The 115,343-nt window shown below is 46.8% G+C and carries 95 protein-coding genes, 3 tRNA genes, 2 rRNA genes and 2 pseudogenes (2 of these 102 running past the window's edge); 57 read left to right on the forward strand and 45 right to left on the reverse strand.

What is annotated here, in order from left to right:
* From FBY58_RS07435 to FBY58_RS07450, 4 genes are all read right to left on the reverse strand, one after another.
* Nucleotides 1–216 (reverse strand): 23S ribosomal RNA (locus FBY58_RS07435); it reaches 2,575 nt to the left of the window's first position.
* Nucleotides 217–490: 274 nt separating this feature from the next.
* Nucleotides 491–566: transfer RNA gene (locus FBY58_RS07440), tRNA-Ala, on the reverse strand.
* 23 nt (nt 567–589) lie between these two features.
* Nucleotides 590–666 (reverse strand) — tRNA-Ile (locus FBY58_RS07445).
* Between the two features lie 153 nt (nt 667–819).
* Nucleotides 820–2,308, reverse strand: a 16S ribosomal RNA gene (locus FBY58_RS07450).
* Together the 16S and 23S rRNA genes with 2 tRNA genes alongside form the textbook arrangement of a ribosomal RNA operon.
* Before the next feature lie 630 nt (nt 2,309–2,938).
* Here FBY58_RS07450 and FBY58_RS07455 point away from each other — a divergent pair.
* On the forward strand, nt 2,939–3,235 hold the full coding sequence (locus FBY58_RS07455) for a putative quinol monooxygenase (protein WP_141920346.1): 297 nt from the start codon (nt 2,939–2,941) through the stop codon (nt 3,233–3,235).
* Between the two features lie 60 nt (nt 3,236–3,295).
* On the opposite strand, the gene FBY58_RS07460 is transcribed toward FBY58_RS07455, so the two are convergent.
* From FBY58_RS07460 to recF, 4 genes are all read right to left on the reverse strand, one after another.
* On the reverse strand, nt 3,296–3,787 hold the full coding sequence (locus FBY58_RS07460) for a DNA-deoxyinosine glycosylase (RefSeq protein ID WP_141920657.1): 492 nt from the start codon (nt 3,785–3,787) through the stop codon (nt 3,296–3,298).
* 107 nt (nt 3,788–3,894) lie between these two features.
* Entirely contained in the window at nt 3,895–4,506 is a 612-nt protein-coding gene (locus tag FBY58_RS07465; RefSeq protein WP_141920347.1) for a hypothetical protein, read from the reverse strand.
* A gap of 587 nt (nt 4,507–5,093) precedes the next feature.
* Nucleotides 5,094–7,532 carry a DNA topoisomerase (ATP-hydrolyzing) subunit B gene (gene gyrB, locus FBY58_RS07470; RefSeq protein ID WP_141920348.1) on the reverse strand — a complete coding sequence of 813 codons (2,439 nt, stop codon included), beginning with the start codon at nt 7,530–7,532 and terminating at the stop codon, nt 5,094–5,096.
* Nucleotides 7,533–7,664: 132 nt separating this feature from the next.
* Nucleotides 7,665–8,807 (reverse strand): DNA replication/repair protein RecF, encoded by a 1,143-nt coding sequence (gene recF / locus FBY58_RS07475; RefSeq protein WP_141920349.1) that lies wholly within the window; start codon nt 8,805–8,807, stop codon nt 7,665–7,667.
* 114 nt (nt 8,808–8,921) lie between these two features.
* Here recF and bfr point away from each other — a divergent pair, with 114 nt between their 5' ends.
* The 3 genes from bfr to uvrA all read left to right on the forward strand — a co-directional run bounded on the left by bfr (nt 8,922) and on the right by uvrA (nt 12,834).
* On the forward strand, nt 8,922–9,395 hold the full coding sequence (gene bfr, locus FBY58_RS07480) for a bacterioferritin (RefSeq protein ID WP_141920350.1): 474 nt from the start codon (nt 8,922–8,924) through the stop codon (nt 9,393–9,395).
* Nucleotides 9,396–9,407: 12 nt separating this feature from the next.
* The gene (locus FBY58_RS07485) at nt 9,408–9,821 is read left to right on the forward strand and encodes a hypothetical protein (protein ID WP_260432148.1); all 414 of its coding nucleotides are present in this window, start codon (nt 9,408–9,410) and stop codon (nt 9,819–9,821) included.
* Between the two features lie 172 nt (nt 9,822–9,993).
* The gene (gene uvrA, locus FBY58_RS07490; RefSeq protein WP_141920351.1) at nt 9,994–12,834 is read left to right on the forward strand and encodes an excinuclease ABC subunit UvrA; all 2,841 of its coding nucleotides are present in this window, start codon (nt 9,994–9,996) and stop codon (nt 12,832–12,834) included.
* A gap of 269 nt (nt 12,835–13,103) precedes the next feature.
* On the opposite strand, the gene FBY58_RS07495 is transcribed toward uvrA, so the two are convergent.
* From FBY58_RS07495 to FBY58_RS07510, 4 genes are all read right to left on the reverse strand, one after another.
* Nucleotides 13,104–13,865, reverse strand: coding sequence for an ABC transporter ATP-binding protein (locus tag FBY58_RS07495; RefSeq protein WP_141920352.1), 762 nt, complete (start codon nt 13,863–13,865; stop codon nt 13,104–13,106).
* Between the two features lie 8 nt (nt 13,866–13,873).
* On the reverse strand, nt 13,874–14,656 hold the full coding sequence (locus tag FBY58_RS07500; RefSeq protein WP_185738184.1) for an ABC transporter permease: 783 nt from the start codon (nt 14,654–14,656) through the stop codon (nt 13,874–13,876).
* 50 nt (nt 14,657–14,706) lie between these two features.
* Nucleotides 14,707–15,756, reverse strand: a complete 1,050-nt coding sequence (gene alr, locus FBY58_RS07505) for an alanine racemase (RefSeq protein WP_141920354.1) — start codon at nt 15,754–15,756, stop codon at nt 14,707–14,709.
* 84 nt (nt 15,757–15,840) lie between these two features.
* On the reverse strand, nt 15,841–17,775 hold the full coding sequence (locus FBY58_RS07510; RefSeq protein ID WP_141920355.1) for a M61 family metallopeptidase: 1,935 nt from the start codon (nt 17,773–17,775) through the stop codon (nt 15,841–15,843).
* A 1,188-nt stretch (nt 17,776–18,963) separates the two neighbouring features.
* On the opposite strand from FBY58_RS07510, the gene yiaY reads away from it, so the two are divergent.
* The 7 genes from yiaY to FBY58_RS07545 all read left to right on the forward strand — a co-directional run bounded on the left by yiaY (nt 18,964) and on the right by FBY58_RS07545 (nt 29,073).
* Nucleotides 18,964–20,115 (forward strand): L-threonine dehydrogenase, encoded by a 1,152-nt coding sequence (yiaY, locus tag FBY58_RS07515; RefSeq protein ID WP_141920356.1) that lies wholly within the window; start codon nt 18,964–18,966, stop codon nt 20,113–20,115.
* 421 nt (nt 20,116–20,536) lie between these two features.
* Entirely contained in the window at nt 20,537–22,489 is a 1,953-nt protein-coding gene (gene dxs / locus FBY58_RS07520) for a 1-deoxy-D-xylulose-5-phosphate synthase (RefSeq protein ID WP_141920357.1), read from the forward strand.
* A gap of 92 nt (nt 22,490–22,581) precedes the next feature.
* Nucleotides 22,582–25,191, forward strand: a complete 2,610-nt coding sequence (locus FBY58_RS07525) for an MMPL family transporter (RefSeq protein WP_141920358.1) — start codon at nt 22,582–22,584, stop codon at nt 25,189–25,191.
* A gap of 234 nt (nt 25,192–25,425) precedes the next feature.
* Nucleotides 25,426–26,388: a homoserine kinase gene (gene thrB / locus FBY58_RS07530; RefSeq protein ID WP_141920359.1), complete on the forward strand. Its 963-nt coding sequence runs from the start codon at nt 25,426–25,428 to the stop codon at nt 26,386–26,388.
* A 5-nt stretch (nt 26,389–26,393) separates the two neighbouring features.
* Complete coding sequence (gene rnhA / locus FBY58_RS07535; RefSeq protein ID WP_141920360.1) at nt 26,394–26,864, forward strand: ribonuclease HI; 471 nt, start codon at nt 26,394–26,396, stop codon at nt 26,862–26,864.
* 139 nt (nt 26,865–27,003) lie between these two features.
* A complete protein-coding gene (locus tag FBY58_RS07540; RefSeq protein WP_141920361.1) occupies nt 27,004–28,479 on the forward strand; it encodes a prolyl oligopeptidase family serine peptidase in 1,476 nt (491 codons plus the stop codon).
* Nucleotides 28,480–28,626: 147 nt separating this feature from the next.
* Entirely contained in the window at nt 28,627–29,073 is a 447-nt protein-coding gene (locus tag FBY58_RS07545) for a TIGR01244 family sulfur transferase (RefSeq protein WP_141920362.1), read from the forward strand.
* Between the two features lie 41 nt (nt 29,074–29,114).
* Here the strand turns inward: FBY58_RS07545 and FBY58_RS07550 are convergent, their stop codons facing one another.
* From FBY58_RS07550 to eno, 5 genes are all read right to left on the reverse strand, one after another.
* Entirely contained in the window at nt 29,115–30,410 is a 1,296-nt protein-coding gene (locus FBY58_RS07550; protein ID WP_141920363.1) for a nucleotide pyrophosphatase/phosphodiesterase family protein, read from the reverse strand.
* A 117-nt stretch (nt 30,411–30,527) separates the two neighbouring features.
* Complete coding sequence (locus tag FBY58_RS07555; protein WP_141920364.1) at nt 30,528–31,907, reverse strand: pyruvate dehydrogenase complex E1 component subunit beta; 1,380 nt, start codon at nt 31,905–31,907, stop codon at nt 30,528–30,530.
* Nucleotide 31,908: 1 nt separating this feature from the next.
* Entirely contained in the window at nt 31,909–32,973 is a 1,065-nt protein-coding gene (gene pdhA / locus FBY58_RS07560; RefSeq protein WP_141920365.1) for a pyruvate dehydrogenase (acetyl-transferring) E1 component subunit alpha, read from the reverse strand.
* A gap of 464 nt (nt 32,974–33,437) precedes the next feature.
* On the reverse strand, nt 33,438–33,755 hold the full coding sequence (locus tag FBY58_RS07565) for a septum formation initiator family protein (RefSeq protein ID WP_260432149.1): 318 nt from the start codon (nt 33,753–33,755) through the stop codon (nt 33,438–33,440).
* 91 nt (nt 33,756–33,846) lie between these two features.
* The gene (gene eno / locus FBY58_RS07570; RefSeq protein ID WP_141920367.1) at nt 33,847–35,136 is read right to left on the reverse strand and encodes a phosphopyruvate hydratase; all 1,290 of its coding nucleotides are present in this window, start codon (nt 35,134–35,136) and stop codon (nt 33,847–33,849) included.
* Between the two features lie 201 nt (nt 35,137–35,337).
* Here eno and FBY58_RS07575 point away from each other — a divergent pair, with 201 nt between their 5' ends.
* The 4 genes from FBY58_RS07575 to FBY58_RS07590 all read left to right on the forward strand — a co-directional run bounded on the left by FBY58_RS07575 (nt 35,338) and on the right by FBY58_RS07590 (nt 37,718).
* Nucleotides 35,338–35,967, forward strand: coding sequence for a hypothetical protein (locus tag FBY58_RS07575; protein ID WP_141920368.1), 630 nt, complete (start codon nt 35,338–35,340; stop codon nt 35,965–35,967).
* Nucleotides 35,968–35,969: 2 nt separating this feature from the next.
* Nucleotides 35,970–36,491, forward strand: a complete 522-nt coding sequence (locus FBY58_RS07580; RefSeq protein WP_141920369.1) for a hypothetical protein — start codon at nt 35,970–35,972, stop codon at nt 36,489–36,491.
* Between the two features lie 54 nt (nt 36,492–36,545).
* Nucleotides 36,546–36,893, forward strand: coding sequence for a hypothetical protein (locus FBY58_RS07585; RefSeq protein WP_141920370.1), 348 nt, complete (start codon nt 36,546–36,548; stop codon nt 36,891–36,893).
* 240 nt (nt 36,894–37,133) lie between these two features.
* On the forward strand, nt 37,134–37,718 hold the full coding sequence (locus FBY58_RS07590; RefSeq protein ID WP_141920371.1) for a phospholipid-binding protein MlaC: 585 nt from the start codon (nt 37,134–37,136) through the stop codon (nt 37,716–37,718).
* A 287-nt stretch (nt 37,719–38,005) separates the two neighbouring features.
* Here FBY58_RS07590 and FBY58_RS07595 read toward each other — a convergent pair whose 3' ends face one another.
* From FBY58_RS07595 to carA, 4 genes are all read right to left on the reverse strand, one after another.
* Nucleotides 38,006–38,650, reverse strand: a complete 645-nt coding sequence (locus FBY58_RS07595) for a rhomboid family intramembrane serine protease (RefSeq protein ID WP_141920372.1) — start codon at nt 38,648–38,650, stop codon at nt 38,006–38,008.
* A gap of 16 nt (nt 38,651–38,666) precedes the next feature.
* A complete protein-coding gene (greA, locus tag FBY58_RS07600; protein WP_141920373.1) occupies nt 38,667–39,143 on the reverse strand; it encodes a transcription elongation factor GreA in 477 nt (158 codons plus the stop codon).
* Between the two features lie 83 nt (nt 39,144–39,226).
* The gene (gene carB, locus FBY58_RS07605) at nt 39,227–42,559 is read right to left on the reverse strand and encodes a carbamoyl-phosphate synthase large subunit (RefSeq protein WP_141920374.1); all 3,333 of its coding nucleotides are present in this window, start codon (nt 42,557–42,559) and stop codon (nt 39,227–39,229) included.
* Between the two features lie 67 nt (nt 42,560–42,626).
* The gene (gene carA, locus FBY58_RS07610; protein WP_141920375.1) at nt 42,627–43,799 is read right to left on the reverse strand and encodes a glutamine-hydrolyzing carbamoyl-phosphate synthase small subunit; all 1,173 of its coding nucleotides are present in this window, start codon (nt 43,797–43,799) and stop codon (nt 42,627–42,629) included.
* Nucleotides 43,800–44,047: 248 nt separating this feature from the next.
* Here carA and FBY58_RS07615 point away from each other — a divergent pair, with 248 nt between their 5' ends.
* The 3 genes from FBY58_RS07615 to rpoD all read left to right on the forward strand — a co-directional run bounded on the left by FBY58_RS07615 (nt 44,048) and on the right by rpoD (nt 49,261).
* Nucleotides 44,048–44,506, forward strand: coding sequence for a GatB/YqeY domain-containing protein (locus FBY58_RS07615; RefSeq protein WP_141920376.1), 459 nt, complete (start codon nt 44,048–44,050; stop codon nt 44,504–44,506).
* An 846-nt stretch (nt 44,507–45,352) separates the two neighbouring features.
* Nucleotides 45,353–47,236 carry a DNA primase gene (dnaG, locus tag FBY58_RS07620; RefSeq protein ID WP_141920377.1) on the forward strand — a complete coding sequence of 628 codons (1,884 nt, stop codon included), beginning with the start codon at nt 45,353–45,355 and terminating at the stop codon, nt 47,234–47,236.
* Nucleotides 47,237–49,261 (forward strand): RNA polymerase sigma factor RpoD, encoded by a 2,025-nt coding sequence (gene rpoD, locus FBY58_RS07625; RefSeq protein WP_141920378.1) that lies wholly within the window; start codon nt 47,237–47,239, stop codon nt 49,259–49,261.
* A gap of 92 nt (nt 49,262–49,353) precedes the next feature.
* On the opposite strand, the gene FBY58_RS07630 is transcribed toward rpoD, so the two are convergent.
* Nucleotides 49,354–50,868, reverse strand: a complete 1,515-nt coding sequence (locus FBY58_RS07630; RefSeq protein WP_141920379.1) for a YifB family Mg chelatase-like AAA ATPase — start codon at nt 50,866–50,868, stop codon at nt 49,354–49,356.
* Nucleotides 50,869–51,145: 277 nt separating this feature from the next.
* Here FBY58_RS07630 and rpmH point away from each other — a divergent pair, with 277 nt between their 5' ends.
* From rpmH to yihA, 5 genes and pseudogenes are all read left to right on the forward strand, one after another.
* Nucleotides 51,146–51,280: a 50S ribosomal protein L34 gene (rpmH, locus tag FBY58_RS07635; RefSeq protein WP_141920659.1), complete on the forward strand. Its 135-nt coding sequence runs from the start codon at nt 51,146–51,148 to the stop codon at nt 51,278–51,280.
* Between the two features lie 11 nt (nt 51,281–51,291).
* A pseudogene (gene rnpA / locus FBY58_RS07640) lies at nt 51,292–51,603 on the forward strand (ribonuclease P protein component); the annotation flags it as partial.
* On the forward strand, nt 51,600–51,812 hold the full coding sequence (yidD, locus tag FBY58_RS07645) for a membrane protein insertion efficiency factor YidD (protein WP_141920380.1): 213 nt from the start codon (nt 51,600–51,602) through the stop codon (nt 51,810–51,812). The pseudogene rnpA and the gene yidD, both read left to right, overlap by 4 nt.
* A 17-nt stretch (nt 51,813–51,829) precedes the next feature.
* Entirely contained in the window at nt 51,830–53,569 is a 1,740-nt protein-coding gene (gene yidC, locus FBY58_RS07650) for a membrane protein insertase YidC (RefSeq protein WP_141920381.1), read from the forward strand.
* A gap of 8 nt (nt 53,570–53,577) precedes the next feature.
* Nucleotides 53,578–54,216: a ribosome biogenesis GTP-binding protein YihA/YsxC gene (yihA, locus tag FBY58_RS07655; RefSeq protein WP_141920382.1), complete on the forward strand. Its 639-nt coding sequence runs from the start codon at nt 53,578–53,580 to the stop codon at nt 54,214–54,216.
* A gap of 65 nt (nt 54,217–54,281) precedes the next feature.
* Here yihA and FBY58_RS07660 read toward each other — a convergent pair whose 3' ends face one another.
* The 5 genes from FBY58_RS07660 to FBY58_RS09555 are packed head-to-tail and all read right to left on the reverse strand — an operon-like array spanning nt 54,282 to nt 58,696.
* The gene (locus FBY58_RS07660) at nt 54,282–55,847 is read right to left on the reverse strand and encodes a PepSY domain-containing protein (RefSeq protein ID WP_141920383.1); all 1,566 of its coding nucleotides are present in this window, start codon (nt 55,845–55,847) and stop codon (nt 54,282–54,284) included.
* Entirely contained in the window at nt 55,844–56,143 is a 300-nt protein-coding gene (locus FBY58_RS07665; RefSeq protein WP_141920384.1) for a hypothetical protein, read from the reverse strand. Before FBY58_RS07665 ends, FBY58_RS07660 begins: the two co-directional genes overlap by 4 nt.
* Nucleotides 56,140–56,409 carry a hypothetical protein gene (locus tag FBY58_RS07670; RefSeq protein ID WP_141920385.1) on the reverse strand — a complete coding sequence of 90 codons (270 nt, stop codon included), beginning with the start codon at nt 56,407–56,409 and terminating at the stop codon, nt 56,140–56,142. Before FBY58_RS07670 ends, FBY58_RS07665 begins: the two co-directional genes overlap by 4 nt.
* Entirely contained in the window at nt 56,409–58,010 is a 1,602-nt protein-coding gene (locus tag FBY58_RS07675) for a TonB-dependent siderophore receptor (protein ID WP_311768058.1), read from the reverse strand. Before FBY58_RS07675 ends, FBY58_RS07670 begins: the two co-directional genes overlap by 1 nt.
* Before the next feature lie 14 nt (nt 58,011–58,024).
* Nucleotides 58,025–58,696, reverse strand: a complete 672-nt coding sequence (locus FBY58_RS09555) for a TonB-dependent receptor plug domain-containing protein (RefSeq protein WP_260432150.1) — start codon at nt 58,694–58,696, stop codon at nt 58,025–58,027.
* A gap of 287 nt (nt 58,697–58,983) precedes the next feature.
* Between FBY58_RS09555 and dapE the strand changes: the two genes are divergently transcribed.
* Nucleotides 58,984–60,114: a succinyl-diaminopimelate desuccinylase gene (gene dapE, locus FBY58_RS07680; protein WP_141920386.1), complete on the forward strand. Its 1,131-nt coding sequence runs from the start codon at nt 58,984–58,986 to the stop codon at nt 60,112–60,114.
* Nucleotides 60,115–60,169: 55 nt separating this feature from the next.
* On the opposite strand, the gene FBY58_RS07685 is transcribed toward dapE, so the two are convergent.
* The 5 genes from FBY58_RS07685 to FBY58_RS07705 form a co-directional block, all read right to left on the reverse strand.
* Entirely contained in the window at nt 60,170–60,508 is a 339-nt protein-coding gene (locus FBY58_RS07685) for a hypothetical protein (RefSeq protein WP_141920387.1), read from the reverse strand.
* A gap of 60 nt (nt 60,509–60,568) precedes the next feature.
* Nucleotides 60,569–61,129, reverse strand: a complete 561-nt coding sequence (locus FBY58_RS07690) for a Smr/MutS family protein (protein ID WP_260432151.1) — start codon at nt 61,127–61,129, stop codon at nt 60,569–60,571.
* Between the two features lie 76 nt (nt 61,130–61,205).
* The gene (locus FBY58_RS07695) at nt 61,206–62,516 is read right to left on the reverse strand and encodes a murein transglycosylase A (RefSeq protein WP_141920389.1); all 1,311 of its coding nucleotides are present in this window, start codon (nt 62,514–62,516) and stop codon (nt 61,206–61,208) included.
* Between the two features lie 188 nt (nt 62,517–62,704).
* Nucleotides 62,705–62,833 carry a hypothetical protein gene (locus tag FBY58_RS09560; protein WP_260432152.1) on the reverse strand — a complete coding sequence of 43 codons (129 nt, stop codon included), beginning with the start codon at nt 62,831–62,833 and terminating at the stop codon, nt 62,705–62,707.
* 55 nt (nt 62,834–62,888) lie between these two features.
* Nucleotides 62,889–63,542 (reverse strand): Tim44/TimA family putative adaptor protein, encoded by a 654-nt coding sequence (locus FBY58_RS07705; protein WP_141920390.1) that lies wholly within the window; start codon nt 63,540–63,542, stop codon nt 62,889–62,891.
* 464 nt (nt 63,543–64,006) lie between these two features.
* Between FBY58_RS07705 and secB the strand changes: the two genes are divergently transcribed.
* From secB to FBY58_RS07725, 4 genes are all read left to right on the forward strand, one after another.
* A complete protein-coding gene (secB, locus tag FBY58_RS07710) occupies nt 64,007–64,501 on the forward strand; it encodes a protein-export chaperone SecB (RefSeq protein WP_141920391.1) in 495 nt (164 codons plus the stop codon).
* 89 nt (nt 64,502–64,590) lie between these two features.
* Nucleotides 64,591–66,204 (forward strand): murein biosynthesis integral membrane protein MurJ, encoded by a 1,614-nt coding sequence (gene murJ / locus FBY58_RS07715; RefSeq protein WP_141920392.1) that lies wholly within the window; start codon nt 64,591–64,593, stop codon nt 66,202–66,204.
* A 22-nt stretch (nt 66,205–66,226) separates the two neighbouring features.
* Nucleotides 66,227–67,249: a tryptophan--tRNA ligase gene (trpS, locus tag FBY58_RS07720; RefSeq protein WP_185738185.1), complete on the forward strand. Its 1,023-nt coding sequence runs from the start codon at nt 66,227–66,229 to the stop codon at nt 67,247–67,249.
* A 114-nt stretch (nt 67,250–67,363) separates the two neighbouring features.
* The gene (locus FBY58_RS07725; RefSeq protein ID WP_141920394.1) at nt 67,364–68,053 is read left to right on the forward strand and encodes a DUF4136 domain-containing protein; all 690 of its coding nucleotides are present in this window, start codon (nt 67,364–67,366) and stop codon (nt 68,051–68,053) included.
* Between the two features lie 81 nt (nt 68,054–68,134).
* On the opposite strand, the gene FBY58_RS07730 is transcribed toward FBY58_RS07725, so the two are convergent.
* Nucleotides 68,135–69,232 (reverse strand): anhydro-N-acetylmuramic acid kinase, encoded by a 1,098-nt coding sequence (locus tag FBY58_RS07730; protein WP_141920395.1) that lies wholly within the window; start codon nt 69,230–69,232, stop codon nt 68,135–68,137.
* A gap of 165 nt (nt 69,233–69,397) precedes the next feature.
* Between FBY58_RS07730 and tyrS the strand changes: the two genes are divergently transcribed.
* Nucleotides 69,398–70,627, forward strand: coding sequence for a tyrosine--tRNA ligase (gene tyrS / locus FBY58_RS07735; protein WP_141920396.1), 1,230 nt, complete (start codon nt 69,398–69,400; stop codon nt 70,625–70,627).
* An 80-nt stretch (nt 70,628–70,707) separates the two neighbouring features.
* On the opposite strand, the gene recG is transcribed toward tyrS, so the two are convergent.
* The gene (gene recG / locus FBY58_RS07740) at nt 70,708–72,786 is read right to left on the reverse strand and encodes an ATP-dependent DNA helicase RecG (protein WP_141920397.1); all 2,079 of its coding nucleotides are present in this window, start codon (nt 72,784–72,786) and stop codon (nt 70,708–70,710) included.
* 210 nt (nt 72,787–72,996) lie between these two features.
* Between recG and mfd the strand changes: the two genes are divergently transcribed.
* Complete coding sequence (mfd, locus tag FBY58_RS07745; RefSeq protein ID WP_141920398.1) at nt 72,997–76,500, forward strand: transcription-repair coupling factor; 3,504 nt, start codon at nt 72,997–72,999, stop codon at nt 76,498–76,500.
* Between the two features lie 80 nt (nt 76,501–76,580).
* Here mfd and FBY58_RS07750 read toward each other — a convergent pair.
* Together FBY58_RS07750 and folK are read right to left on the reverse strand one after the other, a co-directional pair.
* Nucleotides 76,581–76,656 (reverse strand) — tRNA-Lys (locus tag FBY58_RS07750).
* Nucleotides 76,657–76,755: 99 nt separating this feature from the next.
* Nucleotides 76,756–77,307 carry a 2-amino-4-hydroxy-6-hydroxymethyldihydropteridine diphosphokinase gene (gene folK, locus FBY58_RS07755; RefSeq protein WP_141920399.1) on the reverse strand — a complete coding sequence of 184 codons (552 nt, stop codon included), beginning with the start codon at nt 77,305–77,307 and terminating at the stop codon, nt 76,756–76,758.
* A 210-nt stretch (nt 77,308–77,517) separates the two neighbouring features.
* Between folK and FBY58_RS07760 the strand changes: the two genes are divergently transcribed.
* From FBY58_RS07760 to FBY58_RS07770, 3 genes are all read left to right on the forward strand, one after another.
* The gene (locus tag FBY58_RS07760; RefSeq protein WP_141920400.1) at nt 77,518–78,246 is read left to right on the forward strand and encodes a uracil-DNA glycosylase; all 729 of its coding nucleotides are present in this window, start codon (nt 77,518–77,520) and stop codon (nt 78,244–78,246) included.
* A gap of 237 nt (nt 78,247–78,483) precedes the next feature.
* Entirely contained in the window at nt 78,484–79,554 is a 1,071-nt protein-coding gene (gene gnl, locus FBY58_RS07765; protein WP_141920401.1) for a gluconolactonase, read from the forward strand.
* Between the two features lie 235 nt (nt 79,555–79,789).
* Complete coding sequence (locus FBY58_RS07770) at nt 79,790–80,923, forward strand: serine hydrolase (RefSeq protein WP_141920402.1); 1,134 nt, start codon at nt 79,790–79,792, stop codon at nt 80,921–80,923.
* Nucleotides 80,924–81,008: 85 nt separating this feature from the next.
* Here the strand turns inward: FBY58_RS07770 and ptsP are convergent, their stop codons facing one another.
* From ptsP to FBY58_RS07785, 3 genes are read right to left on the reverse strand one after another with little or no spacing between them, the layout of a single operon-like run.
* Nucleotides 81,009–83,297, reverse strand: a complete 2,289-nt coding sequence (gene ptsP, locus FBY58_RS07775) for a phosphoenolpyruvate--protein phosphotransferase (protein WP_141920403.1) — start codon at nt 83,295–83,297, stop codon at nt 81,009–81,011.
* Between the two features lie 16 nt (nt 83,298–83,313).
* Nucleotides 83,314–84,393, reverse strand: coding sequence for a nitronate monooxygenase family protein (locus tag FBY58_RS07780; protein ID WP_141920404.1), 1,080 nt, complete (start codon nt 84,391–84,393; stop codon nt 83,314–83,316).
* Nucleotides 84,390–85,664, reverse strand: a complete 1,275-nt coding sequence (locus FBY58_RS07785) for an aspartate kinase (RefSeq protein WP_141920405.1) — start codon at nt 85,662–85,664, stop codon at nt 84,390–84,392. Before FBY58_RS07785 ends, FBY58_RS07780 begins: the two co-directional genes overlap by 4 nt.
* Nucleotides 85,665–85,737: 73 nt before the next feature.
* On the opposite strand from FBY58_RS07785, the gene ubiG reads away from it, so the two are divergent.
* The 18 genes and pseudogenes from ubiG (at nt 85,738) to FBY58_RS07875 (ending at nt 101,712) form a co-directional block, all read left to right on the forward strand.
* Nucleotides 85,738–86,529, forward strand: a complete 792-nt coding sequence (ubiG, locus tag FBY58_RS07790) for a bifunctional 2-polyprenyl-6-hydroxyphenol methylase/3-demethylubiquinol 3-O-methyltransferase UbiG (RefSeq protein WP_141920406.1) — start codon at nt 85,738–85,740, stop codon at nt 86,527–86,529.
* Nucleotides 86,530–86,634: 105 nt separating this feature from the next.
* A complete protein-coding gene (locus FBY58_RS07795) occupies nt 86,635–87,180 on the forward strand; it encodes a peroxiredoxin (protein WP_260432153.1) in 546 nt (181 codons plus the stop codon).
* Between the two features lie 199 nt (nt 87,181–87,379).
* The gene (locus FBY58_RS07800) at nt 87,380–88,249 is read left to right on the forward strand and encodes a helix-turn-helix transcriptional regulator (RefSeq protein WP_141920407.1); all 870 of its coding nucleotides are present in this window, start codon (nt 87,380–87,382) and stop codon (nt 88,247–88,249) included.
* Nucleotides 88,250–88,443: 194 nt separating this feature from the next.
* Complete coding sequence (locus FBY58_RS07805) at nt 88,444–89,571, forward strand: tetratricopeptide repeat protein (RefSeq protein WP_141920408.1); 1,128 nt, start codon at nt 88,444–88,446, stop codon at nt 89,569–89,571.
* A 45-nt stretch (nt 89,572–89,616) separates the two neighbouring features.
* The gene (gene tilS / locus FBY58_RS07810) at nt 89,617–90,606 is read left to right on the forward strand and encodes a tRNA lysidine(34) synthetase TilS (RefSeq protein ID WP_141920409.1); all 990 of its coding nucleotides are present in this window, start codon (nt 89,617–89,619) and stop codon (nt 90,604–90,606) included.
* 167 nt (nt 90,607–90,773) lie between these two features.
* The gene (ftsH, locus tag FBY58_RS07815) at nt 90,774–92,741 is read left to right on the forward strand and encodes an ATP-dependent zinc metalloprotease FtsH (RefSeq protein WP_260432154.1); all 1,968 of its coding nucleotides are present in this window, start codon (nt 90,774–90,776) and stop codon (nt 92,739–92,741) included.
* A gap of 131 nt (nt 92,742–92,872) precedes the next feature.
* Entirely contained in the window at nt 92,873–93,280 is a 408-nt protein-coding gene (locus tag FBY58_RS07820) for a hypothetical protein (protein WP_141920410.1), read from the forward strand.
* Between the two features lie 55 nt (nt 93,281–93,335).
* Nucleotides 93,336–94,622: a glutamate-5-semialdehyde dehydrogenase gene (locus FBY58_RS07825; RefSeq protein ID WP_141920662.1), complete on the forward strand. Its 1,287-nt coding sequence runs from the start codon at nt 93,336–93,338 to the stop codon at nt 94,620–94,622.
* 50 nt (nt 94,623–94,672) lie between these two features.
* Nucleotides 94,673–95,314, forward strand: a pseudogene (locus tag FBY58_RS07830) (nicotinate-nucleotide adenylyltransferase); the annotation flags it as partial.
* An 8-nt stretch (nt 95,315–95,322) separates the two neighbouring features.
* Nucleotides 95,323–95,724 carry a ribosome silencing factor gene (gene rsfS / locus FBY58_RS07835; RefSeq protein ID WP_141920663.1) on the forward strand — a complete coding sequence of 134 codons (402 nt, stop codon included), beginning with the start codon at nt 95,323–95,325 and terminating at the stop codon, nt 95,722–95,724.
* Between the two features lie 78 nt (nt 95,725–95,802).
* Complete coding sequence (locus tag FBY58_RS07840) at nt 95,803–96,231, forward strand: 23S rRNA (pseudouridine(1915)-N(3))-methyltransferase RlmH (protein WP_141920412.1); 429 nt, start codon at nt 95,803–95,805, stop codon at nt 96,229–96,231.
* A complete protein-coding gene (locus tag FBY58_RS07845; RefSeq protein ID WP_260432155.1) occupies nt 96,228–97,418 on the forward strand; it encodes a murein hydrolase activator EnvC in 1,191 nt (396 codons plus the stop codon). Before FBY58_RS07840 ends, FBY58_RS07845 begins: the two co-directional genes overlap by 4 nt.
* 138 nt (nt 97,419–97,556) lie before the next feature.
* A complete protein-coding gene (locus FBY58_RS07850) occupies nt 97,557–98,918 on the forward strand; it encodes a S41 family peptidase (RefSeq protein WP_141920413.1) in 1,362 nt (453 codons plus the stop codon).
* A gap of 53 nt (nt 98,919–98,971) precedes the next feature.
* Nucleotides 98,972–99,577, forward strand: coding sequence for a disulfide bond formation protein B (locus tag FBY58_RS07855; RefSeq protein WP_141920414.1), 606 nt, complete (start codon nt 98,972–98,974; stop codon nt 99,575–99,577).
* Nucleotides 99,547–100,104: a demethoxyubiquinone hydroxylase family protein gene (locus FBY58_RS07860; protein ID WP_141920415.1), complete on the forward strand. Its 558-nt coding sequence runs from the start codon at nt 99,547–99,549 to the stop codon at nt 100,102–100,104. Before FBY58_RS07855 ends, FBY58_RS07860 begins: the two co-directional genes overlap by 31 nt.
* Before the next feature lie 5 nt (nt 100,105–100,109).
* On the forward strand, nt 100,110–100,538 hold the full coding sequence (locus FBY58_RS07865) for a hypothetical protein (protein WP_141920416.1): 429 nt from the start codon (nt 100,110–100,112) through the stop codon (nt 100,536–100,538).
* Nucleotides 100,539–100,682: 144 nt separating this feature from the next.
* On the forward strand, nt 100,683–101,075 hold the full coding sequence (locus FBY58_RS07870) for a hypothetical protein (RefSeq protein ID WP_260432156.1): 393 nt from the start codon (nt 100,683–100,685) through the stop codon (nt 101,073–101,075).
* Between the two features lie 157 nt (nt 101,076–101,232).
* The gene (locus tag FBY58_RS07875; RefSeq protein ID WP_141920418.1) at nt 101,233–101,712 is read left to right on the forward strand and encodes a hypothetical protein; all 480 of its coding nucleotides are present in this window, start codon (nt 101,233–101,235) and stop codon (nt 101,710–101,712) included.
* A gap of 89 nt (nt 101,713–101,801) precedes the next feature.
* Here the strand turns inward: FBY58_RS07875 and FBY58_RS07880 are convergent, their stop codons facing one another.
* From FBY58_RS07880 to FBY58_RS07890, 3 genes are all read right to left on the reverse strand, one after another.
* Nucleotides 101,802–102,623, reverse strand: coding sequence for an aldo/keto reductase (locus FBY58_RS07880; protein ID WP_141920419.1), 822 nt, complete (start codon nt 102,621–102,623; stop codon nt 101,802–101,804).
* A gap of 187 nt (nt 102,624–102,810) precedes the next feature.
* Nucleotides 102,811–103,578 carry a thioredoxin domain-containing protein gene (locus tag FBY58_RS07885; protein WP_141920420.1) on the reverse strand — a complete coding sequence of 256 codons (768 nt, stop codon included), beginning with the start codon at nt 103,576–103,578 and terminating at the stop codon, nt 102,811–102,813.
* Between the two features lie 223 nt (nt 103,579–103,801).
* A complete protein-coding gene (locus FBY58_RS07890) occupies nt 103,802–104,470 on the reverse strand; it encodes a DUF721 domain-containing protein (protein WP_141920421.1) in 669 nt (222 codons plus the stop codon).
* Between the two features lie 34 nt (nt 104,471–104,504).
* Between FBY58_RS07890 and mutY the strand changes: the two genes are divergently transcribed.
* Nucleotides 104,505–105,626: an A/G-specific adenine glycosylase gene (gene mutY, locus FBY58_RS07895; protein WP_141920422.1), complete on the forward strand. Its 1,122-nt coding sequence runs from the start codon at nt 104,505–104,507 to the stop codon at nt 105,624–105,626.
* 6 nt (nt 105,627–105,632) lie between these two features.
* Here the strand turns inward: mutY and FBY58_RS07900 are convergent, their stop codons facing one another.
* From FBY58_RS07900 to FBY58_RS07910, 3 genes are all read right to left on the reverse strand, one after another.
* Nucleotides 105,633–106,547, reverse strand: coding sequence for a prephenate dehydratase (locus tag FBY58_RS07900; RefSeq protein WP_141920665.1), 915 nt, complete (start codon nt 106,545–106,547; stop codon nt 105,633–105,635).
* Between the two features lie 90 nt (nt 106,548–106,637).
* Nucleotides 106,638–107,513 carry an LOG family protein gene (locus FBY58_RS07905; protein ID WP_141920423.1) on the reverse strand — a complete coding sequence of 292 codons (876 nt, stop codon included), beginning with the start codon at nt 107,511–107,513 and terminating at the stop codon, nt 106,638–106,640.
* A 56-nt stretch (nt 107,514–107,569) separates the two neighbouring features.
* A complete protein-coding gene (locus FBY58_RS07910; protein WP_141920424.1) occupies nt 107,570–108,232 on the reverse strand; it encodes an extensin family protein in 663 nt (220 codons plus the stop codon).
* A gap of 460 nt (nt 108,233–108,692) precedes the next feature.
* Here FBY58_RS07910 and aspT point away from each other — a divergent pair, with 460 nt between their 5' ends.
* The 5 genes from aspT to serA all read left to right on the forward strand — a co-directional run.
* Nucleotides 108,693–110,375, forward strand: coding sequence for an aspartate-alanine antiporter (gene aspT / locus FBY58_RS07915; RefSeq protein WP_141920425.1), 1,683 nt, complete (start codon nt 108,693–108,695; stop codon nt 110,373–110,375).
* Nucleotides 110,376–110,405: 30 nt separating this feature from the next.
* Nucleotides 110,406–111,998 (forward strand): bifunctional aspartate transaminase/aspartate 4-decarboxylase, encoded by a 1,593-nt coding sequence (locus FBY58_RS07920; protein WP_141920426.1) that lies wholly within the window; start codon nt 110,406–110,408, stop codon nt 111,996–111,998.
* Nucleotides 111,999–112,104: 106 nt separating this feature from the next.
* Nucleotides 112,105–113,175: an asparaginase gene (locus FBY58_RS07925; protein ID WP_260432157.1), complete on the forward strand. Its 1,071-nt coding sequence runs from the start codon at nt 112,105–112,107 to the stop codon at nt 113,173–113,175.
* Nucleotides 113,176–113,622: 447 nt separating this feature from the next.
* Entirely contained in the window at nt 113,623–114,783 is a 1,161-nt protein-coding gene (locus FBY58_RS07930; protein WP_141920427.1) for a phosphoserine transaminase, read from the forward strand.
* A 73-nt stretch (nt 114,784–114,856) separates the two neighbouring features.
* Nucleotides 114,857–115,343, forward strand: partial view of a phosphoglycerate dehydrogenase gene (gene serA / locus FBY58_RS07935; RefSeq protein ID WP_141920428.1) — the 5' end (the start) only. It continues 1,097 nt past the right edge of the window; 487 of the gene's 1,584 nt are visible here — the first part of the coding sequence; it begins with the start codon at nt 114,857–114,859; its stop codon lies beyond the right edge, outside the window.

Genomic DNA, 115,343 nt, shown 5'->3' on the forward strand with positions numbered 1-115,343 from the left:
TCACCAAAGCTATGTATTCACTTCAGTAATACCCTTCCCACCTAACTCCGCCACTGCCTAAGCAGTATCGAAATTAAATGGTGAGGGTGGGTTTCCCCATTCGGAAATCTACGGGTCAAAGATTGCTCACATCTCGCCGTAGCTTATCGCAGCGTGCCACGTCCTTCATCGCCTGTGTATGCCAAGGCATCCACCAAATGCTCTTACCTCACGCTTGAGAACTTCCACCATCAATATCAGAATTGCTTCTTCCACCGATGATGCTTTTTGTTAAATCTCAGCATCAATTGAATATCTTTACTTTATGCAACTTTCGTCTCTCAAACAGTCACAGAAGTGACCATCCGAAAACCGAAGTCGCGGCATCGATTTTCAATAATTCCATTCACAATTTCAAATAACATTCGGGAATGAATTCCCTAGCCTTCTGATATCATCAGAAGGATTCATTTTCTCTTCATCTTTTTTCGGAAAACAGCCAGAAAATTTCTGGTGGAGCCTATCGGGATCGAACCGATGACCTCAAGCTTGCAAAGCTAGCGCTCTCCCAACTGAGCTAAGGCCCCTTTGAAATTCCCTACCTGAACCATGGTGGGCCGGGGAGGAGTTGAACCTCCGACCTCACGCTTATCAGGCGTGCGCTCTAACCACCTGAGCTACCGGCCCATTGGCAATAGCACATAGGCTAACTTTACCACCATTAAGCATATTATATGCTCAACAGGCTTTTTCCAAGATGAAGGGACATGAGGACGGCGGAATTTTTGTATGTTCTATGTACAGTCAAACTATCTAAAAGATATGTTCGACTATCCTTAGAAAGGAGGTGATCCAGCCGCAGGTTCCCCTACGGCTACCTTGTTACGACTTCACCCCAGTCGCTAAACCCACCGTGGTCGCCTGCCTCCCTTACGGGTTAGCGCAGCGCCTTCGGGTGAATCCAACTCCCATGGTGTGACGGGCGGTGTGTACAAGGCCTGGGAACGTATTCACCGCGGCATGCTGATCCGCGATTACTAGCGATTCCGCCTTCATGCTCTCGAGTTGCAGAGAACAATCCGAACTGAGACGGCTTTTTGAGATTAGCTAACCTTTGCAGGCTTGCGGCCCTCTGTCACCGCCATTGTAGCACGTGTGTAGCCCAGCGCGTAAGGGCCATGAGGACTTGACGTCATCCCCACCTTCCTCCGGCTTATCACCGGCAGTTCCTCTAAAGTGCCCAACTTAATGATGGCAACTAGAGGTGAGGGTTGCGCTCGTTGCGGGACTTAACCCAACATCTCACGACACGAGCTGACGACAGCCATGCAGCACCTGTCTCTAATCCAGCCGGACTGAAGGGAAATGTCTCCATCTCCCGCGATTAGGATGTCAAACGCTGGTAAGGTTCTGCGCGTTGCTTCGAATTAAACCACATGCTCCACCGCTTGTGCAGGCCCCCGTCAATTTCTTTGAGTTTTAATCTTGCGACCGTACTCCCCAGGCGGATAACTTAATGCGTTAGCTCCGCCACCCAGATACCATGTACCCGGACAGCTAGTTATCATCGTTTACGGCGTGGACTACCAGGGTATCTAATCCTGTTTGCTACCCACGCTTTCGTACCTCAGCGTCAACTATAGACCAGTAAGTCGCCTTCGCCACTGGTGTTCTTCCGAATATCTACGAATTTCACCTCTACACTCGGAATTCCACTTACCTCTTCTATGTTCTAGTCTGACAGTCTCAAAGGCAGTTCCAGAGTTGAGCTCTGGGCTTTCACCCCTGACTTATCAAACCGCCTACGTACGCTTTACGCCCAGTAATTCCGAACAACGCTAGCTCCCTCCGTATTACCGCGGCTGCTGGCACGGAGTTAGCCGGAGCTTATTCTCCCGGTACTGTCATTATCATCCCGGGTAAAAGAGCTTTACAACCCTAAGGCCTTCTTCACTCACGCGGCATTGCTGGATCAGGGTTTCCCCCATTGTCCAATATTCCCCACTGCTGCCTCCCGTAGGAGTCTGGGCCGTGTCTCAGTCCCAGTGTGGCTGATCATCCTCTCAGACCAGCTATGGATCGTCGCCTTGGTAGGCCTTTACCCTACCAACTAGCTAATCCAACGCGGGCTTATCTTCAGGCGATAAATCTTTGATCTCTCGATATCATACGGTATTAGCTCGAGTTTCCCCTAGTTATTCCGTACCTGAAGGCAAATTCCCACGCGTTACGCACCCGTGCGCCACTAAGGCCGAAGCCTTCGTTCGACTTGCATGTGTTAAGCATGCCGCCAGCGTTCGTTCTGAGCCAGAATCAAACTCTCAAGTTCACTTCTTACCATCTAATCACCAGCCTAAACCAGCAATCAAACAGCCTTGAGCTTTTTGACTAAGGCGTTCTTGCACAAACTGCAGATAATTTAATATCTACAATCTAGACATATGAACGACCTAGGTGCTATCCGTAAACTCTAACTAACCCTAAAGTTAGCCAGACAAACCGAACAGCTCCGCCGTCCACATGTCCCTTCATTCTTACTCACAATGTCAAATAGCGAAAAACCTTCTTAACCCCTTGACTAACTCTAGTCAACCAAGAAGTTTGAATTCCTTCAAATTCTCGAAGATTTTCCCCTCGGTAAGCAACCCGTTTAGTGGGCCGCCCCGTCGGTGTGAAGGCCTTCTATGCATTTCACGCTACCCTTGCAAGCAAAAAATTCACATTTCTGTCAACTTTCTTATAACTACCTGTTTTTAAACAACTTTTTTGACGAAAATAGAACCAAATCAACGGAGTCCTCACATCAAATCTCGTGAAACTTTCTTCGCTTCCCCCTCCCCTTCTCCATAACCATTCAAGAAAAGCCAAAAAAACAGCCTTTCAATGCTGATTTCTACGCCCACGCCGCTATATTTATCCCGAGAACCACCCCTCGGGTTCCATCTTGAAGGAAAATAAAATGTCTACTGCTATTGATATTGTCGCCTCTGTTCAGGCGAAAGCCGGTCATGAAGACGAAGTTGAGAAACTCATCAAAGCGGCTGTACCGCCTGCCCGTGCCGAAGAAGGCAACATCAAATATGATGTGCATAAAGACCTTCAGCGGAAAGGCCATTTTGTTTTCATCGAACGTTGGGCAAATAATGCCGCGATTGGCATCCATGGTGGCACGCCGCATTTCCAGAAGTTAGTGAAAGATTTGCAGCCGGTCAGCGAAGGGCTGGATGTAACGTTTCTGGAATGTATTTCTGAATAAAACATTCATTGAAAGCAGTGTCTTTATCCCCAAAGGCACTGCTTCCTTATATTTAGAGTGTTATTCTAGGATAAATTTCTGGAGCGTTATCCAAGCGTCTCGCTTCACGGCATAAGGGACAGCATGCGCCGGACTGCTGGAAGGCAGGATAATGTAAGGTAGGTCTGCTGCTATTTTCTGTAGTTCTTTGATGCCTAATTGGCCGGCTTTTTGACCATTAAAGGCAATGGCCTTTAGATGAGGCAGATTATCTATCAAATTGCCTAGGGGATTGGGGCTGACATCTCGGATGTTACTATCAAGGCTGCCTTGCCTTTTGGCGGTTCCGATAACATCCCAGAGACCTATATGTTTGCGTAAAAGCGTCGCCAACCGTTCAGGATAGGCAGCAGCCTCTATATCTTCCCCTATAATATCACCGATCAGCCGCCAGAATTGATTGCGGGGATGTCCGTAATATTGCGCTTTTTCGAGTGAGGCGCCCCCCGGAAGGCTTCCTAGGATCAGTAAACGGGTATGGGCATCCGTTACTGGAGCAAAACAGCGGAGCATCGGATCAGGCAGCAAGTATTCTCTCCAGATCACCCTGATTTTTTTGGGGATTACTAACGAGTAATCTTAATTTTTTCCGCAAAGTAATCCCCAATCAACAATATTATCTATTCTCTCAAGTCATGTTCTTCAATCCAGCCTTTATTGGTCTGGATGAAAGCTAATTGCCCTTTTCTATGTTTTTCCAATAGGTTTTTCAATTCTGGCCACTGGGTCTGTAATTCGTTGTTTTGAGCCCAATCAGGTAAATCTTCAGGGGAGGTTGTAAAGATAACGCCTGAAAATTTAACGCCCCCAAAAGGAGAAGAGGCAGGCTCTGTGAAATTTTCAATGGTGTCTACTTTAAGATGCCCAGCACAAAATATTGTGTCCTTGTCTAAGAATTTTTTCCCTTTTTCCGTTAGAGAAAATGTTTTTTTGGGAATCAATTTTTTATCAAATAAATCAATGTAGTCCCCCTTACCCATAGTATCACTCACAGATAAGAGCCCAACTGACACTAAAGATTGTAATTTTGGAATATCACTGTCTTTTAATTCTAGTGATATTGGAAAACTTGTATTACGGAATTCTCTAACACTTAGCGGAATACAATGTTTTTGATAATATTGATTAACTGCTTTTTTAAAGTTTGATTCTGTAGGTAACTTTGGATCTGTATTACATGATATTGTAAATAGTGCTGGTATAATGCTCAAGGCGGCTAAATACAATTTCATTATTGTCATCCATATTTTTGTTACGAAAATAATTATCAAAATATACTATATAATATTATTTTTATTAATTGGGATATAACGAAAATCAAGGTGCAATGTTTACTATGTCACCCATCATAATAGATTGAAAATTAAATATATATAACAATATTTTACAATATTGTCTAAATGAACAAATCTAAATATTTAAAATCCAATCATAAAAACTCGATATTTTATCAAAAAATTGAGAAAATTTAAAAAACGGTAAGAGCCAGACAGCGATGCGGAAGAATTATCCCCGTTGGGACGACGATCGTTTAAAAGCGCAAAATAGGCCATAATTTTGGGGCTTCTATATATATTCTTCGCATAAGGAAGATTTCAAAGGTCAACTCATCCAAAAGAAAAATGGATCGAAAGACTTTGGTTGAAGATTTCTTGTAGCGACTAACCAAGATACAGAATGGTTATTCAGCATGATCGCTTTGGATAACCAAATCGCAGGTAACCAAGGAACATTTCTTATATTGAATACAAGTAAGGCTCAAAAAAAGCCGACCCGAAAAATTCAGGCCGGCTTTTATTAAAGCAGATTTAAACGGCTTTTAAACGTCTAGATTAGCAACCGACAGAGCATTCTGCTGGATAAAGTCGCGACGCGGTTCGACCACATCACCCATTAACCGTGAGAAAATCTCATCAGCGACATCCGCCTGTTCGACTTCGACCTTCAACATAGAACGGTTGGCGGGGTCTAATGTGGTTTCCCATAACTGTTCGGGATTCATTTCACCCAAACCTTTATAACGGGAAATTGACAAGCCCTTGCTACCAACAGCCAGAATGGCTTCGAAAAGCTGAGAAGGACGATAGATATATTGTCCGGCCTCTTCATCCATCTGCGCTGCCAAAGCGACCAAACGCGCCGGAGTATCTGACATATAGCTGTCAGCCTGTTCGGAAACGAGATGGTTAAGCTTTGCCGCTTCTGAAGAATGGATGAAATTCAGATCCAATGTATGGGCATCTGTAACGCCACGCCAGACACGGCGGAACAAGAAGCCTTCCGAGATCGCGTCCACTGACCAATGGGCATCTCTTTCGGAATCTGAACGATCCATGATATCCGCAACGCGTTTCATGGCATCGATCCGATTATCGTCAGCAATTTCAGGGCTGAACGCACCCGACAAAGCTGCCGTTTCAATCAGTTCCGGATTATAGCGTTTCGGCACATAGCTCATCAAAAGACGCATGCGGCGTGCATGTTCGACCATTTGATGAAGATCATTGCCTGAACGGTCACCCTGTGCGGTGTGCAGCATCATGCTGGCAACGCCGCCTTCCATCAGATAGCCATCAAGGGCGGCTTCGTCCTTGAGATAAACTTCTGAACGGTTTTTGGCGACTTTGAACAAAGGCGGCTGAGCAATGTAAAGATGGCCGTTTTCAATGATCGCAGGCATATGACGATAGAAGAACGTCAAAAGCAGCGTTCTGATATGCGCACCATCGACATCAGCATCGGTCATAATGACGATTTTGTGGTAGCGCAGCTTTTCAATTTTGAATTCGTCGCGGATACCCGTGCCTAAAGCCTGAATAAGCGTGCCGACTTCTTTTGAAGAAAGCATCCGGTCAAGGCGTGAGCGCTCGGTATTCAGGATTTTACCTTTTAACGGTAAAATCGCCTGATTATGGCGGTTACGGCCTTGTTTGGCGGAGCCGCCTGCGGAATCCCCTTCAACGATGAAGATTTCTGATTTGGTTGGATCGCGTTCCTGACAATCGGCCAATTTACCCGGCAATGAAGCGATATCCATAACGCCTTTACGACGCGTTAATTCACGGGCGCGTTTGGCGGCTTCACGAGCGGCCGCCGCGTCGATGATTTTTTGGATAATCACCTTGGCATGCGCCGGATTTTCTTCGAGCCATTCCGCCATTTTATCAGCCATCAGGCTTTCAAGCGGTTGACGGACTTCGGAAGAAACCAGTTTATCTTTGGTCTGGCTGGAGAATTTCGGATCAGGAAGCTTTACCGAAATAATAGCCGTCAGCCCTTCGCGCATATCATCGCCGGTGAGCTGAACTTTTTCTTTTTTCAATAAGCCAGATTTATCGGCGTAATTGTTTAATGTCCGCGTCAAAGCAGCTCGGAAAGCAGCAAGATGCGTTCCACCATCCCGTTGGGGAATATTATTGGTAAAGCAAAGAACCTGTTCATAATAGCTGTCGTTCCATTCGAGAGCGACATCAATTACCACATCATCACGGTCACCATGAATAGCGACTGGTTCAGGAATAAGAGCGGTTTTAGCGCGATCAAGCCATTTTACGAAAGCTGCGATACCGCCTTCATAATATAATTCGACCGTTTTTTCGGGATCGGGGCGTTTATCGGTCAGTTGTAACCGGACACCGGAATTCAAGAAGGCTAGTTCACGATAACGGTGTTCCAGCTTTTCAAAATTGAATTCGGTAATTTTGAAGGTGGCTTCTGAAGGCAGGAAGCGCACACGGGTGCCTCGTTTATCGGAAGGCCCGACAACCTGTAACGGTTCAACGGCAACGCCATGTTCGAAACGCATCCGATGTTCGTAGCCATCGCGCCAAACGGTCAGTTCCAGATAATTGCTGAGCGCGTTCACAACGGAAACGCCGACCCCATGCAGACCGCCGGAGACCTTATAGGCATTGCTGTTGGCGTTATTGTCGAATTTACCACCGGCATGAAGCTGGGTCATGATGACTTCAGCCGCCGAAACACCTTCTTCGGGATGGATACCGGTAGGGATACCACGACCATTATCTTCGACCGAAACCGAACCATCGTCATAAATTGCGATTTGAACCAGATCGCAATAACCGGCTAAGGCTTCGTCGATAGCGTTATCGGATACTTCGAACACCATGTGGTGCAGACCAGATCCGTCGTCCGTATCACCAATATACATACCTGGCCGTTTGCGAACGGCATCTAGTCCTCGCAGAACCTTGATAGATCCTGCATCATAATCGTCATGCTGTTTTGATGTTGCCATAACTTTTACTTATAACGGGCTGTGACGGATAACCCAAGCAAAAGCCGACTGATTTTAAAGGAATTATTCTATTATTTCCAAGCTAGGTAAAAAGCCTAGCGCTTTCGGATAACAGATAGATTTTATAGGTGGTCAAAAGTCGGTCAATATCTGCTCTTTATCGAGGTGGAAACGACAGGCCGAACTGCCCGCTTTGTCAAAGAGAGACGATTCGGTACCGCTCATCCAGACTTGCCCTCCTTTTGATCGCAGAATTTCGAATAGGATTTCTCGACGGGAGGGATCGAGATGGGCGGCGACTTCGTCCAGAAGGAGAACCGGCGGTTGTCCGTTTTTCTCGGTTATTAAATTCACCTGCGCCAAAATAAGCCCCAATAGCAAAGCTTTTTGCTCGCCGGTTGAAGTTTGATCGGCAGGCATTGATTTCGCATGATGAGCGACCTTTAAGTCAGCCCGATGAGGCCCCTGTAATGTACGACCGATAGCAGCATCACGCGACCGACTTTTTTGCCAAATATTTTGTAAATAAGGCATGATATCGGGTTGTTGATCAGCAGAAGCGCCGCCGAGTGGTTCGGTTATTTCAATGCCGTCATCCAAAAAGAGGTCCGCCTTGGCGAATGGGCTGTCTTCTTGTTGGTTAATTTGTTCCGATAACTGCTGGACAAGCTGTTGCCGAAAAAAAATAATATTGGCAGCTTGTTCTGCCATCATTTGTTCCAAACCGTCCAACCAAAGGGGATCATAGCCTTTTTCTTCGGCGAGTAATTTGTTGCGTTGCCGCATAGCTGCTTCGTAGCGGGTATAATGCCGCGCATGAGACGGAAAAATCGTCAGAGTCAAACGATCAAGAAAGCGGCGGCGAACAGAAGCACCTTCTAGAAAAAGCCTGTCCATTGCGGGGGTTAGCCATAATATCGCCAGCCATTCCGATAAAGAATTGGCGGAGGTCGCGACACCATTGACCCGCACCTGACGAGAGGAGGCTTTTGGCGTTAGACCAATACCAATAGTGACCGGATCGACCACGCCGGAAACCGCAAGTGGATGAAGCTTGGCAGAAATTGCAAAACCACCCTCTCCTTCCCTTCGAATAAGGTCAGAGAGCTGACTTCCTCGAAATCCCCGCCCCGGTGAAAGCAACGAAATCGCTTCCAGAATGTTTGTTTTACCGACACCATTTTCACCGGTCAGGATTACCAAACCTGCATCCGCCTGTAGTTGTGTCTTTTTGTGTGACCGGAAATCAGTAAGAGAAAGGCCGGATATAAACACAGTAATGCCCCGTTCCGATATAATTATGTGATAATAATATTGGGAAAGTAATTTTTTTATAATAAGATTATAATGTCGGCCTGATTAGGGCTTGCTAGCGAAAGGCACTGAACAATGAGCGCAGATCCCAAAATAATCGACCACCTTAACCGTCAGCTTACCAATGAATTGACTGTCATCAATCAATATTTTCTCCATGCCCGCAGTCTGGAGCATTGGGGCGTTTCCGTCCTTGCCAGAAAAGAGGCCGAAGAATCTATTGAAGAAAGAACCCATGCCGATGCTTTGATTGCGCGGATTTTTTATCTGGGCGGGCTACCCAATCTGCAACGCTATGAACCGATCACGGCCAGCGAAGATGTCCCAGCGGTTTTGAAAACCGATCTGCGTTTGGAAAAAAAGGCTGTCAGCGATTTGAAAGAAGCGATTATCTACGCTGAATCAACGCAGGATTTTGTTTCGCGCGATCTGTTTGTTAAGATTTTACTGGCTGAAGAAGCTCATATCGATTTCTTGAATACCCAGCTCAATCTGATCGAGTTGATGGGTGTTGATCGCTATATTCAGCATAATTCCGATCCGGCCTGATTTATCAGAATAATGGCTGCTGTGGAGCAGCGCTTCATGGCAGCTATGCCGCCGCAATATATCCAAAGAAGAAAAATCGTGCTGAAAAAGCTTTGCCTTGCAGGCATTTCAGGTTTTGTTGCCCTTGTTATTCCAATTTCGGCCATGGCCTATCCCCATACTCATCATTATGGCCGGTCGGGTTATATTCGTAGCGGGCGTTCATCCGGTTATTTGAGGGGATATAACCAATCCGGCTATATCCATAATTATGGTTGGTCAGGTTATGCGCCGCAATATGGATCGATAGGTTATAACCGGCGTTATAATCCTTATAACCATAACCCATTCCGATATAACCACAGCTATAATCATCTGGATAAGCAGCTTTTATATCCGTCGAACCGCTGGCAAAATACCTATCGCTATGATGATTATGCCCGATAACGCGACGATAATTATTTTGCGCCGCTTTCCAGATATTTTAGCGGATAATAATTTTTGATTGCGGAATCCCCTTGTAGAACAAAAGAAGAATATCCATCTCTTTTTTTCGCTTTTGATTGACATTGCTTCATCACCAGACCCCATTTTCTGAACGATAGGATCATTGCCTGTTATGCTTTCGACTATTTCTATTCGCGGCGCCCGCGAACATAATCTCAAAGATGTTTCGATCGATATTCCGCGCAATAAACTTGTCGTCATGACGGGCTTGTCGGGGTCTGGAAAATCCAGTCTGGCTTTTGATACTATTTATGCCGAAGGACAGCGGCGTTATGTCGAATCTTTATCGGCTTATGCGCGCCAATTTCTGGAAATGATGCAAAAGCCTGATGTCGATCATATTGAGGGTTTATCCCCCGCGATTTCTATCGAGCAGAAAACAACCAGCAAAAATCCGCGTTCGACGGTCGCCACCGTGACTGAAATTTACGACTATATGCGGCTGTTATGGGCGCGGGTTGGGATTCCTTATTCTCCGGCAACAGGGCTTCCGATTACGGCGCAGACCGTGAGCCAGATGGTTGATCGGGTTATAGCTTTGCCAGAAGGCAGTCGTCTTCATTTATTGGCACCAGTCGTTCGCGGCAGAAAAGGCGAATATCGAAAAGAAATTGCGGAATGGCAGAAAGCGGGCTTTTCGCGGTTGCGGATTGATGGTGAATATCACCTGATCGAAGATGCTCCGAAAATCGACAAAAAGCGCAAACATAATATTGATGTCGTTGTCGATCGTTTGGTTGTTAGAGAAGGCATCGAAACGCGATTGGCGCAATCACTGGAAACGGCCTTGAAATTGGCAGATGGGATCGCCGTTATAGAGCCCGCCGACGAAGGCAGTTTTAAACCCTTACTTTTTTCCGAGCATTTTTCTTGTCCGGTATCCGGTTTTACCATTCCAGAAATTGAGCCGCGTTTATTTTCATTCAATGCGCCGCAAGGTGCCTGCCCTGCCTGTGACGGGTTGGGAGAAAAACCGTATTTTGATGTCCGTTTGATTGTGCCGAATGAGTCTCTTTCTTTGAAGAAAGGGGCATTGATGCCTTGGGCAAGAAGCACGCCGCCTAGCCCTTATTATATGCAAATTTTGTCTAGTTTGGCGCGGCATTACGATTTTTCATTGGATACCGCATGGAATAAATTACCCGAAAAAATTCAGCAGGTTATCCTTTTTGGTAGCGAGGGTGAGATTATTCCCCTTCGCTTTACAGAAGGAAATCAGGTTTACGAGGTCGAGAAAGCTTTTGAAGGCGTTATCCACAATCTGGAAAGACGGTTGTTAACGACGGATAGCGAAAGCATTCGAGAAGATATCGGACGGTATCAATCGGCGGCACCTTGTGAAGTCTGTCATGGTGCTAGATTGAAGCCGGAGGCTTTGGCAGTATTGATCGATCATCATAATATTTATGATGTGACCAAGATGACCGTTAAACCGGCTTTGGAATTTTTCAAGCAATTGCCTGAGAAATTGACGCCTGCCCAAAATCAAATTGCCGAGCGGATTTTAAAAGAAATCATCGAGAGGCTGGGTTTCCTTGATAATGTCGGGCTGGATTATTTGAGTCTTGACCGTTCTTCCGGCACGCTGTCAGGTGGCGAAAGCCAGCGTATCCGGCTTGCCAGTCAGATTGGTTCTGGCCTGTCTGGTGTTCTTTATGTTTTGGATGAGCCTTCGATTGGTTTGCATCAACGCGATAATGACCGCTTGCTGGAAACACTAAAAAGGCTGCGCGATTTAGGCAATTCGGTTCTGGTGGTCGAGCATGATGAAGATGCCATTCGGCTCGCCGATTTCGTCGTCGATATGGGCCCCGGTGCGGGTGCCATGGGCGGAGAAATTATTGCCGTTGGTTCGCCACAAGATATCATTGATTGCCCCGAGAGTTTGACGGGTGCCTATCTTTCAGGTCGGCGAGAAATCGAAATTCCTGAAAAGAGGCGAAAAGGTAATGGCAAAAAGCTGACGATTAAAGGCGCGACAGCCAATAACCTTCAAAATGTGACGGCATCAGTGCCTTTGGGCACCTTTACCTGTGTCACGGGGGTTTCCGGTTCCGGTAAATCCAGCCTTATTTTGGATACGCTCTATACGGCGGCGGCAAGAGAATTAAATGGCGCGCGGTTGCTGAGCGGTGACTATAAATCCATTTCGGGATTAGAGCATCTTGATAAGGTGATTGATATCGATCAATCGCCGATCGGTCGCACGCCGCGTTCTAATCCGGCGACCTATACGGGGGCGTTTACCGCTATTCGTGAATGGTTTGCCCGTTTACCCGAAGCGCAGGCGCGCGGTTATAAAGCCGGTCGTTTCAGCTTCAATGTCAAAGGCGGACGGTGTGAGGCCTGTCAGGGAGATGGTGTCAAAAAGATCGAGATGCATTTCTTGCCGGATGTCTATGTCACTTGTGATGTTTGTAATGGGGCGCGGTATAATCGGGAAACGCAGGAAGTTAAATTCAAGGGCAAATCTATTGCAGATGTCCTTGATATGACCGTCGATCAGGCTGCTGAGTTTTTCGATGCTGTGCCGCCTATTCGTGACAAGATGGCGATGCTGTCCCGTGTCGGTTTGGGATATATCAAGGTCGGCCAACAGGCGACGACCCTTTCCGGCGGTGAAGCCCAACGGGTTAAATTGGCAAAAGAGTTATCCAAGCGGGCAACGGGTCGCACCCTTTATATTTTAGATGAACCAACAACGGGTTTGCATTTTGAAGATGTGCGAAAATTGCTGGAAGTGCTGAATGCGCTGGTTGATCAGGGCAATAGCATTGTCGTGATTGAGCATAATTTGGATGTAATCAAAACAGCAGATTGGCTTATTGATTTGGGTCCAGAAGGTGGCACCGGTGGTGGCCAGATTGTAGCAGCAGGAACGCCGGAAAAGGTAGCAGAGACCGAAGGCAGTTATACCGGCCATTATTTAAAACGGATGTTGGGTAAGAAATGAAGAGAATAACTATCGATTTTCACTTTTATGGATATATAATTGAATAAGATTCAACCTTAATATCTAGCTGCTATTCCAGAATAGCGGCTTCGTTTTTTGTGCAAAAATTGTATCTGGATCAGATTCAATTGACTGTAAAAAATACAATTTTCATTTTTAATAAAATTTTTAGTTCGAAGTATTCAATTATTTATAATAATGTCTGTTATTATATTATTTTTTCGATCTAACATCTTACAAGCATTTTTGACTATTTAGCATTGGTCTTATCAATGCAAAGGCCCTTCGGCTTTACGGTCGAAGAACTGCCGGACATAGGGATTATCGGTTGTCCGAAGATCATGGGTATTGCCGATCCAGATGATCTGCCCTTGATGTAAAAAGGCAATTTTATCAGCGATTTTGCAGACTGAAGCCATATCATGGGTAATGGTGATTGCAGTCATCCCATTATCGCGCACCAGACTAAGCGTCAGGTCATCAATAACATCGGAACGAATGGGATCTAGCCCTGCGGTCGGCTCATCAAAAAGCAAGATTTCTGGTTTGGCAGCGATTGCCCGCGCAATAGCCACCCGTTTTTGCATACCGCCCGACAGCTCGCCGGAACGAAGATTAAGAATACGGTCATCTAGCCCGACCCGAGCCAGATATTCGCTAGCTAATTTTTGCATTTTTGCGGTATCCCGCAAATGGCCTTGTGTGATGGCAAAAGTGATATTGCGCCAAACAGGCAAGGAATCGAATAACGCCCCACCTTGGAACAGCATACCGATATGATCGCGAATATTGGCCAGCTGGGCTTGGGACATTTTTTCAATATCCTGCCCTTCGATTTCGATAGAGCCGGCATCGGGTTCAATCAGTCCCAAGATGGTTTTAAGCAAAACGGATTTGCCGCCGCCGGACTGGCCGATAATCACAACAGACTGACCGGCTTCGATATCGAGATCAACGCCTTGTAAAACAGCATGGTCTCCGAAAGATTTTTTCAACCCGCGAATCCGGATGAGGGGATGTGTTTGAGGCATAAAAATCTTTATCCGAAAAAGAACATAGTAATCATCAGGTTCGAAAACAGGATCATGATAAACGCGCTGACAACGGCACGCGTCGTAGAACGACCGACACCAGCGGCACCACCGCTAGCAAAAAATCCGTTATAGCAACCCAGCAAGGCCATAAGAAAACCGAAGACGGCAGCTTTTACCAAAGCCATATGGACATCTTCTGCCCGCAGAAATTCGCGCGTCACCTTGAGATAGTTTTCAGGGTTGAAGCCTAATTTGCTGATCGAAAGCAAATAGCCCCCGAAAATACCAATAACATTGGCCAACATGACCAATACTGGCAAAGCGATTGTTGCAGCATAAAGACGCGGTGCCAAAAGATAGCGATAGGGATCGGTATGTAATGTTTCCATGGCATCGATTTGTTCGGTGACCCGCATCGCACCTAATTCGGCAGCGATAGCCGAAGTCACCCGACCAACCACCATCAACCCGACCAAAACGGGCCCTAATTCACGCACCATGCCGATAACGACCGCTGCCGGAACAGTGGATTGCGCCGAAAAGCGGCTGGCTGCGGAATAGACTTGTTGTGCCAAGGCCGAGCCGGTAAAAACAGCGGTCAAGGCCACAACCGGAAGCGAATTCCAGCCTATTTCAAAGACTTCGTGAAAGAAGCGTCCGGGATAATAAGGTGGCAAAGCACCCCGATAAAGGATCATTGCCCCAAAACGGGTTATCCGGCCGATGCTAGCCAAAAGAGCGATAAAAAAACGACCGATAGCGGCCAAGCACCGAATAGGGAAAAGCAACGCTGATCCACTCCTTACAGGTAATATTTGTTTGTCATTGGGTGGCGATATCATACCGTCTGCCAGACAGATTGGTAACGATGTCCCAAGCCTGTCAGTAATTCATATTGCGATAATCCGGTCTGTTGTGCCGCAGAGGGTAACGTAAAATCAACAGAGAACCAATCGCCTTCACCCGCCGTCAACCCATCAGGCAAGGCTACGGTAATCATATCCATTGAAACCCGACCTGCCAAAGGACAGACAACACCGTCTTTGACCGCCTGCCCTTTTTCGAAAAAGGCGCGCCAATAGCCATCGGCATAGCCGACATGTAAAATAGCGATCCGCATTTTTCGGGGCGCAGTGAAACAGACGCCATAACCGATACCTTCACCGGCTTCGACTTCCCTTACCTGTATCGCCTGCGCAGAAATACCAACGACTTGTTTCAACACGCCTTCGGCTTTTTCAACGGGAAGGCCGCCGTAAAGTGCCAAGCCGGGACGTGCCAGATCGAAATGATAGGCTTTATCGAGAAAAATACCGGCAGAATTGGCGAGGCTATATCTTTTAGCCTGTTTTCTGGCGGCTAAGATCCGAAAACGGTCAAGCTGTATTTGATTGAGAAGATGGTCAATTTCGTCAGCGCAAGCAAGGTGGCTCAATAGATTTTCGATCTGAAGCCCATCAAGAAGGCCTGATCCCGCTTCCTCCATTGAAAGCCCAAGGCGATTCATGCCTGTATCGACCATCACATCACAAGGACGATCTGGCGCGTAACTTTTCCAACGGGCAATCATGGTTGGACTGCATAAAACTGGTTTGACTGATGAAGTCAGCGCATAACCAAGGTCTTCTTCGCGGAGACCATGCAGAACAGAAAGAGAGAAGTCTTTTTCAGAGGAATCCAACAAGCGCGCTTCGTCCCAACTGGCAACGAAGAAGTCGCGGCATCCGGCCTGTGCCAGATAATGGCGAACGCGTTCAGCACCCAGACCATAGCCATTGGCTTTGATAGCGGCGCCGCAATTTCCAGCCGTCATCCGGTTCAAACTCTGCCAGTTTGCCATCAGGGCTGATTTGTCTAATTCCAGACGGAGAGGAGAAGAAATTTGCACCTTTTAGTCAATAAGGCTGAAAAAGCAGTCAGGCAAGTATCTAATCAGCCTGCAAACCTGACTGCCTTTCATCTTGGATCAAGATTAGTTTTTAGGGGCTAACAAATCTTCGAGATAGCTATGCGTCTTTTCGATTTTTTCGAGACGCGGATAGCGCAATCCATCATAATAAGGGATAGCGACATCACGATAGTTATCACCTTGTTTGATCAGCAACTTGATCGGCGTTTTGGAGGTCTTGGCATTTTTGACTGCGGTTTTCAGCAGATCAGACGTAAAAGCATGGCCGTCGACCGCGACCAATTCGCTTCCAACGGTCAAGCCAGCATTAAAGGCGGCGCTATCCCACATTACAGAAGAGACCTTGCCTTTTTCCGAGGTTGATAATCCCAAAGAGAAAGACAGATCAGCCATGTGGCGAGCGCTTTCAACGCCTTTGATCCAGCTGGTTGGTTCATCGCTGTAGACCAGTTTATAACCGCCGCGCGTAATCCAATCCAAAGGTGCATGGGTGGAACGCTGGTTCAAACGCTGGTTAAAGAAGGATGCCCAGTCATAAGGCATAATGTCATTCAAGGTTTTGATGACATCATCAGAGGTATAGGTCAGTTCACCCCAATCACGATCACGCATCCCAAAGAAGGCTTTGGCGAAATCGTCTAATGAGCGTTTACCATGGGTCTGCTGACGCAAAAGGCTATCAACATCCAGCCAGATTAACTGACCTTCACTATAATAGTCTTCGGAGCGCTGCCAACTCATCCAGCCTTTCGGACGGCGTTGCGAAATAATCGGATCGTTGGTGGTATCTTCTACCGGACGCCAACGGCGGCCTGCCCGATTGTCATAAGTTGCAGCCACCAGAGCCAAAGCTTCGAGCGCATCTTTTTGTTGCCACAGGCCAGAACGGGCAGCCAAGACATAACCCCAGAATTGGGTTTGACCTTCATAGACCCAAAGCAGGCTATCCCGCATCGGGGTTTTATAATCGGGTGTCCAAAGATCAGCCGGACGACGATATTTACCATCCCAGCTATGGTTATATTCATGCGCCAACAAATCACGACCAACAGCGGATTTGTCCCATTTCGAGAAATAGTCAGCCCCTTCGCCATCTTCGGAAGACTGATGATGTTCTAATCCGATACCGCCCAGCTTGTCAGATAAGGCCAGCAAGAAATCATAATGGCTATAATGTTGAGCGCCATAAAGTTTGACGGCTTGGGTAATCAACTGGCGATGGGCATCCAGTTGCTTGTCCGTCATCACCATATCTTCGGGCTTATCCGCGATCAGGTTAAGACGCACGCCAGGAGCAAGCGTTTCTGTCCGCGTATAGCGACCAGCCATAACCGGCGAATCGATCAACGTATCGAAATCGGTTACCTTATATTGGATAACGTTAGGCGATTGGCCGTCCGGCGTCATACCACTGACTTCTAAAGCAGAGGCGGACTTCCAACCGGTGGGATAGATAACCGTAGGCTGGATCTGGATTTGACGAGTAAAATATCCAGCGGGATAAAATGCCAGCGTATTCCACTGTAAATTGACCATTTCAGGCGTGGACTGAATTCTGCCCTGCGACTCCGAGGTTGGAGCGAGATATTGATATTGTGCCGTGATTTCTGTCACGCCAGCGGGAATATCCAGATGAAAAGCATAAACATCAACCGGATCACGTTGCCATGGAATAACCTGATTATTGGCTGTGACGATCAAACCGGCAAGTTTTTCGATCGGACCTGATGGGCTATGATGCCCCGGCAACCATTCGGGATAGAGTAAAGTAAGGGCACCAGACTGAACCGGGATCGTTTCTATTACCCGAACAATGCCCCGTTGGGTGTCTGTCGCATCAACATTAAGACGGATCAAACCGTCATAAGGTTTGTCAACGGCGACCGGAATTGTTTGCGTAATTGCGGTTGGCTGTGGCGCGGTATTACCTGCAGGAATAGCCTGTGCTTGCCAAGCAATTGCGGTAGTCACAAGAAAAAGTGACAGATGGCGTTTCATAAAAATATATCCCCCCATTGAATCATTGTTTCCAAAACGACATCATCTTACTGATTTTTGTTTAAAAACAACAAAGAATATCTCTTTGGAACTCTAAAAGCATAAAATATCCTAATCCATATAAAAACCGCTAAAATTTTCAGAATTTTCTTTTATTTTCCGATTATCGCGGCAAAAAAATTGGTCTTTTTGCATTTTTTCCCAAAAGGATTAGAGACTGTTTTTTGTGACAGGAAAGCTGTCCAAAGACCCTACATTTCTTTTTCGCTATTGATCGTATCAAAAATGGAAACGATAATTTTCGTTTTTTTCTATTTTTATTATGCGCGAATATCCCTATTTCGACTGGGCGGGTGGCGGTAGCACTTCCCCCCCCTCCTCCTCAAGCTACCGCGACCCCCATTTTCCACCTAGTCAGGCTATTCCTTCAAAAAATCCCATTTTGTTTGTTTATTTCAACTGCGCAAATTATTTAAATATCGCAATATCCTTTTATTTTAAAATACCACAATTTATAGTCTGTATTTCAAAGCAAATGATGTTTGCTTGCTCTTTATTTATGGCATTGGACCGATATTTTATGAGTAAATTGGAATCAAAATGAAATAACTGGATTCTTTTTATGCTTATCTTTCGCGATTTCATCTGATCAACAAATAAAATAAACCATATAAAAGAATTTAATTCCAAAAAATTATCATTAAGTATTTATAAATTAAACATTTTATTTAAAATTTGTTACTTTAATTTAATTATAAAAAGCAACAACCATAACCTTATTATAAATAAAATCTTCACAATAAAAAGTGAACTTTTTCATAATTTGCATAAGTCTTAATATAAAAAATACATATTTAGAAAGAACACGCGGCCTTGCTCATCGTCGCTGGCGCGAGTAGAAAAATCTTGGCTTTCAGAAAAAGAGGTCGCTTCATAAAGACAGACCGTTGGTCTGGAATAAAAGTAAGCCCCCCTTGATCTGATGAAACTGATAGACATATTGCTTTTGCGCTTCCCGATGACTGAAAATGCGTAAAATCGATGATTTTACTTGTTGTCAGAAAAAACGGACTGAAAAAACAGTTTGGGATACGGGGTAAAAACGCAAAAACAATAGAAAGTAATAGGGTAGAAATGGTTGTTTCTGCTTTGTTGCTTTAAACTAGTATGTAGGGTGAGGTTATAGCTATGGCTTCTTCGACTTTTTATATTCCTTTCGTCAACGAAATGGGCGAAGGTGCGCTTGAAAAAGCAATCAAGGATCTTAACGGCAGCGGTTTCAAACACGCTTTGATCGTTTCTGATGCTTTCATGAACAAATCCGGTGTTGTTAAGCAGGTTGCTGACCTGTTGAAAGCACAGGGCATTGATTCTGCTGTTTATGATGGCGTGATGCCGAACCCGACTGTTACCGCAGTTCTGGACGGCCTCAAGATTCTGAAAGAACACAATTCAGACCTCGTTGTTTCTCTCGGTGGTGGTTCACCGCATGACTGTGCCAAGGCCGTTGCTTTGGTCGCAACCAATGGTGGCGAAGTCAAAGACTACGAAGGTATCGACAAATCCAAGAAACCTGCCCTGCCTTTGATGTCGATCAACACCACGGCTGGTACGGCTTCCGAAATGACGCGTTTCTGCATCATCACCGATGAAGTCCGTCATGTTAAGATGGCCATTGTTGACCGTCACGTTACCCCGATGGTTTCCGTCAACGATCCTTTGTTGATGGTTGGTATGCCTAAAGGTCTGACCGCTGCAACCGGTATGGACGCTCTGACGCATGCTTTTGAAGCTTACTCTTCAACGGCTGCTGATCCGATCACCGATGCTTGCGCATTGAAGGCCGCTGCAATGATCGCCAAGAACCTGAAGGCTGCTTGCGACAACGGTAAAGACATGGCTGCTCGTGAAGCTATGGCTTATGCTGAATTCCTGGCTGGTATGGCATTCAACAATGCTTCGCTCGGTTATGTCCATGCAATGGCTCATCAGTTGGGCGGTTACTACAACCTGCCGCATGGTGTCTGCAACGCAGTTCTGCTTCCGCATGTTCTGGCTTATAACGCCACTGCCGTTGCTGGTCGTCTGAAAGACGTTGGTGTTGCTATGGGTCTCGATATCGCCAAATTGGGTGATAAAGAAGGCGCAGAAGCCACCATTCAGGCCGTTCGCGATCTGGCTGCTTCCATCGGTATTCCGGCAAACCTGACCGAACTGGGTGCCAAGAAAGAAGATGTGCCGCTTCTTGCTGATCACGCTCTGAAAGATGCTTGTGCTCTGACCAACCCGCGTCAGGGTACTCAGAAAGAAGTTGAAGAACTCTTCCTGAGCGCTTTCTAATTTCAAAACAGTAAAACGGATTTCATCCGTTCTGCTTTGATATTTAAGCAAACGATGCCTCCGGTTTTTAATCGGAGGCATTTGTTTTTATTTGTTGCCAAAATGAAAAATATTATTACGAATTTTTATGAGACATTAAGCTTACCGTCATAAAAAATTTGTAATACAGCTTAATTATCAGGATCTCCGGCAAAATTTCAGAAATGACATGCCCCATTTGGGCCTATAGCCGTAGATAATTTGATAGCTGACATTTCACCGGCCTATTTTATTATTTTTACAACTAGGCGTTGAAAGTGTACAGAAAAGCCGCGTTTGCCTTTTAAGGCAACGAAATATTTTTCAGATGAAGTCTTTACCTTTTAAAACATTTTTCTGTTTTATCGGGTAAGTGCCTAATGCAGAGTTTGATTTCAGGCCTATGTTTCCGAATAAAAAGACGCCGTTGTTAGACAAAATAAAGACACCGGCAGAATTGCGTCAATTAGATCGCAACAGCCTCCGGCAATTGGCGGATGAATTACGGAAAGAAACCATCTCGGCGGTGGGGGTGACTGGCGGCCATCTCGGTTCCGGTCTCGGCGTTATCGAATTAACGGTAGCACTCCATTACGTTTTTGATACGCCTAATGATGCTTTGGTCTGGGATGTTGGCCATCAAACCTACCCCCATAAAATTTTAACCGGTCGTCGTGACCGTATCCAGACTTTGCGGAAACGTGGTGGTTTGTCTGGCTTCACGCAGCGCGCTGAAAGCGAATATGATGCCTTTGGTGCGGCACATAGTTCGACTTCGATATCGGCAGCACTCGGGTTTGCTATGGCCAGCAAATTATCCGGTAAAAAAGAAAAAGCCGTCGCCATTATTGGTGATGGTTCAATGACGGCGGGCATGGCTTACGAAGCCATGAATAATGCCAAAGCCGCTGGAGAGCGGCTGATCGTCATTCTGAACGATAATGAAATGTCTATTTCGCCTCCGGTTGGGGCGCTATCTTCTTATTTAAGCCGCCTTATTTCATCCCGTCCTTTCATGAATTTGCGCGATATGATGCGCGGTGTTGTCAATCGGATGCCCAAAAGTCTGGCAACCGCAGCCCGCAAAGCCGATGAATATGCGCGCGGCATGGCAACGGGCGGCACCTTCTTCGAAGAACTTGGTTTTTATTATGTCGGGCCGGTTGATGGTCACAATCTTGACCAGTTAATTCCGGTTCTTGAAAATGTCCGCGATGCCAAAGACGGGCCTATTCTGGTGCATGTCGTCACCCGTAAGGGCCAAGGTTACGCACCAGCAGAAGCAGCCAAAGATAAATATCATGCGGTTCAGCGGTTGGATGTTGTCTCCGGCAAGCAGGCAAAAGCGCCCCCAGGTCCTCCCAGCTATACGTCGGTTTTCTCGGAACAGCTGATCAAGGAAGCAAAAAAAGACGACAAGATCGTCACGATCACGGCCGCGATGCCAACCGGCACCGGCCTTGACCGCTTCCAGCAATATTTTCCCGAAAGAATGTTTGATGTCGGTATTGCCGAACAGCATGCGGTAACCTTTGCCGCCGGTATGGCTGCCGCCGGTTACAAACCTTTCTGCTGTCTCTATTCGACCTTCTTGCAACGTGGTTATGACCAATTAGTGCATGATGTCGCCATTCAGAATTTGCCGGTGCGCTTCGCAGTCGACCGCGCCGGTTTAGTTGGTTCTGATGGTGCCACCCATGCGGGCAGCTTTGACGTCGCTTTCATGGTCAATCTTCCTAATATGGTCGTTATGGCGCCTTCCGATGAAAAGGAATTGGCCAATATGGTGCACACGATGGTGCATTATGACCAAGGTCCAATCTCGGTGCGCTATCCCCGTGGCAATGGTGTGGGCGTTTCTTTGGAAGGCGAAAAAGAAATCTTGCCGATCGGTAAAGGTCGACTGGTTCGTCGCGGTAACAAGGTTGCTATTCTTTCTCTCGGCACCCGTCTTGAAGAATCCTTGAAAGCGGCTGATCGTCTGGATGCGCAAGGCCTATCCACTTCGGTGGCCGATATGCGCTTTGCCAAACCTTTGGATGAAAATCTGACGCGTCAGCTTCTGAAAAGTCATCAGGTTATTATCACGATTGAAGAAGGCGCTTTGGGTGGTTTTGCAACCCAAGTTCTTACTATGGCTTCGGATGAAGGTCTAATAGATGACGGTTTGAAGATCCGAACATTGCGTCTGCCCGACCGTTTCCAGCCACAGGACAAGCCCGAACGGCAATATGCCGAAGCCGGTCTTGATGCTGATGGTATTGTCGCCGCCGTTATCTCGGCCTTGCAACGGAACTCAAAGCCGGTAGAAGTCGTTGAACTGACCACAAAAGTGGCAGAAGATATGACTTTATGAGCAAGGTTATCTTTTTTTCTGAATCGTCCGGTTGTAACAGCTAAAACGCTTGGGCTAGCCATACGGATTGATCTCGTGATATCGGACACATCATGCATCGTTTTCTTGTAACGCGTCTGGCAGATATCAGCTGCCGGTTCCCTCGGTTAATTCTAGCCTTCACCCTTGTATTGACACTTGTCTCTGCATTTTTTGCAGCGTCACATTTTGCCATCAATACAGATACGGCGACTCTTATTTCTTCAAAAGTAACCTATCGCGTTAATGAAGATAAATTTGCCGATGCTTTTCCATCTACAGGGGGGACCACCCTAGTCGTTGTAGAAGGACAAACACCGGAATTAGCAGAGTCAGGAGCGGCCCGATTAGCTGAGCAGTTGAAAGAGGACAAAAAACACTTTCTGACTGTTACCCGACCAGATGGTGGTGATTTTTTCGCGCGCGAAGGTATTTTGTTCGGCCAGTTGCCGGATGTCCAAGATACCATGCAGCAGCTGATCTCGGCACAGCCTTTCTTGGGGCCTTTGGCTTCTGATCCGTCTTTACGTGGTATCAATAATGCTTTGAATACCATGTTGATCGGGGTCAACCGCCATATGGCCAGTCTGGATCAGATCCAGACGCCGGTACGTTCAATTGATAAAGCTATCCGCGATCAATTGTCAGGAAAGCAGACTTGGTTTTCATGGCAGCTCCTTTTTTCAAGCAAAAATCCAGCTTTAAAACCGCCGCTTAAACGGTTGATTTTAGCTCAACCTGTTCTTGATCTAAGTGCGTTGATGCCGGGGCTTGAAGCCAGCGAAGCTATTCACAAAGCCGCCAGTGATTTGAAATTAGATGCTGATCACGGGGTCAATATCCGTTTGACGGGTTCAGTGCCCTTAGCCGATGAAGAATTTGCTTCCTTGGCGGATAAAATTTGGTTGGTTGCGGGCGCCATGATTAGCGCCATGCTAATTACCCTTTGGTTGGCCGTTCGCTCTCCGAGTATTGTGGCGGCGATCATGCTGACCACGATTGCCGGATTGATCGTTACCGCTGCCGTTGGGCTGATTACAGTTGGCCGTTTCAATCTTATTTCGGTGGCCTTTATTCCGTTATTTGTTGGCTTGGGGGTTGATTTTGGTATCCAGCTTTCAGTTCGCTTTCTGGCCGAGCTAGAATCAGAACCGAACCAGCCTAAAGCGCTGTTGAACGCAGCCAATGCTTTAGGGCATTCTTTGCTTTTGGCAGCGGGCGCTGTCTGCCTTGGCTTCCTGTCTTTCTTACCGACCGCCTATATTGGTATTTCCGAATTAGGGATGATCGCTGGCGTTGGTATTCTGATCGCCCTGTTCTTTTCAGTGACCATGTTGCCCGCTTTGCTGATGCTGTTTCGTCCCCGTCGTCCGCGTCATCATGTCGGTTGGCGGAATATGGCACCGGTTGATCATTTTCTGGTCAAAGAAAGACGTTGGGTCATCGGTAGTTTTCTCGGTTTGACCCTGATCAGCATCATTCTTTTGCCATGGGTACAATTCGACTTTAATCCGTTGCATCTTCGCAATCCCAAAGGCGAAGCGATGGCGACCCTTTTATCTTTGATGAAAGATCCCAACCAGACACCGAATACGATTGATATCGTTGCGCCTGATAGCAAGACTGCCGATGATTGGGTTAAACGCCTGTCGAAATTAAAAGAAGTCGATCAAGTCGTCACGATTGATAGCTTTGTTCCGACTAATCAGGAACCGAAGCTGGCCCTTGTTTCTGATGCCAATATGATTCTTGATCCGACGATCAATCCGATTGAAACGCTGCCTACACCGAGTGATGAAGAAGTTCAGCTCTCCTTACGGCAGACCGCAACCTCTCTTCGCGAAGCGGCTGGCACAAGCACGGAAGCTTCGGCTAGCGACGCCCGTAGTTTGGCAGACTCGCTTGATAATTTGGCAAGAAGCTCGGCCGCGATCAGACAGCAGACCAATGAAATGTTCTGTATGCCTTTGGCAGTCATGCTTGATCAAATGAAAGCGATGCTTCAGGCAGAAGCGGTTAACCGTCAAGGCTTACCCCAGAATTTAAAAGAAGGCTGGGTTGCTAAAGATGGCCGTATTCGTATTGAGGTATTCCCTTCCGGGGATAGTAATAACAACGAAAACCTTATCCATTTCGCTAAGGCTGTTCAAAAGATAGTCCCAACGGCATCGGGTATGCCCATTTCAACGCAGGCGGCGGCTTATACCATTGCAAAAGCCTTTATTCAGGCTGGTATTCTTGCCTTTATCACCGTCTGTTTGCTTTTGTTTATTGTGTTGCGGAATATTCGCGAGGTTGCCTTTACATTGGCACCGATTATTCTTTCGATTTTCCTGACATTGGCAAGCTGCGTTATCATTGATCAGCCGATCAATTTCGCCAACATCATCGCCTTCCCGCTTCTGTTCGGGGTTGGTGTCGCCTTCCATATCTATTTTGTGATGGCTTGGCGGAATGGTGAGCGGAATTTGTTGCAATCCAGTCTGGCACATGCCGTGTTTTTCTCGGCTATGGCGACGGGCACCGCCTTTGGTAGCTTGTGGCTTTCGTCCCATCCTGGAACGGCCAGCATGGGTAAAATTCTGATGATCTCGCTGGTTTGGACGCTGATTTGCGCTTTGATTTTTGAGCCAGCCCTTCTTGGCAACAAAGAAAACAAGGAAAAAGAAGAAGGTAAGGCATAAATTAATACGCTATGGGCAAAATTTTTGTCTATTCCGCCTAATTATTGCCTTGCTTATGAAGAATTAGCATGACGCCCGACTTGATAAAAAATAGGTAAGGCGTAACAAAAGGTCGTATAAAAATAACAGAATGGTGTTCAAAAGCGCTAATATAATTTTTAATCTCGTCTTGATTTTAAAATAACAAGATTAAAAAATGAGCGAAGCCATTCGATAAAGCAGGAATAGTGGTGCATGGCTGTATATACTTCGGTCAGTGATGATGAAGTCTCTTCATTTTTAGCTCTTTATCCGGATTCAGGCCGGTTGCTTTCGGTGAAAGGGATTACGGAAGGTGTTGAAAACAGCAACTACCTGATTACCACCGATGTCCGCTCTTACATTCTGACATTGTATGAGAAGCGCGTTAATCCTGAAGAGCTTCCCTTCTTCATGGCTTTGACAGACCATTTAGCTGCTGAAAATCTGCCTGTTCCAAAAGCGTGGAAAAGTCGGGATGGAAAACAAATTCAGACTTTGGCCGGTCGGCCTGCCTGTTTGATCGAATTTCTGCAAGGGCGCTGGACCCCAACCCCATCGGCAGAACAGACCCGTGCCACCGGCGAAATGCTCGGCAAGATGCATAAAAGCCTGACCCATTTTTCAAAAAATCGTCCCAACAGTCTTAATCTAGAAAATTGGCATATTTTGGCTGAAAAATGCGGTTTTGAGGCCATGAACCAGATTGAAGCCCATATGGGTGACGAAGTCAAAAAAGAGCTGGATTATCTTGACCAATTTTGGCCGAAAGACCTGCCCCATTCGGTTATTCATGCCGATTTATTCCCCGACAATGTGTTGTTTGAAGGTGAAGCCTTAAAAGGCGTGATCGACTTCTATTTTGCTTGCACTGAAGTACGAGCATGGGATTTGGCTATCACCTATAGTGCATGGTGTTTCGATCAAGATAACCGCTTTCTTGTTGACCATGCCAAAGCCCTGATTAAAGGTTATCATCAAAGCTTTGCCCTGACAGAAGAAGAACGGGCTGCCTTTATCGTTTTGTTGCGCGGCGCGGCCTTGCGCTTCCTGCTGACACGCGCATGGGATTGGGTGAATACGCCGCCGGATGCGCTGGTGGTACCGAAAGACCCACGCGACTTTTTCAAACGACTAGTTTTCTATCGGGATGCTTCTTTGGAAGCATTGGGCTTATAATTTTGATGCCCGATCCCAAAACAGATAATATGGTCGTGATGATTGCGACTGATGGCGCTTGTAAAGGAAACCCCGGCTTTGGTGGCTGGGGTGCGCTGCTTCGCTATCAAGGCCATGAAAAAGCCATTTCTGGAGCTGAAAATCTGACGACCAATAACCGGATGGAATTACAAGCGGTTATTGAGGCGCTTTCCTGCCTCAAAAAGCCGTGCCGGATCGAGCTTTCCACCGATAGCAAATATGTCATGGATGGTTTGACCCGCTGGATCCATGGCTGGCAGAAAAATGGATGGCTAACAGCCGCCAAAAAACCGGTTAAAAATGATGATTTATGGAAGAAGCTTTTAGAAGCTACTCGGCAGCATGATATTTCATGGAAATGGGTAAAAGGGCATGCCGGTCATCCTGATAACGAACGGGCAGACCAATTAGCCAGTGATGCCGCAATAGCGCTTATGCAGGCGCAAAAAGACTAGACTATTCTTTCTACGGATTGCGCTTTTTCTTATTTTTTGCATCAAATAATAAAAGTCAGGCTGTTTTCAGCGGCTATTCATTTTCACAATTATTAATATTCTGAAGCATTCTATCCCGCTCAGAGCAAAGAGAAAATATATGACCGAGGTCTCAAGACGAAATTTTGTGGCAGCCAGTGCCGTTTTGGCTGGAGCTGTATTGGGAGCGCAAAAGTCGTATGCTTCGGGGAATGGCAATGGATTCAAAGCCGCAGCCTTCGAAGATGAAGAGCCCAATAAGGTGAAGACACCTGGTATTCAGAAAATTTCTGCGCTTTGCGAAGTTACGGGCGGCGGTGAAAAAGTTTATGGAGTTGCCATAGAATATGATGTCGCCATTGATTCCAAGAGTTTGAATTTGGATAGCTATAAGGCGGCAGTCTATCCTGCGGTAAAAGGTTTTTTCGCAGGAATGCCAGAAGAACCCGATAAAAATAAAACCACGGAACCGGCAATTGAGCGGCCTATCGTTGCGATCTATACGCATGACACGCCTCAATTAGGGCAGAGCCAACAGACAGCCGGACGGTATGTTATTGTTGAGTTCAAACATGATGCCGATTTAAGTCTGCCGACAACAGACAGCGATAAAGTTGTCATTATCCAGAATAAAAATATTAAGACTGTGGCCGGTGCTATTTATGCCCCGAGTAAGACAGTCTGGAGCAACTCAGATCGTCGCGGCAATCATGTGGTTATTCGTGGCGTAGATGATTGGGAGCAGAGCCATTGGTGGTGGGATGATACACGCTCGGCTTGGCTGGAATATAGTATTTATCTGCCGAAATCCTTCTTAAAGGCAGGGGGCGAGAATAAATATTATCCGCTCTTGCTCGCTATCACCCATTCAGGGACAAGCTATGATGGGAATTGTGCGCAAACATTGACCGAGCAATGTATAGCCAGCCTGTGGAGTTTACCGGAAGAACAGGCGGAACATGAGTGTGTTGTCATTACTCCGCGTTATGAGCGGACGACGATGAATGACTATTGGGAACATACTTATGATGTGGAAAACACCTATAAGCTGGTTGAATCTCTTCTGAAAAACACGTGGAATTATGGCAATCCCAATCGCGAAGATCGGCGCGACAAAGTTTTAAAAATCGATCCCAAAAGAGTTTATTGCACGGGATGGTCTATGGGAGCAATGACCTCTCTTTGGCTTATGGCAAAGCATCCTGATACTTTTGCAGCGGGTCTCATTATTGCGGGTCAGCAGCGACCGAATGATGTGCGCAATCTTGCCCATCAAAAATTGCTGATCATTACGGGCACAGAAGATCGCACCGCAACGCCTTGGAATGAGAAATGCGTCCCTGTCTGGCGGGAAGCGGGCGGAAAAGTTATTCGCCCAGAAGAACGGCTTGATCCTGCGCAGATATTCCCGATTGATAATCAAAAATCATTGACCCGTCAGATCGACAATTACCTTGAGCAAGATGCAAATATTACGTTTCTGACGTTTAAAAATGTCGATCACATGGGATCTGCGCGGAAATTTTTCTATATCAAAGCCGCAAGAGATTGGCTTTTTAAGCAGGCAAAAAAACAACCAAAAACTATCAGTGATTAGTTTTTTTAGGCGCTGTTTCGTCCTGTTTTGATTGAGGCTGTGTCGCCTCAATCAGTTATAGAGCATTTCACTGTTATCGGTTTTTTGTCCCCTACCCGTCTGTTTTTCATGGCATAATTATTGAAATTCATGAAATCGGGAATGACTATGAACCGTTTTAAACGCCTGAATAATGACATAGCTGTTAGCCCACAGCTGTTGGTCGAAGATATAAAAGAAGCGGCTTTGCAAGGGTTCGGCCATATTATCAATAACCGTCCAGATGGCGAAGGCTCGAACCAGCCTTCTGGTAGCGTTATTGAGGCCGCCGCAAAAGCAGAGGGGCTGGGCTATACGGCTATTCCAGTTCGCCCCGGAGGCATCGATGAAAATGCGATTGTCGCGATGGCGGATATTCTGAAAAAAGCGGATAAGCCGATATTGGCCTATTGTTTTAGTGGAACGCGATCAGCCTTTTTATGGGCGCTAGCCAGTGCCGCAATCGGTGAAGCGGATGCTGATGTTATTTTCGCGGAAGCTGCCAATGCGGGTTATGATTTATCCCCGATAATGCCTCTGGTAGATTCTCTTTCAGCTTCGGCACAATCGAAATAACGCCAAAGGCCATATTTCAGGCCTCTGGCATCGATTATTTTTTATTTATGCGCCAAATAACGCTGGTCAATATCAGCAGCGGTCAGATTGCTGTCGCCCTTGGGGGCTTTCAGCTTTAAAACCTGAGCCACTAAGGGCTGAATATCGACGTTATTCATACTGTCGATAACTTTATGTTTTTGAAAAGCAGGGCCATTGGCAATGAATAAGGCGCCCATTTCAGGGGTTTCATTGTCATAACCATGGCTTCCCTTCGTAAGATGGGCGGCCATGCTTTCATTTCCAATAATCGACCAGCCAACATCAGCCATACAGATAACCGCAGGCACGCGCGGATTTTGACCGTAATGCAATCGGGCAGGAATTTCATGCTTTGGCCAGCATTGCATATGGTCGTGATGTGCAAATAACGGTGCCAAATCATTGACGTTATGACCAGCGGTTGGTTCTATACCCGCGTAAGGCCCGCCAGTAATGACACGATAAGCACCAGAATCCACAATCTTGTTTAAAGCGATCACGCGATCAGGGGACGTCGCCGCCATACCATGGTCGGAAACAATGACCAGATTAGCCTTTACGCCGCGTTGTTTGAGCCCCTGCACCAATTGTCCGATAGCCTGATCGACTTTGACCAGATTTTCATTCACTTCTTTGGAATCAGGCCCATAGAGATGGCCAGCATGGTCAACATTTTCGAAATAAAGCGTAATGAATTGTGGCCGATGGGCTGCGGGATATGCCAACCATGAGAAGACCTGATCGACCCGTTCCGGGAAGGAAACATGGGTATCATAACGACGCCACATTTCAGGGCGGACACCATGAATATCGGATTCAGATCCTGGCCAGAACATTGTTGCGGAAACAACGCCTTGTTTTTCGGCGGTAACCCATAGCGGTTCGCCTTCATCCCACCAACGGCGGTCTACCACAGCTTCCGGATCGCTCATTTTAAAATGGCTGTCAGGCGTAATGGAAGAATCATCCATGTTATTGCCGACAATACCGTGATGGTCAGGATAGAGCCCCGTTACCAAGGTATAATGATTGGGGAAGGTGATGGAGGGGAAAGAGGGATGCATCACTTTGGCGTAGCTACCATTTTTAGCCAAAGAGAGCAGATTGGGAGTCAAACCCCGATCGAGATAATCAGCCCGAAAACCGTCTATAGAGATCAAGATTAAAGGAGTTTTTGACTGGGCTGTTTTTTGTGCAGTCGCAGCGGTAGCGGCTTCATGAGCGCCACCCGATAATCCTGCGAAACCGAGCAGCAGCGATAGAACGCTGGATAGCAACGGCTTTCGTTTTTTTGCGGCCTTATATCCGGCTGACATATTTGACTATTCCCGAAATAGTTAGAACTCTGACACACATCATCGTAAGCATTATGTGTAACTTTGATATGTGACATTATCTCGCTATTTCGGAAACAGAAATAAAAATTTTAAAATTTACTTACGATAGCAAACCTTATGAACGGCCTCGATAATGGCTTCGGGGTTAACCAAAGCCTGTTTTTCAAGGTTTTCGGCATAAGGTGTTGGCGTATCAGCATTGGTTACCCGCAGAACAGGCGCATCCAGATTGTCGAAGCCTTCTTCCATAGCGATTGCGGCTATTTCAGAAGAGATTGAGCAAACTGGCCAGCCATCTTCGACGGTTACGAGCCGGTTGGTTTTTTCCAAGCTTTTAAGGATAGTTTCCTTATCCAACGGGCGCAGCGTTCTGAGATCGATAACCTCGGCATCAATGCCTTCTTTGGCTAAAGCTTCGGCCGCCGTCAGAGCAAAAGAAACACCGATTGAATAGCTGACAATCGTAACGTCTTTGCCTTCGCGGATGATGCGGGCTTTGCCGATAGGCAAAACAAAATCATCAATTTTCGGAACGTCGAAAGTTTTGCTGTAAAGCAATTCGCATTCCAAAAAGACCACGGGATCTTCAGAACGGATAGCTGCTTTTAACAGGCCTTTTGCATCAATGGCATCATAAGGGGCAAGGACGATCAAGCCTGGAACAGCGGCATACCAAGGACCAAAATTCTGGGTATGTTGCGCACCGACATGCGGAGCAGCACCGTTAGGCCCCCGGAAGACGATAGGACAAGTGACCTGCCCACCGGACATGTAATGCGTTTTAGCAGCGGAGTTGATGATGTGGTCGATCGCCTGCATCGAGAAATTCATCGTCATGAATTCGATAACAGGGCGCAAGCCTTCCATTGCAGCGCCAACACCAATGCCAGAAAAACCATATTCAGAAATAGGTGTATCAACAACGCGACGTTCACCGAATTCCTGCAACAGGCCTTGGGTAACTTTATAGGCACCCTGATATTCGGCGACTTCTTCACCCATAACGAAAACACGGTCATCACGCCGCATTTCTTCGGCCATCGCATCCCGTAGGGCTTCACGCAGGGTTTGCTGGAAGAATTCGGTGCCTTCCGGTATTTCAGAACCCGAGCTGACGGCTTTGACCGACGGCGTTGCGGCTTCTTCTACGGCAGCGGCTTCTATTTTTGCGGGTTCGGCAATTGGCTGGTCGGTGTTTTCAGGGGCAGACGCACCTTTTACCGTTACATCGCTGGCATCGGTACCGAGATAAGCGATAGCGGTACCGACTTTGACATTTTCACTACCGTCGGGAAGCAGAATTTTTGAAATAACCCCCTCATCGACGGCTTCAAATTCCATAATGGCTTTGTCAGTTTCGATTTCGGCCAAAATAGCACCGGCCTTGATGGAATCGCCTTCTTTTACCAACCAACGGGTAAGCGTGCCTTCTTCCATAGTCGGAGACAGAGCAGGCATTTTAAGCTCTATGGCCATATCAATACTTTCCTACCAGAATATCGGTATATAATTCGTTATTAGCCGGTAACGGTGCCTTTTCGGCGAAATCGGCGGCTTCTTTTACCTGCTGGCGAATGTCTTCATCCAGCTTGATAAGCTCGGCTTCATCGACGCCTGCTGCGAAGAGGTCTTTTTTCAAATTATCTAAAGGATCGTGATTTTCCTTCATGTCGTTCACTTCCTCGCGGCTACGATAGCGCGCAGGATCGGACATGGAATGGCCACGATAACGATAGGTCTTCATTTCGAGAATGATGGGGCCTTTTCCAGCCTGAACCCAGTCAACAGCAACGGTTGCAGCGCCTCTGACTTCCAACACATCCATACCGTCAACGACCAAAGCCGGAATACCGAAGCCCTGCCCTCTTTCAGACAAAGCAGTATGCGCATTGGCGCGTTCGATGCTGGTACCCATGGCATAGCCGTTATTTTCAATGACAAAAATAACCGGCAATTTCCACAAGGCCGCCATATTGAAGGCTTCGTAAACCTGTCCCTGATTGGCAGAACCATCACCAAAATAGGCAGCAGAACAACCACCATCATTGCGATATTTATGCGCGAAGGCCAAGCCTGCACCTAATGGCACCTGAGCCCCGACGATACCGTTTCCGCCGAAGAATTTATGTTCGGTGGAGAACATATGCATCGAGCCGCCTTTACCATGCGAAATACCGCTGGCACGTCCGGTCAATTCAGCCATGACAATTTTCGGATCAATACCGTAGGCCAGCATATGCCCATGTTCACGATATCCGGTAATCACGCTATCCCGCCCCGGCTGTAAGGCGGCTTGCAAACCGACAGCAACGGCTTCTTGTCCGATATAAAGATGACAAAAACCGACAATCAGTCCCAGACCATAGAGCTGTCCGCACCGCTCTTCAAAACGACGGATCATGAGCATCCGTCGATAAAATTCAAGCATCTCTTCCCGGTCTGCGTGATAGCGACCGGGGATCGGTGGCAAATCGTGATTGGGAATAGCGGACCCAACATCAGCTTTATTAGGCCGACCGGAATCCTGAGTTGCTTTGGCCATGCAGAAGGCCTCCTGTCAAAAAAGACTAAAAATTCTGACGGACAGGATAAATCGACATTACAGGTCTGACCCCTGCCCTGACAGCTCGGGTTTATTAAAAACGGATTTTGGGCTTAACCAATATCCGTCCTTCTGTCTTTAATAATTTGTCTATATTGATTGATTTCGTCAAAGTCTCTTTTTGAGGTTCTTCATCAAAACCATATCATGGTTGTGTTAAACGCTTCTCGGATAAGCGATATTATTTTTTACTATAGCATAATTATTTTGAAAACATCGCCGAATATACCCGTTTTCCGATGATACAACAAATAGATATCAATCTGGCGAAAGACACAGCACGTCATTTCCAGCCCAAGACAAAAACACCTATAAATAGCGTTTTTACAGGAAATTTGAGAGATAAATGGAAATAATTATGTCAAGGAAATGGAAGGCATCTGAAGAGAAAACGGCGCGAAGAATTATTTTTGGTTATCGAGGATAATCACTTCATCCGGTCGGATTTGACGTGTTTCCTTACGCACCAATTCTTCGGCGTAATCGGGGTCGGTTGCTTTGGGATTGAGCAAGGCGATGCTGTTTGCAAGGCGATCTCTTTGTTGCTCTAGCGCCGTCAATTCCGCTTTTCTTACGGCCATTTTTTGACGGTAACCATCGAGAGCCAACAGACCATTTACGCCCAATAAGGCATTGCCGATAAAGACCCCCAAGACAACAACCATAAGGGCGGGGCCAATAGCAGCACGAAAAAGACTGTTCTTTGAACGAATCAGGGACATGGAGTCTATAATTACCGCTTTACGCGATAAATCAAGGCTCAATGTCCCCATTCAGTCGGACCGGTTTAAAAACCAGATCTAGCTGCGATTCTTATTTGGCGTTTCTAAGAACGGAACGGCCAGCATATTTAGCAACCGAACCCAGTTCTTCTTCGATGCGCATCAGCTGATTGTATTTAGCGATACGTTCGGAACGGCAAAGGCTACCGGTCTTGATCTGACCACAGTTGGTTGCAACTGCGAGGTCAGCAATCGTGGTGTCTTCGGTTTCACCGGAACGGTGAGACATAACAGCCGTGTAAGAAGCGTCGTTTGCCATGTTAACAGCAGCGAGCGTTTCAGACAAAGAACCGATCTGATTGAATTTAACGAGCAAGGAGTTTGCCATGCCACGTTTGATACCATCAGAAAGACGTTTCACGTTGGTCACGAACAAATCGTCACCGACCAACTGAACTTTGTCACCGAGCTTTTCGGTAAGGATCTTCCAGCCTTCGAAATCATCTTCGGCCAGACCATCTTCGATGGAATAGATCGGGTATTTACCGCAAAGTTCGACATAGTAATCAACGAGCTGAGCTGAGGTCAGTTTGCGACCTTCGCCTTTAAGATCGTAGATGTTCTGTTCTTTGTTGTAGAACTCGGAAGAAGCAGCATCGAGAGCGATGAACACATCTTCACCCGGCTTGTAACCGGCTTTGGAGATGGAATCGACGATGAAGTCCAGAGCTGAAGAAGCGCTATCGAGGCTAGGAGCGAAACCACCTTCGTCACCGACGTTGGTGTTCATGCCCTTGGCAGACAGTTCTTTTTTCAGGGTATGGAAAACTTCGGTACCGATGCGAACAGCTTCGTTAATTGAGCTGGCACCAACCGGAGCAATCATGAATTCCTGGAAATCGATGGGGTTATCAGCGTGCATACCGCCGTTAACGATGTTCATCATCGGAACCGGAAGAACGTGAGCAGCCGTACCACCGACATAACGGTAGAGCGGAAGACCGCGAGCTTCAGCAGCAGCCTTAGCAACAGCCAAGCTGACGCCGAGGATAGCATTCGCGCCGAATTTACCCTTGTTCGGGGTGCCATCGAGAGCGATCATCGTCTGGTCGATCAGTTCCTGATCTTCAGCTTCAAGACCGATGATAGCATCAGCAATTTCGTTGTTTACAGCGTGAACGGCTTTGGTTACGCCTTTACCACCCCAACGGGTTTTATCACCATCACGAAGTTCAACAGCTTCATGAACGCCGGTGGAAGCACCTGACGGCACAGCGGCGCGGCCGAAGCTACCATCTTCAAGCGTAACATCAACTTCAACGGTCGGGTTACCGCGGCTGTCGACAACCTGACGGCCATGGATACTGACAATAGCTGTCATATCGAAACCTTTCTTAAAATCTTTTAGACGAGTCTCTTTTTGAACCCAGTCCGTGAATGATCTATCCTTCCTTGACGCATAAGGCAATTCCACTGTTGCAATGAATATATTGCTTATGGTGAAACGTTATCGCTTCTCATGCGATTCTATAGTTAGGATAAACTGATTATTTTTCCGTATTGAGTAACTGGAGTATAGACAATGGCCGAAAATGAAACTGTGGCAAATGTAAAATCTGAAGCCAAAGATTTGCATGAAAATGCCGAAAATAAAGCTGAAAAAGCCACAAACGAAGCTAAACATGAAGGCCATCATATAGGGCATCAGATCGCCCAATCGGCATCATACATCGCCGACAAAGCTAAATCGCATCTTTCAGAAGCAAAAGATTTTGCTGAAAAAGAAGAAAATAAACTTCATCATTTATTTCAAGAGCACAGCCCCTTCCATGGAAAAATCCATGAAATCGGTGATGAAGGCCGTCATAAAGCGGTTGAAGCCGTTAATAATGTTGCCAAAATTGTTGACCAGACGGCTGAATTGGTTGCCGAAAATCTGGGAAGTTCCTATGGTGACTATATGCACAAGGCTTCCAAACATATCAGCAAATTGTCAAAATCCCTGAAAGACAAAAAATTGGCTGACATCACCAAGGGCGGCCATAACATTATCCGTCGTAATCCAGTTGTGAGCGTCGGCGTTGCTGCGGCTTTAGGCTATGCCCTTTACCGTTTTGCCAGCCACAAGAAACATAAATGTGAAGAAAATCATGCCTGCGATCATCACGAAGCAAGTGCATCCTCTTCTGACAGCAGCCATCAGGATTCCTAACATTGACGCTGGAAAATAAAGGCGAAAAAGAATCGAACGTTACTTCTGAAGAAATCGCCGTGGCCTTGTCTGAAGCTGAAATTGACCCTGTAGCTGCTGAAAAAGTGGCTACAGGAGAAATCAGCGACAAAGACGCTGTTCTTGAAGCCGAGACGAAATTGGAAGAAGGCGATATGGAAGCCGATGCGGCTGGAGAAGATGATTCTGTTTATGAAGAGACCGGTATTATCCAGTCTTTTCGGAATCTTGTTCAGGCTGCCAAAAACTTCTTCCATCATGAAGTCGCCTTTTGCCGCGAAATCATCATGGTGCGCGTCAAAAGAATCGTAAAGGCCGCCATCGCGTTAATCTTGGCGGCAGCCTTTGCGATTATTGGCTTAGTCGGTCTTTTGGTGGGCGTATTTATTGCCCTGATCCATGCGGTGGGCGCGTTAGGTGCAGGCTTGATTTTCGCAGGCGTGGGCTTGCCTATTGCGATTATTCTGGTGTTGGTTGCTTATTACTGGCTGACCAAAACATCGTAATTTCTTGCCAAGGCTGTTATTCGGAAGGAAACGGTCTGGAAAGGCCGCTATACTATGCTTCATACGTCTAAAATTAATCAGAAAAAAGCAGCACTCGAGCAGGCTCGCACCCAGCTTATGACTTCGCTCGACGATGTGACCAATCATCTAAAACCGGGTTCTATTGCCCGTAGCTTGGTAAAATCCGGTGTTCGTGCGGGTAAAAAAGCCGTCGATCATCTTAATCAAGAAGCCCAAAAACGGCCATTTGCAACGGTTGCTGCGGTCAGTGGTCTTGGCTTTATCTTTTTATGGCGTTCCAAAATGGGAGGGATGCTGTTCCAGCTTATTGCCTCTCTTTTAAGAGGTTCGCCATCGAAAAACGACAAGACTGATCAAGATCAAAATAGTCCGGTTCAATAAAGGTTCAGCTATTACCGTGTAACTATACTGGTCAGTACAGTTTTATCTATACTTGATAGTATATTTTATGTACTGACTAGTATTATTGATTCGCCCGAAATAGCCATAGAGAAGAATCTGCGCATCCACAGGTATTCTCCTTAAAGGTGTTTTTAAATTAGCCGAATCAGCAAAATGCCAGAATGCCTGGCTTTAGCCTTGAAAACCGACTTTTCTGACACCGTCCGGGAAAAGAGAATTATGAAAAGAGTTGCGCGTTTTTTTGCGGTGCCTGTTGCCCTTGTTTCGCTGAGTAGTCCTGCTTTTGCGGCTATTGATAATCAGACCCCAAGTGGTCTTATCAATGGCTTGATTGCGGAAGCGTTATCGGTCTCTCAGAATAATGACAAAGCGCATGCCCATCAAAAGCTGAAAGTTTTGCTGGCGCAGTATTTTGAAGTCGATGAAATCGGAGAAAGTCTGGTTCGTCGCTGGAAAAGCCAGATTACGCCAGACCAGCTGAGCGCCTATAAGGCGGCCTTGCCCAATTTTATCATCAATACCTATGCCAACCGGATTTCTGACTATACTTCGGCAAAGCTGAAAATTATCCGCGTCATTCCGGCCGGAGACGGTGCGGCTGTTCTTTCACAGGTAACGAAAACAGGTTCTGATCCGGTTAATGTTATTTGGACATTAGAACACACCAGTCAGGGCTATAAAGTCAGCAATATGACTGTTGCGGGTATCAATCTGTTGATAACTCAGAGAGCCGATTTTGACTCCGTTGTTGAGCATAAAGGCTTCGATGCTCTGATCAAAATGCTTCAAGCGAGAGCTTCTTAAATTTGAAGAGAAAGGCCTCTTAAATGACATGAGAGGCCTTTTAGGCTTAAAATTGGCCACCCTTAAAAAGATCAATGCCCTGCCCTATAGAATGAAATACTTTAACAGTGCATTCATCCCGCCCGAAAGCAAAAAAGGCGGAGATATTTTCTATAAAATGACACAGTTGCTTTTTAAGATTGTTATTTACAATTTTTAGAACGCTTAAATTTTAAGTTCCTAACAAAAGTATTAATATATTTACTTAATTTTCAGGTAATAAAATCAAAAAACAAAGGCAATCTTGACTACATTTTATATTTCTTAAATTTATTATGGTAATGGAAATACAATAACGGTCTTATACAAATAAGCCCCGTAATAAACCCACCGATATGCGCAGCCGTTGCCAGCATAAGACTAGGGCTTTCGCTGATACCGATTAAAATTTGAAGAATAGACCATGCGGCGGCCAGCCACAGAATCTGAACGCCATGATTCATCCAGCGCGTCGAAAAAATCTGAGGTTCGCGCCCGAACAAAATAGCATAAGCGCCGAATAGGGCTGAAATAGCACCGCTAGCACCGATCATAGGGTCTTGGCTGGTCGGATAGCAAAAATACTGTGATAGAGCTGAGCTATAGGCACCGATGACGTAGAGCCATAGGAATTTGCGGCTGCCTATAATCATTTCGACATAGCGCCCGCAAAAAGCCAGCATCGCCATGTTGAAAGCAATATGCATCAGCCCGCCATGCGCAAAAGTCGCAGAGAGGGGTGTTATCCAGAAAGGAAAAGAGGGCACGCCAGAAGACCAGCCGTGAAGGCGAGCTGGAATAAAGCCCGCTTTCATTGCCCAAAGATCCTGAGCTTTTAGTAAGAAACTTGTAAGCCATACGCCGGAAGTGACAATGACCAGAGCCGTAGTGGCACGGGCGGGAGGCAGACGCACGGCTTACAATCCAGACCTAGATAAATTCGATTTTGGAAATCAGGTAATAGCGATCGCCTGATGGCACAGTGACCTCGATTTCATCATCGACTTTACGACCGATCAAAGCGCGTCCCAAAGGCGAATTATAAGAAATACGGCCACCTTTGGCATTGGCTTCGGTCTGTCCGACAATCTGGTATTTAACCGGTTTGTCATCTTCATCGATTAAATGAACAGTTGCGCCAAAAACTACTTTATCACCAGACAGGGTTTTAGGGTCGATAATAAGCGCGCGGCTAAGCCTGCCTTCAATATCGGCGACCATTGCCTCGACCTGTCCTTGACGTTCTTTGGCCGCGTGATATTCGGCATTTTCAGACAGATCGCCATGCGCACGAGCTTCCTCGATCGCATCAATAATTTTTGGTCTTTCGACCTGTAATCTAGCCAGCTCATCGATCAGCATTTTCTGACCTTCAATGAGCATCGGTATTTTTTCCTGGGCTGCCATAGGCAATATCCCCTAAACGGTAAAAGTAAATCCCACACAGGGCAGATTATTCTGCCCTGCTTGCACTCAATTAAAGATCGGGATTAGGCGTGCTTCATTGAATGATAGGATTGCAAGGAACGGACTTCAAGCTTTCGCGCCTTTATTGCGACAATAGCTTCCGCAGCAACAATGGCCGCAGCAGCTGTCGTGAAGTAAGGAACGGGAGCTAAAACCACCGAAGAACGGATGGATGCCGAATCCTGAAGAGATTGCCACCCTTCTGTCGTATTGACAACCAGACTAATCGCCCCGTCTTTAATTAAATCGACAATATGGGGACGACCTTCTCTGACTTTGTTGACCCGTTCGACCGGAACGCCTTGCGATTGTAGATAACGTGCCGTGCCGTCGGTTGCGACCAGTTTTATCCCGAGATCGGTCAAAGCCTTTATCGGGGCAAAGATCTGAGCTTTGTCGCTGTCTTTGACAGAGATAAAGAAAGTGCCAGACCGTGGCAGAGCGTTACCGGCAGCAAGCTGGGCTTTGGCAAAGGCCATTGGGAAGTCGATATCAATACCCATGACTTCACCAGTGGATTTCATTTCCGGTGATAAAACAGGATCGACACCCGGGAAACGCGCCCATGGGAAGACCGCTTCTTTGACGGCGGTATAGCCTTCCGGCCAACTGATTTCCGGCAGATCTCGTAATTTTTCGCCAGCCATCACCCGTGCGGCAACTTGAGCGACTGGACGACCATCAGCCTTTGCAACGAAAGGCACCGTCCGGCTAGCACGCGGATTGACTTCGATCAAATAAACCTTGTCGCCTTTGATCGCGAACTGAATATTCATCAGTCCCTGAACCTTTAAGGCACGCGCTAATTGATCGGTCTGTTTTTTAATTTCTTCGATGATATGGGCAGGCAAGCTGTAAGGCGGAATTGAGCAAGCGCTATCACCGGAATGGATACCGGCTTCTTCGATATGCTGCAAAATACCAGCGACAACGACATCATCGCCATCAGCCACCGCATCCACATCGACTTCAGTGGCATCCCGCAGATACTGATCAATCAGAACTGGCGATTCACCGGAGACTTTCACGGCCGTATGAATATAGTCATCCAGCTGCGTGGGGCCGTCGATGATTTCCATAGCACGTCCACCCAATACATAGGACGGACGGATCAGGATCGGATAACCGATTTTTTCAGCGACTTTGATGGCTTCATCGCGGCTACGAGCGATTCCGTTAGCAGGCTGCAACAGACCTAATTCAGAAACCAAAGCCGAGAAGCGTTCGCGATCTTCGGCAAGATCAATAGCATCAGGGCTGGTTCCCAAAATGGGGATGCCCGCTTTTTCGATTTCAGCCGCCAATTTTAAAGGCGTTTGTCCGCCGAACTGAACAATAACGCCAGCAAGCGTGCCGTTTTGCTGTTCTTTGTGAAGAATTTCGAGGACATCTTCACCCGTCAACGGCTCAAAATAGAGGCGATCAGAGGTATCATAGTCGGTTGAAACCGTTTCAGGGTTACAGTTGACCATGATCGTTTCGTAACCCGCAGCTTCCAAGGCGAAGCAGGCATGGCAGCAGCAATAATCGAATTCTAACCCCTGCCCGATACGGTTAGGGCCGCCACCAAGAATAACGACTTTCTTGCGGTCGGTTGGAAGTGAATCGCAAACTGCTTCACCGAATAAAGGCGCTTCATAAGTGGAATACATATAAGGCGTTTTAGCTTCGAATTCGGCAGCGCAGCTATCAATACGTTTGAAAACGGGACGGATATTCAGGCTGTGCCGCAAAGCGCAGACTTCTGCTTCGGTAACGCCGCCGGTCAGAGCCTGTAAAGCATCATGGACAATGCCGGAGCCTTTAGCCTGTGCTTTTCCAAGACCGCGAATATGCGAAGATTGCAACGCCAAATCAGCTAAACGCTTATCGGAGAAACCCATCGCCTTTAAGCGGCGGAAAGGTGCTGCTTCGAGTGGTAAGCCGTTGGCGATGACTTCGTTTTCAGCGGCAATTATTTCAGAGAGGCGAGCAATAAACCAAGGATCATAATGCGTGATCTGGCAAATTCTTTCTGCCGTGATGCCTTCTCTTAAAGCCTGAGCCGCGACCAACAAACGATCCGGCGTCGGGCGAGCCAATTCAGCTTCGATGACCGAAGGATTAGCACCGATCAATGCTTCAACAGGATCAAGGCCGGAAAGACCGCTTTCGAGACCACGCAGAGCTTTTTGTAAGCTTTCCGGAAAAGAACGGCCAATAGCCATCACTTCACCAACAGACTTCATAGCCGTCGTCAAAAGCGGTTTAGCATTTTTGAATTTTTCAAAAGCAAAACGCGGAATTTTGGTGACGATATAATCAATAGTCGGTTCGAAGCTGGCCGGTGTCGCGCCCGTAATGTCGTTGGTGATTTCATCCAACGTATAGCCGATAGCCAGCTTGGTCGCGACTTTGGCAATCGGGAAGCCAGTTGCTTTGGAAGCGAGAGCAGAAGAGCGGCTGACACGCGGGTTCATCTCGATAACGACCAAGCGGCCATTTTCGGGATTAAGCGCGAACTGAACATTAGAACCACCGGTTTCAACGCCAATTTCCCGCAAGACGGCAATCGAGGCGTTCCGCATGATCTGATATTCTTTATCCGTCATGGTAAGCGCCGGTGCGACTGTGATAGAATCGCCGGTGTGAACCCCCATAGGATCAATATTTTCGATCGAGCAGATGATAATGCAATTGTCATGGCGGTCGCGAACGACCTCCATTTCATATTCTTTCCAGCCGATTACGGATTCTTCGATCAGGACTTCCTGTGTCGGGGAAGCTGAGAGACCGCCGGAAACAATATCAATGAATTCTTCTTTGTTATAAGCCACACCGCCGCCGGTGCCGCCCATCGTGAAAGAAGGACGGATAATGGCAGGAAGGCCGACAGATTCGAGACCGTCCAGTGCTTCGTCCAGCGAATGAGCAACTGAAGAGCGTGGGCTTTCAAGGCCGATCTTATCCATTGCCTGACGGAATTTCAGACGATCTTCTGCTTTATCAATCGCGATGGCATCCGCCCCGATCATTTCGCAGTTGAATTTTTCGAGCGTTCCATCGCTGGCCAAAGCCAAAGCCGTATTCAGCGCCGTTTGACCGCCCATCGTTGGCAGCAAGGCATCAGGCCGTTCTTTTTCAATGATACGAGCGACAACTTCGGGCGTGATCGGTTCGATATAAGTCGCGTCGGCCATATCCGGATCGGTCATAATCGTGGCCGGATTGGAGTTGACCAGAATGACCCGATAGCCTTCTTCCCGCAAAGCTTTACAGGCCTGCGTCCCTGAATAATCGAACTCGCAGGCTTGACCAATAACAATCGGGCCAGCGCCGATAATCATAATCGATTGAAGATCGGTTCTTTTGGGCATCACAAAAACCTTAACGGGGAAAAGGAAAAGACAAAACAGAAAGAGCGGCAGATGCGGTTAATCCGCATTATTGCTGCCCTTTCGTGATGGAATCGACGAATTTGGTAAAGAGATAATAGCTATCCTGTGGACCGGGGCTGGCTTCGGGATGGTATTGCACCGAGAAGGCCGGACGATCGGTCAATTCGAGACCCGCAAGCGAACCATCGAACAAGGATATGTGGGTCGGACGCGCTGTTTTCGGCAAGCTGTCGGACGCAACCGCAAAACCATGATTCATCGAAGTGATTTCGACTTTGCTGTCATCCAGTCTTTTGACCGGATGGTTGGCACCGCGATGTCCCTGATGCATTTTATAGGTCGTTGCACCGACGGCTAGACCCAAAAGCTGATGACCAAGGCAAATGCCGAAAATCGGCATTTTAATATCGAGAAGCTGGCGAAGGACGGGCACTGCATATTCAGCCGTTGCCGCCGGATCACCTGGGCCATTGGAAAGAAAAACGCCATCAGGGTTATGCGCCATGATTTCGTCGAAGCTGGCCGTTGCTTTGACGACGGTGACCCTTGCACCGGCAGTTACCAGATTTCTTAAGATGTTATGTTTTAAACCGTAATCGACCGCGACCACATGAGGGCCTTTGCTGTTACCGACGACGCTATAACCATTTTGTAAAGACCAGATGCCTTCTTGCCAGCTATAGCTTTGATGGGTCGAAACAGAACGGGCGAGATCCATACCTTGTAATCCCGGCCAGCTGCGGGCGGTCTCAATCAAGGCAGGGATATCAAATTGTCCCGTTGGATCATGGGCGATAACCGCATTTTGTGCACCCTCTGCCCGTAACAATCCGGTCAAGGCGCGGGTATCAACGCCAGCAAGACCGATACGGTCGTGATCTTTCAACCAGCTATCAAAGCGCCACAGGCTTCTGAAATTAGAAGGCTCGGTGATATCTTCCCGAACAACACAGCCAAGAGCGTGTAATGTCGTTGCTTCCGCATCTTCTCTGTTGGCACCAACATTGCCAATATGAGGAAAAGTGAAGTTGATAATCTGACTGGCGAAACTGGGATCCGTCATGATTTCTTCATAACCAGTCATCGCGGTATGGAAGCAGACCTCACCGACTTTTGCTCCGGTCGCACCGAAACCACGGCCCCATATCATTTGGCCATTGGCTAAGACCAAAACCCCGGTTGCGCCTTGTGGGGGGCGTGCAGATATGGGATCAGCCACCTGAGGTTCTCCTTTTTTTTCATGCTGACGGGAAATAGATAAACGGCGCATCAGTAAGGGCGGTCGTTTCTTTGGTCAATCTATTAAAATCAACAAATATACGCTATACTGATCGCTTTCTTTCCTTTGCCCGATCATTCACCGGCAAGCTGCACTGTTTTTTGCACCGGTTTCCATTACAAATATGGTCGTTTTTTTCGGTAATAACAGGGATCTGTCCGCAGAATTCCCAATTTAAAGGCATTTTTATGATAAGAGATGAAATAAAAACTGGCCTCATCACTGCCATGAAGGCACATGATAGTGAGAAAACCGCCGCATTGCGCTTGATTCAGGCGGCTGTTCGCTATCGCGATATCGAAGAACGCACTGAAAATGACAAAACCGATGACGATAAATTGGTCATCGAAGTTTTGTTAAAAATGGCAAAGCAGCGCCGCGAATCGATCGATATGTATGAAAAAGGTGGCCGTTCTGAACTGGCCGCGAAAGAACAAGCTGAATTAGATGTCATCGGTAGCTTTCTGCCAAAGCAGATGAGTGAAGAAGAAGCCAAGACGGCCATCTCTGGTTTAATTCAAGAAACTTCGGCAAGCTCGATCAAAGACATGGGCAAGGTTATGGGTTTGATCAAAGAACGCTATGCCACCCAGATGGATATGAGCAAAGCGGGCCCGCTTGTGAAATCCTTGCTAAATCAGGGCTAATTACTGATCAGATTATTTTTGTCAGAAAGCGGGGAAGGAGCGACCCGCTTTTTGACAAAAAAGCCTTTGATCTAACAAAATAGAAGACCGATCAATAATATCTTTTATTCTGAAATGATCCCTGCCCCACTCTTTAGGGCTCGTGCGGCTGTCAAAAAACAAAAAGCCGTAATAAAAGCAGCGAAGGGTAATAGGGTTGCTATTAGGCATTGGGTCAGAATGCATTAGTAACCCACTGCGTAATTTTGGAAGCGTTTAAGCTTTTGTCCCAAATAGCGACAAAAAGATTTTAGCGCACAAACTTTCCAGCCAGAACATAGCCGACAAGAGCTGACTTGCTTCGGTCATCGTTTTTTTGATCAAACCTTCTCAAATGTTAGACAGAAATCGCGAATAGAAAGCGGCGTCCATTTGGCAAGGATGGAGTCAAATAGCGGCATGTTAGGCTTAGAATTTTTGAAAAGTCTTTGGATAGTAAAATTATAATGCCTTTTTATGGTTTTATTCATGACCAACTTTCACAGTCACGCTTAATCCTTATAGCGCATTGAAAGAGAAATGCTTTTCAACTGGATAAAACCCGAATTTCTTGCTACAAAGGTATAATTATCGGGTGATTCGATATTCTATTTATACCTGCTTCTTTTTTGCCCTGATACCGTTCCAGCTTTGCGGGATGGTGTTCTTGAACAGAAGACACCGCGGACAAAAACTGACTTTGATGTCAGGGCAGGATAAAAGTCTCACATCCGTTCTACAAAAAAATCCGACTTTATCGTTTACCGGCATAGACAGCATGACCGCTTATCTGCCGTTTCGTCTTTTTTATGGTCTCATGGGACAATAATGACCACCGGCCACTTCCTTCCTCCTGAATTTTTGGATGAACTGCGCCAGCGTATCACGCTGTCTGCGCTGATTGGTCGAACGGTAAAGCTAACCCGTGCTGGACGGGAATTTAAGGCTTGCTGCCCTTTCCATCATGAGAAAACCCCCAGCTTTTACGTCAATGATGAAAAGGGATTTTATCATTGCTTTGGCTGTGGTGCGCACGGGGATGCCATTCGTTTTCTGACCGAAACGCGCGGATTATCCTTTATGGAAGCGGTGCGTGAGCTGGCTGGACAAGTCGGGATGGATATTCCCGAAGCTAATCCGGCGGCAGTCAGACAAGCGAAAAAAACAGCCAGTCTTCATGATATTATGGAAGAAGCGGCAAAGTGGTTTTCAGAGCAGCTGCATGGCATTGAAGGCGCGAATGTCCGCCGATATTTAAGCGAAAGAGGCATTTCGCCCGCAATTGCGCAGAATTTTGGTCTCGGATTTGCGCCTCATGGGCGAGGACGTTTAAAAAACGCCCTGTCACATCATGCGGTTGAAAAACTGATCGAAGTGGGTCTGCTGATTTCGGTTGAAGGGCGAGAACCCTATGACCGTTTTCGTGGACGGCTGATGATCCCGATCAGAGATCACCGTGCGCGGGTTATTGCCTTTGGTGGGCGGCGGCTGGATTCTGCTGATGACGGTGATCCGAACGCAGATAAAGGCCCTAAATACCTTAATTCGCCTGAAACGCCGCTTTTCGATAAGGGGCGCACCCTTTATAATCTTGATAAAGCAAGTCAGGCAGCAAGGCTAAAAAAACGGCTGATTGTTGTCGAAGGTTACCTCGATGTGATCGGTTTGGCTCAAGCCGGAATTAATGAAGCTGTTGCCCCGCTTGGCACGGCATTAACGGAAAATCAGATAGAACGGCTTTGGCGCATCGAAGATCGTCCCGTTTTATGTTTCGATGGCGATGCAGCGGGTCAAAAGGCGGCAGTTAGGGCGGCTGAACGCGCTCTTATTCAGGCGCATCCCGGTAAAACCTTGTCTTTTGTCACGTTACCCGCGGGAAAAGACCCCGACGATTTGGTAAAAGAGCGGGGCAAAACGGCGTTTGAAGAGATTCTGTCGCAGCCGATAGCGCTCGATACATTGTTATACCGTTTTGAAGCCTCGAAAATTGATCCTCAATCGCCAGAGGGACGTGCGGGTTTATCGAAAAGACTGGATGAGTTGGCGGCATCCTGCCGAGATGAGTTTATTGCGCGGGGTTATCGCAGCAATTTTCGCAATCTGTTTTATGAAAATTTCGGATGGAAGAATAAAAAGCGGCAGGAAGGCCAGACGACGCCCTTGCCCACTATATCCTCCGATCTTCCTGTCCCAACGCTTACGGGGCTTGAATATCAATATGCCCGCCAACTTTTGATCGGGCTGAGTTTATATCCTGACGTGTTAAAACAACGGCTGGAAAGAATAGCCGAACTGGCTGTATTAGACCCGAAGCTTAAAAAATGGCGAGATACGCTGATAACCGCTGTCATTGAACAGCCGGATCTTGATAGCGGAGCAATCAAAGCCATATTGAAAGCGGAAGCCGATGTTGCCGTTGACACATGGGACATAAGAAAAGATTTACGCTTTCCCTTTACACGGCCGGATATCGATCCGGATTTAGCGATGAAAAGTTTAGTTGCTCTCATTGATCTCATGGTTGAGGAGAGAGAATTAGCAACTGAAGAACAACAGCTGAGGCAGGCATTCACAGATGAGCGCTTGCTGGCTGATTATGCAAAGTTAGAGGCAGCACAGGCATTGCTCCGCAAACGCCGTGCTGATTTTCTGGAACGACGTTATATGCTCGGAGTAGAATTCGAGCTTAGAACAAGGGTGGATGAAGGCTAGATGGCAGAGACGACTACGGCTGATACAAAGAAAAATGCCAGTGATGCGCCGCTGATCGATTTGAATGAAACGTCGATCCGTAAATTCATAACGCAAGCCAAAAAGCGCGGATATGTAACCTATGACCAGCTGAATGAAGCCCTTCCACAGGATCAGATGTCTTCGGAACAGATCGAAGATATTATGTCAGCCCTTTCGGAAATGGGCATCAATATCGTCGAAAATGAAGACAGCGGCGAAGATGGTCAGCAAGAAGAAGAAGACACCGCAGAAGAGTTGCAGGGTGACGGCGGTGATGGCAGCTCTGCCCCTGCTCCGGCTGTTGCCACCAAGAAAGAAACCACCGATCGCACCGATGATCCGGTGCGTATGTATCTCCGTGAAATGGGCGCGGTTGAACTGCTTAGCCGTGAGGGCGAAATTGCTATCGCCAAGCGGATTGAGGCCGGTCGTGACACGATGATTTTAGGGCTGTGTGAAAGCCCGATTACTTTTGACAATATCATCGAATGGTCAAACGCCCTTAACGAAGGCACCCTACAGTTACGTGAAATCATCGATCTTGATGCGATGCTGACGCAGGGACCGTCCCCTGAACAGTTCGAAGAAGAAGGTGACGATAGCGACAACGAAATCTCCGAACGGAATGCGGGTCCTTCCTTTAAAGAAGATGAGGAAGAAGACGAAACCGAAGGTGAAGGCGAGCTAGACGAAAACGGTCAGCGGATACAGCGTGAAGCGGACGAGGAAGATGAAAACACCTTGTCGCTGGCTCAGATGGAAGAGCAGCTTAAACCGGCTTCTTTAGAAAAATTCGCGAAGATCGCTGATCTCTATCGGCAGTTTTCGGTGCTACAAAGCGCACGGATGCAGGCATTAGGTGCTAATGACGAATTTCCGGCAGACAAAGAAGACGCCTATCAGTTGCTTAGAGAAGAGCTGACCGCTGAAGTCGAAAGCGTTAAATTCCATAACGCCCGCATCGAATTCCTAGTTGAACAGCTTTATAACTACAACAGCCGCCTTAGAACTTTAAACGGTCAGATGCTGCGTCTGGCAGAGCGGTATAAAGTGCCGCGTGACTCCTTCCTCAATGCCTATTTGGGCAAAGAAATGGAAGAGGGTTGGGTTGAACGCGTTACCAAAATAGACAAAAAATGGGCGAATTTCACGACCAGTGAAGCGGAAAGCATCGAGCGTATCCGTTCCGAAGTGGCCGAGATTGCTCAAGTTACCGGTATGACGCTGAAAGAGCTCCGTCGTATTGTGACGATGGTGCAAAAAGGCGAAAGAGAAGCCCGCATCGCCAAGACCGAAATGGTTGAAGCCAATCTGCGTTTGGTTATCTCGATTGCCAAAAAATACACCAATCGCGGTTTGCAATTCCTTGATCTTATTCAGGAAGGCAATATCGGGTTGATGAAAGCTGTTGATAAATTTGAATATCGGCGCGGCTATAAATTCTCGACCTATGCAACATGGTGGATTCGTCAGGCGATTACGCGTTCTATTGCCGATCAGGCGAGAACAATCCGTATTCCGGTTCACATGATCGAAACCATCAATAAACTGGTTCGGACGAGCCGCCAGATCTTGCATGAAATCGGACGGGAACCGACACCAGAAGAATTAGCAGAACGTCTGTCTATGCCGCTTGAAAAAGTGCGCAAGGTCATGAAAATCGCCAAAGAACCGATCAGTCTTGAAACCCCGATCGGTGATGAAGAAGACAGCCATTTGGGCGACTTCATCGAAGATAAAAACGCGATTATTCCGGTTGATGCCGCCATTCAGGCCAATCTGAAAGAAACGGTCACCCGCGTTTTGGCTAGCCTGACCCCACGTGAAGAACGTGTTTTGCGGATGCGTTTTGGTATCGGCATGAACACTGACCACACGTTGGAAGAAGTCGGACAGCAATTCTCGGTTACCCGCGAACGTATCCGTCAGATCGAAGCCAAGGCACTTCGTAAGCTGAAGCATCCTTCTCGTTCACGGAAGATGCGGAGCTTCTTAGATCACTAGAATTAAGCTTTTTAGCTTTTAAAGTGAATAGAAAAGCCCTTTAAAACAGAAGGATACCATTGGTATTCGAAAGTTTTAAGGGGCTTTTTTGTTTAAGCGACAGGCTGTCTGTGGCGATAGCTTAAGGCTTCGGCGACATGGATACGGCTTAAGGTTTCTGCAGCATCCAGATCAGCGATTGTACGAGCAACTTTTAGCAGACGGTAATAGGCACGTGCTGACAACCGCATTTTTTCAACCACCTGCATGAGAATTTTTCGGGCAGCATTATCCATCGGTGTTAGTTTTTCAATTAAAGCGCCATCAGCTTCGGCGTTACAGCGGATAACCTTGTCTTGATATGTCTGATAGCGGTTATGCTGAATTTCGCGAGCGGCGATAACACGCGCTTTGACCGTTGCAGAAGATTCCCCTTCCGGTAGCAGTAACTCACGCGCCCCCACTGGCGGCATGTCGATATGGATATCAATGCGGTCTAATAACGGTCCTGATATCTTATTTTGATACTCTGCTGCGCATTTGGGCGCGCGGCTGCAAGCCAAAGCTGCATCATCAAGATGGCCGCAACGGCAAGGATTCATTGCGGTTATGAGCTGCACCCGCGCAGGAAAACGAATATGCGCATGAGCACGCGCGATCGAAACTTCGCCATTTTCCAGTGGTTGGCGCAAAGAATCGAGCACGGTTCGTTTAAATTCGGGTAGCTCATCCAAAAATAAAACACCGAGATGCGCTAAAGTAACTTCCCCCGGTTTTATTCGCTGACCGCCCCCAATGAGTGCCGCCATTGAAGCTGAATGATGCGGGGAACGGAAAGGTCTTTGTTGAATTAATCCGCCTTGTCGTAGCGTGCCAGCGACAGACGCGATCATCGAAACTTCCAAGGCTTCCCGATTATCGAGAGGAGGCAAAATACCTGGAAGGCAAGCGGCCAACAAAGACTTTCCAGCCCCCGGAGGCCCGCACATCAGCATATTATGGCCGCCAGCGGCTGCAATTTCTAAAGCCCGCCTAGCCTGTTCTTGTCCTTTTACAGAGGATAAATCGGGCCCATTGAAAGGCGTATCAATGACATTCGGTTTTGGTTGAGGAAGGGCGATTTTGCCTTTCAAATGCTGAATCAAAAGCAAGAGATCAGGCGCAGCTATAATTTCGTCTAGTCCTGACCATGCCGCTTCTGCCCCCAAGCTATCAGCGCAAATCAAACCTAATTCGCAAGAGGCCGCGTGAATGGCAGCGGGTAATGCACCGGGAGATGCCATGAGCCGCCCATCTAGTCCCAATTCACCCAAGACGACATATTGGCTTAGTGTTTCATTATCCAAAATGCCCATCGATCCAAGAAGTCCCAAGGCGATAGGTAAATCATAATGGGAGCCTTCCTTGGGAAGGTCGGCAGGAGAAAGATTGACCGTAATCCTTTTGGGAGGAAGCGCCAATCCAATCGCGGATAAAGCCGCCCTCACCCGTTCCCGGCTTTCTGAAACAGCCTTATCAGGCAATCCGACAATGGTAAAAGCGGGAACACCAGAAGAAAGCTGAACCTGAACTTCAATAGGGCGGGCTTCTATGCCTAAAAAAGCCAGACTAGCTACACAAGTTACCATGACAATCTATAACCCGCTTTCAATATTATAATTTTATTATTTAAGTAATATTTTCTGCATTTCTTTTATGAAAGAAAAATCTTCAATAAAATATTTTTTAGAGCCTTCCAATTACGAATTTTGGTTAAAAAGTTAATTTAGAATGATCCTGTTAAAATGAATCTTGGAGCAACCGTTGACTTTTTCTGTCATCTTCCCTATTCACGCCCATTAGATATGGCTGCCGTATGTCGGTGGCCTTTTTTCACAATCAAGAAATACTGTTGAGGAATGAGCGATGAAGCGCACCTTTCAGCCGAGCAACCTCGTGCGCAAACGCCGGCACGGTTTTCGTACCCGGTCTGCAACTCCGGGCGGTCGCAAGATTCTGGCAGCCCGTCGGTCTCGCAGCCGCAAGAAACTGTCCGCGTAGCAGTTCTTAAACGCCGCGCTGATTTTCTTGCGGCCAATCGCGGTAAACGCGTACCGATGCCCGGTTTTATATTGTTAGTTTATCATCGTCATGATGATAATCCGGATATGCGTGTAGGCTATACGGTAACAAAGAAAACCGGAAATGCGGTCGTTCGCAACCGGATCAAGCGGCGTTTTAGGGCTTTAATCCAATCACTGCTGCCTGTCGGCGGTGTTAAAGGTGCCGATCATATTTTAATTGGTCGGCGAGCTGCCTTTCACGGCAATTATGATGATTTGCATCGTCAATTGTCAAAAGCTTTGGCGCGTATGCGGCGATGATAGCCCATGCGCTTATTTTGTTGGCCCGTCTGTGGCAATGGGGCCCATCCCGGCTTATGCCGTCTTCCTGCCGCTATTCTCCCAGTTGTTCAGCTTATGCCATTACAGCATGGCGTCGATATGGGGCGATCAAGGGAAGCTGGCTTACAATAAAACGTCTAGCCCGTTGCCACCCATGGGGCGGGTGTGGGCATGATCCGGTGCCTTGAAAGGGTGATACAACGATATGGACGATCAGCATCAACAGCGTAATCTGGTTATTGTTACCATTCTTTCGGCCGCGATTTTATTTGGCTGGAGCTTTGTAACCAAATATTGGTTGCCGACGAATCCAGCGCCAACGCATCAGGCCAACAATCAGCCTAAAGCAGAATTGAAGGCGGAAGAATCCGGTGATAAACCGTTAAGACCCGTCAATCAGGTTTTACAGGAAACGCCTCGTCTGCCTATTTTGACAGAGAGTGTCGAAGGTTCTGTTAATCTGAAAGGGTTACGCCTTGATGATCTGACCCTTATTCGCCATCGTGAAACACTCGCTAAGAATTCACCTGCCGTTAGATTATTCTCACCAGCGGGAACGCAGGATTCTTGGTTCACCTCTTTTGGTTGGACTGGCGAAAATGTTGTTTTACCGGGGGCGGATAGTCTTTGGAAAGCCGACAGCGACAAGCTGACGGCTGAGCATCCTGTTAATTTTTATTGGAATAACGACCACGGTCAGATTTTCCGTATCACCTTGTCAGTTGATCATGATTACATGTTCAATGCGACTGAGAGTGTGATCAATCGTGGAAATAGTCCGGTTGTTGTTCAGCCTTATGTCCTGACCAATCATCAGGGTGCCTTTAAGACGGCCAGCTCTTGGACGCTGCATACGGGGCCGATTGGTGTCTTCAATGGTTCAGTCAACTATCATGTTGATTTTGCCGATATTGATAAAGCCACCGACAACAGCATCCGTAACAACACCCAAGGCGGCTGGATCGGTTTTTCGGATAAATATTGGTTAACGGCACTGGCACCTCATAACCAGAAGATTGCCATTGATACCGATTTCCGGAGCAGCGCCAATCATCATTATCAGGCGGACTTTACAGTTGCGCCGGTCGTTGTTGGAGCAGGTAAGACAGCCAGCACCAGTGTTGATGTCTTTGCCGGAGCGAAAGAAGTCCGCATCCTTGACCGCTATCGTGATCAGTTACATCTGCCCCATTTTGATAAGGCGATTGACTGGGGATGGTTTGCGATAATCGAAAAAGTATTTTTCTATTATCTCGACTGGTTATTCTTGCATGTCGGTAATTATGGCCTCGCCATTATCCTGATGGTGTTCACCATCCGTGCATTGATCTTCCCGATTGCAAACAAGCAATATGCTTCGATGGCCTCTATGCGGCGTTTACAACCGAAGATGCAGGCTGTTCGTGAACGCTATAAGAATGACGAAGCAAAAATGCGGCAGGAGCTGGTAACGCTCTATCAGAAGGAAAAGGTCAATCCTTTTGCCGGATGCTTGCCGATGTTCATTCAGTTCCCGATTTTTATCGCTTTATATAAAACGTTGTTAGTGACGATCGAAAGCCGCCATCAGCCTTTCATCCTTTGGATTAAAGATTTGTCGGCGCCGGATCCTTTAACGCCGTTTAATCTTTTCGGTTTGCTGTCCTTTACGCCGCCCCATTTCCTGATGATTGGTGTATTGCCTATCTTGTTAGGCATTACCATGTGGCTGCAATTCCGTGCTAGCCCGCAGCAGTTGGAACCGGCACAGCAGCAGATCATGAGCTTTTTACCGTTGATTTCGGTGATATTCATGGCGCCATTAGCAGCTGGTTTGCAGGTTTATTATATCTTTAATAACCTTATCTCACTGGCTCAGATGACGTGGTTACAGCATCGCCATTCTACCCCCGAAGAACGGCAGGACAGAGCAGAGAAAAAACGCCTGTCTAAAAAGAAAGCTTAATATTCAATATGATTCCAGAAAAAGATATTAGACTGGAAGCAGGCAGAAAACTTTTTGCCGGAGCCGTCAATTTTTTAAAATCGTCTCCGGCTCTGGAATTTTTACCAGCCCCGAGCGTTCCTGAAGTCGCCTTCGCTGGCCGTTCCAATGTTGGGAAATCTTCCCTTATCAATGCCCTGACCAATCGGAATAGTTTGGCTCGTGCATCGACGACACCGGGAAGAACCCAAGAGCTCAACTTCTTTGATGTTGGTGAGCCTTTGGAAATGCGCCTTGTGGATATGCCCGGTTATGGCTTTGCCAAAGCGCCAAAGGATATCGTTAAACGCTGGAAATGGTTGATTAACGATTATTTGCGGGGGCGGGCTGTTCTGCGGCGTACCCTGATTTTGATCGATAGTCGCCACGGTATTAAAGATGTTGATCGCGATCTGATGAAAATGTTGGATGACGCAGCAATATCCTATCGGGTTGTCTTGACGAAATCAGACAAAGTGAAAGCCGAGCTTTTGCAAAAGACGGTGGATGCTATCACGACAGAAATGCGGCAGCATCCCGCTGCTTTTCCTGAAATCCTTGTCACCTCGAGTGAAAAAGGCACGGGAATGGCTGAATTGCGGGCAGCTGTTTATGACGCCATTATCTAACTAAAAGTATAGTTTTTGATGACAGCTTCAGCGTATTTTAGACAAATACACTGAAGCTGTTTTTTTTATATCTTCTTCGGAAGATTCTTCTGCTTTATCGCCGCGATTAAAAGCAAATCCCCGAAGAACCAAGCAATCAAGCTACAGCTTAAATTCGACGATAAGAAGAGGCTTTTATGACCATATGCACTGGCCATAACCGGAATAAGAATGGTCAGAAGCCCCGCCCCCAATAGCAGAATAGAATTTCGGTGTTGGGCATTTAGGCAAAAAGACAGGCCAACAAAGAAAGCGAATACGCTGTAATATATTGCGGCAACGTCTTTATAGCTTCCACCATGAGGCAACAAAAAAGCCGCGCAAACAACAGCTGAGATACCGGCGATACATCCATTAGTGCAACCTGCTGTTAGACATTCCAAAAATCGGGTCGAAGGTAAAATTTTTCCTGTCTTGATTTCGCGTCTTTTACGGGAATTAATCCATAACTGGTTTCCGGTATAAAAAAGAAACGCACCACCCAAGCCAAGCAAGACGTAGCCCCATCTGACAAGAAGACCGCCAAAATTCCCAAAATGTAAGGCGAAGAAAGTTGTCAGAATGGCAAAGCTGGTTGATTGATGACCAGGAAGATAATCAGAAGAAATAATTTTACCGCTGTAAGGATCAATTTCAGCAAAGCCGCTGGTTGATCCACGCATTCTGTAGCGGGGGTCATGACCTGCAATACGTAAGATCAGTCGCCCTTCTTTATTCTGCATATAGCTGAGGCTGTCTACGATGAAGCCCGGGGCTTGCTTGCCGAAATGATCTACGATTTCTTCAGGGGATAGAGGCGAAGATTCTGGATAGTTCGCTGTATCGGGGCGAGAGATTTTATCAGAATGGGAGGATGCTTTTATTTTTTCCGATAGGTTTATCGATGCAGGGCTTTTAGCCAATAAGGCCTGCTGAACATCATAAACGGGATCGTGAAAAGCAAAGACGACAGACGTCAATGCAATGACGAGATGAAAGGGTAACGAAAAAATCCCGAGCAAGTTGTGAATATCTAACCACATCCTTCTGAGGCTGGAAGTGAGGCGTAAGGCAAAAAGATTCTGAGCCATTTTTGGCAAGAAAATGATGACACCTGATGACAGCGCAACTGCATATAAAAGCGCGACCATGCCCGTAACAAGCAATGCCGTTTCATGGGGAAGCGGTATCCCCACCTGCTGATGCAATAGATCGATAAAATCAGCTGCCGCCGAAAAGTGGGGTTGTACTGTGACGAGCGCACCTTTTTCATCCAAAGCCGCAAGTGTGAGCTCGTGAGAGCCGTGGCCATGCCCAAAAGGCGCAGACCATGATAAACGTTCAGGGTGAGCAGCATTGGGGAAGAGAGAAATGGTATAATTCTTTTTAGCCTCTGGATGGGCAGCAAAGGCTTTCGCCATTAATTCAGGCGTAGAATGTAACGAAACCGGAGCAGGCAAAGAAATAGATTGGGATGCCCAATCTTGTAAGGGCTGTTCGAACATTGTGACGGCACCTGCATAGAATGCCACAAATAGAAACAGGCTGGTGACAATACCGACCCAGCTATGCAAGTCACGGTAAACACGCACGAGATTACTCGGGATTTTCATAGGTAGAACCCCCGTGCCAGAAAAAAGATTGCCCAGACCAAAAGATTACATCCGGCTAAAATACCCCAAGCCTGACGAGTGGAGCGAAACAGGCCAGAGAGGCTGAGAATACTGACCCATAAGGGCGAGATCATCCACATCAGGAATTGCGATGAGATGGCGCGAGGATTTCCTTCGCTATGACATAACAGACCAGCAATACCCATTATGCCCAACGTCAGAGGAGCTCCCAAGAATAAAGCCGCAACAAATTTCAAGAACCAAGAATGATTGGGTCGATAGACGCTTTGTTTCATAATTTACGTCTCCGCCTTGGGAAAAGAGCGATGACCAATGGAAGAAAAGACCATTCGATCATCAGGAGAACCGCCAAGATCAAAAAGGCTGATGCGAGGCTTTTTTCCTGCCACAAAAACAGAAGCGCCATAAATTCGATCAGGCTCGCAATCAGCGTGAAAGGCTGTTTTTCCAAAGGATTGAGTAGCAATCTTTGGTTATCCGAAGTGAGATAAAAGAGCAAAGACCCTAAACAAGATAGAAGCGTGGCGAGAAAGAGAAACATTAGGCAGCACCTCCCCAATTGTAGCCGAGCCGTAAGGTTAGGCTGCGTCCTTGGCCGTAATAACAGGCAGAAGCCGCCGTACAGGTAGAAACAAAACGTTTATTGGCAATGTTACGCATATTCAGAGAAAGCGATAAGCCTTTGTAGCGTGGGAAACGGTTCGCAAAGTCATAACGCAAGAAAGAGTCAAACAGGGTATAGCCCGGAATAGACAGCGTATTATTGGTATCGCCATAGCTGTGGCCGGTATAACGGACACCTCCGCCCAGCCCTAAGCCGGATAAAAATCCATGTCGGATACGCTGATCAACGAACAGCGAAGCCATCCATTTCGGCGCCTGCGGTAAGTAATTACCTATCTGTGAAGCGGTATTAGATTCCGTTATCTTTGCATCACTGCGTGTTCCGGTGAAGATGATTGCCATATCCCATGGTAGGGTGGCTCTACCTTCCAATTCGAGGCCACGCACACGCCCTTCCCCTGTTTGCACCAGACAGGTGGAGGTTCCACATAACGCCCCATTCGGATCAGGAGTGGTCATATTCCGTTGCGTGATTTGATAGGCACCAAACGTGATATAAATGCTTTTGCCATATTGGTAGCGGATACCGGCTTCATATTGATCGCCGGTGGTTGGTTTAAAGGGCGAACCATCCAAAGAGGTTGAAGGATCGGAAACCTGCGGTTGGAATGATTTCGCATAGCTGAAATAGGGAGCGAGACCATTATCGAATAGATAAACTGCCCCTGCGCGCCAAGTGAACGCATTCGAATTTGTGATGTAACGTTTTTGTGTCAGGCGATTCAAAGTATTATCTTTTGCCCAATCCTGTCTTCCGCCGACAGTGATGCGTAATCGTTTGAATTTGATTTGATCTTGAAAATAGATGCCATTTTGTCGGCTGATCGTGGAAGTATAAACTTGTGGAGATAGGGCAGAAGAATATCCGGCTGATCCACGGGATACCGGATCAAAAATATTGAGCATTGGCAGCACCAAGGATGAGGCGACCAAATCCCGATCATGCGTCCAATCTGTGTAGAAATAATCGGTACCGAACAGCAAAGTATGCCGAACCGCTCCCGTCTTTACATGGCCTTCCAACTGGGTATCAGTAGCAACGCCTTGTGATCGTCCCCGCCCTTCAACAGCGCGGCGGTTAACCGTTTCTCCCGCCACACAGCCCGCGATGGCGGCGCTACAGCTTTGCAAAGTATCGCCAGAAAGCACCGTTGCCCGATAGAGGGTATTAAGATAGGTGTATCGGGTATTGTTCCGAAGAGTCAGGAACGGGTTAAAGTGATGTTCGAAAAATGAACCGGCCATCGCCTGATTACGATTGAAAGTATCCCATTTCGGTTCACCAAGATTGGCATTATTCGAGATATAGCGCCCTTTTGAAGAATAGAGCGTGCCGGTTGCTGGTAAAAATTGGAATGTGGAGCCGCCTTGATCGCGCTGGTATTGGGCAAGAAAAGTCCATGTCGTGTCGGGTGATATTTCCCATGTCAGGCTTGGAGAAACATAATACCGCCCTGTCTGGACATGATTAACCTGAGTATCGCCATAACGTGCCAGACCAACAATACGGCCAAGCAGCGTGCCGTTTTTATTTAATTTGCCAGTGACATCGCCAGAGGCCTGCCCCTGCCAATTGGCAAGACCGGTATAACCGGAACCCTGAAGGAAAAATTCACCCTGACTTTTTTGGTTGGCCGTTTGGTAACGAGATTGACCACCCCACCGGGAGCCGTCTGTCCGTAAAGGGCGCCAGAGGGTCCTTTTAAAACTTCGATCTGTTGAAGCGAAAACGGATCAAAGGAGGTTCGAGTCCACTGCCCGCCAGAGGGCAGACGTAAGCCATCGACGAAATTGTTATTGGAAGAGAAGCCACCTGCCCCGAAGCCGCGAACGGAAACTTCATCAACGCGGCTATCAATGCCGGAAGGTTCCGCCTGAACACCGGCGGTATAAGCAAGCGCGTCAGCAATAGTCGGCGAGGCGCGTAATTCTATTTCGCTACGGCTGACGATAGAAATAGATTGGGGCGATTCAATAATAGGGCTGTGGGTTTTTGTGGTTGAGGATGCCTGAGATAAGCCCGTCGCGGTGACGACAATGACGTCGGACTTCTCTTTTTTCTTGGATGACGGGGAGCCCGCCTCTTTTTGAGGTGATATGTTAATTTCTGGCGCTGAAGCTGTTTGGGCGTCTGCATCAGTCAAGAAACCGCCTGCAAACATCAAAACCGGAAATACCGCTTTTATTGTATTGGATCCCCCCATAACCGTTTAAGCCCTCTTTCAATTTGTTTGTTAGAATATTCTCCGGTTATGCTTTATTGATATTGATTGTCAATTACACATATTTGATTTAAAGGTTATAAAAATGTAAAGAAAAGAAAAATGATTTATTATAAGCAAAAAACATAAATAAAAAATTTAATTTTAATTTAATGCAGTTTTAAAAATTAAATTTCTCAAATAAAATTATTTAATATCTGCATATACTATTGTTATTGATATGCAGTTTCACAATATAGTAAGCGTCTTTTTATTTTTCGGATGATTAAATGACTATAGCCCCTGACCCTGTTGACCTTGCTGCCCGACTAATCGCTTGTAAATCGGTAACGCCGTCTGATGATGGAGCCATGAATATTATGGCCGAGGCTTTGGAGGCGGCGGGCTTTACCGTTCATTTATTAACCAAAGGCCAAGCGCCTGATGGCCCTGTCACTAATTTAATCGCTTTTCGAGGCAAGGGGCATCCGCATCTCGCCTATGCCGGTCATAGTGACGTCGTGCCAGCCGGTCAGGGATGGAGTTCTGATCCGTTTACGCCAACCATTAAAGATGGCTATCTTGTAGGTCGCGGCGCTGTGGATATGAAAAGCTCGGTTGCGGCCTTTATTGCGGCGGCTTCCCGCTATACCGAGCATAAAGGCACCCTATCCTTCCTGATTACAGGAGATGAAGAAGGCCCTGCAACCTTCGGCACACCGGCTATTATCGAATGGCTGAATGAAAGATCGATCAAACCCGATTATTGCCTTGTCGGAGAACCGACTTCGATGGAAGTTTTAGGGGATACGATTAAAAACGGACGACGCGGTTCGGTTAACATGTGGATCGACGTTCCGGGTATCCAAGGTCATGTTGCCTATCCAGATCGAGCCCAGAATCCTATTCCGGTTTTAGCCAGAATTATTTCGGATTTGGAAAGCTGGTTACTGGATGAAGGGGATCAATGGTTCCAGCCATCTAATTTGGAAGTTACCGCGATCGAAAGCGATAACAAGGCGACTAATGTTATTCCTTCGCTTGCCAAGGCACAGCTGAATATTCGTTTCAATGCCCTGCATAAAGGTGCTGAATTAGTCGATAGTTTGAAAAAACGGGTCGCAGCTATTGAGCCAAAGGCCAAAGTAAAATTTGCAATTTCTGGCGAAGCTTTTGTCACGGAAAAAGGCGTTTTGACAGAAAAAGTATCAGCGGCGATTACAAAGAACACAGGGAGAACCCCGAGCCTTTCAACGAGCGGCGGCACTTCAGATGCACGTTTCCTGACTAAATTATGTCCAGTGATTGAATTTGGCTTGGTTAATGCCACGATGCATAAAGTGGATGAAAAAGCTTCTGTCGAAGATATTCAGCAATTAAGCCGGATTGACGAAGATATTATCAAATCTTTCTTAGGGTAAGCTGACCAATGATCCGGAATTATCTGATATAATTCCGGATTTTTTCTTGAAAATGCTAAATATTTTTTTTGTCAGCATCCACGATAAGGGCAATGTTTTGCCTACTGTAAATGGATATTCTTTCTACTGAGGTACCTTTTTCTGAACTTTTCAGGCGGAAACCATCTTCTAATAAACTATTAAGATAAAGGCGGTTAAAAATAAAAGGCCAAACTAGACTAGAAATACCTAATGTTGGAAAAATAGTTAAAAACATCAAAAGTGCATATTTCCAACTTCCTCTAAATACAGCTGGCCATAAACCAAAAAAGAAAGTTGTCCATGAAAAACCAATGGGCGCTCTACGTATTTTTCCATTATAAGAATTAACCAATATTAAATGATCAAAAGCCATTCGTCCCTCTGTTTAATTTTTATTTAATTAGTCTTCAATTAAACAAATAAAAAAAATATTCTATTTATTTTTAATAGTAATATTTTTTTCATCGCGGCGGCGGCGAAGAATGACATAAAGGGCACCTGCCCCACCATGGCGCGGATGGGCATTTCTGACAGCAGCGATATGGCCGGAATAGGGTGAAAAACTAAGCCAATCACCGATAGCGCCACGAATAAGACCCCGCGTAATAATACCATGTTCATTGCGGCGGGGTGGACGACCCGTGATAATCAACAAAACGCGGATGCCTTGGCTGATGGCTTGCGACAGCGCAGATTCTAAAACCCGATAAGCGCTAGTCATGGTATAGCCATGTAAATCGATACTACGCTCTGGATCGACACTGCCCTTGCTTAGCTTTCGATCCCATGACCCATCCAATGTATCAAGAGATTTTTTCTCAGAAAAAACAGGCGGTGGAGGGGTTACTTTTTGCCGCTCGCTAATTTTTTTGCTGACTTTACAAATAGGCGGCGGTTTAACAGCAGGCGCAATATTTTTGTTCAGTAATTCAGCTAGGGATTGATAGCGTTCCGGTTCTAAAGGTGTCACGGTTACGGCGACTTTGCGCCACAAAGTAAGGTCTTCTGCAGAAAGATATTTTGACGCAGATTTCTGTCCAGAAAAGGGCGGGGAAGATTCCCTTTGCTTGTTATTTGGACTTTCTGTCCTGTCCGTCACTGACGGATATTTTTGTCCCCTTCTGCGCTTTGTCATGTTTTTCAGAACCGATACGTGCGGCTACCCCTTTCGGCAACAAAAGCCATGCAGAACCATGGCTGGCAAGACCACCAGCGATATGTTCAGCTTTATTGCCATATCCCCAATAGCTATCGAAACGATTAGCCCCCTTAATAGCGCCGCCTTTATCTTGCGCAATCCAGAGGCCATTCGCAAATGCTGCATTACCACCATGCTTGGAATCAAGCATTAAAAAAACAGGCGCCCCTAATGGGGTATAAGCAGGGTCGACTGCAAGGGATATCTGAGGCGTGACTGGCACGCCGAGCGCACCTAGGGGACCGGATTCGTTCAATTCCTGAAAAAAAACATAACTTTTATTGCTTTCCATCACCGATGGCGCCTGATCAGGGTGGTTATGCAACCATTCGACAATACCAGCCATTGTCGTGTGGCCTTTCTCAATAACCCCTTTTTGGACAAGCAAACGACCAATGGCCGTATATTCTTGCCCATTCTGGTTGGCATAGCCAATGCGGATAACGCGACCGTCTTCTAGGTTAAGGCGACCGGAACCTTGGATTTGAAGAAAGAACAAAGCAACGGGATCAACCGCCCATGCGATTTCAAGATGACGGTTTTCTAAAGCACCTTTGTTGATTTCTGCCCGACTATAATAAGGGACGAGATGGCCTTTTTTGATGCAACCTCTTAGATGCCGTCCCTTCATATCAGGGTAGAAGTCTTCCAGATTGGACTCGATCAAGTCGGAAGGAACCCTGTAAACAGGGGCATAACCTGCCTTTGGCTGTGTGGAGGCGGCTATTTCAGGCTCATAATAGCCGGTAACAAATGCATCCCCGCCCCCAACCGAAACGGGTTCAAAATAACGATCAAAAAAAGCGGTGGCAGAAGAGGATGGGTTTTTGGCCGCCTGACAAGCAGCGACCCAATCGCGACCCAACGTCAATCCGCTTTTATCAGTATGGGAAGATAAGAACGGGCAGGATAAACGAAAGGCGTCTAAGGCCTTTTTGGCATTATCCTCAGTCAATCCCAAGCGCGAAACTGAAGTCGACTGTGGCTTGAGATTAAGCTGGTTCGCCTTTTGTGAAGACGGCGTTGTATTCTGGGGCTTGGCTTTTGAAGGCGCCACACCGTGAGATGCAGAAGGCCGAGATGTCTGGCAAGCTGATAGCGCCAAAATACCCAGCCCTAACAAGGCAATGCTTTTACAGCGCAACGAATAAGCGGTAACGTTTTTGGCTAAATCAATAAGCATAAAATTCTTAATTTGTTTGATGTTGTTTAGCCAAGAGATACTTGGAAAAATTGGTATCACGATCCCGAATATTGTCTGCGTTTCCACGCCTTGTCAGCGTAATAAAGCGCTTCACTATTCCCTGTCGCTTGGCTCTGGTCTGTCGATGGGCCATTAACGAAGGCTTGTTGATCGTGATCATAGGGAGATTAATAGAAAGACGGCTTTTGGTCGAATGGTCTGTTATTGGCCGCAGATTGCGAGGCACGGCCATCAGGCCAACCACTACGTCCGGTTAAAGCAGCTGCAGCCATAAACAGAACAAAACGTTTTTTCATTACCGTTCTTCTTTAGATATCCCCCTTCCTTTTAAGTTGAATATCTGCCGGAAAATCAGGAGGCGGCTAAGGTTTCAACCAATAACCAGCTTGTTTTGGGTTCCTGTTTGATATTGCGGCTGAATGTCCAGACATCATGGGTTGGCAAAGCATCGGTCGAAGAACCGGCGATCATAACGCCTTCTTTGTTGCGCAACATGGTAGAAATCCATGCGTCATAGCTGACGGTAATAATGGCATTGTCGCCATCAACCCCCGCCTTTTGAACCATGGCTTTATCGATATTAACCAAACGATTTTCCAGATGGTCGCCATCTGCTTCGCGCTTGCCCATGACAAGTTCAAAAGCTTCCAAGACTTCCTTGCTGACCATATCGACCAGTTTTTTACGGTCATTCTGCCAGAAGGCTTCCAGTATTTTACCGTAGGCGTCCTTCGCCCCTTCGATAAACACTGTCAGGTCGAAATGTGCATCACGGCTGACAATCCGCCGAATGCCATCCCATGCTTCGGGTTGGACGACTTCTTCGCGTTTTTTCTCTTCTGTCGCAGGGATTAACAGCGCTGCATTCGGTTGGGCGGCAACAGCCGATGAGACCTCGGCAGGTTTTGAAAAACTCTGTTCGTGGCCGGTACGACGCCCAAGGACATTGTAAAGCCATCCACAAAGCCCGGCTGCCACTACCACAAGAACAACGATCTCGACCACTATGCCTCCAAATACAAAATACAGCAGAATTTTATTCCCGCTGAGATATTTAATCTTTTATATATAGGCAAGATATACGCGCCTTTCAAACGGCATCTGCCCGATCTTTATACATGTTACCGTATTTTTCAGCCCAAATAGCTTAAAAAAGGCACAGGAAGGGAGGCTTTCTCTGTCAAAACCGGTCGAAAAAAGCTTTGCCTGTAGGATTTTCTTTGAGAAAAACTGATTATTCTCATCGAAATTACATTTTTTTATAAAAAACGGATGGGGCAAAGCTGTATTCAGATAGTTTTAGATAACGTATGTAGCATAGTTCCTTTTATTCGACATATTTGATCCCATTATGTCTTTGTGAGTCAGATCGATATCGAACAAAAGCACCCGCAAATCATTTCTCTTTTATGATCGGGTGTTTTACGCCATCATTTGAAATCATTTTAACCCGAGCAAGGATGCCGTTTATGTCAGAAAACACTTTCAACGCCTCAAATACCAATACTGATAATTTGCCGCAGGTCAGCATTTTAGCCCAGTATATCAAAGACCTTTCTTTCGAAAATCCGAACGCACCGGCCGTTTATCAGTGGCAGACCCAGCCCCATATCGAAGTGCAGTTTAATATTGGCACCCAGCCGATGGCACAGGATGTCTATGAGGTCGCTTTGAAGGTGGATGTTTCGGCCAAGGCCGATGAAGGCGTCGTTTTCCATATTGAACTGGTTTATAACGGGTTGTTTGCAATCAAGAATGTACCGGCTGACCAGATCCAGCCTTTCCTTTACATCGAAGCACCGCGCATTCTGTTTCCTTTCGTCCGTCGTATTCTTGCTGATTCCGTCCATGATGGTAACTTCCCGCCGTTGATGCTGGAACCCATCGACTTTGCCGCACTTTATATGCAGCAGACCGAACAGCAGGACATGCTGTCCAATGCAGAACCGGCCGGACAAGCTTAAGCCCTCTATGTATTCTATTTTATAAGGGTCACTATGATGTGAGAAAGCCGCTGTTAAGCGGCTTTCTTCACTTCTATCCAGATGACGATATGACAAATAAAACTCAGCCCGCTCCTGAACGCTTTCACCTTTTGAAGGCAACTGCGACCATCGGGGGATTAACACTTATCAGCCGGATACTTGGTTTTATTCGGGACACCCTTGGCGCGCAATATCTTGGGGCTGGGCCAGCGAATGATGCCTTTTTGATCGCATGGCGATTACCCAATCTTTTTAGAGCCTTGTTTGCAGAAGGTGCCTTTGCATCGGCTTTTATTCCGATGTTTAACCGCACGATTTCAGAGGCTGAAAAAAAAGGACAAAACGGTTTCGCTGCAGGATTACGATTTGCCAGTGACGTGTTGTCTGTTTTGTTACCCTTACTTATCCTTTTTGAAATAGGCATGATTGCCGCCGCCGCCCCTATTGTTAGAATAATGACGGGTGGTTTTCCTATGGGGAGTGCCGGAGAATTCCAGTTAGCCGTTTTTCTGACGCGGCTGACGATGCCTTATTTAGCGCTTATTTCTATTGTGACGCTTTTAGGCGGAATTCTAAATTCGCTCCATCGCTTTTGGGTCAATGCCGCCGCCCCGATTTTGTTGAATATCGGGCTTATCATCGGGCTGGTCTTTTTCCGCAGTAATGATGCGTTTATGACCGCAGAGACCCAAGCTATCGCGGTCAGTCTGTCTGGTGTTTTGCAGTTGGGATGGCTGATATGGGCTTGCCGATCAGCGAATGTGCATCTCTATCCGCATTGGCCAAAATTGACCCCTGCCGTCAAAAAGATGTTGTCCATCACTTGGCCTGCGGCTTTGGGCGCTGGAGCGGTGCAGTTTAATTTGTTGATTTCGACCGCTTTGGCCGCACGCTTTTTGCCAGAAGGCGCCGTTTCGTATTTATATTATGCCGATCGTCTCAATCAGCTGCCGCTTGGATTGGTTGGGATCGGTATCGGAACCGCTATTTTACCCAGTCTGTCGCGGCAATTGGCAGAAGATCAAAGCGAAGCAGCTATTTACACCCAGAATCGAGCGATTGAGCTGGCGCTTTTCTTGACCGTACCGGCTGCCTTTGGATTGGTGGTTGCTGCGATGCCCCTTATTTCTTCATTGCTACAGCATGGTGCCTTTTCAGCGAATGATAGCGTCAATTCGGCAAAAGCACTGGCGGCTTTTTCATTAGGCCTGCCCGCTTATGTTTTGATTAAAATTTTAACGCCAGGATTTCATGCCCGCACCGACACGCGGACGCCGGTGCGTGTCGCTGTTATTGCGATGGTGCTGAATCTGGTATTGAATCTTTTGTTTATTAAGCCCTTTGGTCATGTCGGATTGGCTTTATCTACCGCTATTGCGGCTTGGGCCAATGTTATCATGCTGTATGGATTATTGCGGCGGCGAAAACATTTTTCTTGTGATCGTCAGCTTTTGACCAGAAGCGTTAAGATCATGATTGCCAGTGGTATTATGGCGGTTGGGTTATGGCCTTTCATCCCGTGGTTTAACCATTTGGCGACAGCCTCCATCCCCTATCGTATCGTTGCCCTGTCCTTGTTATTGCTTTCTGGCTCGTTTTTATATTTCGGGACGGCGGCACTGATTGGCACATTTCCTTTAAAAGAACTGAAATTTTACTTACAGCGTCGCTATAAACGATAATCTTAGCAGGTATCTAAATATTATGAGCAAGAACAAACGCATTGTGTCTGGTATCCAGCCAACAGGTAATCTCCATCTGGGTAATTATCTGGGCGCTATCCGGAATTGGGTGGTCATGCAAAATGAAATGAAAGAAGGCGATGATTGCGTCTTTTTTCTGGCTGACCTCCATGCCATTACGATGCCGCAAGCCCCCGATGCGCTGGCTGAGAATGTCCGCAATATGGCAGCGACTTTGTTGGCATCCGGTATTGATCCAAAGCAGGCTATCTTTTTTGCTCAATCTGATGTTGCCGCCCATTCAGAAATGGCATGGTTATTAAATTGCGTTGCCCGCATTGGCTGGCTGAACCGCATGACCCAGTTCAAGGAAAAATCGGGCAAGAACCGTGAAGGCGCTTCGGTCGGTCTCTATACCTATCCGGTTTTACAGGCGGCTGATGTCATGTTGTATCAGGCAACCCATGTGCCGGTAGGTGAAGATCAAAAACAGCATTTGGAATTGGCACGCGATATCGCGACCAAGTTCAACAATGACTATGATGAAAAAATTTTCAACCTGCCGGAACCGATTATCCAGAAGACCGCAGCACGGGTGATGTCATTAAGAAATGGCAGCTCGAAGATGTCAAAATCTGACCCGTCTGACCTTAGCCGGATCAATCTGACCGACAGCAATGATGATATTGCCCAGAAAATCCGGAAAGCCAAAACCGATCCAGATCCGATCCCTGAAAATGAATCCGGTTTAACAGATCGCCCAGAGGCCAAAAATTTATTAGGTATTTACAGCGCCTTAAAAGGTGTAGCGATTAACAATGTACTGCAACAATTTGCAGGTCAGGGTTTTGGGCAGTTCAAACCAGAGCTTGCCGAATTGGTTGTCAGTTCAGTCGGCCCCATTCGTGACAAGCTGTCGACCTTCAAAGATGATCCGGCAGAAATTGATCGCATCCTTTTAGCGGGTGCAGAAAAGGCTGCGGTTATTGCCGAAGAAACGCTGAAAAAAGCCTATCAAGTGATGGGTTTAAGACGGCGCGCTTAAAATCCATTCATCCTGCGTTCAATTAAAATAGACAAATTTTGTTATAACATAGTTTTGTTATATATCTTTTCTATGATTTGTTCCGGCAGGGTATTAACGGGAAAGGCTACGGACATGCGTCCCAATATAACATTAAAAATAGCCATTACATCTTTGGCATTTCTATCTTTATCCGCCTGCGAATCGCCGTTCCGGGCGAATGTTGCCCGTTTCCAGATAATGCCACCGCCTGCCGGACAAAGCTTTTCTATTCAGGCGATTAATCCCCAAGAAAAAGCGGGATTAGAATTTGATCATTATGCTCAAATTGTTGCCCATGAATTATGGATGCAGGGGTATCAACCCGCAGCGCCCGGTTCACCCAGCACGTTGGTTGTCAAACTTGATTACGGAATTGATAACGGTCAGCAGAAAATCGCCTCCAACTCCTATGGTTATGGTGGTTGGGGCGGCGGCTGGGGTGGCCCTTGGGGCGGCTGGGGCGGAGGCTTCGGCGGCTGGGGTGGCGGCTTCGGTGGTTGGGGCGGCGGCTGGGGCGGCTATGGTGGTGGCTGGGGCGGCGGAGGCTTCGGCGGCACCGATGTCTATAGCTACACCCTTTACACGACCTTCTTTAAAATGGAGATTGACCGCGCTGGCGATGGTCAGCGTGTCTTTGAAGGCCGGTCACGGGCGCAGGTCACAACCGATAATATGACCCGTCTGGTTCCTGATTTGATTAAAGCGATGTTTGTCAATTTCCCCGGACATTCGGGCGAAGACGTTGTGGTCAAATTGACTGACGACAAGAAAAAGCAGAAATAATCTGAATAAAATATCCGGCGGCATTGATTGTATGCCGCCGGATAATTTTTGCGAAAATGATATCAGCTAAAGCCGCCGGTATCAGATATAATGAATGCGGCCGCCCGTCATGGGACGGGGCACCCCTGTTGTTTTGGGGAAACTGATCGGTTTATTGAAAACCCGCCGAACAGCGAGATACGCGAAGCCTTCTGCTTCCGTTGCATCACCATTTAAATGAAAATCTTCAATCGGCTCGACAGGAATCTGCAAATTTTCTTGCAGCATCTTCATCATCGTCAAATTATGACGACCACCACCAGCCACAATAATTTTTGAAGGTTTTTCTGGAAAAAACAATAACGAGCGGGCAACCGATTCAGCGGTAAAGGTCGTTAAGGTAGCCGCGCCATCTTCAAGAGACAGGTTCGCCACCGCATCTATCGAAAAATCGCCTCTATCGAGCGATTTGGGCGGTAATTGGGAAAAGAATTTCTGCTGCATCATGATATCAACAAGGTCATGATGCACAACGCCCTTGCTAGCGATAAGACCGGAATCATCATAATCAAGGCCAGTTTTGGCCTTCACCCAATCGTCAATCAAACCGTTTGCGGGTCCTGTATCACAGGCAATGAGATCGTTTTCGTTAGCGCCAATCCAAGTGATATTAGCAATGCCACCTAGATTTAGCACCGCCAAAGGATGAGCCGCTTCGCTAAACAGCGCCCAATGATAGATGGGTAACAGGGGGGCACCCTCCCCACCTGCTTGAACGTCATGCGCACGAAAATCGTCCACAACGCTGATTTTTGTAGCCTGCGCCAAGGCAGCGCCGTCGCCTATCTGCCATGTCCAACTGAGATCTGGCCTATGGGCAATCGTTTGGCCGTGGAAGCCAATTACCTTGATCGCCTGATTACCCAATTCATTTATTTTCAGGAAATTTTTGACCGCTTCGATATGACGATGCGTTACAATAGTTTCGGCTTCTTGGATAATTTCATCTTCGGGAATAAAACAGGGCGCCGCCATTGTCAGCGCATGGCGCGCCGCTTCGCGCAGGCAGGCCTTGTCCGCATCCGAATAAGGATAGGAAGCAAAATTTAAAGGCTTCACCTGTTTTTCGCCATTGGTTTCAATCAAGGCGACATCAACACCATCTAAAGACGTGCCGGACATAAGTCCGATTGCCAGCATCCAATTTCCCCCGATTTCTATTTTCCAGCCCTTTGATCTTTTCTTCACAAGCTGAAAACCATAGGAAGCTGTTTATTCGACTTTAATCCTTTAATCCCCTAAACAGCAATCTGCATTTCCTGAGGCTTGTCTGTTTTTACAGCGATTATTCGTAATAGGCACATTATGACACAATTTCGTTCTGATTTTCTTCGTTTACTGGAAACACGAGGGTATATTCATCAGGCCACTGATGCCAAGTCATTGGATGATAAGGCCTCGCAATCTGTCATTGCCGCCTATATCGGCTTTGATCCAACGGCAGCATCCTTGCATGTCGGCAGTCTTTTGCAGATCATGATGTTGAGAAGATTGCAGCAGACAGGCCATAAGCCGATTGTTTTGATGGGGGGCGGCACCGGAAAAATCGGTGATCCTTCTTTTAAAGATGAAGCCCGTAAATTGTTGGATGAAGACACCATCAAGGCCAATATTGCTTCGATCAAGCGTGTCTTTGAGCATTTTTTGGATTTTGGCGATGGTCCAACGGATGCTGTGATCGTTGATAATGCCGAATGGCTTGACCGTTTAGAATATATTCCTTTCCTGCGTGATGTCGGTCAGCATTTCTCGGTAAACCGGATGTTGAGTTTCGATTCCGTGAAATTACGACTCGATCGGGAGCAATCCTTAAGCTTCCTCGAATTCAATTACATGATCTTGCAAGCCTATGACTTTCTTGAATTGTCGCGCCGCTTTGATGTCTGCTTGCAGTTAGGCGGTTCCGATCAATGGGGAAATATCGTCAACGGTATCGAACTGGCACGACGGATTGACGGGAAAGAAGTCTTTGGTCTGACCAGCCCGCTTATGACCACCGCTGATGGCGTTAAAATGGGTAAAACCGTTGGCGGTGCTGTTTGGTTAAATGGCGATATGTGCTCGCCTTATGATTATTGGCAGTTTTGGCGGAACACCCATGATGCCGATGTCGAACGCTTTTTGAAGCTGTTCACCGATTTACCGCTTGATGAAATTGCCAAGCTGGCGGCTTTGGAAGGCAGCGAAATCAACGAAGCCAAAAAGATTTTGGCTAATGAGGCAACGAAATTAGCTCATGGTGAAAAGGCCGCAGAAGAAGCCGCAGCAACCGCCAAGAAAACCTTTGAAGAAGGTTCGGCGGGTGATGCATTGCCAGTGATGAAGGTTGCTGAATCTTCTATCAGCCTGATTGATGCCTTGGTCGGTTTAGGATTGGTTTCATCGAAAGCCGAAGGCCGCCGGATGATTCGTGGCGGTGGTGCCCGCATCAATGGTGAGAAAGCTCTTGATGAAAAAGCGGTAATCGAAGTTTCTGGCGAGAATATCCGCATTTCCGCCGGTAAAAAGGCTCATGGCGTTATTCAGGCAGGATAAGTCTTAAGGAAATTTGGCGGGAAGGCTGTTTAAAGGATCACCTTTGGAAAGCTTTCCCGCATTTTTTAACGGCAGAGCTCTCAACCTGACCGTAGGAAACTAACACCGGCATCCCGTTCAAAGAGATAAAGCGCTATTCGGGCAGCTTGCCCCCTGTCGCCAGATAATCCGCCATCTCGATCGACCAATAAGCGGGCATCATCATTCGCCATAGGCAGCAATTCCGAAATATCTTCAGAAGAAGCAATCTGGAAGTTATTTTCACCGGATTGCTTGGTTCCTAAGATTTCACCGCTGCCCCGCAACCGCAGATCTTCCTCAGCGAGCCGAAAACCGTCATTACATTCACGAATGAGAGCTAATCGCTCCCTTGCCACAGAGGCGAGCTCGTCACCGCGTAATAACATACAGATTGAACGATCACTGCCTCGACCTACACGCCCCCTTAATTGGTGAAGCTGTGCCAAGCCGAAGCGTTCAGCCTGATCGATAATCATCAAAGTCGCATTAGGAACATTAACCCCGACTTCGATCACCGTGGTGGCAACGAGAACAGACAATTTGCCAGAGGCAAAATCAGCCATCACCTTGTCTTTTTCAGCGGATTTCATCTTGCCATGCACCAGCCCGACTTTATTGCCGAAATGCTGTTGCAATAAAGTGAAGCGCTGCTCCGCCGCCGCGATTGCGTTTGGAGCAAAGTCTTCTTCGGTGTCAGCCTCTCCAACAGCCGGACAAACCCAATAGGATTGCCCGCCTTGTTCAATATGGCGTCCAAGAGAAGCTATTATTTCCGGTATTCTTTGGCCGGAAATAACCCTTGTTTCGACAGATTGACGACCGGGGGGCATTTCATCAAGACGGCTGACATCCATTTCACCATGCGCCGTGAGCATAAGGCTGCGTGGGATCGGAGTTGCTGTCATGACCAAGAGATGAGGCGTATGGATAGCTTTTTCAGTTAGCATCATTCGCTGCGCGACCCCGAAGCGATGCTGTTCATCAATGACGGCTAAACCGAGATTTTTATAGCTGACCTTTTCTTGAAAAATGGCATGGGTTCCAACCAGAATATGGATAGAGCCGTCAGCCAATCCCATTAGAGTGGACTCCCGCAATTTGCCTTTGTCTCGTCCGGTTAAAAGAGCGACATTCACCGGCAGACCAGCCAATTGCTGGCTGAGTGTTTCAAAATGCTGGCGGGCAAGAATTTCGGTAGGTGCCAATAACGCACTTTGATACCCCGCTTCTGCTGCGATCAAAAGGCTGTGCAGGGCGACCCATGTTTTTCCTGACCCGACATCGCCTTGTAATAGCCGGAGCATCGGCGAGGATTGCTGCATATCGCCTTCAATTTCAGCGAGGGAGCGTCTTTGCGCGCCAGTTGGCTGAAAAGGTAAAGTCAGCGCATCCCTTAGATGGCCATCGCCCTTTAATGGGAATCCCCGTTTTCTGCGATTAGCTGCCCGAATAAGCTTTAACGCCAACTGATTAGCAAAAAGCTCGTCATAGCTTATGCGCAATTTGGCCGCCCGATCATCAGGATGCTGATGGATTCTTTCGATCGCTTGCCGCCATGAAGGCCATTGGTTTTTCTTTAATAAGGTGGGTTCAATCCATTCGGGTAAATCCGGCGCCCGTTCCCATGCTTGCCGGATAAGCTGCCCCATGCGTCGATGGGTAAGCCCTTCGGATAAAGGGTAAAGGGTTTCTTCAAGTGGAATCGTATGTTCTTCGCTTAAAGGCACAATTTCCGAAGGATGCACAATCTGTAACTGGTCTTGGTAAATATCGAGCTTGCCTGCGACCAAACGGGTTTCACCGATGGGCATCAATTTTCTTGCCCAATTGCTGTGATTGCCAAACCATAAAAGCTGGATAGGTTCGCCGGATTTGTCCTGAGCAATAATCCGGAAAGGCCCTCGACCAGATGAAGAGCGATATTCTTGCGCCGTCAGGGTAAGCACGACAGAGGCACCGACATTTCTTTTATCGGCATGGTCGGATTTAATGCGTCTGATCTGTCCGGTTGGAAGATAGAAAAGCAAATCCTTGAGACGTGTCAGGTGACGCTTTTTCAGCGGTTTCGACAAGGCCGAACCGATCCCTTTCAAGGATTCTATTTCGGCAAACAGCGGATTTAAAATATCTGGGCGCATAATCTATGGCATAGCCAGTCAAAGCCAGAGTTCAACAGTCTAGTTCCAATTTTTTCCGATAGTCACCTGTAAAAACAGTGAGATAGTATTTATCTTGAGGATCGGTTCTATCTGCCAGTCATATAATCAAAGGCTGGCTTTACTTTTATGAAACCGCATTGCAGATCATCAGAAGAAGAATATCACCGTTTAAAATTCTGAAGGAAGATAATGTTCGTAGATCCGGCGCAGATATTGAAAGCGGAAAAACCCCTTACCCTGTCCGGAGTTGAAAATGGCTTTAAGCCATTGATCTTGGCAGACCTTGCCCGAGCCTTGATCAGCAAGGAAAAGGCTGGCCGGTTAGTCTATATTGCTTCGGATGAACAATCGGCACGTGCCATCATTGATACGGCAGGTTATTTTGCGCCTGAACTGAATATATTGTTTTTTCCGGCATGGGATTGTTTGCCCTATGATCGGGCATCGCCTTCCTTACCCTTATCTGCAGCCAGAATAGCGACCTTATTTAATCTGCAAAAACGCCCACAAGCGCCAGAATTATTGGTTACCACCGTCGATGCGGCCTTACAGCGCAGCTTGACGCCGTTTCGTTTAAGGCAGCTTGGACAAACTTTGGCCGCCGGTGTTCGGCTTGATCGGGACAGATTGGTTTCGCTGCTAAGAGCGCATGGCTATCAGCAAAGTGAGACGGTAGGACAGTCTGGTGATTATGCCATCCGTGGTGGATTGGTGGATTTATGGCCAGCCGGTTTACCTTATGCTTTGCGTTTGGATTTTTTTGGTGACGAGATAGAAACGCTACGGCAATTTGATCCGGCAACGCAACGCAGTATTGCCGAAATTGATAAATTCAATCTTTTGCCTGCATCAGAAACCTTGCTGGATGCCGACAATATCAAACGATTCCGCAGCCATTATCGTGAACTTTTTGGCGCGACGGCAACGACTGACCCGCTTTATCAGGCGGTATCGGAAGGCCGAAGATTAGCCGGAATGGAACATTGGTTACCTTTATTTGAAGAAAAATTGGTAACTCTGTGGGATCATCTGTCTGAAGAAGATGCGGTGTTCTATGAACAAGGCAGTTTAAAAGCGGCCGAACAGCATTTTGAATCTATTGCCGATTATTATAACCATCGCCAAAATCCCCAAAGTCAGGAATCGGGTAGTTACCGCCCGTTAAAGCCAGAACAGCTTTATTTAGAAAATGCCGATTGGCAAGATTGGCTTCAGAAATCAAAGTCACATCAGGTAACGGCTTTCCATCTGCCCCCGTCCCCCGAAGTTGTTGATCTGGGATCGACCCTGCCACGGGATTTTGCACCAGAGCGGCAACAGGGCGAAAATATTTATGAATCTGTTGTCGATTATATTGGTGCCCTCAATAACCAAAAGAAACGGGTTATTATTGCCTGCTATTCGAAAGGATCGCGGGAAAGGCTAACCGGCCTATTACAGGATCATGGATTAAAAAGAGCTGTCCATGCCGAAGACTGGCAAGAGGCGCTGGGCGCTGCCGATAGCGGTCGCACCCAAGTTTCCGGTGCCGCTTTGGTTTTATTGCCAGTTGATCATGGCTTTATTGCGCAGGATATCGCGCTTTTAAGTGAACAGGATATTCTGGGCGACCGTTTGGTCAGAAAAGCCAAGAAGCGGAAATCAGCTGATGCCTTTATGGCTGAATTGGCGACCCTTTCGATCGGTGATCTTGTCGTTCATAACGATCACGGGATTGGCTGTTACGAAGGGCTGGTTTCCATTCCCGTCGGAAATGCGCCCCATGATTGCGTATCTTTGAGTTATCAAGGGGGCGATAAGCTTTATGTTCCGGTTGAGAACATTGATACGCTCAATCGTTATGGCAATGCCTCTGAAAGCACGGTTTTAGATAAACTGGGTGGTGTCGCATGGCAGGCCAGAAAATCGAAAATGAAGGAGCGCATTCGCGCTATTGCTGGTCAATTAATGGCAACGGCGGCGCAAAGGGCGTTACGACAAGCGCCTGTCGCTCTCGCTGATCCGGCCAGCTATCCGGTTTTTGTCGATCGTTTTCCCTATCAGGAAACCGAAGATCAAGAGAATGCCATTGCCGATGTGATCGAAGATTTGGCCAAAGGGAAACCTATGGACAGATTGATATGCGGTGATGTCGGCTTTGGAAAAACGGAAGTCTCCTTACGCGCGGCTTTTGTAACAGCCATGGCGGGTTTGCAGGTAGCTTTGGTCTGCCCGACGACATTGCTAGCAAGGCAACATTACAGCAATTTTGTCGAAAGATTTGAAGGCTTCCCGCTTCAAATTGGTCGGCTTTCCCGATTGGTGCCTGCCAAAGAAGCCAAAGCCTGTCGCGCAGGTTTAGCCGATGGAACGATTGATATTGTTATTGGCACCCATGCGATTTTATCGAAGACGATTGATTTTAACCGTTTGGGATTAGTGATCGTCGATGAAGAGCAGCATTTCGGGGTTGTGCATAAAGAACGTCTGAAAGCGCTTAAGAATGACGTTCATCAGCTAACTTTGACAGCAACACCTATTCCAAGAACCTTGCAAATGGCAATGTCGGGATTGCGTGAATTATCCGTTATCCAGACCCCGCCGGTCGATCGATTAGCCGTCCGAAGCTATGTCATGCCTTGGGATCCTGTGGCCATCCGTGAAGCATTGCTACGGGAGCATTATCGCGGTGGTCAAAGCTTTATAGTAGTCCCGAGGATTTCCGATTTAGTTGACCTTGAGAAATTCTTGTCGGAACAGGTGTCAGAAATCCGTTTTGTTGTTGCCCATGGGCAAATGGCGGCGACAGAAGTCGAAAACCGGATGTCGGCCTTCTATGACAGACAATTCGACGTGCTGCTTTCGACGACGATCGTTGAATCTGGTTTGGATATTCCAAGTGCCAATACGATGATTGTTTATCGCGCTGACCGTTTTGGTTTGTCACAGCTCTATCAAATCAGAGGCCGTGTCGGACGATCAAAGACCCGTGCCTATGCGTATCTGACGACGCCGATCAACCATGCTGTCAGCGAAACCGCAGAGAAAAGATTACATATTCTTTCAACGCTGGATTCTCTGGGGGCAGGATTTCAGCTTGCCAGCCATGATTTGGATATCCGTGGTGCAGGTAATCTTTTGGGTGATGAGCAATCGGGTCATATCAAAGAAGTCGGTTTTGAACTGTATCAATCGATGTTGGAAGATGCGATATTGGTCGCAAAATCGGGTGATCTATTAGACGAGAAGGATCGCGAAGAGTTTTCGCCGCAGATTACGATTGATGCCCCGATTTTAATTCCAGAAGATTATGTGCCTGACCTTGGTTTGAGAATGGCGCTTTATCGTCGGATGAATCAGATTAAAAACCGTGAAGAGATTGAATCCTTTGCCGCAGAAATGATTGATCGATTCGGATCATTGCCCAGCGAAACTAAAAATCTGTTGGCAGTGATAGAGATCAAGATGAATTGCCGCCAAGCGCATATTGGCCGCCTTGATGCTGGGCCACGGGGCGCGCTCATCACATTCCACAATGATGACTTCCCAAATGTTTCAGGATTGCTGACCTATATTCAGAAATTAAAAGGCACGGCTAAATTGAGACCGGATCAGAAGCTGGTCATTCAACGCAACTGGCCTGATCCGAAAAGTCGCCTGAACGGATTGCTACAGCTTTCGCGTGGATTAGCTAAAGTAGCCATCGCCGCATAAGGGGAGATAAAATTTAAAAGGAGAAAAGACTCTTATCGAAAGAGAGGGTCTTTTTAAATTTTTAAGGAAGAAGAGAGAGGTGGTGGGTCCGCCGGGATTCGAACCCGGGACCTCTCGATTAAAAGTCGCTTGCTCTACCAACTGAGCTACGGACCCAACCTAAAGTCTTGGTTTCAAACATCAAAAGATGTTCAAAAAGACTTATTTTGAAAGACAGAAGATTAACTCCCCGTCTGGGAGTGCTTCCCTAGGGGGTTATTGCTTGGCGGTCAAGCACTTATAACGAAAATATAGCTGTTTTACCGTAAAAAATCCATTTTTTTGGAAAACTTGCCAATTTCCGGCTATTTGAACGAGAGGTTTTAGCACAAAATCGCGATGGCTGATCTCGAGATGGGGAATGTGGAGCATTGGCCATAACGCCGGAGGCTGTCCCGCGGCCAAAGCAGGTTTATAACGGATTCGAGGTTGAATTTTCTGAGGCCACCGCCCCTTCTCCCAAAGGACGATATCGAGATCGATGACTCTGGTGCCCCACCGCCGTCCTTTTTTGCGTCCAAAATCCTGTTCTATTTTTTTGCAAAGCTGCAATAAATCGAGCGGCTGCAAATCGGTTTTAATAATAATCGCGGAATTGGCAAAACGGCGTCCGGCAGGACCGACCGCAGATGTTTCAAAGATCGGTGCTTGGGAATGGATAGCGATATTTTGTTCTTTCAATGCAGCAATGGCAGCCTTGATTACCGCAGAAGGACGACCATAGCGTCCGTGCCAACGATTAGAACCTAGTGCGATAGCATAAAGCATCAATGAGCATCCCGAACAAATAATAATTATACTTAAAAATATATCTTTATTTAATTAAAAATAATAAAAAATACACTAAAAATTAACATAATTTAAAATATCTTAAATAAAAATTTTAAACAAAAATGTCTTTTACATTACACATATCTAAAAAATTGTTTTTACTGTGACAATGTTCCTAAATTGATAAAAATATTCTATGGGATTGCCATGACTAACCATAGACAGCCCATAAATTATAAAAAGAAGCCATCACAAAAGCCAAAAGGCAAAGAACAGAGCAAAATATCAAAACCCAAATTAACACCCGATCGGGATTGTCCCCTTTGCCCCAGATTGGCAAGCCTTCGTCATGACCTGCAAAAGTTGCATCCCGACTGGTTTAATGGTCCGGTACCCCCCTTTGGAGATGCCGATCCATGGCTTGCGATTGTGGGTTTAGCGCCTGGAATGAAAGGTGCAAACTGTACAGGTCGTCCTTTCACGGGCGATTTTGCAGGTATTCTACTTTATGAGACGCTGTTGAAATACGGATTGGCAACAGGGGAATATAAAGCCGATATTGAAGATGGTTTGCAATTAAAGGGTGCGGTTATTTTGAATTCTGTCCGCTGTCTGCCCCCTGAAAACAAACCAACGACACAAGAAATGACCACATGCCGTCCTTTCTTTCAGGCAGCTATGGCGGATTACACAAATCTGAAAGTTATTCTCGCTTTGGGGCATATCGCCCATCAGACTATTTTGCGGGCTTATGGCATCGCTTTATCATCTATGCCGTTCAAACATGGGGTCGCTTATCAACTTTCACCGGATGTGCAGTTGATCGATAGCTATCATTGTTCCCGATATAATCAGAATACCAGACGATTAACGGCAGACATGTTTGAAGAGGTTTTTCAGAAGATTATTAAATATCGTAAAAATTTGGACAGATAATAAGATCAAGCAGCCTTAGGCCGCGATTTTGATGTCAGAAAGAATCACAAAATTACTTATGACAACGTTTACCTTAGTGTCAGATCGGTTATTGTTGATAAACTCGACGAACTATTTTTTCAAACTTATTTTTTGAGACGCCAGCTATCGTGATTTTTCTTTAATTTTTCAGAAAAATAACAAGACTTTTTATGACCTTTTTTGAATAAAGATGCGGTTAGTTGCAGGAGTCGTAAAATGACCACTGGTCGTATGTCTCGTCGAGAATGCCTTTCCGCAGCTGTTATGGTGCCTATTGCCGCTATGACAGCAACCGCTTCCATTACAGGGTCAGCTCAGGCTGCAAAAAATGATATGAACGGATCTACAATCGGTAAAATTACCAAATTCTCACCTCGCCTTGATGCTATCTTAGATGTCTCTACCCCAATTGAGGTCATTGCATCGGATATTCAATGGTCAGAAGGACCTGTATGGGTCAAAAATGGCAATTTCCTGCTGTTCAGTGATCCGCCTGCCAACATTATGCGCAAATGGACGCCTAATGGTGGTGTAAGCATCTTCCTGAAGCCCTCAGGCCATGCTGAACCTATTCCGGCCGGACAATTCCGTGAACCGGGATCAAACGGCATGAAAGTCGGCCCGGATGGTAAAGTCTGGGTGGCTGATAGTGGCACCCGTGCGATCATGAAAATTGATCCTGTCACGCGCCAGCGCAGCGTTGTTGTCGATAATTATAAAGGCAAACGCTTTAACAGCCCGAATGATCTCGTCATTTCGAAATCTGGTGCTGTTTACTTCACTGATCCGCCCTACGGTCTTCTGAATCTTGATGAATCAGATATCAAAGAGATGAATTACAACGGTGTATTCCGTCTCTCACCGAATGGTCAGCTGGATTTGATCGAAGCCGGTCTTAGCCGTCCGAATGGTTTGACGCTGTCCCCTGATGAAACGAAGCTTTATGTTTCGAACTCTGATCGGACGAGCCCGAACATCTGGACTTATTCTTTGGATGCCAATGGTTTTCCAACCAGCCGGACATTGCTTCGCAATTTCCGCAAAGAATTCTTTGATCAGGGTCTGCCGGGCTTGCCTGATGGTATGAATATCGACAAACAGGGCAATCTTTTTGCTTCTGCTCCAGGCGGTATTTATATTTTCGCACCTGATGGCGAATGTCTGGGTCTTATCTCTGGCGACAAAGGTCAGCCACTTTCAAACTGCTGCTTTGGTGAAAAAGGTCAGACCTTATTTATCTCTGCATGCCATAACATTGTGCGTGTCCGCACCAAAACCTTTGGATAATTATTATCTGTAACAAAAAAATAAAAAACAGATGATATAAAAAATCTAGGCCCGTTTTTGGGGAAGTAATAGAAGAGGATGCCAAAAGGCAAATTCCTGACGGGCCTTATGAGAAGATATCAAAAATAAAAATGCGTCTTCTTTTGGGAAAATAATTGTATATTTTCCTACCTTTCTTTCATGTTTGCTTTATTATCTTGTTAGATATTAAAGCTTTAGCAAGAAAGAAGGCATTGTGACGTCGAATCTATCCGGCAAGCTTGACGAAATTATCCAACAAAGCCTTGACCAACAAAGGTTGGTCGGCTGTGTTTTGATCATCGCCCATAAAGGGCGAGTAGTTTATCAAAAAGCTGCCGGTTGGAAAGATAGAGAAAATCGACAAGCAATGGCGATAGAGACTTCTTTTCGCCTTTCTTCAGTGACCAAGCCCCTTGTTACCGCCGCCGTTTTGCGATTGGTGGAAGAAGGTAAGATCTCGCTTGATACCCCTGTAACCCGCTGGCTTCCTTATTTTCGTCCTAAAGTTGCAGGACAGTCAGAAGCGCCAGTTATAACGCTCCATCATCTTTTAACCCATCAAAGCGGTTTGAATTACGGCTTTTTATTGCCGCAAGATTCTATTTATCACCGTTTAGATATATCGGACGGCATTGATTTTAGGCCAACTTGCAGCCTTGAAGAGAATATGCACCAATTGGCAAAAGCGCCGTTATTTTATCATCCCGGAAAAGGATGGGGGTATTCTCTGGCGATAGATGTCATCGGCGCTATGCTTGAAAAGCTCTGTAAACGCCCCCTGCCCGCGATTATAGAAGATTACGTAACCAAACCCCTTGGGTTGCAAAGTTGTCGCTTCTGGGCCCATTCTGACGAGTTGGCAGTTCCCTATTACAATGCGAAACCGATACCGAAAAAGATGGGTGCCCTTGAAAATTACGGTGGTGTTCTTTTTTCGCCGCGAAGAGCCGAAGAAAAAAGTGCCTACCCATCGGGTGGCGCAGGCATGATAGGCAATGCGCCTGACCTGATCCGTTTCTTTGAAGTCTTGCGCACAGGAGAAAGCCGCTTTTTAAGTCAGGCGACAAGAGAGCGCATGTTTACCAATCATGTCAGCCGAGAAATATCGACGGATAAGCCGGGTTTTGGCTTTGGATATGGTGGCTCCCTTATCATCGATCCGAAAATAGTGGGGAGCGGCCAATCTGAAGGCACGATGCAATGGGGCGGCGTTTATGGCCACAGATGGTTTATTGATCCCACGCGTGAAATAACCGCCGTTTCGCTCACCAACACAGGTTTTGAAGGCATGAATGGGGCCTACCCAGAGGAAATTACCAAAGCCATATATCAATCTATCGACCAATAAGGCTGTCTGCTGAATTCTAAAGGCGCATAATTTTAGGGATAAAAGCGGGAAGCAAAAAGAGAGAGCGGCGAGGAAGCAGCGGTTATTAGTTGATAACAACCCCATGTTTTTTAGCCCAAGCTTCAAGCTGATCGCCGATATTGCTGGCTCCGCTTGCCAATAATTGGCGAATAAAAGGCGCGAAGGCGTCACGATCCAAAGAGCGGATCATCGCCTTGATGGGCCCGATGGCAACCGGCGTAATAGAGAGCCGCTTTAAGCCCAACCCGATTAAGGCCATCGCGGTCAGAGTGCGCCCGCCCATTTCGCCGCAAAGACCAATTTTGCAGCCAGCCGCATTGGCCTGATCGATAATCCGCGAGAGAAAACGCAGCAAGGCTGGTGAGAGCCAGTCATATCTTTCGGCCAATTTAGGATAGGCACGATCAGCGGCAAAGAAGAACTGGATTAAGTCGTTGGTACCGATCGACAGGAAATCAAGCTTGGGTAGCAAGATATCCAGCGTTTCAGCTAAAGAAGGCACTTCCAGCATCGAGCCGTAATAGATTTTTTTAGCGCGCGGTTTGTCATGCTTTATCAGCCATTTATTCTGGCTTTCAAAAATAGCGCGCGCCTGCTCATATTCCCAAGGTTCTGCAATCATCGGGAACATGACGTAAAGCGGACGACCAGCCGCACCTTCTATCAAGGCCCTTGCCTGAACCTTTAAGAGAGCTTTTCTTTCCAAGGCCAAACGGATAGCACGCCACCCCAAGGCGGGGTTTTCTTCGACGGTTTCATCGCTGTTATTGATATAAGGCAGCGTTTTATCATTGCCTATATCAACCGTCCGAAAGATAACCGGACGATCTCCCGCCGCTTCCAGCACATCCCGATAAAGTCTTAGCTGCCTTTCGCGCCGAGGCAATGTCGAGGAAACCAAAAATTCAAATTCGGTTCTGAAAAGACCAATACCGTCAGCACCGGTTGCATCCAAGGCGGCGACATCATCCCGCAAGCCCGCATTGATCATGAGCTCGATACGGTGATTATCGCGCGTGATAGCCGGTAAATCGCGCATGGCTGCAAATTCGGCACGTCTTTTACGACTTAGAGCGAAACGGGTGGCAAAAGCTTCTTCGATTTCAGGGGTCGGGCGAATAAAGACAACGCCTTGGTTACTATCAACCAGCAGCAAGTCGCCTTCTTTGACGCCTTGGTGAATTTCTTTGACCCGACCAAGCACCGGAATACCGATTGCTTTGGCAACAATCGTCACATGAGAGGTTAGTGAGCCTTCTTCTAGGACAATACCTTTTAACCGCCGCCGATCATATTCCAGCAATTCGGCAGGCCCCATATTGCGCGCAATCAAGATTGCATCGTCATGAAGCCCCAGTCGGGCAGCCGTCCCCAATTGACCCGAGACCAGACGCAGCAAACGGTTGGAAAGGTCTTCTAGATCATGCAAGCGGTCAGCTAAGATAGGATCACCGATTTCTCGCATCCGCATCCGGTTATGCTGCTGAACACGTTCAATCGCCGCTTCTGCGGTTAATCCGCTATCAATGGCTTCATCAATCCGCCGCCGCCAGCCTTCATCATAAGCGAACATCCGGTAGGTAGCGAGCACCTCACGATGGTCATTGGAATTACCGAAAAATTCGGCTTCCTGAGCCATGCGTTCGATTTGTTCCCGCATACGGGCAAAAGCAGCATTCAGCCTTTGCCTTTCTACTTCGACATCTTCGGCAACAGTAAATTCAATGGTAACGCGCGGCTGATGGAAGACGGCATATCCCCGCCCCATACCTTCGACCAGTTTTAAGCCATTATACCGTAACGAGCCTTGGTCTTTGGAACCGCTTCCAGCGAGACTGTTTTCATCAATCAGGCCGGCGCTGAAAATAAGTTCAGCCAAAACCATGGCGACGGTTTGGAGGGCTTCGACTTCGATATCGGCAAAGCGGCGAGATTCCGCTGATTGCACAGCGAGAACACCAACAGCCTGTTCCCGTCTGACGATCGGGACACCGGCAAAGCTATGAAAAAGCTCTTCCCCTGTTTCAGGGTTATGCACAAAATCGGGATGGCTGGTGGCTTCGCTTAGATTCAAGATCGCCATGTCACGGGCAATGGTACCGACCAGCCCCTGCCCCAAGCTTAGCCTTGTGACATGCACGGCTTCTTGTTTTAAGCCATAGGTTGCAAAAAGTTCGAGAACCCCATCACGCAGCAGATAGATAGAACAGACATCGCTTAATAAAGCAGTGCTAATAATTTGCACCACCTGATCAAGTTTTGACTGTGCATTGGAGCGCGAAGCCATAACATCATGTAAACGTGTTAAAATCTCTCGCGCGGCAATGGTCGCTATCTGCTGGGATGGAGACATAACTTTATAACAACCGTCAAATCAAAGTGCGTTTGGCAAGGGCAATAGCAGCTTCGTCAACAAGATTTTGAATGATATCTTTTGCTGGTTCTTCTTGCTTTACCATGCCAACGGATTGGCCAGCCATAACGGAACCGTTTTCGATATCACCATCGATAACAGCGCGCCGAAGAGAACCCGCCCAATAATGTTCAATCATCAGCTGGGCATCGGGCAGCGCCAATTCGCCATCATCAAGCGCTTTTGCGACTTCCCGTTGCTTTGCAATAAAGTTTTCAGTGGTCGCGTTTTTCAAAGCTCTAACCGGAATAACCGGAAGACGGGAATCGATTTGCACCGAAGTCACGGCATCTCTGGCCGCAGCGCGGATGAAAGCCTGTTTGAATTTGGGATGGGCAATAGATTCCGTTGCACAGACGAAGCGCGTACCCAATTGAACACCAGCAGCGCCCATTTCGAGGAAAGCCGCAATCGATTCACCACGAGCAATACCACCGGCAACAAAAACCGGTAATTTTCCAGCCAAAGCTGGCAAAATTTCTTGTGCCAATACCGTGGTTGTAACGGGCCCGATATGGCCCCCCGCTTCCATGCCTTCAATCACCAAGGCATCAACGCCAGCCCGCAGTAATTTCCGTCCCAAGATCAAAGCAGGCGCAAAGCAGATAACTTTCGCGCCGCCTTTTTTAAGCTTGTCGATAGAAGCGGTTGTGGGCAGGCCACCCGCCAAGACGACATGGCTGACTTTGTGATTAAGGCAGACATCAATAAGCTTATCCAGCTCGGGATGCATGGTAATCAGATTCACACCAAAGGATTGCTGTGTCAGCTGTTTGGTAGCGGTTATTTCTTCATCAAGTAGCTGAGGTGACATCGCCCCACAGGCGAGAACGCCAAATCCGCCTGCATTGGATAATGCAGAAACCAGATGGCGTTCACTCACCCAACTCATTGCGCCGCCCATAATGGCATAACGACAATTCAGAAATTCTGAACCGCGGGTCATCAGCTGGTTAAGCTTTTGATGGCCTTGTTCCAGAATTTTATTGTCTGTCAAATCGGCATCATTATTTTGTTGGCTGGCGCTATGGGTCATCCAAAAACCTCTTCACTGACCGGCTCATTATCGGCATCAAGCCCGTAGGCCGTGTGCAATACCCGAACCGCCAATTCCGTGTAAGCATCGTCAATCAGGACGCTGACTTTGATTTCAGAAGTGGTGATCGCGAGAATATTGATACCGCGTTTGGCAAGGGCTTCAAACATGGTAGCAGCAACGCCCGGATGGCTGCGCATACCCACGCCGACAATGCTGACTTTGCAGACATTGTCGTTTTTGAGCGCTTTTACAAAACCAATCTGGGTTTTGCCTTTTTCCAAAATATCGAGGACTTGCGAAAGCTGTGCTTTGGGAACCGTGAAGGTCACATCGGTGATATGGCCTTCATAGGCAATCTGCACAATCATATCGACATGGATATTGGCAGCGGCCAAAAGAGAGAAAATCTGAGCTACCGCACCCGGTTTATCAGGAACACCCGTTAAGGTTACCTTGGCTTCGGATTTATCGTAAGCGATACCCGTAATGATCTGACGTTCCATATTGCCTTCTCTTATTTCGTCTTCCGAAACAATCAACGTGCCACCTTCTGGTGGTAAATCAGGATCTCCAAAGGAGGAAAGCACCCGAAGACGGGTTTTTGCTTTCATTGCCAGACCGACAGAACGGGTCTGAAGCACTTTAGCACCGACACTGGCGAGTTCCAGCATTTCTTCGTAAGTGACACGATCCAAACGCCGTGCGCGAGAAACAATGCGGGGATCAGTTGTATAAACACCGTCAACATCGGTATAAATATCGCAACGATCGGCATCCAGCGCCGCAGCCAAAGCCACAGCAGAGGTGTCGGAGCCACCACGGCCAAGGGTTGTCACCCGACCTTCGTCGCTGACACCTTGGAAACCGGCGATAACCGCCACCTCTTTGGAACTCATGGCTTTAACCAGCCGTTCAGTGTCTATCGATTCAATCCGGCTATTGGCATAAGCATCGGAAGTGTGAATCGGAATTTGCCAGCCGAACCAGCTACGGGCGCTGACGCCCATCGACTTTAACACAATGGCCAAAAGGCCACTGGTTACCTGTTCACCGGAAGAGACAACAGCGTCATATTCCGCAGGATCATAAAGAGGAGCCGCTTCACGACAAAATCCCACCAAACGATCGGTTTCGCCCGACATGGCTGAGACGACGACGGCAACTTCATTGCCGTCTTCTACTTCTTTTTGGACACGACGAGCGACGTTTCGGATTCTTTCCAATCCTGCAACCGACGTGCCACCAAACTTCATTACGATACGGGCCATAAAGAAACGCTCAAAATTATAGCAGAAAACCAGCTTTGCAGACGCAAAGGCGATTTTGTAGGGATGTATTATAATGAAAGCAAGCGCTGCTTCACATTCATTGTCAACCAAAGAGCAGACTTCTGATAAAAAAAATACTCAGACTTCTTCGACAATTGACCATCATCAGGCCACCCATTTTGGCAAAATGGCAAAGGACTGGTGGAATCCATTTGGCAGTTCCGCCATGCTCCATCGCATGAATCCGGTCAGATTATCGTATATCCGGCAGGCGATTGATCAGTATTTTGTAACTGCTTTTGGAAACCCTTTCCCTTTAATGGGGAAAAAAGTGCTGGATATCGGCTGTGGCGCTGGTCTTTTGAGCGAGCCATTAAGCCGATTGGGGGGCGATGTGACTGGAGTCGATGCGGCTTCAGAGAATGTTGCAGTCGCAAAAGCCCATGCCGAACAGCAGCATTTAAAGATAAACTATATGGCGGGTGATCTTGAAACGGTTGAAGACAGCCATTTCGATCTGATCACCGCAATGGAAGTTTTGGAACATGTGGCCGATCCCGCAGAATTTATACAGGCAATCGCGGCAAAGCTGGATCAAAATGGCCTTTTGATCTTATCGACGCCGAACCGGACTTTGCTTTCTAGAATGATGATTATCGGAATTGGCGAAACTTTGGGCGGTATTCCGGCCAAGACGCATGATTGGAGCCGTTTTTTAAAACCGGAAGAGACAAAGGTTCTTTTGGAAAAAGCCGGTCTCGTCATGACTGATATCATCGGGATGACATGGACGCCGTTACGTGGCTTTAGTTTAAGCCACAATAAAGCCGTCGATTATTTAATGACCATTCAAAAAAAGAGTTAGTTCCCTTCATCAAAAAAAAACATAAAATTAACATATCTTGTGTAAGTTGACTATGTCTTCAAATAAACCGCAAGAACAATGCAGAATAGTTTTGTGAATTTTTATATGATCAAAAAAATCGCTTCATATTTCAGTGCCTATGTTCTTTGCGGTCTATTTTCGTTGATAGCTGGAACGCCAAGCTATGCGCGTCTCTCTATGGGATTTCATGCGCCGCCTTTTGAAGCCTCTGGTATGATGATGGCGATGCCTTTCCATTTCAATCTTGATCAGACATTGAAAAATGGCCCCGCAGTTCTCTATTTTTCGGCGGCAGGAATGGATCTGGGTTGTCGCGAGGATGCTCAGCCACTGCTGAAAGCGGCACCTAAATTACGGCTTTATGGTGCTTTTTTAATCGCCTTTTCAGTAACTGACCAATCACCGTCTATTCTCCGCAATTGTCGGGTGCAGTTGCCAGTAGCGATTGCCAATCAATCCATTACAAAGCTTTATGCGGTTAACTATCCTCTCTCTCCGGCGCAGAATACCACCTATGTCATAGCGCCTGATCGCCGGATATTATTAACCTATGTATCGGATGATCCGGCCAGCCATATGGCGAAGGCGATGGAGGTTATACAAAATTGGCAGAAATCAGGCAGAAAATAACCGACATTATGCGCGGCTTTATTGTATAGAGAGCCAAGCTTTCACCACAAAAGACAAAAAACCGTGTTTTAATCATGGTTAAGGAATATATTTAATTTTTGGTTCAGTTAATATTACTTTTGATTTGTTAGAATACCAGCCGATGTCAGTTTAATGAAATTATTATAAGTAAACCAAAATTAGGAAATCGGGGAGTTTAATGAAGGGCGAATATAATGATAAACCGGAAAATGATCCCGTCATCCACCAAACGGAGACGGGTGAGAATATCGGGGACATTTTAAAAAAAGCCCGCAAGGCAAAAAAATTGACCTTGGAAGAGGTTTCCAGACAGACCCGTATTCCCATTCGTCATCTGGAATCGCTTGAAGCCAATTCGACCAAAGGTTTACCAGCGACAACCTATAGTGCCGGTTTTGTCAAAACATACGCCCAATTATTGGATTTAGACGGTGCCGATATGGCCGCCCGTTTTCGGCAGACGATGGGTGAAGCCACTCGTCAGCAACCGATTATCGAGCCCTATGCCCCCGCTGACCCGACCCGCGTCCCGCCCTTACGCTTGATTATTCCCTGCTTGGTTGCCGCTGCCATTATTATCATGGGTGGAATTATATGGAACCGGCATCATGTTGATGCATCGCTCTATACCCAAAATCAGACTTCTTCTCTTGGGAATATCGACGGTGAAAATAATACATCCGCAGAAAACGGGACAGATACAAAGCAAAGCCAAGCGATAGCCGGAAGTGAAGACGGCAAAGGTAAAGTCGTTTTATCTGCGACAAAATCGGTTTGGCTTCGCCTTTATGACGGAAAATCAGGTCCTGTTTTGGTCGAAAAAACGCTTAATGCGGGTGAGCATATTGCCGTGCCTGATACGGCCAAGAATCCGATGTTACAGACCAATCACCCTGAATCCTTAACCATTGCCCTTGATAACAAAATTTTGCCAGCTTCTATATTGCCGACCAAACGGGTCAAAGATTTTAGCCTGCTTGAAAATAATCTTGTTAAGGTGACGACTGTGCCGTCATCATCCTCTGCTATGTATAATTATGGCGGATAAGGCTGTTTAAAGACAGGGCGTTATTGTGGTTAAAACCAGAGTAAATATTGACCCCGTTCCGGCTTAGTGCTTTGTTCTGTAAAATACAATCAGGCCATGCAGCCTTTATGAACTGTTCATCGCCTATCATCTAAACAGACTGTGCTTTACCCAGTAGTCCGTTAAGATATTCCGTAATAAAGGCGGTTTTGCGCATGGATAGCATGGAATTAAAAATGAAATTACACCGTAAACTGCTTCTTATCTGTTTGTTGTCCAGCTTTATAACGGCGCCGCTTTTTGCCGCCGCAACCGATAGCCAGAGTCAGCAGATTGAACAGCTTCAAAAGCAAATGCGGGCTGTTCAACGGAAAGTTTTCTCCGATGGCAAAAATCATGAAATTGTTTCGCCGGAAATAACGGCTCCGGCAGCTCCGGCACAGCCGCAGCAAACAGAAACAACCAATCTGACAACAGAATTAAGCGCCCGCATAGATTCGCTGGAACAATCCATGACCCAGCTGACGGCGCAGTCTGAAGAGAATAGCCACCGTCTTCGTCAAATGGAGCAGCAATTCGAAAATTTCAAAACGGAAGTGCAGTCTCGTCTGACGGCTCCGGCAGAAGCTGGGGTGACGGGTGATACCGATCCGGTCAATATGCCCCCCCAAGCAGCCGCGAGCACAAAGCCGACAGCAGAAGCCCTGCCACCGAGAAATGCGGATACCGCCTCTAACCTTTCCAAGGCACCAAAGGCGATAGCGACCAAAGAGGCTCCTATCGAGAAAGCAGTTCCAGCCAAAGCTGCTGTTGTGGCAGATAAGAAAGCGCCCCCAGCGATAGCGGCAGCTGCGCCAGTTGCATCAAAAGCAGCACCGGAGAAAGTCGCCGCAACAGCACCGAAATCGGTAGCAGGTTTAATTTCAGAGAATGCTGAACCGAATAGCGATCCTGCGGAGCAGGTTTATTCAGCCGGATATAAGTTGTGGAATGACAAGCGTTACCCTGAAGCGGAAACGGTTTTAAAATCTTTCATTGCCAAATATCCGAGCCATCCCCGAGCAAGCTATGCCCGCAATTTGTTGGGGCGTTCTTATCTTGATGCCGGAGAGCCTGCACAAGCCGCAGAAATATTCTACAGCAATTATCAGAGCATTCCCCAAGGCGCACGCGCACCGGACAGCCTTTATTTTTTGGGACAGTCACTTATGACTTTAAAGCCCGCCCGTCCCAAAGATGCCTGTAAAGTTTATGCTGAATTGTTGGATGTCTATAGCGACAAGATCAATGATTCTTTAAAAGACCGCATCGGGAAAGCACAGACGCAGGCCAAATGCCGTTAAGCGACGGTTATAGCGCTGACAATATCAAATTTTCGGGAGTTTCTGGTGAAGGGTGAATTAAGAAGCCTCTTGCAATCCGAGCTTCATATTTTTCATGAAGCTGTGAATAGAGCGTTATCGTCGCCTTTATCAGGGAAGTTAGGCATCGCTGTTTCAGGGGGGAGCGATAGTCTCGCCCTGTTGCTGTTAGGAGCTGCCAGCGATTTTTTGGTGGAAGCGGTCACGGTCGATCATGGGATGCGGCCTGAAGCGGCAGAAGAAGCTCGATTCGTAGCGGATATTTGCCAACAGATCGGTGTTTCGCATCAGATTTTAACGACCACCATTCAAGCCAATGGCGAAGGTATGCAGGCAGCAGCACGCATCCGTCGTTATGCATTGATGGCGAAATGGGCCAAAGAAAAGCAGGTCGGCGCGTTGATGACCGCGCATCATGAGGATGATCAAGCCGAAACCTTTTTGATGCGAGCCGCGAGAGGAAGCGGCCTTAACGGATTATCGGCTATTCGCCCCGATGTCGTCATCTCGGCCGAGGATCAAAGTTTACGGCTGTTGCGGCCATTATTGGGATTTAGCCGTTCCGATTTGGCGGCGATTGTTCAAAAAGCTGGTTTTACTTTTGTGAGTGATCCATCGAACGACAATCCACATTATGATCGCACCCATTTTAGGCGATTATTGAAAGCGTCACCTTGGATTAATCGCCAGCATATTGCGGAAACTGCCCGTTATTGCCAGCAATCGGAAGAAGCGATTGAATGGATGACAGATAAAGAAGCAGCCGCCCGTATCCGGCAAAAAGGCAGTGTTCTTTATCTTGATCCGACAGATTTACCGATAGAGATTTTACGGCGGCTGGTGTTGAGATGTATGGATAAAACAACGGGAAAAACAGCCTTGAGAGGGGCTGCGCTATCCCGTTTTATTGCCGCCTTGCAGCAAGGAAAGAAGGCTATGCTGGCTGATGTTATTGGTCAAAGCGGTGACTATTGGCATTTTTCCCCTGCCCCGCCCCGTAAAAAAGCAGCTTTATAACATAAGATTAAAATTTGGGTCATTGTTATCAGCGAAACAACGCTTATGTTGATAAATATTAGAGGCGCCGGTCTTCTGCAGTCTTTACCCAAAGCGCTGTTGTATGATCCTTTAAACAGGGAGCTCCCCTGCCGGACAAATGTCCGATGAAAGGCTTAATATAATATATGGCTATGAACGACAATAATAAGAAACCACAAGGCCCGCAGGCGAATAGCTGGATAAAAACACTTCTTATCGGAGGTGGTATTATTGCTGCGATGACTTTGGCGGTAACTTTCTTTGATGGCAGCGGAGGACATGACCGCAGCGTCACCAATGTGGCTTATTCTGAATTTTTGAATCGTGTCGATAACAATGGCGTCAAAGACGTTACCATTGGTCATGATGAATTAAGCGGCCATTTTACTGACAGCAGCGCGTTCAAAACCGTAGCCCCCAGCGATCCTATGTTGGTTCAACGCTTGCAGAGTAAAAATGTTACTTTCAGAGCCTTGCCAGAAGATACTGTCAGTTTTTGGCAGATATTATTGTCGCAATTTTTACTGCCTTTCATTTTATTTGTTGGCTTGGGCTTCCTCTTCGTTCGCCAGATGCAAAAAAATGGCGGCGGCGGCGCTATGGGTTTTGGAAAATCCCGCGCCCGCTTGCTGACTGAAAAGCAGGGACGCGTTACCTTCAATGATATCGCCGGTATTGAAGAAGCACGGGAAGAGCTGGAAGAAATTGTTGATTTTCTGAAAGATCCAACCCGTTTTTCCCGCTTGGGCGGTAAAATTCCGAAAGGTGCCTTGTTAGTCGGTCCTCCGGGAACGGGTAAAACCTTGCTTGCCCGCGCGATTGCCGGTGAAGCCGGTGTGCCTTTCTTCTCAATCTCTGGTTCTGACTTTGTTGAAATGTTTGTAGGTGTCGGTGCAAGCCGTGTCCGCGATATGTTTGAACAGGCCAAGAAAAACGCGCCTTGCATCATCTTTATCGATGAAATTGATGCGGTTGGCCGTCATCGTGGCGCAGGGCTTGGCAATGGCAATGATGAACGCGAACAGACTCTTAACCAGCTGTTGGTTGAGATGGATGGGTTTGAAGCCAATGAAGGTATCATCATTTTAGCGGCAACGAACCGCCCTGATGTGCTTGATCCGGCTTTGCTGCGTCCAGGTCGTTTCGACAGACAAGTCATTGTACCTCGTCCGGATATTGAAGGCCGTTTGAAGATCCTTCAAGTTCATATGAAAAAGACGCCTTTGGCGCCCGATGTGGATGTCAGAACTATTGCAAGAGGCACGCCCGGATTTTCCGGTGCTGACCTTGCCAATATCGTCAATGAAGCGGCCTTGTTAGCTGCCCGTAAAGGCAAGCGCTTGGTTGCGATGAGCGAATTTGAAGAAGCCAAAGATAAAGTGATGATGGGTGCGGAACGCCGTTCCGTTATCATGACCGAAGAAGAAAAACGGTCAACGGCTTATCATGAAGCCGGACATGCTTTGGTTTCTTTGCATATTTCAGGATGCGACCCTTTACACAAAGTAACCGTCATTCCGCGTGGTCGGGCTTTAGGTGTCACTTGGAATTTGCCAGAACGCGATCAGCTGTCAATCAACATCAAGCAAATGAAGGCCAGACTGGCTTTATGCTTTGGTGGACGTATTGCCGAACAGCTTATCTATGGCGAAGATTCGCTTAATACCGGTGCTTCGAATGACATTCAGCAGGCAACCGATATGGCGAGAGCGATGGTTACCGAATATGGTATGTCACCCCGTTTGGGATGGCTCCGTTATCGTGAAAATCAGGATGAAGTCTTTTTGGGTCACAGCGTTTCACGTTCCCAGAATATTTCAGAAGATACGGCCAAAATCATCGATCAAGAAGTACGTGTTCTGGTTGAAGAAGGCGAAAGCCGCGCCCGTCAGGTTTTGACTGATAATATTGAAGAGCTGCATCGCTTGGCGAATGCCCTCATCGAATATGAAACCTTGAGTGGTGAAGAAGCCAAACGCGCTATTGCCGGTGAAGCGATCACGACGACAGAGGTTAAACCTCAGGTCACGATACCGATTGCTGGCGGTGCTTCGGGTGTTCCGAAAAGTCCCCCTTTTAGTGGTTGGGGCAATGCTGCGCCTCAAGGGGCTTAGAGCCTGGACAATATTTAACAAAAGATTTTAACCGGACAGAAAGCCTGTTTCCCTTAAAAGGAACAGGCTTTTTTGTAAAAACCGATTTTTTACGTCATCTTTCCTTCATTTTATTCTATAGAAGATGGATTATGTCCCGCTCGATTTTTTCTTTGCCTATGATCGCCGCTGCGCTTTTTTTGTCGTCGCCATTGATAGCCGCCGATCTGCCTGCTGCACCTGCTATGAGCGTCCAGCAATTTTTAAACAAAGCTAAGCGTCTTAAAGACAAAGGGCCCTTTGCTTTACTATCGCCTGATTTTGACTTGCTTAGCAATGTCGGAAAAGCCGCAGATAACGCATGGAAGGCACAGCTGACGCATAGCCCGAAACCGGCATGTCCGCCTTCAAGCGACATTTCTATCAAAGATAGTGACTTCATGGGTTTCATGCGTGCCATCCCCAAAGAAGAAAGAGATCAGACTTCGGTCAGTGATGCTTTCGTCAAGGGTATGAATAAACGCTATCCTTGCCAAGAAGCTTCAACGCCCGCTTCCTAGGTTGAATGGGCGATAATGTAATCAAGCCTGATAATGAAGAGGCGGAATGAGTAAAATGACTGGCGAAAATATGAACCAAGCCGATCCCATACAAACCATCGAAATCATGGCGAAAAAGGCGCGTCTTGCTAGCCAGATTTTAGCGCAAGCGCCGACGGGACAAAAGGCAGAAGCGTTGTTGGCGACGGCTCAGGCTATTCGTGAACAGTCAGCTGATATTTTAGCCGCCAATGCCAAAGATGTTGCGACGGCTGAAAATAACCAATCGACTTCGGCGATGGTTGATCGTCTGCGCTTAACAGAAGTCAGGCTTGGAAATATTGCTAGTGCATTAGAAGTTATTGCCCAATTAGATGATCCGGTTGGGCAAATTATTGACCGAAAAACCAGACCAAATGGTTTGGAATTGACCCGTATTAGGGTGCCAATTGGGGTCATCGGGATTATTTATGAAAGCCGCCCGAATGTCACGATTGATGCCGCAGCCTTGACCTTGATGTCTGGTAATGCCGCTATTTTGCGTGGTGGTTCCGAAGCTATCCACAGCAACAAAGCCCTTTATCAGGCGATGCGACAAGGCTTGAGAAAAGCCGGTTTACCCGAAGAAGCAATCCAACTGGTGCCGTCGACCGATAGAGCTTTAGTGGGTGCGATGCTCAGGGCGAGCGGTTTGATTGACCTCGTTATTCCGCGCGGTGGAAAATCTTTGGTTGCGCGGGTTCAACAGGAAGCCCGTGTTCCGGTTTTGGCACATCTGGATGGTATCAATCACATATATGTGCATCAGGACGCCGATCCCGAAATGGTCGAAAAGGTCGTTGTGAATGCCAAGTTGAGACGCACCGGCATTTGTGGTGCGACTGAAACCTTGTTGATTGACCAGAATTATCAGGTTGAACATGTAAAATACCTTCTGCAATCGCTGTTGAATGCAGGATGCGAAATCCGCGGGACAGAAGAAATCCAGAAGCTGAATGCGGCTGTCAAAGCGGTTTCGGAAGATGACTGGAGCACCGAATATCTGGATTCGATTTTATCGGTTCGTTTTGTGAAAGATATGGACGAAGCTTTATCGCATATCGCCCAATATAGTTCTCATCATACCGATGCTATCCTGACTAAAAATCAGGCCATTGCTGAAAAATTCTTGGCCAGCGTCGATTCCGCGATTGTCATGTGGAATGCATCGACCCAGTTTGCGGATGGGGGAGAATTCGGTTTGGGTGCCGAAATCGGTATCGCAACGGGACGGATACATGCGAGAGGCCCGGTCGCGCTTGAAGGGCTGACCAGCTATAAATGGCAAGTACGTGGCACAGGACAGATTAGACCTTTGGCCTAAGCTCTCGCTATTCGTAGAATGCAGAATTCAATCTTCGAAAACAGGCATATGCCTCGATGAAAAAATTAACAGGTTTACTGGGCGGCTCTTTCAATCCCGCCCATAAAGGGCATCGCTATATTTCATTATGGGCTCATAAAGCCTTAGGGCTTGATGAAATATGGTGGATGGTTTCGCCCGGTAATCCTTTAAAATCGCATGCTCATGATATGGCGTCGTTACCGGATCGCTTTGCATCAGCGCATCAAGCTGCCCGTCGTAGCCCGATCAGAGTGACGGCAATTGAGAAAAATTTGAACTGCCGATTTACGGTGGATACCCTCCGTCGATTGATCCGCCGCTATCCAAATCGCCGGTTTATCTGGCTTATGGGCATGGATAACCTAAAACAATTTCAAAAATGGAAAAACTGGCAACAAATTGCACGCATGGTTGTGATTGCGGTCATTGCCCGTCCGAGTTATGATAACAGAGTTCACGCCGTGAGGGCGATGGGCTGGCTGCGGCGATTTGTCCGACCCGCAAGCCGTTCACATTATTGGACTGATTGGAGGCCGCCGGCACTTGTCTTATTACGCTTTCGTCCTGATTCCTCTTCTGCAACGGCTACTCGGGCAAAACAGCCTGACTGGCATGAGGCATATTCAGGCAAAGCATTACGAGATGCCGTTACATGGCGACCTATCAGCTAGGAGGTAAATTGCCTGCCCCTTCGTCTCCCCGTAAAAGTCAAACGTCTTTTGATCCGGAAAAGTTATTAAAACTGGTTACCGATGCTTTGGATGATGACCAGGCTTTGGAAATCGTTTCGATTCCTCTCGCCGGAAAATCCAGCATTGCAGACTATATGGTAATAGCCAGTGGACGTTCTTCACGTCAGGTAACAGCCATGGCTCAAAAGCTGGCCGATCGCATCAAAGTAGCAACGGGTTATGCCACCAAATTAGAAGGCTTGCCTTCTGCTGACTGGGTGTTGCTGGATGCTGGAGATATTATTGTCCACCTCTTCCGGCCGGAAGTCCGCAGCTTCTATAACCTTGAAAGAATGTGGGGCTTTGGTGATGAATCAGATCGTCCGGTTTCACAATCTGTTTTGTCATAATAATGTTTTAAAAAATTAAAGCTGTCTTTTCAGAGCGTATGACAATAATTTTTTAACCGGTGGTCGAGAAAGAGGGCCATGAAGATTCATATCATTGCCAGAGGACGGATTGGTCGTTCACCTGAAGGCGAACTTGTAGAACGCTATATGAAACGACTTTCATGGCCTTACCGGATTACTGAATTGCCTGACCGAGCCAGTAACACGCCCTTACCCCCTGCCCCTCCCCATTCGATCACGGTCGCGATGGATGAAAAAGGAAAAACATGGCGTTCACTGGAATTCGCCCGTAAAATAGGCGGTTGGCAGGATGAAGGTCGCTCTGAAATACGGTTTTTAATTGGTGCTGCCGATGGCTTACGCGATGAAGAACGCGCGGCAGCCGATATGTATTTTGCCTTTGGTTCTGCAACATGGCCTCACATGTTGGCACGGGCGATGCTGGCTGAACAGCTATGGCGTGCCAGTGCAATTTTGTCTGGTCACCCTTATCATCGTGAAGGATGATGCCGAAAGAAGGTCATGACAGCAAAACAGGCAGGTGTTCTCTAACCATTTATTTCTGCCTTAGTTGTTTTGGCCTTTTCTCTTTCGGGGCGAATGGCGCTGTTATAGAGGCCAATGAAAGCAGTATTTCTTCTTCTAAAGAGCTATCAATCGCCAAGAAAAATGCCGATCTTTTAAAAAAAGAGGCGGTTCAGGCGCAAAAAGAATCCCGATTTTTTCTTTTAAAAGCGCTGCCTTTGGCGGCCGATATCCAAAAGCTGCAACGACAGATTGATAGAGAAAAAGTAAATCTCGCCAATATTGAGCATGAGCGCCAAGAACAGCAATTAGAACTAGCAAGACAAAGAAAGCCCCTGACAAAATTGGCAGCTGCCTTGGAAAGAATGGCCAGATATCCGCTGGCGATGACCTTCATCCAGCCCAATAGCACAGGCGACATTATCCATTTGCGCGAGATAATAGCGGCAGCCCGACCGATCATCCAACAAAGGTCCGCCAGTGCTTTAAACAAGATTGCAGCGATCAATAACCTGTATCGAGATCGTGAAGAGATCATTAATCGGATCAAAAAAGATCAGAATGTATTGGAAGAAAAGCGGCAATATTTTTTATCATTGGCGCATAACGGGCAGGAACAGGCAGAAAACTGGTTATCGCAAGCAATGTATCAGGAAGATGCCGCGATTGCTGCAGAACAAGAATTACGAGATAAAGGACGAATGAGACGGAGATCTCTTTCTCAAAAAATTATTTGTCCTTTTCCATTGTCTGATTGGCATATTCCCGTGGAGGGTTGGGTTAGTCAAAATAGTGACGAAGAAGCCATTTATATTATAGCTCCCCAAAATGCCGAAATCTCATCACCACAATCGGGTGTTGTGCTTTATGCGGGCGACTTCAGAAGTTATAAGCAAGTTGTTATTATACGCCACAAAGGTGGATATACTTCATTATTAACTGGCCTTGATAAAGCTGCTGTAAAGACCAATCAGCCGATAAAAGAGAAACAGCTTGTTGGTTATGCCGCCGGATATTTATCTGAAATCGGTTTTCAGGTAAGACATAACGATGAGACTGTGGCTTTATGGCCTGATATAAAGGAAGCTCTCCAGCAAAATGGTCGATCTGCTTGCAATTTCTTAGCTGACCTTGCACAAGAAAATAATACAGAAAAGAAGACGCCATAATAAAGGCCTTGTCATCGACCAAGATTTATCTGCTTTTATAAAAAACGCATGTAAGCTGGCTGACTATCTCGGCAGATTTTACGACAAAAACGGGCTATAATCTGCAATGCCTGTCATGGATGGACAAAGTAAAGACTGATGAAAATAAAGAAATTACGGCTTCCCCTCATTATTGCTTTGGCCAGCACAGGCATGTTGATTCCGGCTTTGACGTCTTCAATGGCTGCCGTCGATAGCCAGAATACCGATACCTATCATCAGCTTGACCAGTTCATGAGAGTCTTTGAACAGGTTAAAAGCAGCTATGTCGATAAGGTGGATGATCAGAAATTAATACAGGGCGCGATTGACGGGATGTTGTCCAATCTCGATCCGCATAGCTCTTATATGAATGCCCATCAATTCGCGAATATCAAGACACAAGCCGATGGCAATTATGGTGGTTTGGGTCTGACGGTTATGGCTCAAGATGGCGTTTTAAAAGTCATTAGCCCGATGAAAGATACGCCATCATGGCGCGCTGGTTTTAAAGCGGGTGACTATATCACCCATATTGATGGCCAGTTTATTTATGGCTCGAATATTGATGATTCCGTCTCAAAAATGCGCGGTAAGCCAGGAACACCGGTTAAACTGACGGTTGTGCGTCCTGGCCGTGACAAAGAATTTGATGTCACATTAACGCGCGAAATTATTCAGGTTCAATCCGTCAAATGGGCGATCACCAACCATATCGGGGTTATCACGGTCAGCTCTTTTTCGCATAATGTCGGAGCGGATGTTACCAAGGCCATTGCTGATATAGAAAAGCAGAATAAAGGCGCACCTTTGGGATATATTCTCGATTTGCGCTCTAATCCAGGTGGGTTGCTGGATCAGGCGGTCGCCCTTTCCGACATCTTCCTTGATAGCGGCGAAGTTGTTTCTGAACGTGGACGGGAAAAAACCGATATCCGCCGTTATTTTTCAAAAGCAGGTGATCTGGCCAACGGTTTACCCGTTATTGTTTTGGTGGATGGTGGTTCAGCTTCTGCATCAGAAATCGTCGCAGGTGCATTGCAAGACCATCATCGGGCTTTGATTATGGGTACCCGCAGTTTTGGTAAAGGATCGGTACAGACGCTGTTACCGTTGGGTGATGATACCGCGTTACGATTGACGACTGCCCGTTATTATACCCCGTCAGGCCGTTCCGTTCAGGAAGGTGGTATCCAGCCGGATATCATTGTGCCGCAGCTTTCTGACCCTGATTACAAAACCCGCCCGCGTTTGCGTGAAGCAGATTTGTTGCGTCATCTGGTAAATCAGGCTAATACGGATAACAGTTTACTGGAAGATGATAACGGAAAAACCGATCCCCAGTTTACGGCGACACCGGAAAGTCTGAAAAAAGAAAATATTACCGATTTTCAGCTGGATTATGCGCTGAAAACGATTGGCAGAGTTACTCGAATACCCGCACAACCTGCCAAAGAGAAACAAGCCGGAAAATCTTCCTAGATAAACGGCAGCAAATAATTAGATTATAAAGTTTGGCACATAAGGATCGGATTATGGCACTGAGCACATCCCCAGCGCCCCAAGGTAAGAAACCTTTGTACAAAAGGTTGATAGAATGGGCTCTTCACACGACGGGTGATCAAAGATTATTATTCGCGCGCTGGATTGCTTTTTTATATCCGACAATTTCAATGATAAGTGCATTGGGATCGGAATATATTGGTCATTTATATCCTTGTGAAATGTGCCTGTGGCAAAGAAAACCCCATTATATTGCGATTGCATTGATGGTTTTTTCTTTTCTATTGTCTTTTATCTTTTCCAAGAAACCGTCTTTAAAAGAATATATTCGGCCTTCTGAGAAAATATTAACCTTGCTGGCAGCTTTTTCCATTGCTGTTAGTGGTTTTATCGGGGCGTTTCATGCAGGAGTCGAATATCATTGGTGGCAGGGTATAACGACCTGTTCGCTGCCTATTACGGGTAATAATACCCAAGCCATGTTCAATGCTATTATGAATGCGCCTTTTGTTCGCTGTGATATTGCGGCATGGACATTATGGGGCATTTCACTCGCCGGCTTTAATGCCATATTTTCTACAGGGGCAGGATTGGTGATAGCGCTTTTATGTCTGAATTATCTTCCCAAACGCCATTAGAAACAAAGATTTCCAAAAAAGAACGGGATTCGATGATCCGTGTTGATCATGCCGGTGAATATGGCGCTATCCGTATTTACGCAGGTCAACTCGCGATTATGGGAGATCGAACTGGCCGACTTTCGAAGATGATTACCCGAATGGCGGCTCAAGAAGATCGGCATTTTGCAGGTTTTGAAAAGCTTATTCAGGAACGGAATGTCCGCCCTACCCTGTTCCAGCCTGTCTGGAAAATAGCGGGTTTTGCCTTAGGTGCGGCAACCGCCTTGATAGGCCCAAAGACGGCTATGGCCTGTACAGCGGCAGTCGAAAGCGAAATTGACGAGCATTATAAAAGCCAGATGGAGAAGCTGGGCTCGGATGACAATCAGCTGAAAAATATGATTGCCGATTATCGGGAGGATGAGTTGGAACATCGTCGCCATGCGATCGAGGAAGGCGCCGAGCATATTCCAGCCTATCCGGTATTTTACAGCCTAGTCCGGTTAGGATGTCGCGCGGCTATCGAATTATCAAAGCGTTTTTAAGCGCGATGAGTATTTCATACAGATATAAATCGATTGTATCCGCAGCCCTCCTTAGTTGTGTTGGTTTGGCGGGGCAGCCGCTTTACGCGCATCATGAAAAAACAGAAACTTTGGGCAATCGTAAATGGAGTGATATTCCCAAAGGAGTCGCTATTTCGATTATGCCACCGGTAAAAGCCAGCGATGGCATGCCCAAGCAAATGGTTATATTTGGTAACGAGAACTGTCCAAAAGCACCGGATGACGAAACTATTATTGTTTGCCGCCGTTTACCTGAGAGCGAGCGTTACCGTATTCCGGTCGCTATGCGTGAAGAGAACCGTCAGCTAAAAGAAGAAGAGCATAAACGTCTGCATCGTAGTTGGGATCAAAGAGTTCAGGATATGGGGCTTTTATCTGCGCCAGATATGAATAATCCTTTCAAAGGCAATTAAAATATCTAACAAAGATTTGATCTTTTCCTCTAAAAATTACAGTTTTCTGTCTGTAATAAGGCTGGATAAAATCGCGATTTGCAGACTAACCTGTTTGTGGCATAATAATATTATTACATTACTAGGCAACCGGTGGATAATCCGATGAAAAATGTTACCAAATTTTCTTTGTTTTTCGCTTTACCCGTATCGTTAGCCGGTATTGCCTTCTTATCACCTTCGGTGGCGAGACCTCCTACGATGACGGTTTATGGCAATGAATCCTGTCCGTCGGGCTATATTTGCGTCACCAAACCGGCTGGCGATAAATATCGGGTGCCGGAAGAGTTACGGGACGAAGAAAGAAATAAACCAGACCAGCAGAGTTGGGCATCACGTCAGCAAATTTTCGCCGGAGCGGGCGCACAGGGTGCCGGAAGCTGCACATCGTCGGGATCAGGTTCCGAAATGGGATGCGGACGGGTTGCTGCACAAAATGACGTTGCCGAAAGACGGGCAGCCAAAGAACGGCTGAAAAACAGCGCTATGCCACAATAATGCGGGTGGAGATGAGGGGCGTTCTTTCAACAGGGAATGAATGCCTCTCCCACTGTTTTGCCATCTGGTTCAGTTAATATCAACATTACGAAGATTATTATTTTTAAATAAAAAATATTAAATTTTTTATATAATATATCAAAATTCAGGAAAAAGCATGAAACCTGATTTATTGTGGCGTCCGATTGCGGCGCTTTTGGTGGCAGGTTTATCTTTTATGGCCTTGCCTGTAGCAGCGCAAGAAACGACCATGTGGGATGCTTTAACGCCTGAAGAACAGCAAAAATTGAATACAGAAAGCGCGTCTGAACGGGTTATTTCTCTGGTCGTCTATGGCGAAGATAAATGCCCGCAAGGCAAAGGCAATGAAATCGTTATCTGTGCCAGAAAGCCGGAGAATGAACGGTATCGTTTACCGAAGCGATTCAGAGATCAACAAAAACAAAAATTTGCCAATAGCGCATGGGGCCCAAAAGTCGCCGATTTGGAACGAACCACATCAACGGGTCTTCCGACAAGCTGCACGACATCGGGCTCAAATGGTATAAGTGGTTGTTATCACCAGTTTATTATGGATTCGATAGCAGAAAGACAGCAGCGTAAGACTTCGAAATATGACGATCCCGATAACGAATAAATAGTCTTTATTGTTATCAAAAAGGTTAGATTTTTCGGAGACGGTATGGTTGAAACACCGCCTTCGAAAAATCATTTATCGCCTTTTTATTAAAAATCAAAAACAGCTGGGTCCATGCCTTGCCGACCATCTGGTTTATCCAGACTTTCAATAAGCTGCATATCTTCGGCATCCAGTGTGAAATTATCCGCGTCGAGATTTTCTTGCAAACGCGCTTGGCTAGAAGCCTTGGGAATAACCGTTAAACCAAGGGTTAAATGCCAATTCAAAATGACCTGCGCCGGTGTTCTGCCATGCTTTAAGGCAATTTGTCGGATGACCGGATCATTCAAAACCGTTCCGTGACCCAGAGGAGACCAGCTAGTCGTTACAATACCCCGTTCAGCATGATAGGCACGAAGCTCTTTTTGCTGAAAATAAGGGTGTAATTCGATCTGGTTAACAGCAGGGACAACGCCGGAAGCATCGATAATATGGTCAAGATTTTCAACCGTGAAATTCGAAACCCCGATCGAACTGGCTTTACCGATCGCTCTGATCTCGATCATGGTTTGCCATGTTTCTTCGTAGCGCAGTCTGTCTTGCCCCGGCCAATGGATAAGATAGAGGTTGAGGCTGGTAACCCCTAAATTCCGGATACTTTTATCAAGAGCGACAAAGCAATTAACGCGCCCCATATCCTGTGGCATTAATTTCGTTGTTATAAAACTGCGGGCATGAAGAGAGCGCAAAGCTTCCCCGACACCTTCTTCGTTTTCATACCAAGCGGCAGTATCGACAGCCCGATAGCCAAGTTCATAGCCTAAGGCGACCATGCGTTCAGCCTGTGCAGGGTTGAGCTGGTAAACACCTTGACCAACAGAGGGCATGCTATGCCCGTCATTCAGAACTACATTTCTAACCTGCACCATAAAGGACTCCAATCCTTTCTTATCAGGCCTTTATCGAATCAAAGCCGATAAAGGCCTATGATATCCTAAAAATCGAAGTTATTTGGCGTTCCAAAATGACTTCTTGTTTTTTAGCTATTGTGCTTTGCGCCCTGATTTTTACCTTGCCAAGCCAGTTTACCAAATCAACTTTGCGATAAAATAACGATTATTGCAGGGCCGCTTTTAAAGAGGGTTCTAACTGATCCCAAATCGGGCTGCCAATGCCAACTTCTTGTAAGACGCCATTGATTAAGAACATGGGCGTGCCGGTGACATTCTGTTTATCAGCGATGCTGCGAATATCCATCAGAGTTTTGATAGCAGCCTGATCTACCAAACATTTATTCTGTGCACTGGTGGGTAAGCCGCGATTACCGAAGAAAGGATTCATTCCGGTCAGACGGACATATTCGGCCATCTGTTGATCTTGAGGTAGACCAGCAACGCGCTGCAATTCGGCCTTATCTGCATTCTGAATGCGTTCAAACATCGGCTTTTGTTCTTGGAATAATTGGTCCGCCATCGGGAAGAAAGTCTGGGGACCACGGCAACGTGCCAAAAGCGTTAAGGCAATATCAAAAGGATCGCGAACAAGATTGCGGAATTCTAGTTTTACCAGACCTTTGGCGATATAATTATCGCGTAATTTCGGGAAACCTTCCTGCGTAAAATCAGCACAATGCGGACAGGTGAAAGACGCATATTCAATCAAAGAAACCGGTGCTTTAGGGTTACCCATGACAAAACCGCCTTCAGGCGAGGCAGCGACAACATCCGTCCAGCTGGTGCCATTAGGCGCAGGGATAGCCGCGGGTAGAGCGCTTTCCTGCTGATTATTGGCCGGTGCTTTGGCAGCTTTATGGCAACCACTGACCATAAAAGAAGAACCGGCTAATAAAAGGACAGCACCAAGACCTAATTTTACTTTTTTCATATCTGTTCGCTTTCTGTTGCCCGCTTTTACAAAGCTGTAGGGTCAGCATTTATTTTTAAAGCCTATCTTCAATCCAAGCGTTTTTAAATAGTACAATCGCTTTTTCTACGAAGCCCATATCGAGGCCATTTTTAAAAACAAAGTCTGAGTATCATTATAAATATTAGCAGAATATTTCTATCCCATTTTAGGAAGGGATAAAACGGCATTGCTCTTTATCACGCTATTTTTGTCCGCTGCCTTTATCCTGTTTTTCATCCATTTCCTTGGCAATCCCGCCGCCCAGCCGAATAAGGCTTTCCCGTAAATCAGGATGACGGACATGCTGAATCATCTCTTGATCTTCTTCGCTTAAATAGTTTTGAAGCTGTTCTGTTTTCGGCAAAGCTTTTACGAGCGGTGTCTTGTCGCGATGATGTAGCCGACCTTGGCGAAAGCTGACTTTACCAATAGCGGCATAACCAAAAAAGCGGTTTACCCGTTCAATAATGGCAGGGGTAATATGCTGCATCAAAGTGACTATCCCGCCTTCTGCTGCAATGGTTAAGGTTCCGCCAGTTGTCTGGCCATAAGGAAAGCGGATCGATTCCGGCACAGAAAGCTTGGCATATTTTTCACCGACCACCAATGGCCAGCGGCTGATAATCGTAGAATGTAAAAAGCCAAAACGGCGAAAAATGGGCCCGCCGACATGGGGTAACAGCTGTCCGACAGAACTTATTCTGCAAAGCCGCTTGTTGGGATCAATAACAAGCTTTTTGCTTTTTTTTGCAACCTTACCCGATCTTTTTTTGGCCGGAATTTTCTTCTTAGAAAGGGCGGCTTTGCTTTTTTCTTCTGTGCCAGAAGTTGTAACAGAAGATGACTTGCCTTTATCCATGACAACGGTCATGCCACAGATGATCCTTATCCGTCGATAGAGTGTTATGCCAAAATCTGCTGTTTACCGTGAAATAACCACCGATCTTCTTAATTGGTATCAACGCCATGCGCGTATTTTGCCTTGGCGAACAGAAGCTCAACAGAATAAAGTCGATCCCTATCGGGTGTGGTTATCCGAAATCATGTTACAGCAGACGACGACCGCCCATGCCGCGCCTTATTATCAAAAATTTGTAGAAAAATGGCCGAGTGTTGATGATCTGGCCGCGGCAGATGAAGCTGATGTCATGGCCGAATGGGCAGGATTGGGATATTATAGCCGCGCCCGTAATCTTATTCGCTGTGCAAAAGAAGTTGTTTCATCGGGCAGCGTATTTCCCGATAGCGAGGAAGGCTTGCTGGCGTTACCCGGAATTGGGCGCTACACGGCGGCTGCGATTACCGCGATTGCTTTTGGAAAAAGAGCTGTCGTGGTCGATGCCAATGTGGAACGTGTGGTAAGCCGTCTTTTTGCTATTGAAACGCCCCTGCCCGCATCCCGTCCGATCATTGCCGAAGAAACCGATAAATTAACGCCAGATTTAGCCGCAGGCGATTTTGCACAAGCCATGATGGATATTGGTGCAACCATTTGTGTTAACCGCCAGCCTGTCTGCGCAATTTGTCCGATGATGTCCCATTGTGAAGGACAAAAAACTGGCGATCCAGCACGGTTTCCGATTAAAGCACCGAAGAAAATCCGCCCAAAACGGGTAGGATATGCGTTTATATTGAAAGCCAAAGACAAGATTTTGCTGGTCAGACGACCAGACAAAGGTTTGTTGGGCGGTATGCGGGCGCTTCCCAGCGGTGAATGGATCGATCAGACGAAAATATCAGAGAGAAAAGAAAGTTTAAGCCCAGAAAGCCAAGCAATAAAGGAAGCCTTCTGCCATTTTTCACCAGAAGATCAGAAAAGGCTGGAAGATTTTTCATGGCAGTCGCAAGGATATATCGAACATATTTTTACTCATTTTGCCCTGCAATTGAATATTTTTTATGCTGAAATTGAGACTGAATCTGTGTCGGGCGAATGGTGGCCGATTGCTGAAATCAAATCAGCCGGTCTGCCGACCGTTTTTGCCAAAGGCGTTAAAAAACATATCCAGCAGACCGGTAAAGATTAAGTGTTTTTATTGACGTGGGCGGGCTTGGGCATAAACGCCCAATATCCGAAGTTCGCAGCTATTTTGCTGTAGAATATCCAAGGCATGCGCTATTTTTTCTTCGGAAGGTTCCCCTTCGATATCGGCATAGAACTGGGTCGCCGCAAAGCTGGCACCATGCTGATAGCTTTCAAGCTTGGTCATATTAACCTGATTATCACCGAAGCCTTTAATTGCGTTCAGCAAAGCGGACGGGATATTTTTTACGGTAAAGAGCAGGCTGGTCATCATCTTCCCTGATAATTTTTGTCTTATCGGGGGAAGTTTTTTTGTGTCGCTATCGGCTTCGGCCAAAACGACAAAGCGGGTAATATTGGTATCCCCGTCAGCGATACCTTCTTCCAGAATTTCTAGACCATAAAGTCTGGCGGCCAAGGCGGGGGACAAAGCGGCTAATCCATTTTCTTTCCGGTCAGCTACTTCGGCAGCAGCCCCAGCGGTATCAGCATGTGCCAAGGCACGAATATCATGCGCCTGTAACCAATGGCGGCATTGCCCCAAGGCTTGTGGATGGCTGAGCACATGGGTAATTTTGCCCGCATTTTTCGGCGCAACCAGACAATGATCGATAGGCAGAAAATATTCGGCCTGAATAGTAAGGCCGGATTCAGGCAGCAAGAAATGCATATCGGCGACGCGGCCATTCAGCGAATTTTCTATCGGGATCATTGCCCGACCGGCACGTCCCTCTTTGACAGCCGCCAAGGCTTCCGCAAAGCTAAAGCAAGGGAGATGCAAGCTGTCAGGAAAAAGATCCTGTATCGCAATATGTGAATTACAACCGGGCGCGCCTTGGAAGGCAACGGCCTTGATTGGCGACAGAGCCGCTTTAGCCTGCATTTCAGCTACCAAAGCCTGTGCAGACGCCGAATAATCGTCCATCATTTTTTTGTGATTAGACTTAGCATTGATATCCGGCAAGTAACTGCTCCATAAAATTTAGAAATTTTGATCAGATAGACATCGTTCTGTCTAGAACTCAATTGGCACCCGTCCGCTTTCGTCATGCCGCCAGAAATCGCAAACGACTGCCCAGCCCTCTTCTGCTGTATCGACGAATTGAAAAAAACGAAGATCATCGGCAGAAATCATACCTTCTTCTACCAAGGCGTCGAAATCGATAATCTTTTTCCAAAAAGATCGCCCATAAAAAAGAATAGGCACGGGTTCCATCCGATGGGTATGCACCAAGGTCAATAATTCAAATACTTCATCCAAGGTACCAAAGCCCCCCGGGAAAATAGCAAAAGCCCGCGCCCGTAGCATGAGGTGGGTTTTACGCAGGGCGAAATAGTGAAACTGAAAAGAAAAATCGGGCGTGATATAGGGATTGGGTGCGGTTTCAAAAGGCAAAACGATACCAAAGCCGATGGAGGGTGCACCCGCATCATCGGCCCCACGATTAGCGGCTTCCATAATAGAAGGCCCACCACCAGAACAAACGACCAGATGGCGTCTTTGGCTATCTTGCTGAGGAATTTCGCTCGCTATGCGCGCCAATTTGCGGGCTTCAGTATAATATTTGCTTTTTCCAGCCAGATTTTTGGCGATCTGTTTTGCCTCATCCCCTTTTGCCGCTTGAACCATGGCTTCGGCATCTTCGGGAGACGGGATGCGAGCCGAGCCGTAAAAGACAAAGGTGGATTCGATACCGGCTTCTTTCAGAACAATATCCGGTTTCAGCAGTTCCAATTGAAAGCGCACAGGCCGCAAATCTTCCCTAAGAAGAAAATCAGGATCCCGAAAGGCTAGCCGAAAAGACGGATTGGTCGTCTGGGGTGTTTTTAGGACATGGCTGGCATTGATAACGTCATCAAGGGCATCCGGTGTTATAGTGCGGTTACTCACAAAAAAGCCTTTTAATAGAATTAAAAATTACTTTGATTTCACAGAAAACAGCGCGGTTAACGACAATATTGGCTCGCCCCTAAATCCATATGGATATGGTCTTGATGATATTCATCCCCGTCAGGACTAATGACCACCGAGAAACGCCGACAGGCGGCGTGCACAACCGCATGCAGAAAATCTTTTGTGTGTCGATCACCATGCCGCCAGCCGTCTTTCACGGTAATACGGCGACCGTCAGCCAGATCGAAGGCGGAGATATCCACAGCATTGGCATGCCCATGTTCGGAAATTTTTGCGCCAGCCTTACTGTTTCTTGTCCGGCAGCTATAGCTACCAAAGCTTTCGACTTTTATGACAGGGCTGCCCAACCAGACTTTAGCGGATTTCAATACGGCATCATCAATCCAGTAAGCCAGATTTTCAGCGGCCGGACATTGTAAAGGTCCCAGATGCGTCACAGGCACCTGTGCCGAAGTCATGGTGACCGCATGATAGATATAGCAGCCATTATCGAATTTGCGGTCAGGGGTTAGCTGATAGCGCACCCCTTCTTTGTTGAGGTCACCTAAACAGTGATGAAAGTCGCCAGAAGAAGGCAAGGTCGTTGCCATCGGATGAGAGGCCGTACTGCCTGACTTTCTTTTATGAGAAGAAGAGCCAGAACAAGAGGCCAGAATAAAAAAGGCAAGGCAGAATAAGACGCGAAAATCAGGCATAACATTTTAAATTATCTGCAAATTATCTAAAAAAGCCAGCCTTTAAAACGATATCGTCAAAATTACCGTTATCCTGTTCGATAAAGGCAATTATGAGCAGGTGTCATTCTATCATCGGGTAAATTACAGCAGTAGGCATTTCTAAATTACCCGTCTGCGACAGTTGCAAAAACAAAATCGATGAAAAAATGAAACATTCATTGTGGTGGTTTCCTGAAGGCAAAAAACGGTTACTTATTTTAAAACCCAAATGCACAATTAAGTTAATAAAATTAAATATATAAAAACAAAAATTCATATATCATTAAAATGAATTTAAAAATTAACATCGTTCCATTAATAAGTTTTATTATCTTCAGACAATAAAAATTTTAAGAGATACCAAACATATCCTTGATAATATTTAATTTAAGAATAGATAATCCCGCCTATTCATTCATTAATATTAAAGTTGTCTGTGATGGAAATAATAGAATTTTTACAGACATTGCTTAAAAGCAGTCCCGAAATTGCCCTATTTTTGGCAATCGCCATTGGTTATTGGTTAGGAAAGCTCCGCTTTGGATCGTTACAAATCGGAGGCGTTGCGGGTTCTTTATTAGCGGCGGTATTGATTAGCCAGATTGGTATTCATATCGATTCAGGTCTGAAAACCGTTTTGTTTGCGCTTTTCATTTATGCAGTTGGTTTTCAGAGTGGCCCCCAGTTTTTTAAATCTTTGGGGCGGCAGTCTTTACGCGAAGTGCTGATGGCTTTTGTATTGGCGATAAGCGGCCTTGCCACAGTCTTGGCTGTTGCCAAAATATTTCATTTAGACAAAGGCCTTGCTGCGGGTATTGCCGCCGGTGGATTGACGCAATCGGCTATTATCGGAACCGCCAGTTCTGCATTGGAAAAGCTGGGATTACCCCTTGCCCAGACCCAATTATTGCAGGGGCATGTCGCGGTTGGATATGCGGTAACCTATATTTTCGGTTCGCTGGTGCCGATTATTATCTGCGTCAATATTCTGCCATGGCTGACCAAGAAAACTATTCGTGAAGACGCATTGAATGCCGAAGCTGCACAGATGCAAGGTATTCCCGTTTATGGAGAGGGTGAACAACCAGCCCTTCCCGAATTTGTCAGTCGTGTTTATCGGGCGACCAAAGCAGGACAGTCTGTTCAACAGATTGAAAGCGCCCATGTGACGGTTGAGCAGATTCGTCGTCAGAACAACATTCTAGGTATCTCGCCAGAGTTTACGATTGAGCCGGACGATCTGGTTCTTCTTTTCGGGCATCGGGCTGATGTCATTGCGACCGGCACATCCTTAGGTGAAGAGATACAGCATCCACATGATATGGATGTCGTGATTGTTCGCCATGATGTCGTTTTAAGCAACAAGGCCTTTACCGGAAAATCGGTATCTGAATGTGGACATTTATTATCGGCGTCCACCCGTCATGGGGTTTATTTTCTGGATCTGAAACGTGCAGGAAAAACCTTGCCGATGACGCTCGATCTCCATGTCTTGGCCGGTGACATCGTCACGCTATATGGCAATCGCCAAGATGTTGATCGGGTGGCCAAACAGTTAGGCGCTATCCTTAGCACAAGCATCAAGACCGACCTTGTTTTTCATGGTTTCGGGCTGGTCGTCGGATTGTTGATCGGTCTGATCGTTGTCAGATTCGGTTCGATTCCTTTGACATTAGGCAGCGGCGGCGGCGCGCTTCTCTCTGGTCTGTTTTTTGGCTGGTATCAGAATCGCCATAGCAGAACGGGTAATCTGCCAATGGCCGCATCGACTTTGTTGGTTGATCTCGGTTTGTCCGGCTTTGTCGCGGTGACGGGTCTTCAAACAGGACAACAGGCGGTCACGACTATCATGCAGCAAGGCATTACCTTGTTTATGCTGGGTATCGTGGTTTCTGTTCTGCCCTTGGTTATTACCATGCTGTTTGGACGTTACGTCCTGCATTACGACAATACCGCTGTTTTTGCCGGTGCGCTCGCAGGTTCCAGAAGTGCCAATCCTGCCTTGGGTGAAATCCTGAACAAAGCTGGGAACGCCGTTCCCACAACCTCTTTCGCCATAACCTATGCCATCGCCAACGTTCTTCTGACTTTGTTGGGGCCGCTGGTTGTTGCGTTTTCCTAAATATTTTTACCTGATGAAGAAGTAGATATAATGACTACCGATTATTCAAAATTTAAAAATCTTAGTCCGTTCGAACTGAAAGATGAACTTATCCGCATTGCTTCCAGCCGGACAGATCGCCTGATGCTGAATGCGGGGCGTGGCAATCCGAATTTTTTGGCAACCCTGCCCCGCTCAGCCTTTTTTAGCCTTGGGCAATTTGCAGTTGCAGAATCCGAGCTGTCTTTTTCTTATATGACAGTTGGTGTTGGCGGTCAGGCGCGGGTCGAAGGTATCGAACAACGCTTTGAACGCTTTATCAGCGAAAATCGGCAGCAAGAAGGTGTCTTTTTTCTAGGCAGAGCCCTTAGCTATGTTCGGGATCAGATGGGGTTATCCGCATCTCAATTCCTTCATGAAATGGTTGAAGGGATACTCGGTTGTAATTACCCGACCCCGCCACGGATGTTGTCTTTGAGCGAACAGATTGTGGGTCAATATATTCTGAGAGAAATGGTGGGGAGCGATCTTCCGACCGATTCTACCGACTTCTTTGCGACCGAAGGCGGCACGGCTGCCATGGCCTATATCTTCAATTCATTGAAGCAGAATAACCTTATCAAAAAAGGGGATAAAGTAGCAATCGGAATGCCGATTTTCTCCCCCTATATCGAGATTCCTCAATTAGAAGAATATGGATTGGAAGAGGTCGCCATTCAGGCCGATCCTGATCTTAATTGGCAGTATCCCGATCATGAATTGGAAAAGCTGAAAGATCCGGCGGTTAAAATCTTCTTCTGCGTTAACCCCAGCAATCCGCCTTCTGTAAAAATGGACGATGCTTCGCTGAAGAAAATTGCGGATATTGTTGCCAAAGATCGGCCTGATCTTATGATTTTGACCGATGATGTGTACGGCACCTTTGCTGATGATTTCCATTCGCTTTTTGCGGTTTGCCCCCAAAATACGATCCTTGTTTATTCTTTCTCTAAATATTTTGGTGCGACAGGTTGGCGTTTAGGGATAATTGGCACCCATAAAGCCAATATTCTGGATGGTCTTATCCAAGCTTTGCCGAATGAGAAGAAAGAAGCCCTGTCCCGCCGCTATTCAAGTCTGACGACGGATGCTTCCAGTCTGAAATTTATTGATCGACTGGTTGCGGATAGTCGTGCGGTTGCACTTAACCATACGGCTGGAATTTCAACACCTCAGCAGGTTCAGATGGTATTGTTTTCCTTGTTTGCCCTGATGGATGGCAAGGGAGATTACAAAGATACTATCAAAAGCGTTATTCGCCGCCGTGAAGCGGCTTTATATCGTGAACTGGGCGTAAAGCCTTCGGAAGATGCCAACGCCGTTGATTATTATACGCTTCTTGATCTGGAAAGCATTTGCCATTCTCTCTATGGAGAGAAATTCGCAAAGTGGATGACAAATCGTTCCAGCCCTGCCGAAATGCTGTTCCGCATCGCAGATGAGACAGGCATCGTGTTGTTACCCGGAGAAGGTTTTGGCGTAGAAAAACCGGCAGCCAGGGCTTCGCTCGCCAATTTGAGCGAATACCAATATGTGGCTATCGGGCGCTCGCTTCGTAAGCTGGCTGATGAATATTATCAGGAGTTTTTGAAAGCCAATATCTGATTCAGAACACGCCGGAGCAATATTCCACTTCATCATGTTGGAAGTTAGTTTAATAGGGGCTCAAATAATGATCTTCAAAATGCCCGTTAAGGCCATTTCTTCGACGATGGCCCTGGCAATTTGCATGACGATGGGATCTGCTCCGGCAAAGTCTATGAACAACAGTAATATTAATACAGCCCATGCCTTACCGCGTATTCTGGTCTTGGCAACGGGCGGCACTATTTCCGGTAAAAAAAATGAAATGTCAGCCATCGGCTATAATGCCGGTGGTGTGACAGGTCAGCAGCTTATCGAAGATATCCCCGAATTGAGTAAGCTTGCTCAAATTAATGTTGAGCAGATTGCCAATATCGGTTCTCAAGATATGAATGATGATATCTGGTTACGGTTAGCAAAACGCATTCAAGAAGTCGTTGCGCGTAACGAAGCTGATGGAATTGTTATCACCCATGGCACAGATACCATGGAAGAAACGGCGTTTTTTCTGGATAATGTGATCCATACGGACAAACCGGTTATCCTTACCGGTGCTATGCGCCCCAGCACGGCGATTAGCGCCGATGGCCCCGGCAATTTATATGAAGCAATAGAAGTCGCAACAAACGCAAAAGCCAAAGGGCATGGGGTTATGATTGTCATGAATGACACCATTCATTCCGCCCGATGGGCCAGCAAAACCCATACAACCTCGGTTGAGACATTTCAGTCAATCAATGCGGGGCCTATTGGTTATGTTGATCCGGCTTCTGTCCGTTTTGTTCAGCCGCCCATGCTGATGGATAAGCGGTATCCCATTCCGGCAGCAGCCCCTTTGCCGCGTGTAGAAATCCTCTATGCCCATAGCGGTATGGGTGCCTCGATCATCAATGACTTGGTCAAAGATGGCGTGAAAGCGATTGTTCTCGCCGGTGTCGGTGATGGCAATAGTTCAAAGCCTGTTATAGACGCGCTTAATAGAGCGGTGAAACAAGGCGTCATAGTGGTTCGGTCATCAAGAACAGGCTCTGGCTTTGTGAACCGCAATGTAGAAGTCGATGACGACAAAAACAGTTTTGTTGCCTCTTATGATTTATCACCACAGAAATCCCGCATTCTTCTTCAGATTTTGATCTCGAATGGCAAAACTAAGCCTTCTGAGATTCAGACAGCCTTTGAATCGGGTTTTGAGAATTAGAAGGGACAGACGCTTTTGATATAAAGGTAGCGTTCCTGTCGCTGTTGATATTCTATGCAGTTGAAAGCCTGATTAAAGTAGCCGAGGCTACCTTAATCAGGTTTCTTTTTAGTCGGAATAGAGCATAAGTTTCAGCGTATTTTGAAGCTACATTATTTATTCCAAAAATAATAAAAAGAAAAGCTAAATAAAGATAAATCGAAATATTAAAAAATCTACTTTTCAGGAAAAAAGTAATAAATTTTTCAAAATAAATAATTAGATAATAGTTTTAATTTTTGAGGCCAATAATAGCTGTAAAAATTAAGATTTTCATTTCTATGACGCAGAAAATAACTATCCATTCTGACCAAGCATGATTGACCGATATCAGAATCTCCTTAGAAAGGTTGATGGGCCACGCTGTCCCAACGCAGCGCGTGCTCTCTGTGAGGAGAGTTTGATAATATGACTGATTATTCTGTTCGTCCGACGGTCAAACCGACACGTCCGCAATTCTCGTCCGGCCCCTGTGCGAAACCGCCAGGATGGTCTCCTGAAAAATTGGCTTTAGGCTCTCTGGGGCGTTCCCATAGAGGCAGTATCGGCAAAAGCCGTTTACAATATGCCATCGAACTTACCCGTAAAATACTGGAAGTGCCGGATAATTACCGGATTGGTATTGTCCCCGCATCCGATACCGGCGCTGTCGAAATGGCCATGTGGTCATTATTGGGTGCAAGACCGGCAACGGTTCTGGGATGGGAAAGCTTTGGTCTCGGTTGGATAACCGATGCGGTTAAACAACTGAAAATCGACCCGACTGTTTTAAAAGCGCCTTATGGTGAACTGCCGGATCTTTCCAAGGTCGATCAGTCTAATGACGTCGTCTTTACATGGAACGGAACCACTTCCGGCGTAAAAGTGCCCAATGGAGACTGGATTAAACCAGACCATGAAGGTCTAATGATTGCCGATGCGACCTCAGCTTGTTTTGCCCAGCCCATTCCGTTTGAAAAACTGGATGTTGTGACTTTCTCTTGGCAGAAAGTTTTGGGTGGTGAAGCCGCGCATGGTATTATTATTTTAGGCCCGCGTGCCGTCGAACGGTTGGAAAGCTATACGCCCGCATGGCCGTTACCCAAAATCTTCCGATTGACTAAAAATGGCAAGCTTGATGAAGCCATTTTCAAAGGAAGCACGATTAATACCCCCTCCCTTCTGGCAGTCGAAGATTACATCTGGGCTTTGGAATGGGCAGAAGAATTAGGGGGGCTCTCCGCATTGATGGCACGTTGCAACAAGAATGCTGCAACGCTTGATGCATGGGTGCAGAAAACGGATTGGATCGAGCATCTGGTTGCTGATCCGGCTATCCGTTCCAATACCAGTCCTTGCCTAAAATTTTCAGAAAAAGCAGTGGCTGGCTTGGATGATGCTGCGAAATCCGCTTTAGTCAAAAAGCTGGCCGGTTTGTTGGAAGCCGAAGCTGCAGCTTATGACATTGCAGGTCACAGAGATGCCCCTCCGGGATTACGCGTCTGGTGTGGTGCAACGGTAGAAGCATCGGATATTGCCGCCCTTGGCCCTTGGCTTGATTGGGCTTGGGCTCAAATCCAAAAAAACTAATACCCCCTTTCAAGATGCTGAAAATGACACTGCCCGTGCAATCGCTCGGGACAGTGGTCAGGAGATTTCTGTTATGACCAGAGTTTTAATTTCCGATAAAATGGATCCCCGTGCTGCCGAAGTTTTTCGTGAACGCGGCGTTGAAGTCGATCAGATTACCGGTCTTACCCCTGAAGAGCTGAAAAAGATTATCAATGATTATGATGGTCTGGCCATTCGTTCTGCAACAAAAGTCACCAAAGAGATAATAGCCCAAGCCAAGAATTTAAAGGTTATTGGGCGTGCCGGTATCGGTGTTGACAATATTGATATTCCGGCGGCTTCGGCTGCGGGTATTGTTGTCATGAATACACCATTTGGTAATTCGATCACCACAGCGGAACAAGCCATTGCCCTGATGTTTGCCTTGGCACGTCAGATACCTGAAGCGAATGCGTCAACGCAGGCCAGCAAATGGGAAAAGAACCGCTTCATGGGTGTCGAGGTTTCCGGCAAAACCCTTGGTCTGATTGGTGCGGGTAACATTGGTTCGATTGTGGCCGATCGTGCTGTTGGGCTGA

Origin of the sequence: Zymomonas mobilis, from assembly GCF_006715975.1 — a bacterium.
Taxonomy (GTDB): Bacteria; Pseudomonadota; Alphaproteobacteria; order Sphingomonadales; family Sphingomonadaceae; genus Zymomonas; species Zymomonas mobilis_B.

What these genes read in the sequence shown, in the direction of transcription:
- FBY58_RS07455 (WP_141920346.1), top strand. Translation starts at nt 2,939, where the DNA reads ATGTCTACTGCTATTGATATTGTCGCCTCTGTTCAGGCGAAAGCCGGT.
- FBY58_RS07460 (WP_141920657.1), bottom strand. Translation starts at nt 3,787, where the DNA reads ATGCTCCGCTGTTTTGCTCCAGTAACGGATGCCCATACCCGTTTACTG.
- FBY58_RS07465 (WP_141920347.1), bottom strand. Translation starts at nt 4,506, where the DNA reads ATGAAATTGTATTTAGCCGCCTTGAGCATTATACCAGCACTATTTACA.
- gyrB (WP_141920348.1), bottom strand. Translation starts at nt 7,532, where the DNA reads ATGGCAACATCAAAACAGCATGACGATTATGATGCAGGATCTATCAAG.
- bfr (WP_141920350.1), top strand. Translation starts at nt 8,922, where the DNA reads ATGAGCGCAGATCCCAAAATAATCGACCACCTTAACCGTCAGCTTACC.
- FBY58_RS07485 (WP_260432148.1), top strand. Translation starts at nt 9,408, where the DNA reads ATGGCTGCTGTGGAGCAGCGCTTCATGGCAGCTATGCCGCCGCAATAT.
- uvrA (WP_141920351.1), top strand. Translation starts at nt 9,994, where the DNA reads ATGCTTTCGACTATTTCTATTCGCGGCGCCCGCGAACATAATCTCAAA.
- FBY58_RS07495 (WP_141920352.1), bottom strand. Translation starts at nt 13,865, where the DNA reads ATGCCTCAAACACATCCCCTCATCCGGATTCGCGGGTTGAAAAAATCT.
- FBY58_RS07510 (WP_141920355.1), bottom strand. Translation starts at nt 17,775, where the DNA reads ATGAAACGCCATCTGTCACTTTTTCTTGTGACTACCGCAATTGCTTGG.
- yiaY (WP_141920356.1), top strand. Translation starts at nt 18,964, where the DNA reads ATGGCTTCTTCGACTTTTTATATTCCTTTCGTCAACGAAATGGGCGAA.
- dxs (WP_141920357.1), top strand. Translation starts at nt 20,537, where the DNA reads ATGTTTCCGAATAAAAAGACGCCGTTGTTAGACAAAATAAAGACACCG.
- FBY58_RS07525 (WP_141920358.1), top strand. Translation starts at nt 22,582, where the DNA reads ATGCATCGTTTTCTTGTAACGCGTCTGGCAGATATCAGCTGCCGGTTC.
- thrB (WP_141920359.1), top strand. Translation starts at nt 25,426, where the DNA reads ATGGCTGTATATACTTCGGTCAGTGATGATGAAGTCTCTTCATTTTTA.
- rnhA (WP_141920360.1), top strand. Translation starts at nt 26,394, where the DNA reads ATGCCCGATCCCAAAACAGATAATATGGTCGTGATGATTGCGACTGAT.
- FBY58_RS07540 (WP_141920361.1), top strand. Translation starts at nt 27,004, where the DNA reads ATGACCGAGGTCTCAAGACGAAATTTTGTGGCAGCCAGTGCCGTTTTG.
- FBY58_RS07545 (WP_141920362.1), top strand. Translation starts at nt 28,627, where the DNA reads ATGAACCGTTTTAAACGCCTGAATAATGACATAGCTGTTAGCCCACAG.
- FBY58_RS07550 (WP_141920363.1), bottom strand. Translation starts at nt 30,410, where the DNA reads ATGTCAGCCGGATATAAGGCCGCAAAAAAACGAAAGCCGTTGCTATCC.
- FBY58_RS07555 (WP_141920364.1), bottom strand. Translation starts at nt 31,907, where the DNA reads ATGGCCATAGAGCTTAAAATGCCTGCTCTGTCTCCGACTATGGAAGAA.
- pdhA (WP_141920365.1), bottom strand. Translation starts at nt 32,973, where the DNA reads ATGGCCAAAGCAACTCAGGATTCCGGTCGGCCTAATAAAGCTGATGTT.
- FBY58_RS07565 (WP_260432149.1), bottom strand. Translation starts at nt 33,755, where the DNA reads ATGTCCCTGATTCGTTCAAAGAACAGTCTTTTTCGTGCTGCTATTGGC.
- eno (WP_141920367.1), bottom strand. Translation starts at nt 35,136, where the DNA reads ATGACAGCTATTGTCAGTATCCATGGCCGTCAGGTTGTCGACAGCCGC.
- FBY58_RS07575 (WP_141920368.1), top strand. Translation starts at nt 35,338, where the DNA reads ATGGCCGAAAATGAAACTGTGGCAAATGTAAAATCTGAAGCCAAAGAT.
- FBY58_RS07585 (WP_141920370.1), top strand. Translation starts at nt 36,546, where the DNA reads ATGCTTCATACGTCTAAAATTAATCAGAAAAAAGCAGCACTCGAGCAG.
- FBY58_RS07590 (WP_141920371.1), top strand. Translation starts at nt 37,134, where the DNA reads ATGAAAAGAGTTGCGCGTTTTTTTGCGGTGCCTGTTGCCCTTGTTTCG.
- greA (WP_141920373.1), bottom strand. Translation starts at nt 39,143, where the DNA reads ATGGCAGCCCAGGAAAAAATACCGATGCTCATTGAAGGTCAGAAAATG.
- carB (WP_141920374.1), bottom strand. Translation starts at nt 42,559, where the DNA reads ATGCCCAAAAGAACCGATCTTCAATCGATTATGATTATCGGCGCTGGC.
- FBY58_RS07615 (WP_141920376.1), top strand. Translation starts at nt 44,048, where the DNA reads ATGATAAGAGATGAAATAAAAACTGGCCTCATCACTGCCATGAAGGCA.
- dnaG (WP_141920377.1), top strand. Translation starts at nt 45,353, where the DNA reads ATGACCACCGGCCACTTCCTTCCTCCTGAATTTTTGGATGAACTGCGC.
- rpoD (WP_141920378.1), top strand. Translation starts at nt 47,237, where the DNA reads ATGGCAGAGACGACTACGGCTGATACAAAGAAAAATGCCAGTGATGCG.
- FBY58_RS07630 (WP_141920379.1), bottom strand. Translation starts at nt 50,868, where the DNA reads ATGGTAACTTGTGTAGCTAGTCTGGCTTTTTTAGGCATAGAAGCCCGC.
- rpmH (WP_141920659.1), top strand. Translation starts at nt 51,146, where the DNA reads ATGAAGCGCACCTTTCAGCCGAGCAACCTCGTGCGCAAACGCCGGCAC.
- yidD (WP_141920380.1), top strand. Translation starts at nt 51,600, where the DNA reads ATGATAGCCCATGCGCTTATTTTGTTGGCCCGTCTGTGGCAATGGGGC.
- yidC (WP_141920381.1), top strand. Translation starts at nt 51,830, where the DNA reads ATGGACGATCAGCATCAACAGCGTAATCTGGTTATTGTTACCATTCTT.
- yihA (WP_141920382.1), top strand. Translation starts at nt 53,578, where the DNA reads ATGATTCCAGAAAAAGATATTAGACTGGAAGCAGGCAGAAAACTTTTT.
- FBY58_RS07660 (WP_141920383.1), bottom strand. Translation starts at nt 55,847, where the DNA reads ATGAAAATCCCGAGTAATCTCGTGCGTGTTTACCGTGACTTGCATAGC.
- FBY58_RS07665 (WP_141920384.1), bottom strand. Translation starts at nt 56,143, where the DNA reads ATGAAACAAAGCGTCTATCGACCCAATCATTCTTGGTTCTTGAAATTT.
- FBY58_RS07670 (WP_141920385.1), bottom strand. Translation starts at nt 56,409, where the DNA reads ATGTTTCTCTTTCTCGCCACGCTTCTATCTTGTTTAGGGTCTTTGCTC.
- FBY58_RS09555 (WP_260432150.1), bottom strand. Translation starts at nt 58,696, where the DNA reads ATGGGGGGATCCAATACAATAAAAGCGGTATTTCCGGTTTTGATGTTT.
- dapE (WP_141920386.1), top strand. Translation starts at nt 58,984, where the DNA reads ATGACTATAGCCCCTGACCCTGTTGACCTTGCTGCCCGACTAATCGCT.
- FBY58_RS07685 (WP_141920387.1), bottom strand. Translation starts at nt 60,508, where the DNA reads ATGGCTTTTGATCATTTAATATTGGTTAATTCTTATAATGGAAAAATA.
- FBY58_RS07695 (WP_141920389.1), bottom strand. Translation starts at nt 62,516, where the DNA reads ATGCTTATTGATTTAGCCAAAAACGTTACCGCTTATTCGTTGCGCTGT.
- FBY58_RS09560 (WP_260432152.1), bottom strand. Translation starts at nt 62,833, where the DNA reads ATGAAAAAACGTTTTGTTCTGTTTATGGCTGCAGCTGCTTTAACCGGA.
- secB (WP_141920391.1), top strand. Translation starts at nt 64,007, where the DNA reads ATGTCAGAAAACACTTTCAACGCCTCAAATACCAATACTGATAATTTG.
- murJ (WP_141920392.1), top strand. Translation starts at nt 64,591, where the DNA reads ATGACAAATAAAACTCAGCCCGCTCCTGAACGCTTTCACCTTTTGAAG.
- trpS (WP_185738185.1), top strand. Translation starts at nt 66,227, where the DNA reads ATGAGCAAGAACAAACGCATTGTGTCTGGTATCCAGCCAACAGGTAAT.
- FBY58_RS07725 (WP_141920394.1), top strand. Translation starts at nt 67,364, where the DNA reads ATGCGTCCCAATATAACATTAAAAATAGCCATTACATCTTTGGCATTT.
- FBY58_RS07730 (WP_141920395.1), bottom strand. Translation starts at nt 69,232, where the DNA reads ATGCTGGCAATCGGACTTATGTCCGGCACGTCTTTAGATGGTGTTGAT.
- tyrS (WP_141920396.1), top strand. Translation starts at nt 69,398, where the DNA reads ATGACACAATTTCGTTCTGATTTTCTTCGTTTACTGGAAACACGAGGG.
- recG (WP_141920397.1), bottom strand. Translation starts at nt 72,786, where the DNA reads ATGCGCCCAGATATTTTAAATCCGCTGTTTGCCGAAATAGAATCCTTG.
- mfd (WP_141920398.1), top strand. Translation starts at nt 72,997, where the DNA reads ATGTTCGTAGATCCGGCGCAGATATTGAAAGCGGAAAAACCCCTTACC.
- folK (WP_141920399.1), bottom strand. Translation starts at nt 77,307, where the DNA reads ATGCTTTATGCTATCGCACTAGGTTCTAATCGTTGGCACGGACGCTAT.
- FBY58_RS07760 (WP_141920400.1), top strand. Translation starts at nt 77,518, where the DNA reads ATGACTAACCATAGACAGCCCATAAATTATAAAAAGAAGCCATCACAA.
- gnl (WP_141920401.1), top strand. Translation starts at nt 78,484, where the DNA reads ATGACCACTGGTCGTATGTCTCGTCGAGAATGCCTTTCCGCAGCTGTT.
- ptsP (WP_141920403.1), bottom strand. Translation starts at nt 83,297, where the DNA reads ATGTCTCCATCCCAGCAGATAGCGACCATTGCCGCGCGAGAGATTTTA.
- FBY58_RS07780 (WP_141920404.1), bottom strand. Translation starts at nt 84,393, where the DNA reads ATGACCCATAGCGCCAGCCAACAAAATAATGATGCCGATTTGACAGAC.
- FBY58_RS07785 (WP_141920405.1), bottom strand. Translation starts at nt 85,664, where the DNA reads ATGGCCCGTATCGTAATGAAGTTTGGTGGCACGTCGGTTGCAGGATTG.
- ubiG (WP_141920406.1), top strand. Translation starts at nt 85,738, where the DNA reads ATGAAAGCAAGCGCTGCTTCACATTCATTGTCAACCAAAGAGCAGACT.
- FBY58_RS07795 (WP_260432153.1), top strand. Translation starts at nt 86,635, where the DNA reads ATGATCAAAAAAATCGCTTCATATTTCAGTGCCTATGTTCTTTGCGGT.
- FBY58_RS07800 (WP_141920407.1), top strand. Translation starts at nt 87,380, where the DNA reads ATGAAGGGCGAATATAATGATAAACCGGAAAATGATCCCGTCATCCAC.
- FBY58_RS07805 (WP_141920408.1), top strand. Translation starts at nt 88,444, where the DNA reads ATGGATAGCATGGAATTAAAAATGAAATTACACCGTAAACTGCTTCTT.
- ftsH (WP_260432154.1), top strand. Translation starts at nt 90,774, where the DNA reads ATGGCTATGAACGACAATAATAAGAAACCACAAGGCCCGCAGGCGAAT.
- FBY58_RS07820 (WP_141920410.1), top strand. Translation starts at nt 92,873, where the DNA reads ATGTCCCGCTCGATTTTTTCTTTGCCTATGATCGCCGCTGCGCTTTTT.
- FBY58_RS07825 (WP_141920662.1), top strand. Translation starts at nt 93,336, where the DNA reads ATGACTGGCGAAAATATGAACCAAGCCGATCCCATACAAACCATCGAA.
- FBY58_RS07840 (WP_141920412.1), top strand. Translation starts at nt 95,803, where the DNA reads ATGAAGATTCATATCATTGCCAGAGGACGGATTGGTCGTTCACCTGAA.
- FBY58_RS07845 (WP_260432155.1), top strand. Translation starts at nt 96,228, where the DNA reads ATGATGCCGAAAGAAGGTCATGACAGCAAAACAGGCAGGTGTTCTCTA.
- FBY58_RS07850 (WP_141920413.1), top strand. Translation starts at nt 97,557, where the DNA reads ATGAAAATAAAGAAATTACGGCTTCCCCTCATTATTGCTTTGGCCAGC.
- FBY58_RS07855 (WP_141920414.1), top strand. Translation starts at nt 98,972, where the DNA reads ATGGCACTGAGCACATCCCCAGCGCCCCAAGGTAAGAAACCTTTGTAC.
- FBY58_RS07860 (WP_141920415.1), top strand. Translation starts at nt 99,547, where the DNA reads ATGTCTGAATTATCTTCCCAAACGCCATTAGAAACAAAGATTTCCAAA.
- FBY58_RS07865 (WP_141920416.1), top strand. Translation starts at nt 100,110, where the DNA reads ATGAGTATTTCATACAGATATAAATCGATTGTATCCGCAGCCCTCCTT.
- FBY58_RS07870 (WP_260432156.1), top strand. Translation starts at nt 100,683, where the DNA reads ATGAAAAATGTTACCAAATTTTCTTTGTTTTTCGCTTTACCCGTATCG.
- FBY58_RS07875 (WP_141920418.1), top strand. Translation starts at nt 101,233, where the DNA reads ATGAAACCTGATTTATTGTGGCGTCCGATTGCGGCGCTTTTGGTGGCA.
- FBY58_RS07880 (WP_141920419.1), bottom strand. Translation starts at nt 102,623, where the DNA reads ATGGTGCAGGTTAGAAATGTAGTTCTGAATGACGGGCATAGCATGCCC.
- FBY58_RS07885 (WP_141920420.1), bottom strand. Translation starts at nt 103,578, where the DNA reads ATGAAAAAAGTAAAATTAGGTCTTGGTGCTGTCCTTTTATTAGCCGGT.
- FBY58_RS07890 (WP_141920421.1), bottom strand. Translation starts at nt 104,470, where the DNA reads ATGACCGTTGTCATGGATAAAGGCAAGTCATCTTCTGTTACAACTTCT.
- mutY (WP_141920422.1), top strand. Translation starts at nt 104,505, where the DNA reads ATGCCAAAATCTGCTGTTTACCGTGAAATAACCACCGATCTTCTTAAT.
- FBY58_RS07900 (WP_141920665.1), bottom strand. Translation starts at nt 106,547, where the DNA reads ATGGACGATTATTCGGCGTCTGCACAGGCTTTGGTAGCTGAAATGCAG.
- FBY58_RS07910 (WP_141920424.1), bottom strand. Translation starts at nt 108,232, where the DNA reads ATGCCTGATTTTCGCGTCTTATTCTGCCTTGCCTTTTTTATTCTGGCC.
- aspT (WP_141920425.1), top strand. Translation starts at nt 108,693, where the DNA reads ATGGAAATAATAGAATTTTTACAGACATTGCTTAAAAGCAGTCCCGAA.
- FBY58_RS07920 (WP_141920426.1), top strand. Translation starts at nt 110,406, where the DNA reads ATGACTACCGATTATTCAAAATTTAAAAATCTTAGTCCGTTCGAACTG.
- FBY58_RS07925 (WP_260432157.1), top strand. Translation starts at nt 112,105, where the DNA reads ATGGCCCTGGCAATTTGCATGACGATGGGATCTGCTCCGGCAAAGTCT.
- FBY58_RS07930 (WP_141920427.1), top strand. Translation starts at nt 113,623, where the DNA reads ATGACTGATTATTCTGTTCGTCCGACGGTCAAACCGACACGTCCGCAA.